The organism is Pseudomonas izuensis, from assembly GCF_002356535.2.
In the GTDB taxonomy this organism is placed as follows: domain Bacteria; phylum Pseudomonadota; class Gammaproteobacteria; order Pseudomonadales; family Pseudomonadaceae; genus Aquipseudomonas; species Aquipseudomonas izuensis.
Window position 1 is genome coordinate 5,006,348 of record NZ_AP017423.2, and the last position, 115,055, is coordinate 5,121,402.

General features: G+C 59.7%; 107 protein-coding genes, 4 tRNA genes and 1 riboswitch (2 of these 112 running past the window's edge). Of the genes, 44 read left to right on the top strand and 67 right to left on the bottom strand.

The window, feature by feature from the left end:
• Positions 1-794, bottom strand: partial view of a patatin-like phospholipase family protein gene (locus tag LAB08_RS22130; RefSeq protein WP_096509702.1) — the 5' portion only. It extends 370 nt beyond the left edge of the window; 794 of the gene's 1,164 nt are visible here — the first part of the coding sequence; its start codon is at positions 792-794; its stop codon lies beyond the left edge, outside the window.
• 150 nt (positions 795-944) lie between these two features.
• Positions 945-1,877 (bottom strand): lipid A biosynthesis lauroyl acyltransferase, encoded by a 933-nt coding sequence (locus LAB08_RS22135; protein WP_096509701.1) that lies wholly within the window; start codon positions 1,875-1,877, stop codon positions 945-947.
• Positions 1,878-1,995: 118 nt separating this feature from the next.
• Here LAB08_RS22135 and minC point away from each other — a divergent pair, with 118 nt between their 5' ends.
• The 7 genes from minC (at position 1,996) to LAB08_RS22170 (ending at position 8,866) form a co-directional block, all read left to right on the top strand.
• Positions 1,996-2,733: a septum site-determining protein MinC gene (gene minC / locus LAB08_RS22140; protein ID WP_096515242.1), complete on the top strand. Its 738-nt coding sequence runs from the start codon at positions 1,996-1,998 to the stop codon at positions 2,731-2,733.
• Between the two features lie 200 nt (positions 2,734-2,933).
• Positions 2,934-3,746, top strand: a complete 813-nt coding sequence (gene minD / locus LAB08_RS22145; protein WP_060541535.1) for a septum site-determining protein MinD — start codon at positions 2,934-2,936, stop codon at positions 3,744-3,746.
• Between the two features lie 3 nt (positions 3,747-3,749).
• Positions 3,750-4,004, top strand: a complete 255-nt coding sequence (minE, locus tag LAB08_RS22150; protein WP_007974947.1) for a cell division topological specificity factor MinE — start codon at positions 3,750-3,752, stop codon at positions 4,002-4,004.
• A gap of 116 nt (positions 4,005-4,120) precedes the next feature.
• The gene (locus tag LAB08_RS22155; protein ID WP_008017695.1) at positions 4,121-4,756 is read left to right on the top strand and encodes an RluA family pseudouridine synthase; all 636 of its coding nucleotides are present in this window, start codon (positions 4,121-4,123) and stop codon (positions 4,754-4,756) included.
• Between the two features lie 214 nt (positions 4,757-4,970).
• A complete protein-coding gene (locus tag LAB08_RS22160; RefSeq protein WP_096509700.1) occupies positions 4,971-6,260 on the top strand; it encodes a M18 family aminopeptidase in 1,290 nt (429 codons plus the stop codon).
• Positions 6,261-6,456: 196 nt separating this feature from the next.
• Positions 6,457-6,633 carry a hypothetical protein gene (locus LAB08_RS22165; RefSeq protein ID WP_172901572.1) on the top strand — a complete coding sequence of 59 codons (177 nt, stop codon included), beginning with the start codon at positions 6,457-6,459 and terminating at the stop codon, positions 6,631-6,633.
• Positions 6,634-6,709: 76 nt separating this feature from the next.
• A complete protein-coding gene (locus LAB08_RS22170) occupies positions 6,710-8,866 on the top strand; it encodes a mechanosensitive ion channel family protein (RefSeq protein ID WP_096509699.1) in 2,157 nt (718 codons plus the stop codon).
• A gap of 113 nt (positions 8,867-8,979) precedes the next feature.
• Here LAB08_RS22170 and LAB08_RS22175 read toward each other — a convergent pair whose 3' ends face one another.
• Positions 8,980-9,693, bottom strand: coding sequence for a UTRA domain-containing protein (locus tag LAB08_RS22175; protein WP_096509698.1), 714 nt, complete (start codon positions 9,691-9,693; stop codon positions 8,980-8,982).
• Between the two features lie 361 nt (positions 9,694-10,054).
• Here LAB08_RS22175 and LAB08_RS22180 point away from each other — a divergent pair, with 361 nt between their 5' ends.
• The 6 genes from LAB08_RS22180 (at position 10,055) to LAB08_RS22205 (ending at position 15,367) form a co-directional block, all read left to right on the top strand.
• Complete coding sequence (locus tag LAB08_RS22180) at positions 10,055-11,119, top strand: ABC transporter substrate-binding protein (RefSeq protein WP_096509697.1); 1,065 nt, start codon at positions 10,055-10,057, stop codon at positions 11,117-11,119.
• A 138-nt stretch (positions 11,120-11,257) separates the two neighbouring features.
• On the top strand, positions 11,258-12,064 hold the full coding sequence (locus LAB08_RS22185; protein ID WP_096509696.1) for an alkaline phosphatase family protein: 807 nt from the start codon (positions 11,258-11,260) through the stop codon (positions 12,062-12,064).
• Positions 12,065-12,069: 5 nt separating this feature from the next.
• A complete protein-coding gene (locus tag LAB08_RS22190) occupies positions 12,070-12,906 on the top strand; it encodes an ABC transporter permease (RefSeq protein ID WP_172901571.1) in 837 nt (278 codons plus the stop codon).
• A complete protein-coding gene (locus LAB08_RS22195; RefSeq protein ID WP_096509694.1) occupies positions 12,893-13,693 on the top strand; it encodes an ABC transporter permease in 801 nt (266 codons plus the stop codon). Before LAB08_RS22190 ends, LAB08_RS22195 begins: the two co-directional genes overlap by 14 nt.
• Positions 13,690-14,679: an ABC transporter ATP-binding protein gene (locus tag LAB08_RS22200; RefSeq protein ID WP_096509693.1), complete on the top strand. Its 990-nt coding sequence runs from the start codon at positions 13,690-13,692 to the stop codon at positions 14,677-14,679. Before LAB08_RS22195 ends, LAB08_RS22200 begins: the two co-directional genes overlap by 4 nt.
• 34 nt (positions 14,680-14,713) lie before the next feature.
• The gene (locus tag LAB08_RS22205) at positions 14,714-15,367 is read left to right on the top strand and encodes an HAD family hydrolase (protein WP_096509692.1); all 654 of its coding nucleotides are present in this window, start codon (positions 14,714-14,716) and stop codon (positions 15,365-15,367) included.
• A 112-nt stretch (positions 15,368-15,479) separates the two neighbouring features.
• Here the strand turns inward: LAB08_RS22205 and LAB08_RS22210 are convergent, their stop codons facing one another.
• Positions 15,480-16,442: an NAD(P)H-quinone oxidoreductase gene (locus LAB08_RS22210; protein WP_096509691.1), complete on the bottom strand. Its 963-nt coding sequence runs from the start codon at positions 16,440-16,442 to the stop codon at positions 15,480-15,482.
• Positions 16,443-16,580: 138 nt separating this feature from the next.
• Between LAB08_RS22210 and LAB08_RS22215 the strand changes: the two genes are divergently transcribed.
• Together LAB08_RS22215 and LAB08_RS22220 are read left to right on the top strand one after the other, a co-directional pair.
• A complete protein-coding gene (locus LAB08_RS22215) occupies positions 16,581-18,662 on the top strand; it encodes a carboxy terminal-processing peptidase (protein WP_172901570.1) in 2,082 nt (693 codons plus the stop codon).
• Positions 18,663-18,808: 146 nt separating this feature from the next.
• A complete protein-coding gene (locus LAB08_RS22220; protein WP_096509689.1) occupies positions 18,809-20,599 on the top strand; it encodes a bifunctional diguanylate cyclase/phosphodiesterase in 1,791 nt (596 codons plus the stop codon).
• A gap of 150 nt (positions 20,600-20,749) precedes the next feature.
• Here LAB08_RS22220 and LAB08_RS22225 read toward each other — a convergent pair whose 3' ends face one another.
• The 8 genes from LAB08_RS22225 to bamJ form a co-directional block, all read right to left on the bottom strand.
• Complete coding sequence (locus tag LAB08_RS22225) at positions 20,750-21,076, bottom strand: hypothetical protein (RefSeq protein WP_096509688.1); 327 nt, start codon at positions 21,074-21,076, stop codon at positions 20,750-20,752.
• A 344-nt stretch (positions 21,077-21,420) separates the two neighbouring features.
• Entirely contained in the window at positions 21,421-21,795 is a 375-nt protein-coding gene (locus LAB08_RS22230; RefSeq protein ID WP_096509687.1) for a UCP019853 family protein, read from the bottom strand.
• The gene (locus LAB08_RS22235) at positions 21,788-26,440 is read right to left on the bottom strand and encodes an RHS repeat-associated core domain-containing protein (protein ID WP_217910636.1); all 4,653 of its coding nucleotides are present in this window, start codon (positions 26,438-26,440) and stop codon (positions 21,788-21,790) included. The genes LAB08_RS22230 and LAB08_RS22235 overlap by 8 nt, the downstream gene beginning before the upstream one ends.
• Before the next feature lie 222 nt (positions 26,441-26,662).
• Positions 26,663-27,070 carry an SEL1-like repeat protein gene (locus LAB08_RS22240; protein ID WP_096509686.1) on the bottom strand — a complete coding sequence of 136 codons (408 nt, stop codon included), beginning with the start codon at positions 27,068-27,070 and terminating at the stop codon, positions 26,663-26,665.
• Positions 27,071-27,442, bottom strand: coding sequence for a hypothetical protein (locus LAB08_RS22245; RefSeq protein WP_003223109.1), 372 nt, complete (start codon positions 27,440-27,442; stop codon positions 27,071-27,073).
• Positions 27,439-27,780, bottom strand: coding sequence for a helix-turn-helix domain-containing protein (locus LAB08_RS22250; RefSeq protein WP_096509685.1), 342 nt, complete (start codon positions 27,778-27,780; stop codon positions 27,439-27,441). Before LAB08_RS22250 ends, LAB08_RS22245 begins: the two co-directional genes overlap by 4 nt.
• A 114-nt stretch (positions 27,781-27,894) precedes the next feature.
• On the bottom strand, positions 27,895-28,350 hold the full coding sequence (locus LAB08_RS22255; RefSeq protein ID WP_096509684.1) for a YkvA family protein: 456 nt from the start codon (positions 28,348-28,350) through the stop codon (positions 27,895-27,897).
• A gap of 292 nt (positions 28,351-28,642) precedes the next feature.
• Complete coding sequence (gene bamJ / locus LAB08_RS22260) at positions 28,643-29,356, bottom strand: BamJ family beta-barrel-assembly machinery protein (RefSeq protein ID WP_096509683.1); 714 nt, start codon at positions 29,354-29,356, stop codon at positions 28,643-28,645.
• A gap of 269 nt (positions 29,357-29,625) precedes the next feature.
• On the opposite strand from bamJ, the gene LAB08_RS22265 reads away from it, so the two are divergent.
• Both LAB08_RS22265 and LAB08_RS22270 read left to right on the top strand, forming a co-directional pair.
• Positions 29,626-31,428, top strand: a complete 1,803-nt coding sequence (locus tag LAB08_RS22265; protein WP_096509682.1) for a di-heme-cytochrome C peroxidase — start codon at positions 29,626-29,628, stop codon at positions 31,426-31,428.
• Positions 31,429-31,445: 17 nt separating this feature from the next.
• Complete coding sequence (locus LAB08_RS22270; RefSeq protein WP_096515240.1) at positions 31,446-32,582, top strand: catalase family protein; 1,137 nt, start codon at positions 31,446-31,448, stop codon at positions 32,580-32,582.
• A gap of 190 nt (positions 32,583-32,772) precedes the next feature.
• On the opposite strand, the gene LAB08_RS22275 is transcribed toward LAB08_RS22270, so the two are convergent.
• The 4 genes from LAB08_RS22275 to LAB08_RS22290 form a co-directional block, all read right to left on the bottom strand.
• Positions 32,773-32,849: transfer RNA gene (locus LAB08_RS22275), tRNA-Asp, on the bottom strand.
• A 15-nt stretch (positions 32,850-32,864) separates the two neighbouring features.
• A tRNA-Val gene (locus LAB08_RS22280) sits at positions 32,865-32,940 on the bottom strand.
• A 199-nt stretch (positions 32,941-33,139) separates the two neighbouring features.
• Positions 33,140-33,216, bottom strand: a tRNA-Asp gene (locus LAB08_RS22285).
• A gap of 19 nt (positions 33,217-33,235) precedes the next feature.
• Positions 33,236-33,311, bottom strand: a tRNA-Val gene (locus LAB08_RS22290).
• Between the two features lie 160 nt (positions 33,312-33,471).
• On the opposite strand from LAB08_RS22290, the gene rdgC reads away from it, so the two are divergent.
• From rdgC to sugE, 3 genes are all read left to right on the top strand, one after another.
• Positions 33,472-34,392 (top strand): recombination-associated protein RdgC, encoded by a 921-nt coding sequence (gene rdgC / locus LAB08_RS22295; protein ID WP_008060875.1) that lies wholly within the window; start codon positions 33,472-33,474, stop codon positions 34,390-34,392.
• 142 nt (positions 34,393-34,534) lie between these two features.
• Positions 34,535-35,500 carry a bile acid:sodium symporter family protein gene (locus tag LAB08_RS22300; protein ID WP_096509681.1) on the top strand — a complete coding sequence of 322 codons (966 nt, stop codon included), beginning with the start codon at positions 34,535-34,537 and terminating at the stop codon, positions 35,498-35,500.
• Between the two features lie 118 nt (positions 35,501-35,618).
• Positions 35,619-35,933 carry a quaternary ammonium compound efflux SMR transporter SugE gene (gene sugE, locus LAB08_RS22305; RefSeq protein ID WP_008060873.1) on the top strand — a complete coding sequence of 105 codons (315 nt, stop codon included), beginning with the start codon at positions 35,619-35,621 and terminating at the stop codon, positions 35,931-35,933.
• 139 nt (positions 35,934-36,072) lie between these two features.
• Here sugE and LAB08_RS22310 read toward each other — a convergent pair whose 3' ends face one another.
• The 3 genes from LAB08_RS22310 to LAB08_RS22320 form a co-directional block, all read right to left on the bottom strand.
• Positions 36,073-37,947 (bottom strand): MFS transporter, encoded by a 1,875-nt coding sequence (locus LAB08_RS22310; RefSeq protein WP_096509680.1) that lies wholly within the window; start codon positions 37,945-37,947, stop codon positions 36,073-36,075.
• Positions 37,948-38,040: 93 nt separating this feature from the next.
• Complete coding sequence (locus LAB08_RS22315) at positions 38,041-39,192, bottom strand: TDT family transporter (RefSeq protein ID WP_096509679.1); 1,152 nt, start codon at positions 39,190-39,192, stop codon at positions 38,041-38,043.
• Between the two features lie 105 nt (positions 39,193-39,297).
• Positions 39,298-40,197, bottom strand: coding sequence for a LysR family transcriptional regulator (locus LAB08_RS22320; protein WP_096509678.1), 900 nt, complete (start codon positions 40,195-40,197; stop codon positions 39,298-39,300).
• 158 nt (positions 40,198-40,355) lie between these two features.
• Between LAB08_RS22320 and LAB08_RS22325 the strand changes: the two genes are divergently transcribed.
• Positions 40,356-41,105, top strand: coding sequence for an SDR family NAD(P)-dependent oxidoreductase (locus tag LAB08_RS22325; protein ID WP_096509677.1), 750 nt, complete (start codon positions 40,356-40,358; stop codon positions 41,103-41,105).
• Between the two features lie 39 nt (positions 41,106-41,144).
• Here the strand turns inward: LAB08_RS22325 and LAB08_RS22330 are convergent, their stop codons facing one another.
• Positions 41,145-42,341: an MFS transporter gene (locus LAB08_RS22330; protein ID WP_096509676.1), complete on the bottom strand. Its 1,197-nt coding sequence runs from the start codon at positions 42,339-42,341 to the stop codon at positions 41,145-41,147.
• A 139-nt stretch (positions 42,342-42,480) separates the two neighbouring features.
• Here LAB08_RS22330 and LAB08_RS22335 point away from each other — a divergent pair, with 139 nt between their 5' ends.
• Both LAB08_RS22335 and LAB08_RS22340 read left to right on the top strand, forming a co-directional pair.
• Entirely contained in the window at positions 42,481-43,017 is a 537-nt protein-coding gene (locus LAB08_RS22335) for a TetR/AcrR family transcriptional regulator (RefSeq protein WP_096509675.1), read from the top strand.
• Positions 43,018-43,243: 226 nt separating this feature from the next.
• Complete coding sequence (locus LAB08_RS22340) at positions 43,244-46,714, top strand: hybrid sensor histidine kinase/response regulator (RefSeq protein WP_096509674.1); 3,471 nt, start codon at positions 43,244-43,246, stop codon at positions 46,712-46,714.
• Positions 46,715-46,841: 127 nt separating this feature from the next.
• Here the strand turns inward: LAB08_RS22340 and LAB08_RS22345 are convergent, their stop codons facing one another.
• Both LAB08_RS22345 and LAB08_RS22350 read right to left on the bottom strand, forming a co-directional pair.
• Positions 46,842-48,320 (bottom strand): DNA recombination protein RmuC, encoded by a 1,479-nt coding sequence (locus LAB08_RS22345; protein WP_096509673.1) that lies wholly within the window; start codon positions 48,318-48,320, stop codon positions 46,842-46,844.
• A gap of 61 nt (positions 48,321-48,381) precedes the next feature.
• Positions 48,382-48,705 carry an SEL1-like repeat protein gene (locus LAB08_RS22350; RefSeq protein ID WP_096509672.1) on the bottom strand — a complete coding sequence of 108 codons (324 nt, stop codon included), beginning with the start codon at positions 48,703-48,705 and terminating at the stop codon, positions 48,382-48,384.
• Positions 48,706-49,703: 998 nt separating this feature from the next.
• On the opposite strand from LAB08_RS22350, the gene LAB08_RS22355 reads away from it, so the two are divergent.
• The 3 genes from LAB08_RS22355 to LAB08_RS22365 all read left to right on the top strand — a co-directional run bounded on the left by LAB08_RS22355 (position 49,704) and on the right by LAB08_RS22365 (position 52,117).
• Complete coding sequence (locus LAB08_RS22355) at positions 49,704-49,928, top strand: hypothetical protein (protein ID WP_003204606.1); 225 nt, start codon at positions 49,704-49,706, stop codon at positions 49,926-49,928.
• A 275-nt stretch (positions 49,929-50,203) separates the two neighbouring features.
• Positions 50,204-50,686 carry a hypothetical protein gene (locus LAB08_RS22360; RefSeq protein WP_096509671.1) on the top strand — a complete coding sequence of 161 codons (483 nt, stop codon included), beginning with the start codon at positions 50,204-50,206 and terminating at the stop codon, positions 50,684-50,686.
• Positions 50,687-50,833: 147 nt separating this feature from the next.
• Entirely contained in the window at positions 50,834-52,117 is a 1,284-nt protein-coding gene (locus tag LAB08_RS22365; RefSeq protein ID WP_096509670.1) for an OmpP1/FadL family transporter, read from the top strand.
• A 221-nt stretch (positions 52,118-52,338) separates the two neighbouring features.
• On the opposite strand, the gene LAB08_RS22370 is transcribed toward LAB08_RS22365, so the two are convergent.
• From LAB08_RS22370 to cobO, 14 genes are all read right to left on the bottom strand, one after another.
• Positions 52,339-52,902, bottom strand: a complete 564-nt coding sequence (locus LAB08_RS22370) for a glutathione peroxidase (protein WP_096509669.1) — start codon at positions 52,900-52,902, stop codon at positions 52,339-52,341.
• Positions 52,903-52,968: 66 nt separating this feature from the next.
• Entirely contained in the window at positions 52,969-53,091 is a 123-nt protein-coding gene (locus tag LAB08_RS30555; RefSeq protein ID WP_256658581.1) for a hypothetical protein, read from the bottom strand.
• Positions 53,088-54,296: an MFS transporter gene (locus LAB08_RS22375; protein ID WP_096509668.1), complete on the bottom strand. Its 1,209-nt coding sequence runs from the start codon at positions 54,294-54,296 to the stop codon at positions 53,088-53,090. Before LAB08_RS22375 ends, LAB08_RS30555 begins: the two co-directional genes overlap by 4 nt.
• 52 nt (positions 54,297-54,348) lie before the next feature.
• Positions 54,349-54,753 carry a MarR family winged helix-turn-helix transcriptional regulator gene (locus LAB08_RS22380; protein ID WP_096509667.1) on the bottom strand — a complete coding sequence of 135 codons (405 nt, stop codon included), beginning with the start codon at positions 54,751-54,753 and terminating at the stop codon, positions 54,349-54,351.
• A gap of 140 nt (positions 54,754-54,893) precedes the next feature.
• Entirely contained in the window at positions 54,894-55,622 is a 729-nt protein-coding gene (locus tag LAB08_RS22385; protein WP_096509666.1) for an adenosylcobinamide-GDP ribazoletransferase, read from the bottom strand.
• Positions 55,623-55,624: 2 nt separating this feature from the next.
• Complete coding sequence (gene cobC, locus LAB08_RS22390) at positions 55,625-56,200, bottom strand: alpha-ribazole phosphatase family protein (RefSeq protein WP_096509665.1); 576 nt, start codon at positions 56,198-56,200, stop codon at positions 55,625-55,627.
• Positions 56,197-57,252 carry a nicotinate-nucleotide--dimethylbenzimidazole phosphoribosyltransferase gene (gene cobT, locus LAB08_RS22395; protein ID WP_096509664.1) on the bottom strand — a complete coding sequence of 352 codons (1,056 nt, stop codon included), beginning with the start codon at positions 57,250-57,252 and terminating at the stop codon, positions 56,197-56,199. Before cobT ends, cobC begins: the two co-directional genes overlap by 4 nt.
• Entirely contained in the window at positions 57,249-57,770 is a 522-nt protein-coding gene (cobU, locus tag LAB08_RS22400) for a bifunctional adenosylcobinamide kinase/adenosylcobinamide-phosphate guanylyltransferase (RefSeq protein WP_096509663.1), read from the bottom strand. Before cobU ends, cobT begins: the two co-directional genes overlap by 4 nt.
• Before the next feature lie 122 nt (positions 57,771-57,892).
• Positions 57,893-59,344: a cobyric acid synthase gene (locus tag LAB08_RS22405; protein WP_096509662.1), complete on the bottom strand. Its 1,452-nt coding sequence runs from the start codon at positions 59,342-59,344 to the stop codon at positions 57,893-57,895.
• Entirely contained in the window at positions 59,341-60,333 is a 993-nt protein-coding gene (cobD, locus tag LAB08_RS22410; protein ID WP_096509661.1) for a threonine-phosphate decarboxylase CobD, read from the bottom strand. The genes LAB08_RS22405 and cobD overlap by 4 nt, the downstream gene beginning before the upstream one ends.
• Positions 60,326-61,234, bottom strand: a complete 909-nt coding sequence (gene cbiB, locus LAB08_RS22415; RefSeq protein ID WP_096509660.1) for an adenosylcobinamide-phosphate synthase CbiB — start codon at positions 61,232-61,234, stop codon at positions 60,326-60,328. Before cbiB ends, cobD begins: the two co-directional genes overlap by 8 nt.
• Complete coding sequence (gene bluB / locus LAB08_RS22420) at positions 61,231-61,881, bottom strand: 5,6-dimethylbenzimidazole synthase (protein ID WP_096509659.1); 651 nt, start codon at positions 61,879-61,881, stop codon at positions 61,231-61,233. Before bluB ends, cbiB begins: the two co-directional genes overlap by 4 nt.
• Positions 61,878-63,260: a cobyrinic acid a,c-diamide synthase CobB gene (locus LAB08_RS22425; RefSeq protein WP_096509658.1), complete on the bottom strand. Its 1,383-nt coding sequence runs from the start codon at positions 63,258-63,260 to the stop codon at positions 61,878-61,880. Before LAB08_RS22425 ends, bluB begins: the two co-directional genes overlap by 4 nt.
• Positions 63,257-63,868, bottom strand: coding sequence for a cob(I)yrinic acid a,c-diamide adenosyltransferase (cobO, locus tag LAB08_RS22430; RefSeq protein ID WP_096509657.1), 612 nt, complete (start codon positions 63,866-63,868; stop codon positions 63,257-63,259). Before cobO ends, LAB08_RS22425 begins: the two co-directional genes overlap by 4 nt.
• 82 nt (positions 63,869-63,950) lie before the next feature.
• Positions 63,951-64,179: riboswitch (cobalamin riboswitch) on the bottom strand.
• A gap of 153 nt (positions 64,180-64,332) precedes the next feature.
• Here cobO and LAB08_RS22435 point away from each other — a divergent pair.
• Both LAB08_RS22435 and LAB08_RS22440 read left to right on the top strand, forming a co-directional pair.
• Positions 64,333-64,917 (top strand): hypothetical protein, encoded by a 585-nt coding sequence (locus LAB08_RS22435; protein WP_096509656.1) that lies wholly within the window; start codon positions 64,333-64,335, stop codon positions 64,915-64,917.
• Positions 64,918-64,985: 68 nt separating this feature from the next.
• A complete protein-coding gene (locus LAB08_RS22440; protein ID WP_096509655.1) occupies positions 64,986-66,299 on the top strand; it encodes a PQQ-dependent sugar dehydrogenase in 1,314 nt (437 codons plus the stop codon).
• 115 nt (positions 66,300-66,414) lie between these two features.
• Here LAB08_RS22440 and LAB08_RS22445 read toward each other — a convergent pair whose 3' ends face one another.
• The 6 genes from LAB08_RS22445 to LAB08_RS22470 form a co-directional block, all read right to left on the bottom strand.
• Positions 66,415-67,068, bottom strand: coding sequence for an O-methyltransferase (locus LAB08_RS22445; protein ID WP_096509654.1), 654 nt, complete (start codon positions 67,066-67,068; stop codon positions 66,415-66,417).
• An 18-nt stretch (positions 67,069-67,086) separates the two neighbouring features.
• Positions 67,087-67,623, bottom strand: coding sequence for a C40 family peptidase (locus tag LAB08_RS22450; protein ID WP_096509653.1), 537 nt, complete (start codon positions 67,621-67,623; stop codon positions 67,087-67,089).
• Positions 67,624-67,788: 165 nt separating this feature from the next.
• On the bottom strand, positions 67,789-68,436 hold the full coding sequence (locus LAB08_RS22455) for a C40 family peptidase (RefSeq protein ID WP_096509652.1): 648 nt from the start codon (positions 68,434-68,436) through the stop codon (positions 67,789-67,791).
• Positions 68,437-68,661: 225 nt separating this feature from the next.
• A complete protein-coding gene (gene hda, locus LAB08_RS22460; protein ID WP_007936072.1) occupies positions 68,662-69,366 on the bottom strand; it encodes a DnaA regulatory inactivator Hda in 705 nt (234 codons plus the stop codon).
• A 197-nt stretch (positions 69,367-69,563) separates the two neighbouring features.
• Positions 69,564-70,637, bottom strand: coding sequence for an AI-2E family transporter (locus LAB08_RS22465; protein WP_096509651.1), 1,074 nt, complete (start codon positions 70,635-70,637; stop codon positions 69,564-69,566).
• A gap of 36 nt (positions 70,638-70,673) precedes the next feature.
• The gene (locus LAB08_RS22470) at positions 70,674-71,732 is read right to left on the bottom strand and encodes a DUF2066 domain-containing protein (protein ID WP_096509650.1); all 1,059 of its coding nucleotides are present in this window, start codon (positions 71,730-71,732) and stop codon (positions 70,674-70,676) included.
• Between the two features lie 386 nt (positions 71,733-72,118).
• Between LAB08_RS22470 and purM the strand changes: the two genes are divergently transcribed.
• Genes purM through LAB08_RS22485 form a run of 3 tightly spaced genes read left to right on the top strand, consistent with a single transcriptional unit; the run spans position 72,119 to position 74,549 of the window.
• Positions 72,119-73,177, top strand: a complete 1,059-nt coding sequence (gene purM, locus LAB08_RS22475; protein WP_008049708.1) for a phosphoribosylformylglycinamidine cyclo-ligase — start codon at positions 72,119-72,121, stop codon at positions 73,175-73,177.
• A complete protein-coding gene (gene purN, locus LAB08_RS22480; protein WP_096509649.1) occupies positions 73,177-73,827 on the top strand; it encodes a phosphoribosylglycinamide formyltransferase in 651 nt (216 codons plus the stop codon). Before purM ends, purN begins: the two co-directional genes overlap by 1 nt.
• A gap of 8 nt (positions 73,828-73,835) precedes the next feature.
• Positions 73,836-74,549, top strand: coding sequence for a DUF3108 domain-containing protein (locus LAB08_RS22485; protein ID WP_096509648.1), 714 nt, complete (start codon positions 73,836-73,838; stop codon positions 74,547-74,549).
• 67 nt (positions 74,550-74,616) lie between these two features.
• On the opposite strand, the gene LAB08_RS22490 is transcribed toward LAB08_RS22485, so the two are convergent.
• Entirely contained in the window at positions 74,617-76,242 is a 1,626-nt protein-coding gene (locus tag LAB08_RS22490) for a methyl-accepting chemotaxis protein (protein ID WP_096509647.1), read from the bottom strand.
• A gap of 248 nt (positions 76,243-76,490) precedes the next feature.
• Between LAB08_RS22490 and LAB08_RS22495 the strand changes: the two genes are divergently transcribed.
• Positions 76,491-76,907, top strand: a complete 417-nt coding sequence (locus tag LAB08_RS22495) for an OsmC family protein (protein WP_096509646.1) — start codon at positions 76,491-76,493, stop codon at positions 76,905-76,907.
• Positions 76,908-76,968: 61 nt separating this feature from the next.
• Positions 76,969-77,856, top strand: a complete 888-nt coding sequence (locus LAB08_RS22500; RefSeq protein WP_096509645.1) for a pirin family protein — start codon at positions 76,969-76,971, stop codon at positions 77,854-77,856.
• Positions 77,857-77,988: 132 nt separating this feature from the next.
• Here LAB08_RS22500 and LAB08_RS22505 read toward each other — a convergent pair whose 3' ends face one another.
• From LAB08_RS22505 to LAB08_RS22520, 4 genes are all read right to left on the bottom strand, one after another.
• The gene (locus tag LAB08_RS22505; protein ID WP_096509644.1) at positions 77,989-78,717 is read right to left on the bottom strand and encodes a dienelactone hydrolase family protein; all 729 of its coding nucleotides are present in this window, start codon (positions 78,715-78,717) and stop codon (positions 77,989-77,991) included.
• A gap of 66 nt (positions 78,718-78,783) precedes the next feature.
• Positions 78,784-80,688 (bottom strand): molecular chaperone HtpG, encoded by a 1,905-nt coding sequence (gene htpG / locus LAB08_RS22510; protein WP_096515238.1) that lies wholly within the window; start codon positions 80,686-80,688, stop codon positions 78,784-78,786.
• An 81-nt stretch (positions 80,689-80,769) separates the two neighbouring features.
• The gene (locus LAB08_RS22515) at positions 80,770-81,222 is read right to left on the bottom strand and encodes a PaaI family thioesterase (protein ID WP_096509643.1); all 453 of its coding nucleotides are present in this window, start codon (positions 81,220-81,222) and stop codon (positions 80,770-80,772) included.
• Complete coding sequence (locus LAB08_RS22520; RefSeq protein WP_096509642.1) at positions 81,219-81,695, bottom strand: PaaI family thioesterase; 477 nt, start codon at positions 81,693-81,695, stop codon at positions 81,219-81,221. Before LAB08_RS22520 ends, LAB08_RS22515 begins: the two co-directional genes overlap by 4 nt.
• 161 nt (positions 81,696-81,856) lie before the next feature.
• Between LAB08_RS22520 and LAB08_RS22525 the strand changes: the two genes are divergently transcribed.
• Positions 81,857-82,093, top strand: a complete 237-nt coding sequence (locus LAB08_RS22525; protein ID WP_096509641.1) for a hypothetical protein — start codon at positions 81,857-81,859, stop codon at positions 82,091-82,093.
• 79 nt (positions 82,094-82,172) lie between these two features.
• Here LAB08_RS22525 and LAB08_RS22530 read toward each other — a convergent pair whose 3' ends face one another.
• The 12 genes from LAB08_RS22530 to sdhC all read right to left on the bottom strand — a co-directional run bounded on the left by LAB08_RS22530 (position 82,173) and on the right by sdhC (position 96,829).
• A complete protein-coding gene (locus LAB08_RS22530; protein WP_096509640.1) occupies positions 82,173-82,574 on the bottom strand; it encodes an MAPEG family protein in 402 nt (133 codons plus the stop codon).
• Positions 82,574-83,311, bottom strand: coding sequence for a DUF599 domain-containing protein (locus tag LAB08_RS22535; RefSeq protein WP_096509639.1), 738 nt, complete (start codon positions 83,309-83,311; stop codon positions 82,574-82,576). Before LAB08_RS22535 ends, LAB08_RS22530 begins: the two co-directional genes overlap by 1 nt.
• Before the next feature lie 270 nt (positions 83,312-83,581).
• A complete protein-coding gene (gene brnQ / locus LAB08_RS22540) occupies positions 83,582-84,895 on the bottom strand; it encodes a branched-chain amino acid transport system II carrier protein (RefSeq protein ID WP_096509638.1) in 1,314 nt (437 codons plus the stop codon).
• Positions 84,896-85,324: 429 nt separating this feature from the next.
• On the bottom strand, positions 85,325-86,206 hold the full coding sequence (sucD, locus tag LAB08_RS22545) for a succinate--CoA ligase subunit alpha (RefSeq protein ID WP_017127973.1): 882 nt from the start codon (positions 86,204-86,206) through the stop codon (positions 85,325-85,327).
• Complete coding sequence (gene sucC / locus LAB08_RS22550) at positions 86,206-87,372, bottom strand: ADP-forming succinate--CoA ligase subunit beta (RefSeq protein WP_007919879.1); 1,167 nt, start codon at positions 87,370-87,372, stop codon at positions 86,206-86,208. Before sucC ends, sucD begins: the two co-directional genes overlap by 1 nt.
• Before the next feature lie 337 nt (positions 87,373-87,709).
• Positions 87,710-89,146 carry a dihydrolipoyl dehydrogenase gene (gene lpdA / locus LAB08_RS22555; RefSeq protein WP_096509637.1) on the bottom strand — a complete coding sequence of 479 codons (1,437 nt, stop codon included), beginning with the start codon at positions 89,144-89,146 and terminating at the stop codon, positions 87,710-87,712.
• A 98-nt stretch (positions 89,147-89,244) separates the two neighbouring features.
• Entirely contained in the window at positions 89,245-90,465 is a 1,221-nt protein-coding gene (odhB, locus tag LAB08_RS22560) for a 2-oxoglutarate dehydrogenase complex dihydrolipoyllysine-residue succinyltransferase (RefSeq protein ID WP_096509636.1), read from the bottom strand.
• Between the two features lie 42 nt (positions 90,466-90,507).
• Positions 90,508-93,339, bottom strand: a complete 2,832-nt coding sequence (locus LAB08_RS22565; RefSeq protein ID WP_096509635.1) for a 2-oxoglutarate dehydrogenase E1 component — start codon at positions 93,337-93,339, stop codon at positions 90,508-90,510.
• A gap of 261 nt (positions 93,340-93,600) precedes the next feature.
• The gene (locus tag LAB08_RS22570; RefSeq protein ID WP_007959035.1) at positions 93,601-94,305 is read right to left on the bottom strand and encodes a succinate dehydrogenase iron-sulfur subunit; all 705 of its coding nucleotides are present in this window, start codon (positions 94,303-94,305) and stop codon (positions 93,601-93,603) included.
• A gap of 11 nt (positions 94,306-94,316) precedes the next feature.
• Positions 94,317-96,089 (bottom strand): succinate dehydrogenase flavoprotein subunit, encoded by a 1,773-nt coding sequence (gene sdhA / locus LAB08_RS22575; protein WP_096509634.1) that lies wholly within the window; start codon positions 96,087-96,089, stop codon positions 94,317-94,319.
• Between the two features lie 3 nt (positions 96,090-96,092).
• The gene (gene sdhD / locus LAB08_RS22580; protein WP_007977503.1) at positions 96,093-96,461 is read right to left on the bottom strand and encodes a succinate dehydrogenase, hydrophobic membrane anchor protein; all 369 of its coding nucleotides are present in this window, start codon (positions 96,459-96,461) and stop codon (positions 96,093-96,095) included.
• On the bottom strand, positions 96,455-96,829 hold the full coding sequence (sdhC, locus tag LAB08_RS22585) for a succinate dehydrogenase, cytochrome b556 subunit (RefSeq protein WP_033052382.1): 375 nt from the start codon (positions 96,827-96,829) through the stop codon (positions 96,455-96,457). The genes sdhD and sdhC overlap by 7 nt, the downstream gene beginning before the upstream one ends.
• A gap of 364 nt (positions 96,830-97,193) precedes the next feature.
• On the opposite strand from sdhC, the gene gltA reads away from it, so the two are divergent.
• Positions 97,194-98,483 (top strand): citrate synthase, encoded by a 1,290-nt coding sequence (gltA, locus tag LAB08_RS22590; protein ID WP_007977501.1) that lies wholly within the window; start codon positions 97,194-97,196, stop codon positions 98,481-98,483.
• A gap of 368 nt (positions 98,484-98,851) precedes the next feature.
• Here the strand turns inward: gltA and LAB08_RS22595 are convergent, their stop codons facing one another.
• From LAB08_RS22595 to LAB08_RS22610, 4 genes are all read right to left on the bottom strand, one after another.
• Positions 98,852-100,510, bottom strand: a complete 1,659-nt coding sequence (locus LAB08_RS22595; RefSeq protein ID WP_096509633.1) for a cation acetate symporter — start codon at positions 100,508-100,510, stop codon at positions 98,852-98,854.
• On the bottom strand, positions 100,507-100,818 hold the full coding sequence (locus LAB08_RS22600; RefSeq protein WP_096509632.1) for a DUF485 domain-containing protein: 312 nt from the start codon (positions 100,816-100,818) through the stop codon (positions 100,507-100,509). Before LAB08_RS22600 ends, LAB08_RS22595 begins: the two co-directional genes overlap by 4 nt.
• A gap of 240 nt (positions 100,819-101,058) precedes the next feature.
• Positions 101,059-101,910, bottom strand: coding sequence for a glycine betaine ABC transporter substrate-binding protein (locus tag LAB08_RS22605; RefSeq protein WP_096509631.1), 852 nt, complete (start codon positions 101,908-101,910; stop codon positions 101,059-101,061).
• 106 nt (positions 101,911-102,016) lie between these two features.
• The gene (locus LAB08_RS22610; RefSeq protein ID WP_254007487.1) at positions 102,017-102,178 is read right to left on the bottom strand and encodes a hypothetical protein; all 162 of its coding nucleotides are present in this window, start codon (positions 102,176-102,178) and stop codon (positions 102,017-102,019) included.
• Between the two features lie 34 nt (positions 102,179-102,212).
• Here LAB08_RS22610 and LAB08_RS22615 point away from each other — a divergent pair, with 34 nt between their 5' ends.
• On the top strand, positions 102,213-103,808 hold the full coding sequence (locus LAB08_RS22615) for a glycoside hydrolase family 17 protein (RefSeq protein WP_096509630.1): 1,596 nt from the start codon (positions 102,213-102,215) through the stop codon (positions 103,806-103,808).
• A 125-nt stretch (positions 103,809-103,933) separates the two neighbouring features.
• Here the strand turns inward: LAB08_RS22615 and LAB08_RS22620 are convergent, their stop codons facing one another.
• Positions 103,934-104,302, bottom strand: a complete 369-nt coding sequence (locus LAB08_RS22620; RefSeq protein WP_096509629.1) for a hypothetical protein — start codon at positions 104,300-104,302, stop codon at positions 103,934-103,936.
• A gap of 226 nt (positions 104,303-104,528) precedes the next feature.
• On the opposite strand from LAB08_RS22620, the gene LAB08_RS22625 reads away from it, so the two are divergent.
• Positions 104,529-105,827 carry a serine/threonine protein kinase gene (locus tag LAB08_RS22625; protein WP_096509628.1) on the top strand — a complete coding sequence of 433 codons (1,299 nt, stop codon included), beginning with the start codon at positions 104,529-104,531 and terminating at the stop codon, positions 105,825-105,827.
• A complete protein-coding gene (locus LAB08_RS22630) occupies positions 105,820-106,608 on the top strand; it encodes an MlaA family lipoprotein (RefSeq protein ID WP_096509627.1) in 789 nt (262 codons plus the stop codon). The genes LAB08_RS22625 and LAB08_RS22630 overlap by 8 nt, the downstream gene beginning before the upstream one ends.
• 128 nt (positions 106,609-106,736) lie before the next feature.
• Here LAB08_RS22630 and LAB08_RS22635 read toward each other — a convergent pair whose 3' ends face one another.
• The gene (locus LAB08_RS22635; RefSeq protein ID WP_096509626.1) at positions 106,737-107,651 is read right to left on the bottom strand and encodes a DUF808 domain-containing protein; all 915 of its coding nucleotides are present in this window, start codon (positions 107,649-107,651) and stop codon (positions 106,737-106,739) included.
• A gap of 134 nt (positions 107,652-107,785) precedes the next feature.
• Here LAB08_RS22635 and LAB08_RS22640 point away from each other — a divergent pair, with 134 nt between their 5' ends.
• Positions 107,786-108,391 carry a TetR/AcrR family transcriptional regulator gene (locus LAB08_RS22640; RefSeq protein WP_096509625.1) on the top strand — a complete coding sequence of 202 codons (606 nt, stop codon included), beginning with the start codon at positions 107,786-107,788 and terminating at the stop codon, positions 108,389-108,391.
• A 60-nt stretch (positions 108,392-108,451) separates the two neighbouring features.
• On the opposite strand, the gene LAB08_RS22645 is transcribed toward LAB08_RS22640, so the two are convergent.
• Together LAB08_RS22645 and LAB08_RS22650 are read right to left on the bottom strand one after the other, a co-directional pair.
• Positions 108,452-108,910: an REP-associated tyrosine transposase gene (locus LAB08_RS22645; protein ID WP_096509624.1), complete on the bottom strand. Its 459-nt coding sequence runs from the start codon at positions 108,908-108,910 to the stop codon at positions 108,452-108,454.
• Between the two features lie 210 nt (positions 108,911-109,120).
• Positions 109,121-109,561: a GlcG/HbpS family heme-binding protein gene (locus LAB08_RS22650; RefSeq protein ID WP_096509623.1), complete on the bottom strand. Its 441-nt coding sequence runs from the start codon at positions 109,559-109,561 to the stop codon at positions 109,121-109,123.
• Between the two features lie 267 nt (positions 109,562-109,828).
• On the opposite strand from LAB08_RS22650, the gene gcl reads away from it, so the two are divergent.
• From gcl to pyk, 5 genes are all read left to right on the top strand, one after another.
• The gene (gene gcl, locus LAB08_RS22655) at positions 109,829-111,604 is read left to right on the top strand and encodes a glyoxylate carboligase (RefSeq protein WP_096509622.1); all 1,776 of its coding nucleotides are present in this window, start codon (positions 109,829-109,831) and stop codon (positions 111,602-111,604) included.
• Positions 111,605-111,741: 137 nt separating this feature from the next.
• Positions 111,742-112,524 (top strand): hydroxypyruvate isomerase, encoded by a 783-nt coding sequence (gene hyi / locus LAB08_RS22660; protein WP_096509620.1) that lies wholly within the window; start codon positions 111,742-111,744, stop codon positions 112,522-112,524.
• Positions 112,525-112,692: 168 nt separating this feature from the next.
• A complete protein-coding gene (locus LAB08_RS22665; RefSeq protein ID WP_096509619.1) occupies positions 112,693-113,586 on the top strand; it encodes a 2-hydroxy-3-oxopropionate reductase in 894 nt (297 codons plus the stop codon).
• Positions 113,587-113,743: 157 nt separating this feature from the next.
• A complete protein-coding gene (locus LAB08_RS22670; protein WP_096509618.1) occupies positions 113,744-115,024 on the top strand; it encodes a glycerate kinase type-2 family protein in 1,281 nt (426 codons plus the stop codon).
• Positions 115,014-115,055, top strand: the 5' portion of a protein-coding gene (gene pyk, locus LAB08_RS22675; RefSeq protein WP_096509617.1) for a pyruvate kinase. The gene runs 1,374 nt beyond the window's last position; only the first 42 of its 1,416 coding nucleotides appear in the window; the start codon lies at positions 115,014-115,016; the stop codon falls past the right edge of the window. The genes LAB08_RS22670 and pyk overlap by 11 nt, the downstream gene beginning before the upstream one ends.

Consider the following 115,055-nt stretch of genomic DNA (forward strand, 5'->3'; position numbering starts at 1 on the left):
ATGTGCCCACCGATTTGCGCCAGGGTCGGTTGCTGACCGGTGTACGCGCGCTGCAACGGCTGCTCCGGATCGATGCCCCTCGGGTTGCCACTGACCCCCACCACCAACACACGACTCGCCCCCAGGTGCAGTGCCGGGCTGATCGGTGCCGATTGGCGCACCGCGCCATCACCGAAATACTCTTCGCCGATTTTCACCGGGGCAAACAACAGCGGAATGGCCGAACTGGCGAGCAGATGTTCAACGGACAACTGGGTAGGAACGCCAATTCGTCGATGGCGCAACCAGGCGTCAATGGTGCCTCCGCCCTGATAGAACGTCACCGCCTGACCGGATTCGTAACCAAACGCTGTGACGGCCACTGCGTGTAACTGCTTTCGAGCGATGGCCTCTGCAATACCGGTCATGTGCAACTTGTGGTTGAGCAAATGGCGCAGTGGCGTGCTATTGAGCAACGCCACCGGGACCTGAGCGCCAAGGCCCAGCAGGCTGTGACCGACAAATCGACTGGCCTGCTGGATCACTCCGGGCCAGTCACTGCGCAATACCAGATGACTGCGAAAGCCCTGCCAGAAGGCCGTGAGCCGTTCGATGGCCGCGCGAAAATCCATCGCCCCGCTGGCCAGGCTGACGGCATTGATCGCACCGGCCGAGGTGCCGACGATCACCGGAAACGGATTGTCCGCACCCAATGGCAAAAGCTCGGCAATCGCCGCCAGCACACCGACCTGATAGGCCGCCCGAGCCCCGCCGCCGGAAAGAATCAACCCTGTGACCGGTTCAGCGGGATTCATATACAACGCTCCATGCTCTTTGATGGGGACCTTCCCTTGTAGGAGCGAGCTCTGCTCGCGATGGTCGTCAATGATAACGCTAGCAGCCTGACACCCCGCGGCGTTCTCGAGTCCATCGCGAGCATGCTCGCTCCTACAGGGTTCGATTGATCAACCGCGCTTGGCGTACAACTTCGGCTCGCCGGGTGGGCGGCTCTTGAAGCGACGATGGGCCCAGAGGTATTGCTCCGGACACTCGCGCAACACGCCTTCGACCCACTGATTGATGCGCAGGCAGTCTTCTTCCTCGGTTTCCCCCGGGAAGCCTTCGAGCGGCGCATGGATCACCAGGCGATAACCGCTGCCATCCGCCAGGCGTTCCTGGGTGAATGGCACCACCAGCGCCTTGCCCAGCCGAGCAAACTTGCTGGTGGCGGTGACGGTCGCGGCCTGAATGCCGAACAGCGGCACGAAAATGCTTTGCTTGGCGCCGTAGTCCTGATCCGGTGCATACCAGATCGCCCGGCCCGAGCGCAGCAATTTGAGCATGCCACGCACGTCTTCTCGCTCCACCGCCAGTGAATCGGCATTGTGCCGCTCGCGACCACGACGCTGGACATAGTCGAACAACGGATTCTTGTGCTCGCGGTACATGCCGTCGATGGTGTGCTGCTGGCCAAGCAGTGCGGCGCCGATTTCCAGGGTGGTGAAATGCACCGCCATCAGAATCGCGCCCTTGCCTTCGCGCTGGGCCTGCTGCAAATGCTCCAGCCCTTCGACGTGGGCCAGCTTCGCCAGGCGCTCACGGGACCACCACCAGCTCATGGCCATTTCGAAAAAGGCAATGCCGGTGGAAGCGAAGTTTTCCTTGAGCAGACGCTTGCGCTCGGCAGCGGTCTTTTCAGGGAAGCACAGCTCCAGATTGCGCTTGGCGATGCGCCGTCGGTCGCCGGCCACCCGATACATCAAGGCACCCAGCGCACGGCCGATCCACAGCAATACCGGATACGGCAACTGGACAATCAGCCACAACAGCCCAAGGCCCAGCCACAGCGGCCAGAAACGTGGAGACAGAAAGGTTGTTCGAAAACGCGGGCGATCCATTAAAGCTTCCGAAAAGACAATGGCCGCGCATTCTACATCGTTCGACCCGGCTTGCGGCCCGCGGGCGTTCTCGTTATAAGTCTCGGCACTTTTAGTGACAAGTCGTTGTATGCCGACCATGAGCCAAACCGAACCGCTAGACCAAGATCCCGTGTTCCAGCTGAAGGGCAGCATGCTCGCCATTACGGTGCTGGAACTGGCCCGTAACGACCTCGAAAGCCTCGATCGGCAATTGGCCGCCAAGGTCGCCCAGGCACCCAACTTTTTCAGCAATGCACCGCTGGTACTGGCCCTGGACAAGCTGTCGCCCAACGAAGGCGTGGTCGATCTGCCGGGCCTGATGCGCGTCTGCCGCCAGCACGGCCTGCGCACCCTGGCGATCCGTGCCAGCCGTATCGAAGACATCGCGGCTGCCATCGCAGTCGACCTGCCGGTGCTGCCACCGTCCGGCGCCCGTGAGCGCCCGCTGGACCTGAATGAAGGCGTCGTTGCGAAAAAACCGGAAAAGCCGCCGGAACCGACGATCAAACCGACAAAAATTATCACTTCGCCAGTACGTGGCGGCCAGCAGATTTATGCCCAGGGCTGCGATCTGGTGGTGATTTCCTCGGTCAGCCCGGGGGCGGAACTTCTCGCCGATGGCAACATCCATGTATACGGCCCCATGCGTGGTCGTGTGCTGGCCGGGGTCAAAGGCGATACGAAAGCCAGGATTTTCTGTCAGCAAATGAGCGCTGAACTGGTCTCCATTGCCGGTCATTACAAGGTGTCCGAAGATCTGCGTCGCGACCCTTTATGGGGTTCAGGCGTTCAGGTCAGCCTGTCGGGCGATGTGTTGAACATCATTCGGCTTTAACGGATACTGCCGCATTTTCCAAACATCTCTAAAACGTAGCGAAAACGGCTCAAACGAAGTAGGAAACAGGCCAAAAGCAGTGTTTACCGGGGGTAAACGCCGCCAAGAACCGAATTCCAGCCAAGGCTGTCCGACTGCAGTAGTTTTCAAGAGATGTTTTTCAGGGGCTAAAAGTCCTTTTTCCTTAGGGGTGAAACACCTTGGCCAAGATTCTCGTGGTTACATCCGGCAAGGGTGGTGTGGGTAAGACCACCACCAGCGCCGCTATCGGTACCGGCCTCGCTCTGCGCGGTCACAAAACAGTTATCGTCGACTTCGACGTCGGTCTGCGTAACCTCGACCTGATCATGGGTTGCGAGCGCCGCGTGGTGTACGACTTCGTCAACGTCGTCAACGGCGAAGCCAACCTGCAACAGGCCCTGATCAAAGACAAGCGCCTGGAAAACCTCTATGTACTGGCCGCCAGCCAGACCCGCGACAAAGACGCACTGACCGTCGAGGGCGTGGAAAAAGTCCTGATGCAACTCAAGGAAGACTTCGAGTTCGTAGTCTGCGACTCCCCGGCGGGCATCGAGAAAGGCGCCCACCTGGCCATGTACTTCGCTGACGAAGCGATCGTGGTGACCAACCCTGAAGTGTCTTCGGTTCGTGACTCCGACCGCATGCTCGGCCTGCTGGCCAGCAAGTCCCGTCGCGCCGAGCGCGGCGAAGACCCGATCAAGGAACACCTGCTGATTACCCGTTATCACCCGGAACGTGTGAGCAAAGGCGAAATGCTCGGCGTAGAAGACGTCAAGGAAATCCTCTCGGTGGCGCTGCTCGGCGTGATCCCTGAATCCCAGGCGGTGCTCAAGGCATCCAACCAGGGCGTTCCGGTGATCCTCGACGACCAGAGCGATGCCGGCCAGGCCTACAGCGATACCGTTGATCGCCTGCTGGGCAAGACCGTGGACCATCGTTTCCTCGATGTACAGAAGAAGGGATTCTTCGAGCGCCTGTTTGGAGGCAACTAAGCAATGAACCTTTTTGACTTCTTTCGTGCCAACAAAAAGCAAAGCACCGCGTCGGTAGCGAAAGAGCGTCTACAGATCATCGTGGCGCACGAACGCGGCCAACGCAGCACCCCGGACTACCTGCCGGCCTTGCAGAAGGAGCTGGTCGAGGTGATCCGCAAGTACGTCAACATCGGGTCCGATGACGTGCACGTCGCACTGGAAAGCCAGGGCAGCTGCTCGATTCTGGAACTCAACATCACCCTGCCAGATCGCTGAGTCGATCCGGCGGGAGCCACGGCGGTTCAGGCTGTCTGCACTCTGTGGGAGCAATGCTTGCTCCCACAGAGCGGGGGGCCTGAACCGCCGTTGGCGTTTGTTACGAGGCTGTTTTAATGCCGTTGTCCAACGTCCACATCATCCATCAGGACGCCGCCGTGCTGGTGGTGAACAAACCGACCCTGTTGCTCTCCGTCCCTGGCCGGGCCGATGACAACAAGGACTGCCTGATCACCCGCCTGCAAGAAAACGGCTACCCGGAAGCAAGAATCGTCCATCGGCTGGATTGGGAAACCTCCGGCATCATCCTGCTGGCCCGTGATCCCGATACGCACCGCGAACTGTCCCGGCAGTTTCACGACCGCGAGACCGAAAAGGCCTACACCGCACTGTGCTGGGGTCAACCCGAGCTGGACAGTGGCAGCATCGACCTGCCTTTGCGCTACGATCCGCCGACCAAGCCGCGCCATGTGGTGGACCATGAATTCGGCAAACATGCCCTGACGTTCTGGCGCGTGCTGGAGCGTTGCGGCGACTGGTGCCGCGTGGAGCTCACGCCGATCACCGGCCGCTCGCACCAATTACGTGTACACATGCTGTCCATCGGCCACCCATTGCTGGGCGACGGGCTCTATGCCCACGAACAGGCCCTGGCGGCCTGGCCACGCCTGTGCCTGCACGCCAGCATGCTCACCTTCACTCATCCCCAGACCGGCGAACGCCTGCGTTTCGAGTGCCCTGCACCGTTTTAACGGTCAACACAATAAAAACTGTGGGAGCGAGCCTGCTCGCGAAGGCGGAGTGTCAGTCGACATCAATGGTGACTGACACTCCGCCTTCGCGAGCAGGCTCGCTCCCACAAGGGGTCTTCTCAAGATTTAATCTCGGCGGCATCCCCACCATCAGCCCACCGCCAATTCTCCAACCAATACGTTAAACTGGCGTCATTGCTGTCTGGAGCTACTTATGCGCGAAGAGTTGAACCAAGGCCTGATCGACTTCCTCAAGGCCTCCCCTACCCCGTTCCATGCCACCGCCAGCCTTGTTCAACGTCTGGAAGCGGCGGGCTATCAGCGTCTCGACGAGCGCGAGCCGTGGAATACCGAAGCCAATGGTCGCTACTACGTCACCCGTAACGACTCTTCGATCGTCGCGATCAAGATGGGCCGCCACTCGCCGCTGCATGGCGGGATCCGCCTGGTCGGCGCCCACACCGACAGCCCGTGCCTGCGGGTCAAGCCTCAGCCGGAACTGCAACGCCAGGGCTTCTGGCAACTGGGCGTGGAAGTCTATGGCGGCGCCCTGCTGGCACCGTGGTTCGACCGCGACCTGTCCCTGGCGGGGCGCGTGACCTTCCGCCGTGACGGCAAGGTCGAAAGCCAGTTGATCGACTTCAAGGCACCCATCGCGATCATCCCCAACCTGGCCATCCACCTCAATCGTGAAGCCAATATGGGCTGGGCGATCAATGCCCAAACCGAACTGCCACCGGTGCTCGCGCAATTTGCCGGCGACGAGCGCGTGGATTTCCGCGCGGTGATCACCGATCAACTGGCCCGTGAACATGGCCTGAATGCCGACGTGGTGCTGGATTACGAGCTGAGTTTCTACGATACGCAGAGCGCAGCGGTGATAGGCCTGCATGGTGACTTCATCGCCGGCGCACGCCTGGACAACCTGCTGTCGTGCTACGCCGGCCTGCAAGCGCTGCTGACTGCCGAGACCGACGAAACCTGCGTACTGGTCTGCAACGATCACGAGGAAGTCGGTTCGTGCTCGGCTTGCGGGGCCGATGGCCCGATGCTCGAGCAGACGCTGCGTCGCCTGTTGCCCGAAGGTGATGAGTTCGTGCGCACCATTCAGAAATCCCTGTTGGTCTCGGCCGACAATGCCCACGGCGTGCACCCCAACTACGCTGACAAGCACGACGCCAACCATGGCCCGAAACTCAACGCCGGCCCTGTCATCAAGGTCAACAGCAACCAACGCTACGCCACCAACAGCGAAACCGCCGGGTTCTTCCGTCACCTGTGCATGGCCGAAGAAGTGCCGGTGCAGAGTTTCGTGGTACGCAGCGACATGGGCTGCGGCTCGACGATCGGCCCGATCACCGCCAGCCACCTGGGTGTGCGCACCGTGGACATCGGCCTGCCGACCTTCGCCATGCACTCGATCCGCGAACTGTGCGGCAGCCATGACCTGGCACATCTGGTCAAAGTGCTGAGCGCCTTCTACGCCTGCCGTGAGTTGCCGTAAACCTTAAAAAAGCTTCGCGAGCAGGCTCGCTCCCACAGTTGAAATGCATTCCAATGTGGGAGCGAGCCTGCTCGCGAAGACGGCAGCACAGCCAATACCAACTCATGATGTTGGTAACTCATTTCTGATACACCTTTGCACCGCCCACCCAATTCCCACCTAGACTTCAACTACTCCCCCTGACAAGGCAGTCACCATGATTTCGATGTCCTCCTTCCACGGCATGCTGATCCCGATCCTCGCCGGGATGATCCTGCTGGCAATCGGCTTCAACTTTCGCGACAAGAACGCCGGCGTATTCGCCATGTGGATCGGCATGCTGTTGATCCTCGCCACCGTGGTGTTCAAGATCCTCGCCAAACTCAACGAATAAATCCTCCCCCGACTCGCATTGAATTTGACGGGCTCGTACACTCGGTCGACCCGCTCACCCCGAGGTTGACCGCCCAGTGTTCGCTCGTCTTTTTGCCTTGCCGTGTTTTTTCCTCATCTGTCTGATGACGCTGCTGCCGATAGTGCCAGCCCAGGCGGCCGGTTTGCCGAGCCTTCTCAACAGTTCGGCGAAAGCCCAGCCGGAGGCGCAGGAACCCCTCGGTCAATCCCTCGACGAAGTGATCAAGTCCCTGGAAAACGATCAACAGCGCACCAAGCTGCTGGCGGATTTGAAGAAACTGCGCGATGTCACGAAAAAGGCCCAGCCGACCACCGAAGAAGGCGTGCTGGGCCTGATCGGCGGCACCCTGGCCAGTTTCGAAAAACAGTTTTCCGGTGCCGACAGCCCGATCACGCGCTGGTCCGACGAATTCAACCTGGCCAGGGACGAACTGATCGAGCTGGTGCTGCCAGCCAACGAATGGCTGCCGATCATTTTCGCCTTCGCCATGATTTTGATGGTCTGGAGCCTGCTGGCGGCCGCGTTGATCTGGCTCAGCCATCGGGTACGCATGCGTTTCGGCCTGACCGAAGAGCTGCCGCAACATCCCAGGGCCCTGGACATGCTGCGCTTCGCCCTGCGCAAGCTCGGACCATGGCTGATCGCCCTGGTCATCACGGTGTACATGAGCTACGCCCTGCCATCGTCGCTGGGTAAAAGCCTGGCCATGGTGCTGGCGTATGCGCTGGTGGTGGGCACCTGTTTTTCCGCAGTCTGCGTCATCGCCTTTTCCCTGCTCGACGGTCCGCACCGTCACCGGGCCTTGTACATCCTGCGCCATCAGGCCTTTCGGCCGCTGTGGCTGATCGGCAGCTTTGCCGCGTTCGGTGAAGCCCTGAACGACCCACGCCTGATCGAAAGCCTGGGCGTGCATCTGGCGCACTCCGCCGCCACGGTGGCCAACGTCCTGGCGGCGCTGTCCACGGGGCTGTTCATCCTGCGCTTCCGGCGCCCGGTCGCGCATCTGATCCGCAACCAGCCACTGTCACGACGCCTGACCCGCCGCGCCCTCAGCGACACGATCGAAATTCTCGGCACCTTCTGGTTCGTGCCGGCGTTGGTGTTGGTGGGCATTTCGCTGTTCGCCACCTTCGTTTCGGCCGGCGATACCAGCACCGCCCTGCGTCAGTCTCTGATCTGCACCGTGCTGCTGGTGTTGTGCATGGTCATCAACGGCCTGGTGCGCCGCCATGCCCTCAAGCCACAACGCGGCGTGAAGCGCCACGCGCTGTACTCCGAACGCCTGAAAAGCTTCTTCTACACCCTCGCGCATCTGCTGGTCTGGCTGGCGTTCATCGAACTCGGCCTGCGGGTCTGGGGTATGTCGCTGATCAGCTTCACCGAAGGCGAAGGCCATGAAATCAGCGTCAAACTGTTCAGCCTCGGCGGCACGCTGATCTTCGCCTGGCTGATCTGGATCCTCAGCGACACTGCCGTGCACCACGCCCTCACCCGCTCGCGCAAAGGCCTGGCCAACGCCCGCGCACAGACGATGATGCCGCTGATCCGTAACGTACTGTTCGTGGCGATCTTCATCATTGCGCTGATCGTCGCCCTGGCGAACATGGGCATGAACGTCACGCCGCTGCTGGCCGGTGCCGGCGTGATCGGCCTGGCCATCGGTTTCGGCGCACAATCGCTGGTGGCCGACCTGATCACCGGCCTGTTCATCATCATCGAAGACTCCCTGGCCATCGACGACTACGTGGATGTCGGCGGGCACCTGGGCACCGTCGAAGGCCTGACCATTCGCACCGTACGCCTGCGGGACATCGACGGCATCGTCCACACCATTCCGTTCAGCGAAATCAAAAGCATCAAGAACTACTCCCGGGAATTCGGCTACGCGATCTTCCGGGTCGCCGTACCGGCCAGCATGGACATCGACAACGCGATCAAACTGATGCGCGAAGTCGGCCAGAAAATGCGCACCGACCCACTGCAACGGCGCAACATCTGGTCGCCGCTGGAGATTCAGGGTGTGGAAAGTTTCGAATCCGGCAACGCGATTCTGCGCGCCCGCTTCAAGACCGCGCCGATCAAGCAGTGGGAGGTTTCACGGGCGTTCAACCTGTCGCTGAAACGGCATATGGACGAAGCGGGGATGGACCTGGCGACGCCAAGGATGAGCGTGCAGGTCATCACCGCCGGTGGTGGCCCGCAGAAGGAATAGCACCACGGCCTTTGTGGGAGCAAAGCTTGCTCGCGATAGCATCGACGCAATCCTTCGATAGACCGCGGCACCTGCATCGCGAGCAAGCTTTGCTCCCACAGAAAGTCAAAAGCTCAGACCACATCCACCCCGACATGAATCGCATCATGCCGCCAAAACTCCAGGTCACAGTCGATCAAGCGCTCATGCTGATCATAATTGACCCGCGCAATGCGCAATCCCGGGCTCCCCACCGACACCCGTAACGCCGCCGCCGCATCGACCGATAACGCCGTCGGCACGATCTCGAAACGCACCCGCCCGTAGTGCAGATCGTAGTGCCGCGCATACAACTCGGTGATCGACTGATTCAAATCGAACTCCAAAATCCCCGGAAAATACTGCGGGTTCAGGTAGTGCTCCACGTACAACACCAGTCGCCCGTCGATGCGTCGTGAACGGCAGATCTGAATCACGCTCGACAGCGCCGGCAACTGCAACCAGGCACAGACCGCCGCCGACGCCGGTTGCAAACGCGCAGAAATCACCTCGGTGGAGGGCACTCGCCCCTGGGCGCTGACCATCGCGTGAAAGTGACTGCGCTGCATCAGGTTATAGGCCAGGCGCGGTGGCGAAACGAACCAGCCACGTCGCTCCTCGCGATAAATCTGCCCCTGAGCCTCCAGTTGCAACAACGCCTCGCGCACAGTGATCCGTGTGGTCCCGAATAACTCACTGAGCTTGCGCTCGGCGGGCAATTTGCTTCCGGGCGCGAGCAACCCGTGATCGAGCTGCTCCTGAAGCACCTGGCCAATGGCTGTCACCGCTTTTGTTGCCTCATCACGCATCAACGTTACCTATCTGGACTAGACCAGCACTGTTTCGGGGCAGAACCGCACGACTAATCGGCTCGATCAACATCCTGCAAGCGTAGGCAGTGCACATGACTGAGCGATGACAAGCGACCGAACGGTTACGCCAACAAATCAATAAAAATCGTGCAATACCTCGGCCAAGTCCTTGTACGGCGGGCCTTCGATGATGGTCTACGCTTATCAGGCACCCTCCAATACCGGGCAAATTAACGTTCAGCCGGTCGACGAACGACATCAAAGTGTCATCGAGCCCCCTTAGATTGGCTCAGGTATTGCTGACCTAGACCAACACAACCGCAATCGCAGCGTTGAAAACGCCCATAGGAGCTTCGGAATGAAAAAGCTTTTCCTGGCATCACTGTTAGGCTCGACCATTGCCATGTGCACCGCCGCCATGGCGGCTGATGATTTGAAAACCCTTGAAGCCGCTGCGAAAGCGGAAGGCGCGGTCAACAGTGTCGGCATGCCCGACAACTGGGCAAACTGGGCAGGCACCTGGGAAGACCTGGCCAAGACCTATGGTTTGAAACACATCGACACCGACATGAGCTCGGCTCAGGAAATCGCCAAGTTCGCTGCTGAAAAAGATAATGCCAGCGCCGACATCGGCGACGTCGGTGCAGCCTTCGGCCCGATCGCGGTGAAACAGAACGTTACGCAGCCCTACAAGCCATCCACCTGGGACCAGGTGCCTGCCTGGGCTAAAGACAAGGACGGTCACTGGGCCCTGGCCTACACCGGCACCATCGCTTTCATCGTCAACAATAAGTTGTTGCACGGTTCCGAAGCCCCCACCAAGTGGGCTGACCTCAAGGACGGCAAATACAAGGTGTCCATTGGCGACGTGAGCACCGCCGCCCAGGCCGCCAACGGCGTACTGGCCGCCGCACTGGCCAACGGTGGCGACGAGAAGAATCTGAAGCCTGCATTGGAACTGTTCGCCGACATCGCCAAGCAGGGCCGCCTGTCGATGGCCAACCCGACCATCGCCACCATGGAAAAAGGCGAGATCGAAGTCGGCGTGGTCTGGGACTTCAACGGCCTGAGCTACAAGGCCAAGATGGCCAATCCGGATGACTACACCGTACTGATTCCATCCGACGGCTCGGTGATTTCCGGCTACACCACCATCATCAACAAATACGCCAAGAACCCGAACGCCGCCAAGCTGACGCGTGAGTACATCTTCAGCGACGCCGGCCAGATCAACCTGGCCAAAGGCAACGCCCGTCCGATCCGCGCCGAGCACCTGACCCTGCCGGCCGATGTCCAGGCCAAGCTGCTGCCTAACGAGCAGTACAAAAAGGTCACGCCGATCAAGGACGCGGATGCCTGGGAAAAAACCTCCAAGGCACTGCCTCAGAAGTGGAACGAAGAAGTCATCGTAGAAATGAAGTAATGCTTCATCTGTAGGAGCAAAGCTTGCTCGCGATGCAGGCAACTCGGTCTATCCGATAGACCCGAGGTGATGCCATCGCGGGCAAGCCTTGCTCCCACAGGTTTCATCGATCCCTCTGTTTTTGGAGTCACCGCCCCTATGAAGCACAATGTCATCCTTGTCGTGCTCGACGGCCTCAATTACGAAGTCGCGCGCCACGCCATGGGGCACCTGCAGGCTTACGTCGGCGCAGGACGCGCAGCGCTCTACAAACTGGAGTGTGCATTGCCGGCCCTGTCCCGACCGCTTTACGAATGCATCCTGTCCGGCGTCACGCCGATCGACAGCGGCATCGTTCATAACAACGTCTCGCGCCTGTCCAACCAGCGCAGCATCTACCACTACGCCACCGACGCCGGCCTGAAGACCGCGGCAGCGGCGTATCACTGGGTCAGTGAGTTGTACAACCGCTCGCCATTCGTGGCGGCCCGGGATCGTCACACCGACGACCCTGCCCTGCCAATCCAGCACGGGCATTTCTACTGGAGCGATCACTACCCCGACTCGCACCTGTTCGCCGACGCCGAAAACCTGCGCCTGCGCCATGCACCGAATTTCCTGCTGGTGCACCCCATGAACATCGACGACGCCGGGCACAAGCACGGTCTCGACACCCCGCAATACCGCAACAGCGCCCGCTCGGCGGACATCATCCTCGCCGACTACCTGCAAGGCTGGCTCGACGCCGGTTATCAGGTGCTGGTGACCGCCGACCATGGCATGAACAACGACCGCTCCCATAACGGCCTGCTGCCTGAAGAACGCGAAGTGCCGCTGTTCGTGCTCGGCGATGCCTTCAGCTTCAATGCCGGCGCCGCACCGAAACAGATCGAAATCTGCGGCACCGTCTGCGAGTTATTGGGCGTACCCCACGACAAACCCGTATGCCGGGAGCTGCTCAAGTGACCTCCATGACGCGCGGCAGATGGCTGGCAGCCTTGTGCCTGGTACCCTTCGCCCTATTCTTTATCGTGTTCGAAATCGCCCCGCTGGTGTGGGTGATGATCAACAGCCTGGAATCGGAAGAGTTCGGCTGGGGCCTGGCGAACTTCACCAGGATCTTCAATTCGAAGTTCTATCTCCAGGCGATCCAGTACAGCCTCGAGATCAGTTTCTGGTCGAGCGTGTTCGGCATCATCATTGCCGTGCTCGGTGCCTACTCCCTGCGCCGGGTCGACTCGAAACTGCGCAACTTCGTCAACGCCTTCGCCAACATGACCAGCAACTTCGCCGGCGTGCCCCTGGCCTTTGCGTTCATCATTTTGCTGGGCTTCAACGGCACCTTCACCATCATGCTCAAGCAGGCCGGGATCATTCAGGACTTCAACCTGTATTCGAAAACCGGAGTGATCATTCTCTACACCTACTTCCAGATTCCCCTGGGCGTGTTGCTGCTTTACCCGGCCTTTGATGCCTTGCGCGAAGACTGGCGCGAGTCAGCCGCGCTGCTCGGCGCCAACGGCTGGCAGTTCTGGCGCCACATCGGTCTGCCGGTGCTGACCCCGGCCCTGCTTGGCACCTTCGTGATCCTGCTGGCCAACGCACTCGGCGCCTACGCCACGGTGTATGCCCTGACCACCGGCAACTTCAACGTGATGCCAATCCGCATCGCGGCGATGGTTTCGGGTGACATTTCCCTGGACCCGAACCTGGCCAGCGCCCTGGCTGTGGTGCTGGTGGCGTTGATGACCCTGGTGACCATCGTGCATCAACTGCTGTTGAAGAGGAGCTACCATGTCTCGCGCTGAATTGGGGCCCGCCGGTATCTACCATCGGGTAGTGGTCTATCTGCTGTTTGCCATCCTGTTATTGCCGTTGCTCGGCACCTTTATCTACTCGATTTCCAGCAGTTGGTCGGCCACCATCCTGCCCAGCGGTTTCAGCACCAAATGGTACTTGCAACTCTGGAGCGATCCGCGCTTCCTGAGTGCTTTCGGCCAATCTCTAGTGGTTTGCATCGGTGCGCTGATACTGTCGGTGGTGCTGATTCTGCCGTTGCTGTTCGTGGTGCATTACCACTTCCCGAAACTCGATGCGCTGATGAACATCCTGATCCTGCTGCCCTTCGCCGTACCGCCGGTGGTGTCGTCGGTGGGGCTGTTGCAACTCTACGGATCCGGGCCGTTCGCCATGGTCGGCACGCCGTGGATCCTGATCGGTTGCTACTTCACCGTGGCGCTGCCGTTCATGTACCGGGCGATCACCAACAACCTGCAAGCGATCAACCTGCGCGACCTGATGGACGCCGCCCAACTGCTCGGTGCCAGCACCTTCCAGGCAGCGCTCCTGGTGGTGCTGCCGAACCTGCGCAAGGGCTTGATGGTGGCCTTGCTGCTGTCGTTCTCGTTCCTGTTCGGCGAGTTCGTGTTCGCCAACATCCTCGTCGGCACCCGCTACGAAACCTTGCAGGTCTATCTCAACAACATGCGCAACAGCAGCGGCCACTTCACCAGTGCGCTGGTGATTTCCTACTTCTTTTTCGTGCTGGTTCTGACCTGGGCGGCCAATATCTTGAACAAGGACAAAAGCGAATGAGCTATGTCAGCGTCCAACATCTTAAAAAGGACTACGCGGGCACCACGGTGTTCAGCGACATCAATTGCGAAATTCAAAAGGGTGAGTTCGTCACCTTGCTCGGCCCGTCCGGTTGCGGCAAATCCACGCTGCTGCGTTGCATCGCCGGCCTGACCTCGGTGGATGGCGGCAAGATCCTGCTCGATGATGCCGATATCGTGCCGTTGAGCCCGCAGAAACGCGGGATCGGCATGGTGTTCCAGAGTTACGCGTTGTTCCCCAACATGACCGTCGAGCAGAACGTCGCTTTCGGCCTGCGCATGCAGAAGGTCAACGCCGACGATAGTCAGAAACGTGTCGCCGAAGTGCTGAAACTGGTGGAGCTGCATGATTTTGCCGCCCGCTATCCGCATCAACTGTCAGGCGGCCAATGCCAGCGCGTTGCCCTCGCCCGTTCGCTGGTGACCCGACCACGCCTGTTGTTGCTGGATGAACCGCTGTCGGCCCTCGATGCGCGAATCCGCAAGCACCTGCGTGAACAGATCCGTCAGATCCAGCGCGAACTGGGCCTGACCACCATTTTCGTCACACACGATCAGGAAGAAGCCCTGACCATGTCTGACCGGATTTTCCTGATGAATCAGGGAAAAATCGTACAGAGCGGCGACGCCGAAACCTTGTACACCGCCCCCGTGGATGTGTTCGCCGCCGGATTCATTGGTAATTATAACCTGCTGGATGCCGAGAGCGCGACGAAACTGCTGCAGCGGCCGGTCAATCATCGTATTGCGATTCGCCCGGAGGCCATCGAATTGAGCCTGAACGGCGAACTCGATGCACAAGTGCGCAGCCACAGCCTGCTGGGTAACGTGATTCGTTACCGGATCGAAGCCCGGGGCGTGGAATTGGTGGTGGACGTACTCAACCGCTCGGCCAGCGATCTGCACCCCGATGGTCAGCGCCTGGCACTTTCCATCGATCCGACTGCCCTGTGTGAGGTAGCCTGATGCCCTTGCTGATGTTGAAGAGAGAACTGCACTGATGGCCCTGGCAATTTTTGATCTGGACGAAACCCTGATCCACGGCGATTGCGCCTCGCTGTGGAGTGAGCAAATGGTCCGCCTCGGCTGGGTCGATGGCGAATCCTTCCTGCGACGCGACAAGGAATTGATGGACGCCTACGGCAGGGGCCATCTGGCCATGGAGGATTACATGGCATTCAGCCTCGAACCGTTGATCGGTCGTACGCCGGCCGAAGTCGATCACCTGGTCGGTCCGTGGGTAGAAGACTTCATCGAACCGATCATCTTCAGCGACGCCACCAAAGCCATCGCCGCCCACCGCAAGGCGGGCGACCGCATTCTGGTGATCTCCGCCTCGGGCACGCACCTGGTCGGACCGATTGCCGAGCGCCTGGGCATCGACGAGATTCTCGGGATCGAACTGGAAGTGGCGCACGGGGTTTATACCGGCAACACCGTCGGCACCCTGACCTACCGCGAAGGCAAGATCACCCGATTGCTGGAGTGGCTGGATGCCGAAGAGGAAAACCTGGAGGGCGCGAGTTTCTATTCAGACTCGCGCAATGATCTGCCGTTGTTGCTGAAGGTGGATTTCCCGCATGTGGTCAATCCGGATCCGGTGTTACGCGAGCAGGCGGAAAAAGCCGGCTGGCCGATCCATCTCTGGAAATAACCCGGATCCCCTGTGGGAGCGAGCCTGCTCGCGAAAGCGGTGTATCAGTCAACACATCTGTTGCTGAAAATCCGCCTTCGCGAGCAGACTCGCTCCCACAGGTTTTGCGTTGTCAGGTCAGGCTTTCGTCAATCAGGAGCACCAGTTTCCCTGCCACCGTATTGCTCGCCAACTCCGCAAACGCCGCCTCGGCATCCTTGATCGGAAAGGCCTTGGCCAGTTGCGGGCTCAGGCGTTTTTCGGCAAACAGCGGCCAGACATGCTGGCTCAGATCGCTGAACAGATCCGCCTTGAATTGATCGTCACGGCTACGCAAGGTCGAACCCAGCAATTGCACACGCTTGGCCAACACCTGTGCCAGGTCCAGCCTGGCCTCGCGGCCGCCCATCAGGCCGATCAACACCCAACGACCGTCACCGGCCAGCAGTTTCAGGTTCAGCGCCGCATAGCTGCCACCCACCGGATCGAGGATGACATCGAACGGCCCCAGATCGCTCAGGCTCTCCAGATCGTCGGTGCGCACCACCCCGCCCTGGGCTCCGAGCGCTTCGCAGTAGGCCAGGCGCTCGGCGGAGCCGACGCTGACCCAGCACGGGTTACCAAACGCCTTGCACAGCTGAATGGCCGCTGAACCGATTCCACTTGCGCCGGCGTGCAACAGAACTTTCTCACCCGGCTTGAGCGCAGCGAGTTGAAACAAATTCAACCAGACAGTGGCATACACTTCCGGCAGCGCGGCGGCTTCGGCCAACGACATTTCGTCGGGTACCGGCAACACATGCCGTCCGTCGATAACCACCTCTTGGGCCATCCCGCCCCCGGCCAGCAAGGCGCAAACCCGATCCCCTACCTTCCACGAAGCGCCCGGACCGACCTCGCTGATCACCCCGGAGCACTCTAGACCGAGCACTTGGCTGGCCCCCGGCGGCGGTGGATAAAGACCGGCTTTCTGCAACAAATCGGCACGATTGAGGCCCGCAGCCGCCACGCGAATGCGAACTTGTCCTACATCACAAGCAGGACTCGGCTCTTCAACCCACTCCACTTGACCGTCAACGCCTTGCAATGCTTTCACAGTGCCTCCATAGTGAGTCTGGACTGAGCCCGAAGCGGTAGCGCCGGGCTTTTTGCATTATGCGACCGGCCCTTGTGGAACCGGCGACTTCAAAGACGGCCTAATATGCGTTATCAATTGTCCCCGCGTCGAATCAACATGAAGCGTTTGTTCCCCAGCACCGCCCTCGCCCTTTTCATCGGTATCGGCCTTTTGCCGCTGTCCGGCAGTTCATTCGCAGCCAATAGCTGGGACAAGCTTCAACCCGATCGCGACGAAGTCATCGCCAGTCTGAATGTCGTGGAGTTGCTCAAGCGCCACCACTACAGCAAACCACCGCTCGATGACGCGCGCTCGGTGATCATCTACGACAGCTACCTCAAGCTGCTCGACCCGTCGCGCAGCTACTTCATGGCCAGCGACATTGCCGAATTCGACAAGTGGAAGACCCAGTTCGACGACTTCCTCAAAAGCGGCGACCTCAACGCCGGGTTCACCATCTACAAGCGCTACCTGGACCGCGTCAAGGCGCGTCTGGACTTCGCCCTTGCCGAGCTGAACAAGGGCGTCGACAAAATCGACTTCACCACCAAGGAAACCTTGCTGATCGATCGCAAGGACGCCCCTTGGCTCAAATCCACCGCGGAACTCGACGACCTGTGGCGCAAGCGCGTCAAGGATGAAGTCCTGCGGATGAAGATCGCTGGCAAGGATTCCAAGCAAATCCAGGAAACCCTGACCAAGCGTTACAAGAACCAGTTGGTGCGTCTGGACCAGACCCGCGCGGAAGACATCTTCCAGGCGTACATCAACACCTTCGCCATGTCCTACGACCCGCACACCAACTACCTGTCGCCGGATAACGCGGAAAACTTCGACATCAACATGAGCCTGTCCCTGGAGGGCATCGGCGCCGTGTTGCAGAGCGATAACGATCAGGTGAAAGTCGTGCGCCTGGTGCCGGCAGGCCCGGCGGACAAGACCAAGCAGGTCGCTCCGGCCGACAAGATCATCGGCGTTGCCCAGGGCAACAAAGAGATGGTCGACGTGGTGGGCTGGCGCCTGGACGAAGTGGTCAAGCTGATCCGCGGCCCGAAAGGCACCGTGGTGCGCCTGGAAGTGATCCCGGCCAGCAATGCGCCGAACGACCAGACCAGCAAGATCGTGCCGATCACCCGCGAAGCGGTGAAGCTTGAAGACCAGGCCGTGAAGAAGTCGGTACTCAACCTCAAGCAGGATGGCAAGGACTACAAGCTCGGCATCATCGAGATCCCGGCCTTCTATCTGGACTTCAAGGCGTTCCGAGCCGGCGACCCGGATTACAAGAGCACCACCCGTGACGTCAAGAAGTTGCTGACCGAGTTGCAGAAAGACAAGGTCGACGGCGTAGTCATCGACCTGCGCAACAATGGCGGCGGCTCCTTGCAGGAAGCCACCGAGCTGACCAGCCTGTTCATCGACAAAGGGCCGACCGTGCTCGTGCGTAACGCCGATGGCCGTGTCGATGTACTGGAAGATGAAAACCCGGGCGCGTTCTACAAAGGCCCGATGGCATTGCTGGTGAACCGCTTGTCCGCCTCGGCTTCGGAGATTTTTGCCGGCGCCATGCAGGACTACCACCGCGCACTGATCATCGGTGGCCAGACCTTCGGCAAAGGCACCGTGCAGACCATTCAGCCGCTGAACCATGGCGAACTGAAACTGACCCTGGCCAAGTTCTACCGGGTTTCCGGCCAGAGCACCCAGCACCAGGGCGTACTGCCGGACATCGATTACCCGTCGATCATCGACACCAAGGAAATCGGCGAAAGCGCCCTGCCGGAAGCCATGCCGTGGGACACCATCAAAGCGGCCATCAAGCCTGCGCTCGATCCGTTCAAGCCATACATCACCCAGCTCAAGTCCGAGCATGACGTGCGCACGGCCAAAGACGCGGAGTTCGTGTTCATCCGCGACAAACTGGCCCTGGCGCAGAAGCTGATGACGGAGAAAACCGTCAGCCTCAACGAGGCCGACCGTCGTGCCCAACACGCCGACATCGAAGCCAAGCAACTGGCCATGGAGAACATCCGTCGCAAGGCCAAGGGCGAAGAGCCACTCAAAGAGCTGAAGAAAGAAGACGAAGACACCCTGGCGGCCGAGCCGGACAAGACCAAGCCGGAAGACGATGCCTACCTGAGCGAGACCGGGCGCATTCTGCTGGACTACCTCAAGCTCAACACCGCGGTGGCCAAGCATTAAGAGGTTACAAGCCAGATGATGGCAATTTAATGCTGAAGCTCCCCGGAGCTTCATCAAACAGTCATCATTCTGTCGTGAAATAAAGGACTGGGCGTGCTCTTTTACCAAGAGCCCGCCCAGTCCTTTTTTTATCGCCAGAGATCGCCATGACCACAACCGAACAGCTGAGTGCGTTGAGTTCAATCCTGACTCAAGGCGGTTTGCACAGCTTGTTCCAGCCGATCATCAGCCTCTCCGAACGCCGTATTCTTGGCTACGAAGCCCTCAGCCGTGGCCCGTCCAATAGTCCACTGCACTCCCCCATCGCATTGTTCGCCGTGGCCCGCCAGGCCAGCCGCTTGAGCGAACTGGAAATCGCCTGCCGGCAGAGCGCATGCCGACGTTTCAACGAGCAGCAACTACCCGGCAAGCTGTTCCTCAACGTTTCCCCGGAATCCCTGCTCGAAGCTGCGCACCAGCCGGGCCGCACCCTGCAACTGTTGCAGGACTTCGGCATCCCGCCGAGCCAGGTGGTGATCGAACTCACCGAGCAAACGCCGATCGACGACTTTCAGTTGTTGCAAACCGCCCTGCATCACTATCGGGCGATGGGGTTTTCCATTGCGCTGGATGACTTGGGTGCGGGCTATTCGAGCCTGCGCCTGTGGTCCGAGTTGCGTCCGGACTACGTGAAGATCGACCGGCATTTCATCGATGGCATCCACCAGGATGCCCTCAAGCGCGAATTCGTCGGCTCGATCCTGCAGATCGCCAAGGCGTCTCGGGCGCAGGTGATCGCCGAAGGCATCGAGTTGCCGGAAGAGCTGGCGGTGTTGACGGAAATGGGCGTCGATCTGGTCCAGGGCTATCTGCTCTGCCGCCCTCAGGAACATCCACCCCGGGATGCCCGGACCCTGATGCCGAGACAGGACAGTACCGCCGTTGTACTGAACGATGAAGCCAGCGACCTCAGTGCCCTGCTCAACGACCAGCCCGCGATGGGCCGCGATACCCCGACCGCTAACGTCCTCGAGGCTTTCCGCCGTCAGGCCAACCTCAACTCACTGGCGGTGCTGGACGAGCAAGGCCAGCCGTGTGGCATCGTCCATCGGCATTCGCTTTCGGACGCCTTGCTCAAGCCGTTTGCCACCGACCTGTTTGCCCGCAAGCCCATCAGCCGCCTGATGAACGATGATTTCCTGGCCGTCGAGATGAGCCAATCGCTGCAACAGGTCAGCCGCCTGATCACCAGCCGCGCCCGGCAACGCATCGAAGAAGATTTCATCATCACCCTCAACGGCAGCTATCTGGGCCTGGGCCGGGTAATCGATGTGCTGAAACTGATTACCGAACTGAAAATCCAGCAAGCCCGCTACGCCAACCCGCTGACCCTGCTGCCCGGCAACGTGCCGATCCAGCAATGCCTCACGCGGCTACTGCAACAGAAGCGCGAATCGGTGATCTGCTACGTCGACATCGACAGCTTCAAACCCTTCAATGACATCTACGGCTACGGCCGTGGCGACGAAGTCCTTCTCTGCCTGGCGCAATGCCTGAACGACCGCGTCGACCCGTCCCGCGACTTCGTCGGCCATATCGGCGGCGACGATTTCCTGATGGTGCTCGGCCCGGAAGACTGGGGCAAACGTTTGAACCAGCTACTGGACGACTTCCAGAGCCAATGCCGACGCTTTTACCGCAGCGAACACCTGGAAGCCGGCTGTTTCATTGCCCCCAACCGCCAGGGCGTGCGCCAGGAATTCCCGTTGCTGTCCCTGTCCATCGGCGTGGTCCATTTGCATCCCGAGGCCTGTGGGGAAATCGATGCCAGCCAGTTGGCAGAAATGGCGTCACAAGCCAAGCACCACGCGAAAAATGTGCCGGGCTACAGCGTGCATGTGATTGATAGCCTGGCGGTGCCTGAGCCTGAAGGGGCCTGGCTGACGGGACAACGCTGACTGAGCTGACGCCATCGCGGGCAAGCCACGCTCCCACAGGTCCGTGTCGCACGTCATTTTTGTGAACGACATGTCCCCCTGTGGGAGCATGGCTTGCCCGCGATGACGCCCGCTCAGACAACTCAAATGTCCGACATCATTGATCCGTCACTAAACCCCTGAGGACAGCCCCCGCAACCGCCGCCCAACCACATCCAGCACATCGCACCCATCCCGCAACGGAATGGCGCACAGCAAGGCAAAATCGCTGAGAATGAAAGATTCACACTCGATCGAACCGCGCATGGATAGATTTTCCAGGACTTGGGTGACGGCACGGATTCGATAATTGGCAGCATCGGTCAGAACGTCGAGCGGTGCGTGGGTGTCGACGAACAGGGTGGGCATTTCGGAGCAGTTGCTGGTGAGGGCCATGAAGCGGTTATCGGGATGGGGGATTGGTTTTTCGTAGGGTGGATCGGGATGGATACTTTTCATCGTTTAAACCTCTGGTAGCGAAATGGAAGCCTCCACCGACCTTCCTACAGGTTTGGGTGGCAGCTATACGCGGGGTAGGAATACCGAGACCAGAGCACTCGGCCACACCGAAGCGTGCCCGCGCACAGCTGCCGCAAATGATCTTACGGATGCACATTGTCAGCCGCAATTCAGATACCGACGCCAAAGCGTTCTTCTAGTCCTCAAGGGTTCCTACGCCCTGCCACCGTTTTTGCGGGGGCAGCCAAAGACTATCCATGGAGTTCACATCGCACCAGTTCATGGAAACCGCTAGATCTTGAAGGAAATCTCCTAGGACGTTGCCTGGAAACTTCGCAACTCTGTCAGAAGGACACATCAAGCCTATCCACAGTAATTTTTACGTGTTTTTCATTGAACTGCGGATACTCGTAGTGAAGGCCTTGATCCGTAAAATCAACGAAGGATCGGAAAGTACCTCCGTCCAAATACCCAGAAATAATGCATGAGAAACCAAGACCAACCATCTCGACCCCTACACCTGCTTCTTGTGATGCCACAACACAATCGCCATCAGGCAAAACCATTTCGAATTCAACTTCATACCGTCCACCCACCCTGATATCCAACGGGCAGTAGCTCGCGAAGCATTTAACAGTCACACCATCGACAAGCAAAACGATAGCGTCTTCGACCACTTCGTCGATATCGATTACTAAAGCTTCATATTTACTAGTCATCAGCAGGCCTTATCACTTTATCTCGTCCATCACCGTTTATAGTTCTCCAAAACTCTTTCCCGCTTTTTGTATGCAACGTCGTAATATCTTGATTTTTATTGGTGCCCACGAATGCAAACTTGGCGTCACCCCTTCGATTATTGCCCATCAACTGTAGATACCCTCCTCGAATCTCACCCTTGTATTCATAATCGACTCGGGTGCCTTGATTCACGACTTGTCGAGCTATCAGTAAATACTCTTCTTTGCTCATAGCCCCAAACTCCGCACCATGTTTTTCATAATGCCCAGTGAGCTTCTCTTCATTTCCAAAATCTTGAGGCTTTGATCTTGGTTTTGGAACCTCCGGCTCACCTTCATCCACACTAGCGCCAGCACTGCTATCCGGCACCGAACAACCCGGCTTATTCCCCCCCGGACAATTCCCACTCAACCCCAACGGATCCACCCACCCCGTCGGGTTCGGCACATAGCGATAGGCATTCAAGCCACCCGCCAGCTTCACGGGATCCGGCGTCAGATAACGGCCACTGTCCGGCTGGTAATAGCGATGGCGGTTGTAGTGCAGCCCGCTCTCAGCATCGCAGTACTGGCCCTGGAAGCGCAGTGGTTGCTCCAGTTGTTCGCCGCCACCGTGGGTCAGTTGGCGCAGTTTGCCGTAGGCCGTGTAGCGGGCCGACCAGACGATTTCGCCGCCGTAGTCGGTGAGTTCCTGCGGGGTGCCGAGGTGGTCGAGTTGGTAGTAGAACGGGCAGGCTTTTGTCGGGCCTTTTCCGTCGAGCAGGGCCAGCGGGCGGAAGCTGCCGGGTTCGTAGAGGTAGCTGCGGTAGTGGCTCGGGCTGCTTTCGGCGACGAGCTGGTCGCCTTGCCAGAAGAAGCTGGTGGTGTGGCCGTCGACGGTCTTGCTGATGCGCCGGCCGAAGGCGTCGTAGCGGTAGGCCGCGTGGCGGCCGTCCGGCAGGGTGATGCCGATCAGGCGGTGCTGGCTGTCGTAGCGGTACTCGGTGATGCGGTCGCCACGGCGTTCGCGGCTCAGGTTGCCGAAGGCGTCGTAGGCGTAGTGGCGATCGGCGTGGCGTAGCAGGCGGTTGCCCTTGAGGTGCCAGGGGCCGGGGCGGTCGTGGATCAGCAGGTTGCCGGCCGGGTCGTGGCTGAAGTGTTCCGCCTCGTCGTGACGGGCATGACGCACGCCGGTCAGGCGGTCGCACGGGTCGTACTGGTAGTGGCGCGGGCCGTGACGGCTGTCGTCGATCTGCAGGAGCTGGCCGCTGGCGCTGTAGGCATAATCGCGACGGTACCGTGGGCGTTGCTGTTGGCTGACGGCGTGGGCCTGCAGGCGGCCCTGATCGTCGTAGGCGTAATCGCTCAACAAGGTCCCTTGCTGGCGCTGGCGTTCGCGGCCGCACGCGAACTGGTGGCCGGTCAGGCGCGTGCCGTTGAGGTCGATGGCGGTCAGCGCGCCGCCTTCGGCGCGGTGGTACTGCAAGCGGTTGTTGTCCGGCAGGCGCAGGTGCTGCAGCTGGCCGCAGGCGTCATAGCCGTAGCGCAGGGTGCCCCAGCCCTGGTGTTCAGTGATCAGCCGGTCATGGGCGTCGTACTCGAACGCCAGCGGATGCGCCTGGCCGTCGTCGACGCTGACCAGCCGCCCCAGCCGGTCATAGCGGTACTCGACCTTGCTCCCGTCGGGCAGGGTCTTGAGCAACAGGCGTCCGGCGCTGTCGCGTTGATAGGCGGTGACGAGCTGCGAGCCGTCATCGCCGAACTCGGTTTTCTCCAGCAATTGACCCTTAAGGTCGTAGGCATAGGCGGTGCGCCGACCGTCGAAGCCGGTTTCCTGGCGGATCAAGCCACCGGGCGTGTAGTCCAGCCGATAGCTGTCGCCGGACTCGTTCTCGATGGCGGTGAGCAACAGTTGCGCGTGGTCGTAGCGGTACTGCAGTGTGCTGCCATCGGGGTTGATCCGCCGGCTGACCAAATGCAAATCGTCGGCGTACTCGTAGCGGGTGACGCGCTCCAGTTCGTCGCGCTCGGCGGTAATCCGGCCGTAGGCGTTGTAGCTGAAGGTGCGGCGGGCGCCGCTCGGCAACGTCACCTGCAACAGGCGGCCGACGGCGTCCCACTGGTAGCGGGTGATGCCGCCGAATTCGTCCTCGACCGTGGTCCGTCGCCCCCGCGCGTCGTAGGCATATTGCCGGCGTCCGCCGTCGGGGCGGGTTTCTTCGAGCAGTTGGCCGAGGCGGTTCCAGGTGAACAGATGCTGACTGTGGTCCGGATAGCGGATCAGCACCATGCGCCCTTGCGCGTCGTATTCGTGGTAGGTGCTCTGGCCGTCGGGGTCGATCAGCCAGGTGAGATCGCCCTGGGCATTGCGCTGGTAGGTCCACTTGGCTTGACCGCGATAGCGCGCATGCAGGAAGCCGTTGCGGTACTCGTAGGACGTTGGCGCGTCTTCCGGCGGAATCAGCGCGACCAGCCGGCCGACTTCGTCGTAGCGGTAGTCGGTGACCGCGCCCAGCGCATCCTGTTCGGCGATCAGGCGGCCCTGGGCGTCATAAGCCTTAAGCAGCTCGCCGCCGTCGGCGGTGACCCGGCGCACCAGCCGCGCCTGGTCGTCGTGGACGTAACTTTCCTGGCTGCCATCGGCGTGGGTGAGCCGCACCCCGCCGGCGTCGTCCCAGGCATAACGGGTGTCCATCTGCGCAAAGGAGGCCCAGTGGCGGATGCAGCGGGCTGCCTTGCCGGCGCGCTCCCACTCCCAGTAGAAACTCGCGCCGCCGGCCAGCTGCCGCTGCAGGAGGACGTGCTGCTCGTCGTAGTCGTAGCGCTCGCTTTCACCGACGGCGTTGGTGGCCTCGATCAGCCGGCCGCGGCCGTCGTAGCGGTAGCTGACCAGGGTCTGCTCCGTGCGCCAGGCCGGCGGCTGCTCGTCGGCCAGGTCAAAGCACTGGTAGTCGACGGCGATCAGGTGCTGGCGGTCATAGCGCAGCCGCAAACAACGCCCGGCGCCGTTATCGAGGCGCTGGATGCGGCCAGACAAATCGCGCTGCACCGTCAGCCGGTTGCCGTAGGCGTCGCTGATCGCCGTCAGACGCCCGTCGATAAAGTGCTGGAAACGCGGCGCCTCGCCGGCCAGCGCCACGATCAGCTCATCCGCCTGCTCGCCGAGGTAGATTGCCGCCCGCGCCAGGCTGTTGTGGATCGCCGGGCGCGCCAGGCTGGGGCGGGGAAACGGCGTACGGCGGTTTTCCGGATCGATCCACAGCACCGTGTCGCCGTCGAGCTCCAGGCGCTGGCTCAGCGCATGGCTCCAGCCGAAGCCGAGGCCGCAGTCGAGGTCGACGGCGCTGGTGCGATACAGGCGGGTGAAGGCGAAGGGCAGCAGACCGTCGAGGGTGCCGTCGGTGAGGCTCAGCAGTTCTTCGCCGGTGACCAGCGACAGCGGACAGCCGTGGGTGGCGGTGTGGGCGGCGGGTTCGACGCTGTCGCCGTTGGGGTTCTTCGCCTGTTTCGGAACGTCGTCGTGGTGTTCGTCTTTCTTCAGCGTGGTATTGCTGCGAGCGTTCCAGCGCAGTTGCATCCGGCCTTTTTTCAGCCCGGCCGCCACACCCCGGGCAGCGACTTTTTTGTAGCGGTCAACGTAAACAACGAAGGTATTGAGGATCGTGAACATCGCCTCAACCAGTCGTGCTACCGCACTGATCAACTGCGCGCCGCGACTGGCCAAACGCATCTTCAAGTAGGCAATTCCACCCCCTGCCGTGGCGAAGGTCAGGACGACCGCGATCAGGATGTCGATCAGCAATTCCACCACCAGCATCGATACGGCTTTGGCAGTCTCACCGGCGATCACGCTGGGTGGCAGCATGTCCAACCAGAGGCTGGCTGTGCGCAACAGTAGAGAAAGCGCCGCCTCGTCACTGGCCAACAGCTGGATCTTTGCCATCTCCTGCGGCGCTTTTTCCGCCAGCGCCCTCAGCTGATCGACGCCGCTGCCGAGCCGCCCCGCAAACTCACCGGGATCCCGGAGAACGTCCGACAGCAAATGAATGCCGTCCCATACCCCCTCAATGGCCGCCCAACTGCCGGCCAGCATCCCGTTGCCCACGGCCCCTGAAGTCGATTGCGACCACTGTGACTTGAAGACTTCCCACTCACTGCGAAGCCAACTTTCCAGAGCCTGAGACAACTCGTTGTAGGCACTGAAAAGCTCATCCACCTGCTGCGGCGTAACCTCGCTCTGCACCCGCACGCGATAGAACTTTCCCGCCTCGCCCCTGAATTGCCCCTTGCCGTGTTCATCCAGCATGACGGGCGTCGATTCGCCGCCCTTCACCGCAATCACATCAACCTGAATGTTCCCCAGCGGTACGTCATACACCGACTCGAACTTGCTCTCGATCTGCAGTATTCCGCTTTTCGGGCACTGCGCGACCGTCGAAATAAAGTCGTCGTCACCGCTGCTGACAACCGTGCTGGCATTGCCCAGCTTGATCACCCGGTCCATGCCCATCAGCGAGGGCATGTCCATGGCGTGGCTGACCCGGTCGGCGGTCTTGTTGAACCAACGCGAGAGCTGTTGACGGTAGAGCGTCAGGGTATTCGGGAAATGCTCGAGTTCCTGCTCGAACCGGGCGATGTGATCCATCAGCCCACCGAAACGCAGGAAGCCGCGTGAAAAACCGGGTCGAACATGAGCAATCTCTCGCACAGGAAATAGGGCGCGAGGGACTTTGCGGGGGATCAGCGGGGAAAGAAGTCAGACGAAGAGGTGTTTCGTGTAGGGCGATTCGCTAAAACCGATTCACCCATAAAAAAGTGGCGCAGGAGTCTCCTCCTACGCCACTCGGATCTGTCAGATAAATCGGGGTTATTCCGTGGAATCGCGGGAGGCCAGCTCCTGAAGCTTGATCTGCGCCAGCGGATGCCCGGCCTTCGCGGCAATCCCCCAGAACCGCGCCGCTTCGGCGGGGTCCGGCGCCTTGCTCGGTGTTCCGGCGAGGCTGATCACCCCCACCTGATAGGCCGCCTTGCCATCACCGGCCAATGCCGCCAGGCGCAGCAGGCGCACTCCCTCTTCGCGCGCGCCGAGACCCACGCCGCGAAAGGTCAGGATATGGCCATAGAAGCTCTGGGCACCGACATCGCCCAGGTTCGCCATGCGGGCGAACTGACCCTCGAGCCAGCGCCAGCCACGGGGGTTACGCACAAACCATGACCAGCGAAACAACCTGCGCGCCAGCCAGTAATTGACCCGCGCCTTGAGTCGTAAAAACACTCAGGCCTCCGCCGACTCGGGGTACTCGTACTCGAACACCCGCACCACCTCCGAGGCATGCCAGGACGCGGCGGCAACACCATCGGACGGCCCGGAGAAGCGTCCGAGGCGTTCGACGCACTCAAAGAAACCGGTGCGTGGCAGGCGGCTGGCACCCTGGCTGATCACCAATGAACTGCGCAAGGGTTGCTCGGCCTTGGCGTCCAGCGCCGCCAGATGCTCAAGGGCGGCAGTCAGGGTTTGCATGGCGGGCGTGGGGAGCTGCAAACGCTCCAGCAACGCCCGATAGGTCAGGAGATGACGCTGACGGCGCGCCTGATCCAGCTCGCCCAGCAATCCGTCCCAATGTTGACGACTGATGCGTACGCTCACGATTCATCCCTCCACCCCGGCACCGTCAATTCCCAGGCCAGGCTGCGGCGAATCGCAGCGTCGGGCTGACGCTCGCCACTTTCGATCATGGCCAGATAAGACGGGCTGATACCTACCGTGCGGGCGAGCGCCTCAATGGCGATGCCCTTCCCTTCGCGCAAACTGCGTAGCTGATCAAGACCTGGAAGAATCGGGTCCTGGGTTGTCGCAAGCGGCGCTGGGGCCGGACGCGACGGTGCTTCATTGATGCCTGCTGCTTTAAGTAGAGCCTGATACTGAGCCCACGGCAGAACCGCGTATTCGGGTTCGCCTTCGCGTGTAATTATCTGAATATCCATGACTACCCCGTAGGACAACAACACTTAGCGAGTCGGCACTTTTCCCTAGAAGTGTAATCCTAACAGCGGCTAAGGTCGCGGGGGCTATCTATCTGCGGAGGAGACTTGATCGACTCAGTGTTTTTTCGGTCCCTGAAGCTGAAGTTGTTCAGGCGTATTGGGCAGGCGCTCGACGACCGCGAGTCTCTCCGGCCCCTGTCGCTTGCGCCAGGCGCGGAAGGCGTTGAGTTCATCGTCGAGCACTTTCATCAGCCAACCCAGCACGGCGATGTCATCGAGCATGCCGAACACAGGCAGGAAATCCGGAATCGCATCCACGGGACTGAGGAAGTACATCAGTCCGGCCACGACCGATACCACCGCCTTGGGACTGATTGCGCGATACTCACCGCGCCAGTACGCCAGGCAAAGTGCCTGCAGCAGGCGCAGATCGTCTTTGAGCTTGCCCAGCCGATGGCCCTGGCTGGCACCTTTACTGGCCACTGCGAACAGCAAGGTCGGCAAACGTCCACGTGCGAGCAGGCGTCCGGCCAGCGGCAGGAAACGAGCGAAGTTCCAGGGTGTTTTCATGATGACTCCCACGGAAATGTTATCCACACAAATTGTGGATAACCTTGTGAACAGAGCTACTTTTCAAGGCTGAAAGCCCCATTGCACAAGGGCTGAGCTTAGATCGGGCATTTTTTACCCATCAAAAAAAACCCATAATTTCATTGACTTGGCGGTCTGACGCGGTTAACGCCGCTCCTACACTGGCTATGACTGCAGCCTACATCATCGGTTCGCTTTGTTTACCCGTGCCGGACTCCAGATGCAACAACGCCCCGCATGAACGGGGCGTTGTTTTCAAGTCAGGCGCTGATTACTTGGCAGCGTCTTCTTTGGTTGGATCCTTGATTGCCAGCAGTTCCAGGTCGAACACCAGTACCGAGTTGGCCGGGATCGCCGGGCTTGGGCTTTGCGCGCCGTAAGCCAGGTCGCTAGGAATGTACAGCTTGTACTTCTCGCCGACGTGCATCAGTTGCAAGCCTTCGACCCAGCCCGGAATCACGCCGCTGACCGGCAGATCGATCGGGCTGCCGCGCTCGACGGAACTGTCGAACACGGTGCCATTGGTCAGCTTGCCGGTGTAGTGAACAGTCACTACGTCAGTCGGCTTTGGCTGAGGCCCATCGGCTTTCTTTTCCACTTCGTACTGCAGACCCGAAGCGGTCGTCACGACGCCAGCTTTCTTGGCGTTTTCTTCGAGGAATTTCTTGCCGGCGGCCGCCGACTCTTCACTCATCTTGGCCATGCGCTCTTCGGCACGCTTTTGCAGTGCGGCGAAGGCTTCAACCAGTTCTTCGTCCTTGAGTTTCTGTTCTTTCTTGCCAACGGCATCTTCGATGCCCTGGGCTACGGCTTTGGAGTCCAGGTCATCCATGCCTTCCTGAGCCAGGCTCTTGCCCATGTTCAGGCCAATCCCGTAGGAAGCTTTTTGCGCCGGGGTTTTCAGCTCTACGCTGGTCTGCGAGTCACAACCCGCGAGTACCAGGCTAACCAGGGCCACCGCCGCCGCCAACCGATGCTGTTTCATGCTATTTCCTTGTTCATGCGCCTAAAGGGCAATCGAGTAAAGCCGCGAGCTTATCAGGCGGCCACGACCAATGGCTACCGGCATGAGAGCCAGAGATTTCCGATAAGTTCAGGTGTTTAAACGCTTTTCGGAGTGTAGATGATGAAACTTCTGTCATCTCGTTCCCACAGAAACTATTTCTGCATCCCGCAACACCTGGCGTAATGGCCACTTGCCGCCTACCTGGCACTCAGGCATAACGGAAGCATAAATCGACAAGGACGTTCATCTTGCGCCTCTTATTCCGATTGCTGTGTGTGATGGGTGTCCTGCTGTGTGCAGGCCTGGCCGTGGTGTTGTACTACGTCGCCAATCCGAAACTGCCGCTGTGGTCCCCGGCGCAGCAGGTGCATTACCTGGAGCAATGGAGCGTTGCCGACCGCGATACCTATTACTTCACGCCCCAGGGCACTCAGGTCAAAGGCTTGCGCTACGACTGGTTCACTGCGCTCGAACTGCCTTTCTCGCAACAACGCTTCGCCGCTCCTGAATACCTTGCGCGCTTCGGTTTCTTGATCGACCCCGGGCAGAAACCCACACCGAACAACCCCGGCAACCTGCCGGTGGGCTTTGCCCGGCACCAGAATTCCGCTGGCACAGAAACATTTCTGGATATTACCTGCGCCGCCTGCCACACCGGAGAACTGCGCTTCAAGGGACAGGCCGTGCGCATCGACGGCGGTTCGGCGCAGCATGTTTTGCCTTCCAGTGTTCCTACACTGCGAGGCGGGAGTTTCGGACAAGCACTGGTGGCGAGCCTGGCCTCGACTTACTACAACCCGTGGAAATTCGAACGTTTCGCCCGCGAGGTGCTGGGCCCGGACTACGAGGCCCGACACCAGCAACTGCGCAAGGAATTCAAAGGCTCCCTGGATACCTTCCTGAAAGTGGCCTGGAATGACACCCATCGCGGGCTCTACCCGACTGAAGAAGGCCCGGGGCGTACTGATGCGTTCGGGCGCATTGCCAACGCCAGCTTCGGCGATGCGATTTCCCCCGCCAACTACCGCGTGGCCAACGCCCCTGTCGACTATCCGCCGTTATGGGACATGTGGACCTTCGATTGGGTGCAATGGAATGGCTCGGCGAAGCAACCCATGGCGCGCAATATCGGCGAAGCCCTGGGTGTAGGCGCCACGCTGAATTTTTTTGACCCTAACAGGCAGCCGCTGATGGGCGCTGACCGTTACCCCTCCAGTGTTCGAGTGCACGATTTGCACCTGATCGAGGAAACCCTGCAACGGCTGGAACCACCCGCCTGGCCGGAAGCCCTGCTAGGAACAATCGACAAGCCACTGGCTGCCAAAGGTCGTGCCCTGTTCAGCGAGAACTGCGCCGGCTGCCACGTACCAAGGGTGACTCAAGGCGAAGGGCGATACGTACAACACCTGAAGATGCTGCCGGTGGCGTTCATCGGTACCGACCCAGGCGCCGCCAACAACATTGCCGACCACCGTTTCGACCTGACGGCGCTGCAATGGAATCAGCAGGAACTGGAACAACTCGACGTCGAGCCCAAGCCCACCGAGCCGCTCGATCTTAGCCAGATGTCAGTGGCCAGGGGCCTGGCCTATGTCACGGCATTTGTCGGGAACCGGGCTTATCGCGACGCCGGTATAACCCCGGCCGAACGACCGCAGCTGGACGGTTTCGGCCTGCCTATCGGAGTACGTGAATTACGCGCCTACAAGGCTCGACCATTGGCAGGCGTGTGGGCGACGGCGCCGTTTCTGCATAACGGTTCGGTGCCAAGCATCTACCAGTTGCTCTCACCACAGGATGAACGCGCAACCACGTTTTACAAAGGCACCTTCGAGTACGACCCAAAGCACCTGGGCTATCGCACCGAAGCCTTTACCAACGGCTTTCAGTTCGACACGCGCATCACCGGCAACCACAACAGCGGGCACGAATTCCGCTCCGGCAAGCTCGGCAACGGCGTGATTGGCCGCCTGCTGCAGCCGCCGGAGCGCTGGGCACTGCTGGAGTATCTGAAAGTGCTGGGCGGCCCGCTGGAGTCGCAGCTGCCATGATCAAAAGGATTTGCTGCCTGTTGAAGACCCTCTGGTTGCGCCTGGGCACCTTTCTTGGCAAGGCGTTGCTCTGGCTGTCGGGACTTGGACTGCTCGGCTGGGCGCTGGCCACCGCGTGGTTTGCCTGGCAACACCGCGGGCCGGTATCAGCGCAGGAACTGATCCCGAATGGTGAAGCGGCAATGACTCAGGAGATCATTCAGACCGCTGTGCGCATCGTCGACCAGCACCGCGAAAGCACACGCTATCTGCGTGATGCCCATGCCAAGGCCCACGGCTGCGTGCAGGCGGAAGTCCAGGTACTGCCGGAATTGGAAAGCGACTTGCGCCAAGGCGTGTTCAGCGAACCCGGAAAAACCTGGCAAGCGACCATGCGCCTGTCCAACGGCAACGCCTACCCACAATTCGACAGCATCCATGATGCCCGGGGCATGGCCATCAAGCTGCTCGAAGTGCCGGGCAAACAACTGCTGAGCGATCAGCCGCAACGAGGCGAACAGGACTTCGTGATGTTCAGCCATCCGAATTTCTTCGTCAGCGATGTCGCTGAGTATCGTCAGAATGTCGCTGCTCAGGCGGATGGCAAAACAATGATGGCGTTCTTTCCGGGCTGGGACCCGCGCGCCTGGCAGGTGCGTCATCTGTTCATTGCCCTGGCGACGCTCTCACCTGCACCGCCGAGCCCGACCCGGACGACCTATTTTTCGGTTTCGCCCTATAAATTCGGTGAGGCCAATGCCAAGTTTCGCGTGATGCCCGACCCAGGAAGCTGCCCGGACTACACCTTGCCGGCACAAAATCAGAAGCTGCCGAACTTCCTGCGCAGCGCGCTGAACCAGCAGTTATCCACAGATCGAGTGCCGGCGTGCTTCGTCTTGCAGATCCAGCGCCAGGACGCAAACAAATACATGCCGATCGAAGACACCAGCATTGAGTGGCGTGAGAGCGATGCGCCGTTCCAAACCGTCGCGAGGATCACAGTGCCGGCACAGGATTTCGACACGCCGGCGCTGAACCTGCAATGCGACAATCTTTCGTTCAACCCATGGTTTGGACTTGAGGCGCATCGTCCGATTGGCGGCATCAACCGACTGCGCAAAGCCGTCTACGAGGCCGTCAGCGACTACCGACACGCCCGCAATGCCGGGCTGTAGGAGCGAGCCTGCTCGCGATGGTCGTCAACGATAACGCGGGAAGTCTGACACCCCGTGGTGTTCTCGGGTTTTTCGCGAGCAAGCTCGCTCCTACAAAGGCAGAAAACCCAAACGCCAGACGACAAAAAGCCCGCATTAAGCGGGCTTTCTGTGTGGTGACCTGGCGTTCAGTGTTCCAGGTTACCGAATATGGCGCAGCGGACGGGACTCGAACCCGCGACCCCCGGCGTGACAGGCCGGTATTCTAACCGACTGAACTACCGCTGCGCGTAGCGTTGAAAGTGGTGGGTGATGACGGGATCGAACCGCCGACATTCTGCTTGTAAGGCAGACGCTCTCCCAGCTGAGCTAATCACCCTTTACCTTCGTTGCGGGGCGCATTATGCCACAGGTTTTTATAAAGTGTTGATTTAATTGATAAATTTTTCAAAAAAATCTAAAAACCAGTGAAACGACGCGCCCAGCAGATACAACCGACAAACTTCAGGCAGAAAAAAGCCCGCATCAGCGGGCTTTTCCGTGGTGACCTGGCGTTCAGTGTTCCAGGTTACCGAATATGGCGCAGCGGACGGGACTCGAACCCGCGACCCCCGGCGTGACAGGCCGGTATTCTAACCGACTGAACTACCGCTGCGCGTAACACTTGAAACGAATGGTGGGTGATGACGGGATCGAACCGCCGACATTCTGCTTGTAAGGCAGACGCTCTCCCAGCTGAGCTAATCACCCTTCGCTTCGGTGTGGCGCGCATTCTACGGAGCGACCCCACCTCTGGCAAGCACTTTTTTAATTAATTTTTTCATGCCTTCCAAAGGCTTAGAGAAGGGTTGGCCTATGGCACACGGAGGACAATAATGCCCGCCTTTGTATATAAGGAGAGACTCACCCCATGTGGTTCAAAAACCTGCTTATCTATCGCCTGACCCAAGATCTGCCTGTTGATGCCGAGGCGTTGGAAACTGCACTGGCCACCAAACTGGCGCGCCCATGTGCAAGCCAGGAGTTGACCACCTACGGTTTCGTCGCACCGTTCGGCAAGGGCGAAGATGCGCCGCTGGTGCATGTCAGCGGTGACTTCCTGCTGATCAGCGCACGCAAGGAAGAACGCATCCTGCCGGGCAGCGTCGTGCGTGACGCGGTGAAGGAAAAGGTCGAAGAGATTGAAGCCGAGCAGATGCGCAAGGTCTATAAGAAGGAACGCGACCAGATCAAGGATGAAATCATCCAGGCTTTCCTGCCGCGCGCCTTTATCCGTCGCTCATCGACCTTCGCCGCCATCGCGCCGAAACAGGGCCTGATCCTGGTCAACTCGGCCAGCCCGAAACGCGCCGAAGACCTGTTGTCCACTTTGCGTGAAGTGATCGGTACGCTGCCGGTGCGTCCACTGACCGTGAAGATGTCCCCGACCGCGACCATGACCGAGTGGGTCACCACCCAGAAAGCCGCGGACGATTTCTTCGTGCTGGACGAGTGCGAACTGCGCGACACCCACGAAGACGGCGGCATCGTGCGTTGCAAGCGCCAGGACCTGACCAGCGAAGAAATCCAGTTGCACCTGAGCACCGGCAAAGTGGTCACCCAGCTGTCACTGGCCTGGCAGGACAAGCTGTCCTTCGTCCTCGACGACAAAATGGTGGTCAAGCGCCTGAAGTTCGAAGACCTGCTGCAAGACCAGGCGGAACAGGACGGCGGTGACGAAGCCCTGGGCCAACTGGATGCCAGCTTCACCCTGATGATGCTGACGTTCGGCGACTTCCTGCCGGCATTGGTTGAAGCCTTGGGTGGGGAAGAGACTCCCCAAGGGATCTAAAGCCTGCCGGTTCCCCTGTGGGAGCGAGCCTGCTCGCGAAAGCGGAGTATCAGTCGACATATATATTGACTAACCCACCGCCTTCGCGAGCAGGCTCGCTCCCACATTGGTTTGTGGTGTTATTTAAAATAAGGATCAGGCCATGCGCGCATTGGCTGCATTGAGTCGTTTTGTCGGCAACACCTTCGCCTACTGGGTACTGATATTCGCTGTCGTGGCGTTCCTGCAACCGGCATGGTTCATCGGCCTCAAGGGCGCCATCGTCCCGCTGCTCGGGGTGGTGATGTTTGGCATGGGCCTGACCCTCAAGCTCGAAGACTTCGCCGAAGTCGCCCGCCATCCATGGCGCGTGGCACTAGGAGTCGTTGCACATTTCGTGATCATGCCCGGTGTGGCGTGGTTGCTCTGCCAGGCCTTCCATTTGCCACCGGAGATCGCCGTCGGGGTGATTCTGGTCGGTTGCTGCCCAAGCGGCACCTCATCGAACGTGATGACCTGGCTGGCACGCGGGGATCTGGCATTGTCGGTGGCCATCGCCGCCGTCACCACCCTCCTCGCTCCACTGCTGACGCCGGCGCTGATCTGGCTCCTGGCTTCCGCCTGGCTGCCGGTTTCGTTCATGGAATTGTTCTGGTCGATTCTGCAAGTAGTGCTGCTGCCGATCGTGCTGGGTGTCGTCGCCCAACGCCTGCTCGGTGATCGGGTTCGCCACGCCGTCGATGTATTGCCGTTGGTGTCTGTGGTGAGCATCGTGATCATCGTCACCGCCGTGGTTGCCGCCAGCCAGGCGAAAATTGCCGAGTCCGGCCTGCTGATCATGGCCGTGGTCATGTTGCACAACAGCTTCGGCTACCTGCTGGGTTACTTCACCGGGCGCTTGTTCAAGCTGCCACTGGCCCAACGAAAATCCCTGGCCCTGGAAGTCGGCATGCAAAACTCCGGGTTGGGTGCCGCGTTGGCCAGCGCGCACTTTTCGCCACTGGCGGCGGTGCCCAGTGCGTTGTTCAGCGTCTGGCACAATATTTCCGGCGCCCTGCTCTCGACCTGGTTCCGACGCATGAGCGAGAAACAGGACCGCGAAATCGCCGCTCAGCAAGCCATCGACTGATCCGAAACTTGATCCCCGGATTAATGCTGGGCACTATATTGCGCAACGCGGGGACGACCCCGCGGCTCGATCGAGTCATTAATCTGGGGACGACCCCGTCAATCGATGGAGGTCTCTGATGTCCTGGATCATTCTGTTTTTCGCCGGCCTGTTCGAAGTCGGCTGGGCCGTCGGCCTGAAGTACACCGATGGCTTCAGCCGTCCGCTCCCCACCGCCCTCACCGTTGCGGCCATGGCTGTCAGCCTTGGCTTGCTGGGCCTTGCCATGAAGGAATTGCCGCTGGGCACGGCCTATGCCATCTGGACCGGTGTGGGTGCGGTCGGCACGGTGATCGCCGGGATCATTCTGTTTGGTGAATCCATGGCGCTGGTGCGGTTGGCCAGTGTGGCGTTGATCATTACCGGGTTGGTTGGGCTCAAGGTTAGCGCATAAGCCACTGACGCCATCGCGGCGGTGCGGCGATCCGACAAGCCTTGCTCCCACAGGTTATGTGGTGTGACCGATATTGTGAACACAACAGAAAACCTGTGGGAACAAGGCTTGCCCGCGATGAGTCCTGCACAATCACCGATTACCTGACTGTCCCACGCAAATCCCCCACCAACGCTTGCAACCTGGCAGGCTCCGCCGCTTCAACCGCCACCGCCGGTCCCGCCACCAAGGTCACCCGCGACCACAACCGGCGAAACAGTCCCTTGCCCGGATCGCGACTGAAGAAACTTCCCCACAACCCCTGCAAGGCCAGGGGAATCACCGGCACCGGTGTTTCTTCGAGAATCCGCGTCAGCCCGCCCTTGAACTCATTGATTTCGCCATCGGCGGTCAATTTGCCCTCGGGAAAAATGCACACCAACTCGCCATCCTTCAGATACCGGGCAATGCGCGTGAAGGCTTTTTCGTAGATCTGGATATCTTCCTGACGTCCCGCAATCGGAATCGTCCCGGCCGTGCGAAAGATGAAGTTCAACACCGGCAGGTTGTAGATTTTGTAGTACATCACAAAGCGAATCGGCCGACGGACCGCACCGCCAATCAGCAAGGCATCGACGAACGACACGTGGTTGCACACCAGCAGCGCCGCGCCTTCATCGGGGATCAGGTCGAGATTGCGATGCTCCACGCGGTACATGGAATGGCTGAGCAGCCAGATCATGAAACGCATGGTGAACTCGGGGACGATCTTGAAGATGTAGGCGTTGACGCCGATGTTCAGCAACGACACCACCAGGAACAACTGCGGGATCGACAGCTTGACCATGCTCAGCAGGATGATCGAGACAATCGCCGACACCACCATGAACAACGCATTGAGAATATTGTTGGCGGCAATGACCCGCGCCCGCTCGTTCTCGGCGGTGCGAGACTGGATCAGCGCGTACAGCGGCACGATGTAGAAACCACCGAACACCCCCAGGCCGAGGATGTCGAGCAACACCAGCCAGGTGTGGCCGAATCCGAGAATCTCGATCCAGCCATGCCCTGCAACACTGTCCGGAATCCCTCCGGAATGCCACCACAGCAGCAATCCGAACACGGTCAGGCCGAACGAACCGAACGGCACCAGGCCGATCTCGACTTTGCGCCCGGAGAGCTTCTCGCAAAGCATCGAACCCACGGCGATACCGACCGAGAACACCGTCAGAATCAGCGTCACCACGGTTTCATCACCGTGCATCCACTCCTTGGCATACGCCGGGATCTGTGTCAGATAAATCGCCCCGACGAACCAGAACCATGAGTTGCCGACAATCGAGCGCGACACCGCAGGAGTTTGTCCCAGGCCGAGTTTCAACGTGGCCCAGGACTGGCTGAAAATGTTCCAGTTCAGGCGCATTTGCGGCGAAGCCGCCGCCGCCCGCGGAATACCGCGGCTGGCCAGGTAGCCGAGCACGGCGATGCCGATGATTGCGGTGGAAACCACCGGCGCGTAATGACTGGACGACATCATGATCCCGGCACCGATGGTCCCGGCCAGGATCGCCAGGAAGGTGCCCATTTCCACCAGACCGTTGCCACCAACCAACTCATCTTCACGCAGGGCCTGGGGCAGGATCGAGTATTTCACCGGCCCGAACAGCGCCGAGTGGGTGCCCATGGCAAACAGTGCCACCAGCATCAGCGACAAGTGATCGAACATGAAACCGATCGCGCCGACCGCCATGATGGCAATTTCCCCAAGCTTGATCAGACGGATCAACGCGTCCTTGGCGAATTTTTCCCCGAACTGCCCGGCCAATGCCGAGAACAGAAAGAACGGCAGGATGAACAGCAGCGCACACAGGTTGACCCAGATCGAACGGTCACCTTCGAGGGTGAGCTTGTACAAGATGGCGAGGATCAACGACTGCTTGAAGATGTTGTCGTTGAACGCCCCGAGGGATTGGGTCACGAAGAACGGCAGGAAGCGCCGGGTGCGCAGCAAGGTGAACTGTGAGGGGTGACTCATCTTCCATGTGTCCCTGATTTAGAGAGAGGCCTGAATACAATGCTTGGAATATCGCACGTCGATCCAGGCCACACATTACCGAAAATTTGCCGGTTATTTCGTTAATCCTGCAATGCACGGCGAGACAAACAACTCGCCCCGCCACGCGCCTTGCACGGTGCGTTTCCCGACAATCAGCCACATCACCGCCAGCAAGGTCACCAGTACACAACCAAAGACACTGAAAAACGTCAGGTGCAGCGTGCTGGCCAGTTTCAACGTCGCCAGAGAATAGACGCCCAACGGGAAGGTGAAACCCCACCAGCCGAGATTGAAAGGAATACCGGCACGCAGATAACGCAGGGTGATCAATACCGCCATCAGCATCCACCACAAACCAAAGCCCCACAGCGTGATGCCGGCGACCAGACCCAGGCCGGCCGCGATTTCACCCATACCTGGCAGACCGTTGGCGGCGAAAATCGCCGGAGCGTCGGCCCCCAGCAGCAACATGCCCAGCGCGCCCGTGCCAATAGGTCCAAGCGCCAGCCAGCTGGAGGCGGCCATATTTTCGTGAGGCAGTTTATGCAGCGCCATGCGCAGCAACAGAATGGTCAGAATGCTGAACGCCACAGGCAGGGAAAATGCCCAAAGCACGTAACTGGTCACCAGTACCACCAATTGCGAATGGGCATCGGCCAGATGCGGCGCCAGCAGGCCACCGCTGGCAGCCGCCACTTCCGCCGCCACTACCGGCAGCAGCCAGACGGCGGTCATCTGATCGATGCTGTGTTCCTGGCGGGTGAACATCATGTAGGGAATCAGCACCCCGCACGCCAGTGACATCGCCACATCCAGCCACCACAAGGCTTCCGCCAGCTGAATCACGCCATCACCCCAGCGCGGCAGGCCGAACACCAGCAAGCCATTGATGATGGTCGCCAGGCCCATGGGAATGGTGCCGAAAAACATCGAAACCGTGGAATGGCCGAAAATCCGCCGCGCCTCATCGAAAAACAGCACCCAACGCGCCGCGTACAACGCCGTGAATAACAGGAACAGCAGGATGTTGAACTGCCAAAGGGCTTCGGCAATGGCGTGCAGAACGGGATTGGCGACGGGCAATTGCGCCAGCGCCAAAGCCAGCACTCCGGTGCCCATGGTGGCGGCGAACCAGTTCGGGGTGAACTGGCGAATGACCTCGCGCGGGTGCTGCAAATGGCGAAAAGGCTTGATTCCGGGTTTGGCAGTGTGGGTGCATGTCATAACGAACTCCTGTCCTCTGGTGAGGTAGAGCCCATCATAGATCCGAATAGAATATCGATATAACGGGTAATATCTCTAAGTGTTATCTATTTTACAAATAAGAGACTAAGCCATCCCGGCGAACAACTCAGCCAACCAATCGATAAACACACGCACTCTATTGCTCAAGTGGCGGTTCGGCGGGTACAGCACGTGAAACGGATAACGCGCTGGCCGCCAATGCTGAAGAATCGGCACCAGCTCACCGCGCTCGATGTGCGTTTGTACGGTGTACGTGAAGGTATGAATCACTCCGAGACCTGCCAGCCCCGCCGCCAAATGTGCGTTGCTTTCATTGACACTGATGAGGCCACGCGCCTGAATTTCGATTTTCTCGCCGTTGCGCTCGAAACGCGCCGGCATCACCCGCCCCGTGCGGGCCGAGTGATAGCTGATGATTCGGTGATGTTTTTCCAGGTCCCGGGGATCAGTCGGTGTACCGAAACGCGCCAGATAAGCCGGCGTCGCGCAGGTGGTCCAGCTCGACAGACCCAACGGACGCGCCACCAGAGACAACTCGGTCAACGGGCCGCCGCGAATCACGCAATCGACATTTTCGCTGATCAAATCCACTGACCGGTCGCTGACACCCAGATCAATCTGGATGTCCGGGAAACGCTCATGGAAATCCGGAAGGGCCGGAATAATCAGGATGCTGGCTACCGAGCCTCCGACATCGACCCGGATCCGCCCTCGCGGACGCCCTTGAGCACTGGCGAAACTGTTGTCCAGGTCATCCAGCTCAACCATCAATTGCAAGGCGCGCTCGTAGTAGGCCATGCCGTCCGCCGTCACCGTCAAGCGGCGGGTGGTGCGTTGCAGCAAGCGCACACCGAGGTGCTCCTCCAGTTCGGCCACCAGTTTGCTGACTGAGGTCTTGGGCAGGTTCAGGGAATCGGCGGCCCGGGTAAAGGATCCAGCCTGTACGACACGGGCGAAGACGCGCATGGCCAGCAATTGATTCATGGTCAACCCTCAGTCGAAGAGCCCTGAGTATTGTCCACAACCATGTACAAACAAACCCGATTCAGGTGATTTTTCTGCCGAATCGTCAGGCATAGAGTGGCTTCAACGGCACACATCAGCGCCGAACTCCTCCCACACGACTCTCGGAGATTCACCGCATGAGCAGCACTCTCAAAGGCAAAATCGCACTGATCACCGGCGGCACTACCGGCATTGGCCTGGCCTCGGCTCAAGCCTTCGTTGATCAGGGCGCCACAGTATTCATCACCGGTCGCCGTCAAGCGGAACTGGATGCGGCCGTTCGCAGCATCGGCCAGAACGTCACCGGCATTCAGGGTGACGTGTCGAACCTTGATGACCTGGACCGGATTTTCGAAGTGATCCAAGCCAGGGCTGGTCATCTGGACATCGTTTTTGCCAACGCCGGTGGTGGAGACATGCTGGCGCTGGGGGCGATCACCGAAGAACATTTCGACCGGATTTTCGGCGTCAACGTCAAAGGCCTGCTGTTCACCGTGCAGAAGTCCCTGCCCCTGCTCAAGGACGGTGGCTCGGTGATCCTCACCGCATCGACCACTGCGACCAAAGGCACGGAAAACTTCAGCGTGTACAGCGCCAGCAAAGCCGCAGTACGCAACTTTGCCCGGTCATGGTTGCTGGATCTGAAGGCGCGCAGGATTCGGGTCAACGTGATCAGTCCGGGTCCGATTCACACCCCCGGCCTGACCGAGCTCGCGCCGGAGGATCAACAACAAGGCCTGCTCGATTATCTGAGCAGCCAAGTGCCAATGGGCCGCCTCGGGTCGCCATCGGAAGTGGGTAAAGCCGCGGTATTCCTGGCCTCGGACGACAGCAGTTTCATCAACGGTATTGAATTGTTTGTAGACGGAGGGTTTGCGCAGATCTAACTGCGGACAACAAAACGGCGCCTCTCGAGGCGCCGTTATTTATGACCGACCGGCAGCGCTACAAACACTGACGGTGCGCTGGCGCAGCAGTGAAAACAGCGCACTCAGCGACAGGATGATCAAAACCCCGCAATACCCATCTGTGGTCGCCACCAGCCCGAAAGTGCGCGCAAGATTGCCGGCCAGCAACGACGGCAGGCAGAACGCCAGATAACTGAGTGTGTAATACGCTGACATCAGACCCGCCCGCTCATGGGGCAAGGCCAGCGGCACCAGACTGCGCACGGCACCCAGAAAACCACTGCCAAAGCCACAACCGGCAACGAGCGTACCGAGGAAAAACAGCGGCAGGTTGGCGCTGTGTACGCCCAGCAGAATCAGGATCACACCTGTCGCAAGCAAACTGGCACCCAGCCGCAACGCCAGGGAGGCCGGTCGATTGCGCAAGGTGAAGATCATCAGGGCGCCCGTCAGCGTCAATGCCGCCACGGTTGATCCACCGACCAGGTTGGATGTTGAACCGGTGGCTGCACGCACCAATGATGGAGCCAGAGACGCGAAGAATCCGCCGAGCGCCCAAGTTGCAGTGTTGAGCGGCAATACCCTCCACAACGTCGAACGCGCTTGCACCGGCACATGCAGGGTCGGCCGCAATGACACCCATGCACCTGGCTGGCGCGAGACACTTTCCGGCAAACGCCATACGTACACGGCCTGCATCGCAAACAGAGCCAAGAGTAACCAATAGGTCAGGTGTAATGGCGCTGGCGCAAATTCGGCCAACAATCCGCAGCCCATCCCGCCCAGGGCCATGCCGAGCAACGGTGCCACGCTGTTGATCAGCGGTCCCTGTTGACGATCGGTATCGAGCAGCGTGGCGCTCAATACGGCGGTGGCCATGCCGGTGGCGAAGCCTTGCAGCACCCGAGCACTGATCAGCCAGGCGACACTGTCGGCGGAGATAAACAGCAGCATCGCCAGAATGTTGAGCAACACAGCGGTGAATATCACCGGTTTGCGCCCCAGGTAATCCGATAGCGAACCGACGGTCAGCAGCGCCACCAACAAACTGAGGGCATACACGCCGAAAATCAGGGTCAGCACCGCAGGCGAGAATTGCAGTTGCTCCTGGTACAAGTGATACAGGGGCGTCGGCGCCGTGGAGGCCGCCAGGAAGCTGAGTAAAGTGACTGCCAGAAACCACAGGCTGGCACGATGGGGATGAGTAGAGGACATGGGAACGCTCCGCAAAAGCTAATTTTTTGCTTTTGCGGAGTGTGCTACCGGATCGCGCTTAAAGCAAACTCTTTGTGTTAAGGTCCGGTGCATGACTTTCAAGACCGGGGCCAGCCCCGGCACGAGACAGGAAACACAGATGACCGCTCCCGTTTTACGTCCCGGTGGCCGCAGCGCCCGGGTGCAAGAATCGATTCATACCGCCGTACGCGAACTCCTCGAAGAGCAGGACCGCTCCACCGTGACGGTGCCGCAGATCGCCGCGCGCGCGGGAGTGACACCCTCGACCATTTATCGGCGCTGGGGTGACTTGTCGGCACTGCTGGCGGACGTTGCGCTCGCCCGCCTGCAACCGGAAACCGAGTCGGCCAGGACCGGCAGCCTGCAAGGCGATGTGCGGGCCTGGGCCGAACAGTATCTGGATGAAATGAGCTCTGCCCCCGGCCGCAACATGCTGCGCGACGTGCAGTCGTGCCTCAAGCCGAGCTATTGCGCGACGATCATTGGCGGGCAATTGCAGGTCATTCTCGACCGCTACCCGGATGAGCCCACGCCCAGCGTCGATCGGCTGATCAATCTGGTGGCGGCGCCTATCGTGTTTCGCATTCTGTTTTCCGAGGCGCCGCTGAAAGTCGAGGAATTGCATCGGTTGATCGCGATTGCATTGAGTCAGTGACACCGCCATTCGCGAGCAGGCTCGCTCCCACGATGGAATGCATTTCAACTGGGGGAGCGAGCCTGCTCGCGAAGAGGTCCGCACCGGCACCGCAAATCCGGCTGAACGCAACACTGCGACACCCCGCCACGCCACGACCTTGGTCGACACTGACTAACCCCTGCCATCGTGCGAGACTGTCTGTCCGGGCGGGAGGTCCGGGTGTCTTTGGTTGTGTGGAGTTCCCATGTCGCTGTCCAGCGGGCTGATTGCCGCCGTCGCCCTGGCCTATATGGCCATCATGTTCGCCATCGCCTTTTACGGCGACCGTCGCAGCACGCCGTTGCCGCCACGGATGCGTGCGTGGGTGTACAGCCTGTCGCTGGCCGTCTATTGCACCAGCTGGACATTCTTTGGCGCCGTGGGTCAGGCGGCGGAGCAGCTTTGGTCATTCCTGCCGATCTACCTCGGGCCGATCCTGCTGCTGATCGGAGCCCCGTGGGTCCTGCAAAAGATGGTGATGATCAGCAAGCAGGAAAACATCACCTCCATTGCCGACTTCATCGCCGCTCGCTACGGCAAATCCCAATCGCTGGCGGTGGTGGTGGCGCTGATTTGCCTGGTCGGCGTTCTGCCCTACATCGCCTTGCAACTCAAAGGCATCGTCCTCGGGGTGAACCTGCTGATTGGTGCCGGCGCCGACGCCATGGGGGTTCGCGCGCAGGACACCGCGCTCGTGGTGTCACTGGTGCTGGCGTTGTTCACCATCGTCTTCGGTACCCGCAACCTCGACGCCACGGAACACCACCGCGGCATGGTACTGGCGATTGCCTTCGAATCGCTGGTCAAGCTGTTCGCGTTTCTGGCGGTCGGCGCGTATGTGACGTTCGGGCTGTATGACGGCTTTGATGACCTGTTCAATCAGGCCATGCTCGCCCCGCGTCTCGAGGATTACTGGAAAGAAACCGTTAACTGGCCTTCGATGGTGGTACAGACCGGGGTGGCGATGATGGCGATCATCTGCCTGCCGCGACAGTTCCAGATGACGGTGGTGGAAAACATCGACCCTCAGGATTTGCGCCTGGCCAAATGGGTGTTCCCGACGTACCTCGCCCTCGCGGCATTGTTCGTCGTACCGATCGCCCTGGCCGGCCAGATGCTGCTGCCGAGTTCGGTGCTGCCGGACTCCTTTGTCATCAGCCTGCCGTTGGCTCAGGCACACCCGGCCCTGGCCTTGCTGGCCTTCATCGGCGGCGCTTCGGCGGCCACCGGCATGGTGATCGTGGAGTGTGTTGCGCTGTCGACCATGGTTTCCAACGACATGCTGTTGCCATGGCTGTTACGCCGCAACAACGCCGAACGGCCGTTCGAAGTGTTCCGCCAGTGGATGCTGTCGGTGCGCCGCGTGAGTATCGTGGTGATTTTGCTGCTGGCTTATGTCAGCTACCGATTGCTGGGCTCGACCGCGAGCCTGGCGACCATCGGCCAGATCGCCTTCGCCGCCGTGACGCAATTGGCACCAGCCATGCTCGGTGCGCTGTACTGGAAGCAGGCCAACCGACGCGGCGTATTCGCCGGCCTCGCCACCGGCACCTTCCTCTGGTTCTACACCCTGATACTGCCCATCGCCGCCCACAGCCTCGGCTTGCCCTTGAGCAATTTCCCGGGCCTGGCCTGGCTGCACAGCAACCCGCTGAACCTGCCGATCACACCACTGACCCAAGGGGTGGTGCTGTCCCTTGCCGGCAACTTCACACTGTTCGCCTGGGTTTCGGTGCTGTCACGTACGCGAGTATCGGAACACTGGCAGGCCGGTCGATTCATTGGCCAGGAAATCAGTGCCCGCCCCAGCGCGCGCTCGATGCTGGCGGTGCAGATCGACGATCTGCTGCAACTGGCGGCCCGCTTCGTCGGTGAAGAGCGCGCCCGCCAGAGCTTTATCCGTTTTGCCTACCGCCAGGGCAAAGGCTTTAATCCGAGCCAGAACGCCGACGGTGAATGGATCGCCCATACCGAGCGATTGCTGGCCGGTGTCCTGGGGGCTTCGTCGACGCGCGCGGTGGTAAAAGCCGCCATCGAAGGTCGGGAAATGCAACTGGAGGACGTCGTACGCATCGCCGATGAAGCCTCGGAAGTCCTGCAATTCAACCGCGCGCTGCTGCAAGGGGCCATCGAGAACATCACCCAAGGCATCAGCGTGGTCGACCAGTCGCTGAAGCTGGTGGCCTGGAACCGTCGCTACCTGGAACTGTTCAATTACCCGGATGGCTTGATCAGCGTCGGCCGGCCGATTGCCGACATCATTCGCCACAACGCCGAGCGCGGCCTGTGCGGCCCGGGCGAAGCCGAAGTGCACGTCGCCCGCCGCCTGCACTGGATGCGCCAGGGGCGTGCACATACTTCCGAGCGGTTGTTCCCCAACGGCCGGGTGATCGAACTGATCGGCAACCCGATGCCGGGCGGCGGTTTCGTCATGAGCTTCACCGACATCACCCCGTTCCGCGAAGCCGAACAGGCGCTGACCGAAGCCAACGAAAGCCTCGAACAACGAGTGGCCGAACGCACCCACGAACTGTCGCAGCTCAACGTGGCCCTGACCGAGGCCAAGGGCACCGCAGAAGCGGCCAACCAGTCGAAAACCCGCTTTCTGGCGGCGGTCAGCCATGACTTGATGCAACCTTTGAATGCGGCGCGACTGTTCTCCGCCGCGCTCAATCATCAGGACGATGGCTTGTCCGGTGAGGCGCAAAAACTGGTGCAGCACCTGGACAGCTCACTGCGTTCAGCCGAAGACCTGATCAGCGATCTGCTGGATATTTCCCGCCTCGAAAACGGCAAGATCAATCCCGACGCCAGGCCATTCGCACTCAATGAGCTGTTCGATGCCCTGGGCGCCGAATTCAAGGCACTGGCACGGGATCAAGGACTGGAGTTCCGCGTGCGGGGCAGCACGCTGCGCATCGAAAGCGACATCAAACTGCTGCGCCGGATCCTGCAGAACTTCCTGACCAATGCCTTCCGCTATGCCAAAGGCCCGGTGCTGCTGGGGGTTCGCCGTCGCCAGGGCGAGCTGTGCCTGGAGGTCTGGGACCGTGGGCCGGGCATTCCGGAAGATAAACAGCAGGTGATTTTCGAAGAATTCAAACGCCTCGACAGCCATCAGACACGCGCCGAGAAAGGCCTGGGCCTGGGGCTGGCGATTGCCGACGGACTGTGCCGCGTGCTGGGGCATACCTTGCGCGTACGTTCATGGCCCGGGCGCGGCAGCGTGTTCAGCGTCAGCGTACCCCTGGCCCGGACGCAAGCCACGTTGCCGGCCAAGGCAGCCGAGCTCAATGGCAAATTGCTCAGTGGTGCGCAGGTGCTGTGCATCGACAACGAAGACAGCATCCTGATCGGTATGAACAGTTTGCTGACTCGCTGGGGTTGCCAGGTCTGGACCGCGCGCAATCGCGACGAGTGTGCGGCGCTGCTCGGTGACGGGGTGCGGCCGCAACTGGCCCTGGTGGATTACCACCTGGACAATGGCGAAACGGGCACTGAATTGATGGCCTGGTTGCGCACTCGCTTGGGCGAACCGGTGCCCGGCGTGGTGATCAGCGCCGATGGCCGTCCGGAGACCATGGCCCAGGTGCATGCAGCCGGACTGGATTACCTGGCAAAACCGGTGAAACCGGCGGCGTTGCGGGCGTTGTTGAGCCGGCATTTGCCGTTGTAATGGTTTGAGTTTTGCGCCGGCAGGAATGACGCCATCGCGAGCAAGCTTTGCTCCCACAGGATTGATGCTTGCCGCGAGCTCGGGGCACACCCTGTGGGAGCAAAGCTTGCTCGCGATGCTTTTCTGGTTATTCCGGTAATTCGACCAGTCCGTCGACATCCGTCATCGCCCGCTCCAGCAAGTCCGCTGGCAAGCTTTTGCTCGCTCTCGCCCCGAGCAATTTCAGCTGCTCACTGCGGCTGACCAGGTTGCCGCGGCCTTCTGTCAGCTTGTTGCGCGCTGCGCTGTAGGCTTTGTCCAGTTGCTGCAAGCGATTGCCGACTTCATCCAGATCCTGAATGAACAACACGAATTTATCGTACAGCCACCCCGCCCGCTCGGCGATTTCCCGGGCGTTCTGGCTTTGCCGCTCCTGCTTCCACAGGCTGTCGATAACGCGCAGGGTCGCCAACAAGGTGGTCGGACTGACGATCACGATATTGCGGTCGAACGCTTCCTGGAACAGTGTCGGTTCGGCCTGCAACGCGGCGGAAAACGCCGCTTCGATCGGTACGAACAGCAGCACGAAATCCAGACTGTGCAAGCCATCGAGCCGCTTGTAGTCCTTGCCGGCCAAACCTTTGACGTGATTGCGCAGGGACAATACGTGCTGCTTGATGGCGATCTGGCTGATGCCCTCGTCTTCGGCCGCCACGTATTGCTGATACGCCGTGAGGCTGACTTTGGAGTCGACCACCACCTGCTTGTCGCCTGGCAGATAGATGATCACGTCCGGCTGGAAACGCTCGCCATCCGGCCCCTTGAGATTGACCTGGGTCTGATACTCGCGCCCCTTCTCCAGGCCGGCATGTTCAAGCACCCGCTCCAGAATCAGTTCACCCCAGTTACCCTGGGTCTTCTGCCCCTTCAAGGCACGGGTCAGGTTGGTGGCTTCGTCGCTCAGGCGCAAATTGAGTTGCTGCAAACGCTCCAGTTCCTTCGCCAGCGAAAAGCGCTCCCGGGCTTCAGCCTGATAACTTTCCTCGACGCGCTTTTCAAACGACTGGATGCGCTCCTTCAATGGATCGAGCAACTGCCCCAGTCGCTGCTGACTGGTTTCGGCGAAACGCTGCTCTCGCTCATCGAAAATTTTCCCCGCCAGTTCGGCGAACTGCGCACGCAGCTCATCTCTTGATCCTTGCAGGTCATTGAGGCGCTGCTGATGGCTTTCCTGCTGCTCGCGCAGCTCGGCATTGAGCGACGCGGCATGGGCATCCAGGCGGCGCAATTCGGCATCTTTGCCAGCACGCTCGATATTCCAGGCATGGGCGGCGTCGCGAGCATCGTCGCGTTCAATTTGCAGCAGCTCGACTTCGCGACGTACCGCCGCCAGGTCAGCTTGCCGGGCGGCATTGGCCTGGCCGAGATCGGCTACTTCATCGCGACAGGCTTCGAGTTGCGCGTTCAGGCCATCCTGCGCCAGTTGCGCCGTGGCCAGGCGCTCTTGCAGAAGCGCGGTCTCTGCCTGTGCCGTGCTTACCCTGCTTTGAAGTTGCCAGGCCACCACCAGTAACGGCAGAGCAGCGCCCCCCAGACCGAGCAATGCGCTGGTCAAGTCCATAGCCATAGCCATTCCTGCCATTGAAGTATTGCTTGAAGGTTAACCAAGGCGTCAGGTCTTGGACAGCTCAGTCTTCGATCCGGCCCAGTTCCTGTTGTGCGCGCAGATCCCCTGCCCGCGCGGCTTGGCGCAAGAGGTCCTGGCCGATGCGACGGTCCCTGGCATTGCCGCACTCACGGCACATCAACTGGCCGAGACGGCTTTGCGCAGCCACGACACCCTCACGGGCCGGTTGCTTGAGCAAACGCCCGGCGATGTGTTTGACGTTGGTGTTTTCACCCAGGTGCGGACTGTCCAGCAGCCATTCGGCCACCCGCATCGAAAAGCGCTTGGGCGGGGCAACAGGGGATGTTTTGGACGTGGAGGACACGGACGGTGTACGAAACTTCATAAAGCACTGTGGGCAGATCGGAAGGCGCGCCACTCTACTCTTTTTTTCTTACAGGTAAAGGTGAAAAAATCGCGGCACGCCCGTCCTAGAGCAAGCGCTCGGGACAATCCACAGAAGCTGTGGATAACTCAGTGGACAACCGCCCCCGAACTGGCGCAAAGCCCTATGGAATGGGGCCTGCAGTCAAACTGACGATTTTTTCACCAGTAAAAAAAAGCGATGTTTTTCATTGACTTAAATTTTGGTTACAGGCACCCACTGTACTTGAAGGCTAGATGACAGCGGGGTGACAGGCTGCGCTACTAATGTGCACAAGTACCTTCGTGGTGGTTATATCGCTGACCTTTTTCGGCGCACTTTTTCTCTTTTTCTGGGGATAACCCCCGCAAAACCCGTGATCCAGACTGTTCGCCACTGGTCGGATCAACCGGACCACCCGTCGGATTCCGGGCGTTTACAGGGCACCTTTCTGGTTCATGACCTGGGGCAAATCACTTCACGCCGCCGCAAATGGCATGGATGGCGAATCTTTTTTGGCTAACACACTTCCCTTCGACAGTTCAATCCGTTAGTATCCGCGGCGTTAGTACCAAGCTGAAAGTCAATTCTGGTCGAACAAATCCCCCCGGTCAGCCTTCCCACAGGAAGCCCTTCACCGAACAAGCGGGATCGACCACCTCGATGGTTTCCAGGTAAATCCTGCATCAACACAGCCTTTGAATCGAAAGCAAAGGGTGTTGTCAGGCTCACTTACTCTGACCGAACCAACCTGCAAATTGATCAGGATCTTCACCCCGGGCCCAGAACCTTTGCCCTCGATGTGTTGCCTGCCCTCCTAAGTACCTACCTGCCAGCCCAAGCGCGCCAATTATCAGCGCTTCAAACTGGCTGCTTTGTTCCAGTCGGGTTCTTCGTTCGACCAACGGTGGTCGTCGTTACTGGAACGTTTTAATTTTGCACGGCTCTTATCCGTGTCGCTTGTAGGAACACCCATGACTATGTCTACTCAAATCCATGCACAGGATGCCATCCGCACCCTAACCAATGCTTTTGCACCAATGAACTGCCTGATCATGGCCGCTCGCAAAGGCTGTTTCAGCTTTACCCTGGTCAACGAACACGGCATCGCCCGTCACAGCGAACGCCTGTACCCCGATCAATACTCCAGCGCAGAACCGCTGCAGGCCGTGATCGAACGTACCCGTCAGGCACTGGTTGCCTGAGACGCCAGCAAGGCTGAAACATCAAAGGCCCCGCTCAAAAAGCGGGGCTTTTTATTGCCCGCCATTTCACGTCAGCCCACCCCCGCCTAAGCACCAACCGATATAACGGTTATAACTCGAAGCCGGAAATATTTTAAAAACAGGCCTTTACGTTACCAATATGACACTACACTTCAACTCAAGCGGTCTCATCCGCTTCCGGCGAGCCTGAGTCGATTCACCGCTGCCAACGCTCCTTTCAGGTATCGCCGCCCATTTCATGTTTCGAGGGTTTTATGGGTATCGCTGCCAGCGAACTGTGCCGCTATGTGATCCGCCCGACATTGATTTACCTTGGACGCCATAGCGCCACCGCCGAATCCCTGCTGCTGGGCATCGCCGCCAGCCAGTCAGCCCTTGGTACCGCCCTGCACGACCGCCGTGGACACGGCCTCTATCGAATCGCCGAACCCCGCCATCAGGCACTCTGGGACCACTATCTGGCACTGGACCCCGAGCGCGCCAGCCTTGTCCGTGGCCTGGCCAGCCAGCATGCCTTTCTCAGTGGCCCGCACCTGGAGTTGACCGTCAACCTGCGTTACGCCACCGCCATCGCCTGGCTGCTGGTCGAAGAACAGAACACCCCGCTCCCCGAAGCAGACGACCTGTTGGGAATGGCCCGAATCTGGCGCCAGACCTTCCAACCCCAAGGGCGCCTGAGAGACTTCACCTACGCCTGGCAAACCTGTGTTTCACCGCTGAATCAGGTTGCCTGCTGATCTCACCTGGATCCAAAGATCGCACAACAGGTCGCGAATCTGGTCGGATTGTCCTACAAAACCGCTCTAAATCAAGCGATACAGCCTATGGCGCTGGGACGAAAATGTTGGTAATTTTCGCCCCGGTGATCATCAGGAGTTCTAATAATGAAAAAAGTAATGCTCAAAACCACCATTAGCCTCGCCGTTGCCTTGGCATCCACCCAGATCTTCGCAAGTGGCTTTGCCCTCAACGAACAAAGCATCAGCGGGATGGGGACTGGTTACGCCGGGCGTTCTTCTTCTGCCGATGATGCAAGTACAGTTTTTGGCAACCCTGCCGGTATGTCTCGCCTCAAGGGCCAGCAAATCACTGGCGGTATCGCAGCGATCGACGCCTCGACCGATATCAAAGATGCCAGCGGCAGTTCAATCGGAACCAACAAAGGCGACATGGTTCCGTTCACTACCGTACCGATGGGTTTCTATACCAATAAACTCAACGATGAATGGTCGGTCGGTGTTGGTGTCTACGCTCCGTTCGGGCTGATCACCAACTACGAAACCGGCTTTCAGGGCCGCGCTTTCGGCAGCAAGAGCGAAGTCAAGGTCGTCACTCTGCAGCCAACCGTCAGCTACGCGTTCAACGATAAAGTATCGATCGGTTTTGGCCCTACCATCAACCGGATTTCCGGCGAGCTGCAATCGGACATTTCTCTCAACCCAAGGACTGGCGACAACAATATCCAGATCAAGGGTGACGATACGGCCTTGGGCTGGAACGCCGGCGTCCTGGTGCAAGCCACCGACACCACTCGCGTGGGCCTGACCTATCACTCGAAAGTGAACTACAAGCTCGACGGCCACACCGAAGTGACTGCCGGCGGTGGCGTGCCACCTCAGCTACTCAAATCCAACCGTTACGATGCCTCGCTGAAGATCGAAACACCTGAGTCCTATGACCTTTCCGTGACTCAGGATATGAACGAGGCCTGGAAACTCTATGCCGGTGCTACCTGGACCCGCTGGAGCCGCCTGAAAGACATCACCGTCAACAACGAAGGCGTAACCGCAGCCAGCGGTGGTGCCCTCGCCCCACAAATTGTTGGCACCATCACGGAAGAGCAGAACTGGCATGACACCTGGGCCTACGCCGTGGGTACTTCCTACCAGTTGAACAAGCAGTGGGTACTGCGTACCGGTCTCACCTTTGACCAGTCGCCGACCAACAACACTGATCGTTCGCCACGCATTCCTACCGGCGACCGGACGATTTTCAGTATCGGTGCGGGCTTCAACCCAACCGACGACTGGACCATTGACGTGGCTTACTCCTACCTTCAGGAAGAAGATGTCACTGTCCAACGCACTAACCGCTTGGGTCAGTCCTACAACGCCAAGTACGAAAACAGTGCGAACGGTTTCGGTGTTGGTGCTACCTATCGCTTCTGATGATGCACGGCGAGCTTGAACCGCTCGCCACCGGAATCAAAAAAGCCCCGCGCTCTGTACAGAGGCGGGGCTTTTTTGTGGGCAATAGCCCAATGCCCTGTAGGAGCCGGCTTGCTGCGGGCGGCGATCCGACGAAGACGGTATTCCAGTCAATCATGCCGCGCCTGATACACCGCCATCGCCAGCAAGCCCGCTCCTACAGGGGGTTATCCAGTTTCAGATCATGGGGTGGACGCTAACGGTGGCGAAGCCAGGGCTTTCTCCACCGCCGCGATGAAGTCGGGATCATCAGGCTTGGTCAGGCTGGAGAAACTGGCGATCACCTTGCCCTGGCGATCGACTACGTACTTGTAGAAATTCCATTTCGGCGTACTGCTCTGTTTGGCAAGCACCTTGAACAGATGGGTGGCATCGTCGCCGCGGACTTTCTGCGGCTCGGTCATGGTGAAGGTCACGCCGTAATTCACATAGCAGACCTTGGCGGTCTCAGCACCGTCCTTGGACTCCTGCTTGAAGTCATTGGACGGCACGCCGATTACCTCCAGCCCCTGCCCCTTGAAACGTTGATTCAACGCCTCAAGGCTTTTGAATTGCGGGGCGAAACCACAGAAACTCGCGGTATTGACCACCACCAACGGCTTGCCGGCGAAGCGCTGGCATAAATCGATGGATTCATTGGCGCGCAACTTGGGTAATGAACCTTGCAGCAACTCCGGGCACTCTGCCGCTTGAGCCAATCCGGTAAACGCTACCAACGCGGGAACTGCAAACCAGCGCATCAGCATATCGGTGCTTCCTTGTGAGGAATCGTCAGGAATGGAAGTTACTCGTCCTCACATCCTGCTAGCAAGCTAACAAACCGCCATACCCAACTGCATCAACGCCAGCCCACCCTGATGCCAGCCCCACCAGGCCAGGGCCAGCAGCAAGGCACAGACAGCAATCAGGGTGATTCGCGGAAAGAGACGGTTCATATCGCACTCATTTGGGATTGCAGCCGCGCCACCGGCTGCTCACGCACCGGCCAGTTAAGGGCGGCGGCCATCAGGCTCAGGAGAATCGCTACCTGCCAGATCAAGTCATAGCTCCCGGTTCGATCGTACACCACCCCGCCCAACCATCCACCGAGGAACGAACCGAGCTGGTGAAACAGGAACACAATCCCGCCGAGCATGGACAGATTCCGTACGCCGAACAAGGTCGCGACCGTGCCGTTGGTCAAGGGCACCGTCGACAGCCAGAGGAAACCCATGGCCATGCCGAACAGATAGGCGGTTGTCGTGGTCACCGGTGCCCACAGGAACAGCGCAATCACTACCGCCCGCAGCACATACAGCCCCGTGAGCAACCGCGGCTTGGACATGCGCCCGCCCAGCCAGCCTGCGGTGTAGGTGCCGAAGATATTGAACAGGCCGATCAGCGCCAACACCGTAGTACCGACCGTCGCCGGCAGATGCTGATCCACCAGGTACGCCGGCAAGTGCACGCCGATGAATACCACCTGAAAACCGCAGACAAAAAAACCGAATGCCAGCAGCCAGAATCCTGAATGCGAGCAGGCCTCGTGCAGGGCCTCGGACAAGGTTTGCTCATGGCCGAGTACCGGCAAGGGTTTGTCCTTGAGCATGCTTACCAGCGGCACGATCAGTGCCACCAGCAGTCCCAGCGCCAGCAGGGCCGTGGACCAGCCGAGCCAGCCGATCAACCCCAGCGTGCCGGGCAGCATGGCGAACTGGCCGAACGAACCGGCGGCGCTGGCAATGCCCATGCCCATGCTGCGCTTCTCCGGCGGAACCGCCCGCCCGACCACGCCGAGGATTACCGAAAACGAAGTACCGGACAGGCCGATACCGATCAACAGACCGGCACTCAACGACAAGGTCATTGCCGAGTCGGACATGCCCATGAACACCAGGCCCAAGGCGTAAAATATGCCACCGATGAGCACCACTTTCGCCGCACCGAAGCGGTCGGCCAGCGCGCCGGTGAAGGGCTGCGCCAGGCCCCAGATCAGGTTTTGCAGGGCGATGGCGAAGGCAAAGACCTCACGCCCCCAGCCGAACTCGGCACTCATCGGCGCCAGGAACAGGCCGAAGCCATGTCGCACTCCCAGAGACAACGCAAGAATCAGCGCACTCCCCAACAGAACCCAACCGCACGTACGCCACATCGATGTCATTCTTGTTCTCCGGGCGCGGGTATATACCCGCTTAAGATCGAACAAACCGGCATTACGCCAGTTCGTCCAGCAACTTCAACAACATTTCACGCTTTTCGGCCCCCAGCCGATCAACCAACCGCTGTTGCGCCGCCTCCCAGGCCGGCAAGGCTGCCTGCAACCGCTCGGCCCCGGCTTCGGTGAGCAGGACGATACGATTACGCATGTCCTCGCCTTCCACCAGCGTCACCAGGCCCTCACCTTCCAGCACACGCAAATTGCGCCCCAGGGTGCTGCGATCCAGCCCCATGGCTTCCGCCAGGATGGAAATGCTGGGTTGATCCAGGCGCTGCAGATTGCACAGCAAAGAATACTGCGCGACGTTGATCCCGAAGCCGTCGAGAGCGCCGTCGTAATGCCTGCTGACGCCACGGGCGGCGCGACGCAGGTTGATGCATAAACATTGGGAGTCGAGCATGGTGCGTGTATATACCCGTGGTGAGAAGACTGCAAATTTATGTTACACCGATCCTGTAGGAGCAAAGCTTGCTCGCGATGGCCGTTACGCGGATTCAGACAGAAAACCGCGTCATCGTTCATCGCGAGCAAGCATTGCTCCTACAAAGCGAGACCCACCAGCAGCACCATCTCCAGCAACTCCAGCAACGCCCCCGCCGTATCGCCCGTCGTGCCACCCAACCGTCGCAGCATCACTTGTCTCAACCAGACAAACAACAGGACCGCCAGCCCCACTGCAAAGATGCCGCTGACACCCGCGATCAACACACAGGCCAGCGCACTGACCAGCAACACCTGCTTGCCCGTCGATCGCGGAAGATGATCGGCCAGCGCCTGCCCCAATCCACCGGGACGCACATAGGGCGTCGTCAGGAATAATCCGAGCAATGCGCTACGCCCCAACAACGGAACGATGATCAGTGCCACGGCGTTCTGTTGTTCGATCAGCGCCAGCAACGCGGAAAATTTCAGCAGCAACACCAACACCAGCGTGACCACCGAGATCGGTCCGCTGCGCGGGTCTTTCATGATAGTCAGCGTGCGCTCGCGATCACCGAATCCGCCGAGCCAGGCATCGGCGCTGTCGGCCAGGCCGTCCAGGTGCAACGCGCCGCTGAGCAGCACCCACACCGTGAGCAACAGGGCCGCGTGCAGCAACAGCGGTGTCCCCAGCAACAGCCAGTTCATCCCCCACAAAATACCGCCGAACAATAAACCCACCAGCGGATAAAACAGCAGTGACCGCCCCAATTCCTGCGGTGCCGGCATGCCCGGCAAACGAATCGGCAGGCTGCTGAGGAATTGCAGGGCGATCCAGAACGGCAACATGGTCAGCGCACTTCCTTTAACAAGCCATCGGACTGGACCGATAGCGAGAACAACGCACCGTGACCCACTTCGACATTCAGCAACTGCTCACGGGGCAAGCCTCGCGCCTGGGCCAGCAACAAACGCATGACCCCGCCATGGCTGATCAGCAGCACCCGCTGGCCGGCGTAGGCCGCCTGCAAACGCGCGACCGCCGCCAGCACGCGCGCTGAAAACTCGGCCACTGGCTCACCCTGTGGCGGAGTGAATGAATAAGGGTCAGCCCAAAACAATCCCAGGCCTTCGGCATCGGTTTCCATCAGCGCCGCGGCGCTCTGCCCCTCCCACGCGCCGAAGTGCAGCTCTTGCAGGTCTGGATCGAACGCCACCGGCAAGCCCGAGCGCGCGGCGAGTTCTTCAGCGAAGCGCGCACAACGCTGCAATGGTGAGCTGACCAGACGATCCCAAGGCCCCTGCTCCATCACCGCTGAGCGCATCTGCTGCCACCCCTTTTCGGTCAGCGCGTCATCGAGGCTGCCGCGCAAGCCGCCGCCAAGTTCGGTTTCGCCATGGCGCAGCAGATCCAGACGCAAGATCATGCCGGGCGATCCGCAACTGCGGCTTCAGCGAACGTCGCCATCTGCCCATGCAGATCACACGCCAGCCGCAACAATGGCACCGCCAGCGCAGCCCCGCTGCCTTCTCCCAGTCGCAAGCCGAGATCGAGCAGCGGTTCGGCATTCAAGGATTCCAACACATGTCGATGCCCCGGCTCGGCGCCACGATGACCGAACAACAACCACGGGCGGCATTGTGGATTCAAACGCACCGCGACCAACGCCGCGACGCTGCAAATGAAGCCGTCCACCAGCACCGCAACGCCTTCCTGGGCACAGGCCAGATAGGTCCCGACCAATGCCGCGATTTCGAAACCACCCAGGTTCAGCAGGGTTTGCAACGCATCGCCACGCCGGGCACCGTGCAAGGCCAATGCTCGCTCGATCACCTCAGCCTTGTGGCTGACGCCCGCCGCGTTCAATCCGGTGCCAGGCCCGGTCAGATGCACCACCGGGCAATCCAGCAAGGCACAGGCCAGTGCACTGGCGGCGGTGGTATTGCCGATGCCCATCTCGCCACCGATGAACAATTGCGCATTGGCTTCTTTGGCCCGCCGCACGCTGTCACGACCCGCCTGCAATGCCAGTTCGCCTTGAGCCACGGTCATCGCCGGGCCCTGCACAAAATTCGCCGTGCCCGGGCCGATGTTCAGGTGACGCACCCCCGGCAGGCTCAGCGATGGCGTAATCGTCCCGAGATCCACCACCTCAAGGGCAGCCCCCAACTGCCGCGCCAGCACACTGATTGCCGCGCCGCCGCTGACGAAGTTGTGCAGCATTTGCCCGGTGACTTCCTGAGGAAACGCGGACACCCCTTCGGCCACCACGCCGTGGTCGCCGGCAAAAATCGTGATCGAAACCTGCTCCAGACTCGGTTTGACCCGCCCCTGCAATCCCGCCAGTTGTACCGCTACCGACTCCAGCTGACCGAGGGAACCCGCCGGCTTGGTCAATTGTTGTTGACGGGCCTGGGCCTGCTCGACCGCCTGGGCGTCGATCGGTTTGCACGGGTTCAGCCACCAGGATTGGGTCATAACGCAGTTCCTTTCAGAGTGAGGGGCAGGCCGGCGACGGTCAGGACGACTCGCTGACAACGCTCGGCCAGAGCTTGATGCAGCCAACCGGCTTCATCGACATAGCGGCGAGTCAATTCGCCCAGCGGCACGACACCCATTCCGGTCTCGTTGCTGACAAAAATGATTTCACCCGGCAACGACGCCAGGCACTCCAGCAGCGCATCGCGTTCAACGTTCAAGCGTTCGGCATCGCCCTGCATCAGCAGGTTGGTCAGCCACAACGTCAGGCAATCCACCAACAGGCAATGATCGGCGCGAGCGTTTTCACGCAGGACGCGGGCCAGTTCCAAAGGCTCTTCGATCAAGGCCCATTCGGCAGGGCGACGGGCGCGGTGATGGGCGACCCGGTCGCTCATTTCGCCGTCCAGGGGTTGGCTGGTGGCGATGTAGGTCACCTGGAGTTGACTGTCTGTTGCCAGTTTTTCAGCCAGGCGACTCTTGCCGGAGCGGGCGCCGCCGAGGATCAGTTGGAGCATGGTTATCAACCTTCTATTTGGCGGTGTAGCGGCAGGCGCTATCGCGAGCAGGCTCGCTCCCACATTGGAACGCGGTCAACTGTGGGAGCGAGCCTGCTCGCGATGGCAATCTCAAAACCACCTCAAATCCCACAGAGTTCGCGCAACAACCCGGTATCCAGATGCTTCTCCACCAGATCCGCCAACCGCTCGATATCCCGCTCGCGCAACCCGTGGTAATCCACATCCTGCACGGCCTGCAATCCTGCCCATCGCAGCAACGCACTGCACGCCGCCGGCGATTCGAACAGACCATGCAGGTAGGTGCCGAAAATCTGCCCATCGACACTTTGCGCGCCATCGCAACGCCCGTCATCGAGCTGCACCGCGGCGTTTTCCAGTGCCGGGCCAGTGGTCACGCCGGCGTGGATTTCATAACCGCTGACCTCAGCGTTTTCCAGCACCAAATGCCCGCGCACATTGCGCAGTTGCTTCTCTTCTTCGAGGCGGGTTTCAAACGCCAGCAAACCCAAACCGGCGCTGGAACCCGGTGCGCCTTCCAGGCCCAGCGGGTCATGCACTTGCCCGCCGAGCATCTGCAGGCCACCACAGATGCCCAGCAATTTCCCGCCATACCGCAGATGACGGGAGATGGCGGTTTCCCAACCGTTGGCCCGCAGATACGCGAGGTCGCTGCGCACGCTTTTCGAGCCCGGAAGAATGATCAGATCGGCCGGCGGGATCGCCTGGCCGGGGCCGATGAATTGCAGATCCACTTGCGGATGCAGGCGAAGCGGATCGAAATCGGTGTGGTTGCTGATGCGCGGCAACACCGGCACCAGCACTTTCAGCACCTGCTCGGCCTTGTCGGTCTGGCGCTGATCGATACCGTCCTCGGCTTCCAGGTGCAGGTCCATCACATACGGCAATACGCCAATCACCGGTTTGCCGGTGCGCTGTTCCAGCCAGTCCAGGCCCGGTTGCAACAGGGCGATGTCACCGCGAAAACGGTTGATGATGAAGCCCTTGACCCGCGCCTGCTCGCTGGGCGAAAGCAACTCCAGCGTACCCACCAGATGGGCGAATACCCCGCCCCGGTTGATGTCGGCAATCAACACCACCGGGCAATCCACCGCTTCGGCAAAGCCCATGTTGGCAATGTCGCCGGCACGCAGATTGATCTCGGCCGGTGAACCGGCGCCCTCGACCATCACCAGCGGATAGGCCGCGCTCAACCGTGCATGGGAAGCCAGCACCGCTTGCATGGCGATGGCCTTGTAGTCGTGATAAGCCACCGCGTTCATGGTCGTGACGGCGCGACCGTGGATGATCACTTGGGCGCCAGTATCGCTGTTGGGTTTGAGCAGCACCGGGTTCATGTCGGTGTGCGGTTCGAGATAAGCGGCCTGGGCCTGTACCGCTTGCGCACGGCCGATCTCGCCACCGTCAGCCGTCACCGCGCTGTTGAGCGCCATGTTTTGCGGCTTGAATGGCACCACGCCTGCGCCCTGACGCGTGACCCAGCGGCATAGTGCCGTCACCAGCGTGCTTTTGCCGGCGTCGGAGGTGGTGCCTTGCACCATCAACGTGGTCATTGGCGTTCCCTGGCGAAGTCTTCGAATGCGGCGGCCAGGCGTGCCCAATCGGCGTCACCGTCGGGCAGGCCGAAGCGCAGGCTGCTGGTTTGCGTGAACAATCGCAGCAGAATGCCGCGCCGGGCCATGAACTCGTGCAGCTCTTCGGCGCGCTCGGTGATCAGCCATTGGAACAAGGCGCAACCGCCCTGGGGCTTGAACCCGTACTGCTCCAGCAACGACGCCAGCCGTTCGCTGGCTTCCTCGGCCCGCACGCGTTGCTGCCTGTGTCCTTCGGTATCGCGCAGACAAGCCTGACCGAGCACTCGGGTCGGCCCGCTCACCGCCCACGGCCCGACCTGTTCGGCGAGCAACTTGAGCAACTTGCGCTCGGCGAGGACAAAACCCAGCCGCACCCCGGCCAGGCCGAAAAACTTGCCGAACGAACGCAAGACGATCAATCCGACCTGATGGGCAAACGGCGCCACACTCAGGTGCGGCGTGTTGTCCATGAACGCTTCGTCCACCACCAGCCAGCCACCGCGCTGGGCCAGGCGTCCATGCCAATCGAGCAATCGGGCGGGCGTCAGGCTCAAGCCGGTGGGATTGTTCGGGTTGACCACCACCAGCACATCGAGACTGTCGACGAAAAAATCGACTTCCTGCTCCAGCACTTCGCGAACGATGTAGCCATTGCGACGCCAGGCTTCGGCATGTTCGGCGTAACAAGGCGACAGCACGCCGACCTTGCCGGCCCGCCGCAATCGCGGCAACAACTGAATGGCCATTTGTGAACCGGCCACCGGCAGCGCCTGCAGTGTGCCGTAGTAATCGCAGGCGGCCTGCTCCAGGCCGTCATCGGTTTCCGGCAAGCGCGCCCAGGCCCGCAGCGGAATATCCGGAACCGGAAACGGCCAGGGTGCCAGGCCGCTGGACAGGTCTAGCCAATCGGCTTCCTCGATGCCGTATTCGAGCGCCGCCTTGCGCAACCGCCCACCGTGCTCAAGCATAAAATTCAGCCCCCACGCAGAGAATCAGCAGCCATAACCATACCCCGCGCTGGACCAGTTGCCAGCCGCGGTCGATGGAGTCCGCATCCGCCGGCACGCCTTCGCCCAGTTGCGGACGCTCGTGCAGTTCGCCGTGATAAATCGCCGGCCCACCCAACTCAACGCCCAACGCACCGGCACCCGCCGCCATCACCGGACCGGCATTCGGACTGTCCCAGGTCGGGCCCTGGGTGCGCCAGCATTTCAAGGCCAGCCGGGTCTTGCCCAACAGCGCGTAGGTCAATGCCACCAACCGCGCCGGAATGTAATTGAGCACATCGTCGATCTTCGCCGCAGCCCAGCCGAAACGTTCGAAGCGTTCGTTGCGATAACCCCACATCGCATCCAGGGTGTTGCTCAAACGGTAGAGCACCACGCCCGGCGCACCGGCCACGGCAAACCAGAACAAGGCGGCGAACACCGCGTCACTGCCGTTTTCCAGCACCGACTCGGTGGCGGCGCGGGCGACTTCGGTTTTATCCAATTCGCTGGTCTTGCGGCTGACCAGGTAACTCACACGCTGGCGCGCTTCTTCGAGATTATCGCTGCGCAAGGCCTTGGCCACAGGCTCGACGTGCTCGCCCAGACTGCGCATGCCGAGGGCGCAGTACAGCGCGAGAATCTCGACGATCCAGCCGACGTAGGGCGCCCAGGAAATGGCCGTGGCCAGCAAGGTCAAGGGTAAAACCGCGATCACCCATGCGGTGACGCCATGGCTGCGCCAGCCGCGACCACCACCGTTGAATCGCTGCTCGATGCGCTCGGCAAAACGGCCGAACGCCACCAGCGGATGCCAGCGCTTGGGTTCGCCCAGCAGCGCATCCAGCGCCACGGCGGCGACACTCAACAACGCCACACTCATTGACTCACTCCCCAATAATTCTCGTACAACAATTCACTCAACGGACGCACCTGCGCCCAGCCTTCAAGCACCAGCATGGGTGCCGGGTAGAATTCCTTGACCGGCCCCAGGCACAAAATGGCCAACGGCTTGGCACCGGACGGCAACCCCAACAAGTCCGCCAGGGCTTGCGGCTCGAACAGGGATACCCAGCCCATGCCCAGCCCTTCGGCGCGGGATGCCAGCCACAGGTTCTGAATTGCGCAGGACAACGACGCCATGTCCATTTCCGGCAGGGTGCGCCGGCCGAAGATATGCCGCTCGCGATCATCCATCAGCGCGGCCACCAGCACTTCGGCGCAATCGTTGATGCCTTCGACCTTGAGTTGCATGAATTCGTCGGTTCGCTCGCCCAGGGCCTCGGCAGTGCGGATGCGTTCTTCTTCCACCAGCGCCTGGATCTTGCCGCGCAAGGCCCGGTCGCTGATGCGAATGAAACGCCAGGGCTGCATCAGGCCGACACTCGGTGCCTGGTGCGCGGCTTCGAGCAGACGGCGCAATAGTTCGGGCTCGACAGTTCCGCCGCTGAAATGGCGCATGTCGCGGCGTTCGGCTATTGCGCGATAAACCGCTTCGCGTTCGGCCTGACTGAATGTGTTGTCGGTCATGGCCTTTTCGCGAGCAGGCTCGCTCCCACAGGGTCTAGGTTATCCATTGTGGGAGCGAGCCTGCTCGCGAAGGCGTCCTCACGGTCTGGCGCAAACAGCGCGGCAATCGCCGTCGGATTCGACGGAAAATAAAAGTGCACATAAGAAGCGGTCATTCGCCCCTCGCGATAAACCGCTTCCGCCCCGCGCCCACCATTGGGACTCAAGCCCCGGGCAATCGGCGTCAGTTCGGTGGTGGTCAGCGAGTGGTGATAGGTGTGGCCGCGAAGCGAACCTTCCGGCAGTTCGACCGCTTGCAGGGCCAGCGCGGCTAGACGCTTTTGCATCACCGCATCACCGCTCAGCAAGCCGACCAGTTCTGCGCGAGCACCTTCGACATCCGTGAGCGAATCGAGCAAATACAGCATGCCGCCACATTCGGCCAGCAACGGCTTGCCGGCGGCGTGGTGCGCGCGGATTGCATCGAGCATCGACGTGTTCTGTGACAGTGCCACATGATGCAATTCCGGATAACCACCCGGCAGATACAGACTGTCCGCCTCTGGCAACACACGGTCGCGGATCGGCGAGAAGAACGACAACTCGGCGCCCATCGCCCGCAACAAATCGAGGCTGGCACCGTAGGTGAAGGCAAACGCTTCGTCCCGGGCCACGGCGATGCGCACGCCGGACAGCAACGGTTCGGCTGCGATCACATCCGGCGCGGCGAACTCCACCGTCGGTGGCAGCGCGACTTCGCAACTGCTGGCCAGGGCATCGGCCGCCGCATCGAGGCGCATATCCAGGTCGTTCAACTCGCTGGCCTGCACCAGGCCGAGGTGCCGGCTTGGCAATTCGATCCCGGTTTCCCGGGACAAGGCGCCGTACCAGCGCAAGCCTTCAGTCAGGCTGCCTTCGAGCAATTGTGCGTGACGCAAGGTGCCAACGCGGTTGGCCAGGACCCCGGCAAACGGCAAATCCGGTTGATAGCGCGCCAGCCCCAGCGCCAGTGCGCCAAAGGTCTGGGCCATGGCGGTGCCGTCGATCACGCCCAGCACCGGCACACCGAAGTGCCGCGCCAGGTCGGCGCTGGACGGTGTGCCGTCGAACAGCCCCATCACCCCTTCAATCAGGATCAGGTCGGCATCGCCTGCGGCTTCCCACAACAAGCGGCGACTTTCCTGCTCGCCGACCATCCACATGTCCAGTTGATACACCGGCGCACCGCTGGCGCGCTCGAGGATCATCGGGTCGAGAAAGTCGGGGCCACATTTGAACACGCGAACCTTGCGCCCCTGATTGCGATGCAAACGGGCCAGTGCGGCAGTGACGGTGGTCTTGCCCTGACCGGAGGCCGGCGCGGCAATCAGTACCGCCGGGCAATGACGAGGTTGATTCACAGCTCGACGCCTTTTTGCGCTTTGATCCCGGCCTGGAAGGCGTGCTTGACCATGCCCATCTCGGTGACGGTGTCGGCCAGTTCGATCATCTCCGGCTTCGCGCCGCGACCGGTGACCACCACATGCTGCATCGGCGGACGCGCCTGCAAATCGCTGAGCACCTGATCGAGATCGAGATACCCGTGCTTGAGCGCAATGTTCAATTCATCCAGCACCACCAGGCCGATGGCTGGATCACGCAGCAGTTCCTGCGACACCGCCCAGGCCGCTTCCGCGGCGGCGATATCACGCTGACGGTCCTGGGTTTCCCAGGTAAAGCCTTCGCCCATCACGTGAAAACGCACCTGCTCGGGGAAGCGTCGGAAGAACAATTCCTCGCCGGTGCTGTTGCGGCCCTTGATGAACTGCACGACGCCGCACTGCATGCCATGGCCCAGCGACCGGGCGAGCATGCCGAACGCCGAGCTGCTCTTGCCCTTGCCGTTGCCGGACAACACGAGCAGCAAGCCGCATTCGTTCGGGGAATTGGCGATGCGTTCGTCGATCACGGCTTTCTTGCGCAACATGCGCGCCAGATGACGTTCGTCACGATCAGGGGTATCAGTCATGGGGGAGCTCTCCGTTGAGGCTGGATAACGGCGGGCAGGCACAAGAATAGATGGCAAGAAGCCTGGCATCGCCCACCGTGATGCCGCTTGGATGGATCAGGCCGGTCTCCGGGCTCATGAGCGGCGTTTGCCGACTGTGCGCCTTCCCATGTCAATTGACACAGTGGCTCAAGGCACAGTGTTCACTCATTTACCGTTGCGGGGGCAGCGCCGGAATTGCAGGCCATCATGCTTTGAATCGGCCACTCACCGGCTTCCCTGTTTCACTCTGTCGGCGCAAGCCACAGAGCACCTGAAACAAGCCGCGAAGGTTAGAGGGTTGGGGGTGGAGCGTCAATTGAAGACAGGCCGCGCAAGTGATTATCTACCGTCAATCAATTTACTGACGTCAATCTTGTGCCGCACGCCCAGCAATGATATCAAAGCGCCACAAACCTCATAACACAATAACAAGGGTGAGCCACATGCAAGGCATGATCATCAGCAATCCGAAGCTGGAATTCCTGCGCCCGGTGCTGGAGCGCTGGTTCGAGTGTATCGACCGCTACAACGCCGTGCGCGGCGATAACGAAACGCCGTACTGGCTCGACGAAAAAGCCAACCTCGGTCTGCTCTCCTCGTCGGCGTGGATGGCGGAAATGGTCACCTTGCAACAATCGCCCACCCGCAAACAGATCGAAGAAGGCGAACGCAATGGTCGCGCCGACCTGTTTATCGCCACGCCCGAAACACGCGCCTGGCTGCAGGCCACACAACGCTGGCCACGGGTCAACAGCCTGAACCTGACCCAGGCCCTGCAAGACATCACCAGCAACGCCAGACAAATCAGCTACGCCAGCGACCTCAAACTCGGCTGCCTGTTCGTCGCACCGCAAAAAGCCCAGCATGGCGCCACCCCGGAAGAACTGCAGGACATGGTCGACGACTTGCAAAAGGAGCACACCTGCGCCGTGGCCTGGTATTTCCCTTATGCCTATCGCAAGTTGCGCAACGAAGCGGGCCATTACCACCCGGGCATCGCCGTGCTGCTCAAGGAGGCCCGCGGCTGACCGGTTGAACCATCACGCGCTTGCGCTTCTCTACTGATCAGGTCAATGGATTCATAGGGAAGATCAGCATGCGCAAGCTTCAGCTCGCTCTCATCATCGCCCTCGCCGGAGGGCTCGCCGGTTGCGGTGAGACCTCCACGATGCAAGTCTCCGACGGCACCGGCCCGTCGCCCAAACTCCCGGAACCCAACAAGACGCTGATGCCGACGGTGAACATCGCCCCGGCAATCGGCTGGCCGGACGGCGCCAGACCCGTCGCCGCCGCCGGCACGCAAGTGGCCCCTTTTGCCGAGGGACTCGATCATCCGCGCTGGTTGTATGTACTGCCCAATGGCGACGTGCTGGTCGCCGAAACCAACGCCCCGCCCAAACCGGATGACGGCAAAGGCATTCGTGGCTGGGTCATGAAAAAAGTCATGGCCCGCGCCGGTGCAACCGTACCCAGCCCGAACCGCATCACCCTGCTGCGGGACAGCGACCACGACGGTGTCGCCGAAACTCGCACGGTATTCCTGGAAAACCTCAACTCCCCCTTCGGCATGACCCTGGTCGGCAATGATCTGTACGTCGCCGACACCGACCGCCTGCTGCGCTTCCACTATGAAAACGGCGACACGTCGATCAAGTCGCAGCCGGTCAAAGTCGTGGATCTGCCGGGGGGCACCCTGAATCACCATTGGACCAAAAACGTCATTGCCAGCAAGGACGGCAGCAAGCTGTACGTCACCGTCGGCTCGAACAGCAACGTCGGTGAGAACGGCATGGATCAGGAGGAAGGACGCGCGGCGATCTGGGAAGTGGATCGCGCCACCGGCAACCACCGGATCTTTGCTTCGGGAATCCGCAATCCGAACGGACTGGCCTGGGAGCCTGCGAGCGGCGCATTGTGGACGGCTGTTAATGAGCGGGATGAAATCGGTAGCGACCTGGTGCCGGACTACATCACCTCCGTGAAGGACGGCGGGTTCTATGGCTGGCCTTACAGCTATTACGGCCAACACGTCGACATCCGCGTCGAACCGCAAAACCCCGGACTGGTGGCCAAGGCGATTGCGCCGGACTATGCGGTCGGCCCGCATACCGCGTCGCTGGGGCTGACGTTTGCCCAAGGCAACACGCTGCCGGCGCAATTCAAGGAAGGTGCCTTTGTCGGCCAGCATGGTTCATGGAACCGCAAGCCACACAGCGGTTATAAAGTGATTTTCGTCCCCTTCCGCGCCGGCAAACCGAGCGGACAGCCGGTGGATGTACTCACCGGGTTCCTCAATGACGAAGAAAACGCCATGGGCCGGCCGGTGGGTGTGGTGATAGACCAGCAGGGAGATTTGCTGGTGGCCGATGACGTGGGGAACAAGGTGTGGCGGGTGTCGGCAACTAAATAGCACCACATACCACTGTAGGAGCGAGCCTGCTCGCGAATGCGTCAGTACAGGCAACTTTGATGCTGAATGTGCTGACCTCTTCGCGAGGAGGCTCGCTCCCACAGGGACTCTGTGTTTAGCGTTTGCGGCAAAGGGTGAGCCCATCCCCCAGCGGCAACAGCGACAGATCGACCCGCGAGTCATCCTTCAAGGCACGATTGAGCGCTTGAATGGCTCGGGTATCTGCACTTTCTGGATTGTCCTCCAGCACCCGACCGCTCCACAGCGTGTTATCGAACACCGCCAGACCGCCGGTGCGCAACAGGCGCAGCGCATGCTCCAGGTAGGCTGGATAGTTGGCCTTGTCGGCATCAATGAAAATCAGATCGAACTGGCCTGGCTGATCCAGTTTGCTCAGGGTCTCCAGCGCCGGCGCCAGACGCAGCTCAATTCGCCCCGCCAGCCCGGCTTCCTGCCAGTAACGGCGCGCCGTTGCGTTGTAATCGCCCGGAATATCACAGCAGATCAACGAACCGCCCTCCGGCAATGCCGAAGCCATGCACAGGGCGCTGTAACCGGTGAAGGTGCCGACTTCCAGCAAACGCCTGGCGCCGGTTAGTTTCACCAGCAATGCAAGAAACTGCCCCTGCTCTGGCGCCACTTGCCAGCGCGCCATGGGCAGCGCCTGGGTTTCGTCGCGCAAACGCTTGAGCAGCGGCGTTTCGCGCAGGGACACGTCAAGCAGGTAGTGATAGAGCGAATCGTCGAGATTGAGCGTGCGAGCGGTCATGACCACAACCTCTGGCTGTTACGGATTGCGCGCCAGGTGCTCCGGTTGCAGGACGCGCTTGGCACTCAGGTAGGCTTTCTGCCAATAAGCCTTGGACAAGCTGTCGAGCTTGACCGTGCCCCCCGTGGCAGGTGCATGGACAAAACGACCTTCGCCAACATAGATGCCGGCATGGCTGACCTGCGAGCCGCCGTTGGTGGCGAAGAACACCAGGTCACCTGTTTGCAGGCCTTCCTTGCCGACATCGGCCGCTTGCATGGAGATCATTTCGCGGGTGGTGCGCGGCAAGGAAATGCCGGTGACATCACGGTACACATAACCGATCAGCCCGCTGCAATCGAAACCGGAGTCCGGTGTATTGCCACCCCAGCGATAAGGCGTGCCCACCAGGCCCAATGCACGAAACAGCACATCTTCCGCTTCAGGCGAAAAGGCTTGGGAAGGACCGAAAACGATGGGAGCGCGAACCACCGGCGCTGGCGGTGGTGTGCGGCTGGCGCAGGCACTGAGCAGCGCTGCGAAAAGCATGATTGCGAGGCGGGCCGACGTCGACATAAGCAGAGCATCCTGATCTGGCTGCGGCTTTTTTCTGCAGAGGACGCAGAAAAGAAAACCGCCTGCGCAGTACGCAGGCGGTTTGCCATCATTCATGGATCAGATTCTAGCGCTTATGCGGCAAACTTCAAGTAAGACTTTAAGTTCGCCTTACGAACTGTCCGCTTACTTGCGCGCCGTGACAATCGGACTGGCATTCGGAGCCATCGCGAGTGCGCGCTTGGCTTCGATGAAGGTCTTGCTCCAGTAGCTGTCGCCCAGGCTATCGATCCGCACGCCACCGCTTTTGCGGCTGCTGGAATGGATGAACTGGTTATCACCCAGGTAGATCCCGGCGTGACTGACACGACCGCGACGGCCGTTGGTGGCGAAGAACAGCAAATCACCCGGCTCAAGCTTGTTGCGCGAGACCAACGGTGCATCGATGTTGATCATTTCACGGCTGGACCGTGGCAGGTTCATGCCCGCCTCTTCGCGGAACAGATAGCCGATGAAACCGCTGCAATCGAAACCGGCTTCGGAGGTACCGCCGAAACGGTAACGGGTACCGATCAGGGACATGCCGCGTTCGAGGATGCTGTCGGCCAGAACCGGAAGCTGATAGGACTTGCCGTCGGCGAAGGCGGCCAGTTCTTTTTCGGTGGCCACTTCTTCCTGGAAAAGAGAGTCTTGATAACGAATGGAAGACTGGGCAGTAACAGAGTTTTTAACCTGCTGTTGTTGCTCTTGCTGGGCCACTGGGGTGTGGGCAGCGCAACCGAACAACAGGGTAACGAGTGCGAGGGGCACGAGGGGTGCAAAGCGCTTTAGCATGGGCACGACCGTGGCTGTTAGTTGTAAAGAAGCCGAGACTATGCCCGCTATCAACCTCATTTGCAAATTCAATCGAACTTTTTGTGACTTCCCGGTTTCTCGTTTACATCTAAGCGCTTAAGCCCATTTTGATCCTTTACGCAGCCTGCAATTGCCAGGAAAGCGCATTTTCTGGCGCCTGAAATATGCCAAAAATCGCTGGAGGCCGCAGATTTACCGGGCTAGCTACCAGCCCAGCGTTTCTTTGAGGAAGGGAATGGTCAGCTTGCGCTGAGCTTGAAGGGAGGCCTGGTCGAGACGCTCAAGCAGCTCGAACAGCGCGCTCATGCTGCGGGTCCCACGGGTCAGGATAAAATGCCCGACCTCATCGGTCAGGTGCAGGCCTCGACGGGACGCGCGCAGCTGAAGGGCGCGCAGTTTGTCTTCGTCGGAAAGCGGGCGCATCTGGAAGATCAACGCCAGGGTCAGGCGGGACTTGAGGTCCGCCAGCTTCACCGGCAGTTCCCGCGGAGACGTCGACGCGGCAATCAGCAGGCGCCGACCGCTGTCGCGCAGACGATTGAACAGATGGAACAGCGCCTCTTCCCAATCCGCCTTGCCGGCAACCGCTTGCAGATCATCCAGGCAGACCAGTTCGTACTGCTCGAGGTTGTCGAGGATTTCGATGCCGCGATCCATCAACTCGGCCAGCGGCAGATACACCGCCGGTTCACCCATCTGTTCGAAACGCAGGCAAGCCGCCTGTAACAGATGCGTGCGACCTACCCCGTGCTTGCCCCAGAGATAAATCAGGCTTTCGGTCCAGCCGGCGTCGGCTTCGCACAGCCGCTCGACATAGCCGAGTGCAGCGGCATTGGCGCCTGGGTAGTAGTTGATAAAGGTGGCGTCGTCACGCAGACGCACACCTAGGGGCAGCTGAATCGGTTTCATGCTGACTGAACAGTTCCAAAGGAACCGTTAGTGGCCTCTGTGTAAAGTTTGCGAAGTTTATACCCGTGAAGCCGACCGCACAATGCGACAGACCACAAGCAAAATCAAAGGTTTGCGTTGGCGCCCCGGTTTGATGACAGTTTCTTTGGCGGTGCAGGTATCAACCCGGCGTCAATCCGGGTTGTTCGCAAAGCCGCTCAAAGCTCTGGCTCGTCCACACCACTATAGATTTCTGAATCCTTATACAAATCATGCACATGACGCACCAGCACCATGATGACCGCCGCCACCGGCAGCGCCAGCAGAACGCCGGTAAAACCGAACAGTTCTCCACCGGCCAGGATCGCAAAGATCACCGCCACCGGGTGCAGACCTATTCGATCCCCCACCAGCAACGGCGTCAGCACCATGCCCTCCAGCGCCTGCCCCACCATGAACACCGCGACGATACCAATCATCGGATACAGATCACCGCCGAACTGAAACAGACCGGCAATCAATGCCGCGCCTATACCGATCACAAACCCCATGTACGGCACAATCGCCGCCAGACCGGCAATCAGACCGATCAACAGCCCCAACTCCAGCCCTACCAGCATCAGGCCCGCGGCGTAGATCACGCCCAACGCCACCATCACCAGCAACTGTCCGCGAACGAAGGCCCCGAGCACTTCATGGCACTCACCGGCCAGGGACACTGCGCGCTCCTCCCGATCCCGCGGCAGCAAGCTACGGATCTTGGCCATCATCAGATCCCAATCCCGCAGCAAGTAGAACGTCACCACCGGTATCAGCACCAGATTCGCCAGCCAGCCAATCAGCGCCAGACCGGAAGCCGTCGCCTGGCTCAATACCACCCCGACAACGTCGCTGGTCTGCCCCATGTGCTCACTGATGGCGGCCTTGAGCTTGTCGAACTTCCAGAAACCCTCCGACAAACCGAACTTGGATTGCGCCCACGGCAGCGCGGTGTGCTGCAACCAGTCGAGCATCTGCGGTGCCAGCTCATACAAACGAAACAGCTGCTTGGCGAGCATCGGTACCAGCACCAGCAGCAGCGTGGTGAAGATCAATATGAACAGTGCGAACACGGCAACCACGCCCAGGGTTCGCGACAGCCCGGCCTTCTCCAGTCGATCCACCAGCGGATCAAACAGATAGGCCAGCAACAACGCCACCAGGAACGGCGTCAGGATCGGGTGCAGCAGCCAGATAAACGCGCAGAGCAGAACCACTCCACCCAACCAGAACCAACGCCGCGTATCGGCCATGAACCACTCCATTGCTTCTATATAAAGAAAGAATAATTACCAGCGGAAATGCAATTGCGGTGTCGGTGCAGCGACGGGCGCTGCGGCGGGGGCCGAACCGCCGGTCGCCGGCGCAGCAGGTGCCGCGGCGACAGGGGCCGGTGCCGCCGCAACTTCCTGCAACTTCGCCAGCGACAACTGCGCCCGCAACTGCTCGGTGCTGCCATTGACCCGATACAGAATCCGGTCGCCATCGACACTTTGCGGGCGCCCGCCAAAAGGCTCCAGCAAACGTCCAAGGGTCGCATAGCGCTCAAGATTCATGCCCTGCACTTCCAGCAACTGCTGAGTCGACGCACCTGCCTTGGCAACAAATCGTGGCGCCAGCCGCTCGTTGACCGCCAGCATCACCGCGTCTGCCAGAGCCGCTTGATCGGCACCCTGGACACTACCCGCCTCTTTCTGGTCGCCCAGCCACAAGCGCCACTTGGCTTGCCACTGCCCACCCTCTTCACGGGCATGCACCGCCAGCAAGGCGTCGGCATTGTAGCGTTCCGATGCGTTGTGCAGCGGCGCGGGATCAGCACTTTCCAGATTGGGTGCAGTGGCGACAATCTGTTCATTCAGATCCGCCAGGGGCAGCCGCAAAGGCAAGCCGCGGTGTTGTGCCGCGCGACGCAGCGGCGCCGCACTGGCCTGACCGTCGCCCACCAGGCTCGAACCCTCGGTGGAATCGTTCAACCACCATCCCAGAATCGAAGGCCGACTGGCGCCCCACATGGCCAGCCCGGCACGGCGCAACGCCTGTTCGGTGGAGGCCGGATCGAAATCGACTTTCAATACCTCCGGCGGCCCGGCGTCAAAGCCGTACTGACTGATGATTTGCTGCGGGTCCTTGCGGATCGCCGCCAGTCCAGGGTTTTGCACCGCCTTGGGGTCGCCGGTCAGACGCAAGACGAGTGTATCGAGGGCGCGCTGTGTCGCCTGCTCACGCTCTTCCGGCGACTGGCCACTGACCGGTTCGCGCACTTGATAAAGGCCTTTGACGGTTTCGGCATGGCTGACCAGACTGACCAGAGACAAACAGCCCACAAACAAGAATTTACAAAAACGCATGGAAGATTCCTGACGACAAGAGCGGCTGGAACAGGCCGCATGAACACGATCGAGCAAGGCTGTGACCATCGCCCGGCGCAAAACATTCACACGGCCCGGGTAAGTTTTCGCACTGTCATAACGATAGACGGTTAATGACGATACCCTGCTCAAGCGTGAAGGATGCAACCAACACACAACAATGAAGGTTTTTTTAAGCCGATATGCCCCTGCCGTCGGCGTGAGGATGGCCGCTGCCCTTCAAGCCTGATAAAATCGCGCGCCTTCGCAGACCGGCAACAGCCGGGCACTTTCGAAATTCGCGTGAGGCAATCGCCCTCGTCGATTTCGGCGCGCCCCCGCTGAACTCGGTCGTTACCCAGAAATCCCCCCTAAAGGCCTGGATCATGAGCAAGCAACCCTCCCTGAGCTACAAGGACGCCGGTGTAGACATCGACGCCGGTGAAGCATTGGTCGAACGCATCAAGAGCGTCGCCAAGCGCACTGCGCGCCCGGAAGTCATGGGCGGCCTGGGCGGTTTCGGCGCCCTCTGCGAAATCCCGGCCGGCTACAAGCAGCCTGTGCTGGTTTCCGGTACTGACGGCGTCGGCACCAAGCTGCGCCTGGCACTGAACCTGAACAAGCACGACAGCATCGGCATCGACCTGGTTGCCATGTGCGTCAACGACCTGGTGGTGTGTGGCGCCGAGCCACTGTTCTTCCTCGACTACTACGCCACCGGCAAACTGAACGTCGACACCGCCGCCCAGGTGGTAACCGGTATCGGTGCTGGCTGCGAGTTGTCCGGCTGCTCCCTGGTCGGCGGCGAAACCGCTGAAATGCCTGGCATGTACGAAGGCGAAGACTACGACCTGGCCGGCTTCTGTGTCGGCGTCGTGGAAAAATCCGAAATCATCGACGGTTCCAAAGTCGCTGCCGGTGACGCCCTGCTCGCCCTGCCGTCTTCCGGCCCGCACTCCAACGGTTACTCGCTGATCCGCAAGATCATCGAAGTGTCCGGCGCCGACATCGAAAACACCCAGCTCGACGGCAAACCGCTGACCGACCTGCTGATGGCCCCGACCCGTATCTATGTGAAGCCGCTGCTCAAGCTGATCAAGGAAACCGGCGCCGTCAAAGCCATGGCCCACATCACCGGTGGCGGCCTGCTGGACAACATCCCGCGCGTCCTGCCAAAAGGCGCACAAGCCGTGGTTGACGTAGCCAGCTGGAACCGCCCGGCCGTGTTCGACTGGCTGCAAGAGAAAGGCAACGTTGACGAGAACGAAATGCACCGCGTGCTGAACTGCGGCGTGGGCATGGTCATCTGCGTGGCTCAAGAGCACGTTGAAGCGGCCCTGAACGTTCTGCGCGAAGCGGGCGAGCAGCCTTGGGTCATCGGTCAGATCTCCACCGCTGCCGAAGGCGCGGCCCAGGTTGAACTGAAGAACCTCAAGGCTCATTGATGTCCCAGACCTGTGATGTGGTGGTGCTGTTGTCCGGCACCGGCAGTAACTTGCAGGCCCTGATCGACAGCACGCGGACCGGCGACAGCCCGGTCCGCATCGCTGCGGTGATTTCCAACCGCGCCGACGCCTACGGCCTGCAACGCGCCAGGGACGCGGGGATCGACACCCGCACCCTGGATCACAAGGCTTTCGACGGCCGCGAAGCCTTCGATGCCGCGCTGATCGAACTGATCGACGCCTTCAACCCCAAACTCGTGGTCCTGGCCGGCTTCATGCGCATACTCAGCGCGGGCTTCGTGCGCCACTACCAGGGTCGCCTGCTCAATATCCATCCGTCTTTGTTACCCAAATACAAAGGGTTACACACTCATCAGCGCGCTCTGGAAGCCGGCGACGCTGAACACGGCTGCTCCGTGCACTTTGTCACCGAGGAACTCGATGGCGGACCACTGGTCGTACAGGCAGTAATACCGGTAGAGTTGCACGACTCGCCGCAGAGTCTGGCGCAGCGGGTCCATGTTCAGGAACACCTGATCTACCCGATGGCCGTCCGCTGGTTTGCCGAAGGCCGTTTATCACTCGACGATCAAGGTGCTTTACTGGATGGGCAGTTACTCGCGGCCAGCGGCCATTTGATTCGAATCTAGGAGATTTTATGCGTCGTGCCCTGCTCTTCGCTTGCGCTCTGCTCGCCCTGCCCTTCGCACAGGCGGCAGACCTTCATCCTTTCTCCGCCAGCTACACTGCCGACTGGAAGCAGCTGCCCATGAGTGGCACTGCCGAGCGCAGCCTGACCCAGGAAGCCAACGGCGTCTGGAAGCTCAGCTTCAAGGCTTCGATGATGATCGCCAGCCTGTCCGAAGAAAGCACCCTGACCGTCGACAAGGACACCCTGCTGCCACAGTCCTACCACTTCGAACGGGGTGGCCTGGGCAAAGCCAAGAAGGCTGACCTGGACTTCGACTGGACCGCCAAGAAAATCACCGGCACTGACCGTGGCGACGCGGTCAATATTCCGCTGAACCGTGGCATGGTCGACAAGTCCACCTATCAGCTGGCACTGCAGCATGACGTGGCCGCCGGCAAGAAAAGCATGAGCTATCAAGTCGTGGATGCTGGTGAAGTCGATACCTATGATTTCCGTGTGCTGGGTTCGGAAAAGGTCGACACCAAGGCTGGCCAGATCGATGCGATCAAGGTCGAGCGCGTGCGTGACCCGACACAAAGCAAGCGCATCACCGTGCTCTGGTTCGCCAAGGACTGGGACTACCTGCTGGTCCGCCTGCAACAGGTCGAAACCGACGGCAAGGAGTACAACATCATGCTCCTGGACGGCAAGGTCAACGGCAAGACCGTCAAAGGCAGCTGATCCACACCGACATGAAGAAGCCCCGCCAATGCGGGGCTTTTTTTGTCCGGGATTCGGCTATCGATCCCTAGACCGAAAACCGCGCCACCAGGGTGTTCAGATCCACCGCCAACCGTGACAGCTCCTGGCTCGCTGCACTGGTCTGATTCGCCCCGGCCGAGCTTTGCAACGCCAGGTCGCGGATATTCGCCAGGTTGCGGTCCACTTCCCGCGCCACCGCCGCCTGTTCCTCCGAGGCACTGGCGATCACGGTGTTGCGCTCATTGATCAGGGTGAATGCCGACGCGATGTCTTCCAGTGCAATGCCCGCGGCCTTTGCCACTTCAAGGGTCGAGCGCGCCCTGGCATTGCTGTGCTGCATCGAGCTGACCGCCGAATCGGTGCCTTGCTGGATTCCAGTGATCATCTGCTCGATTTCCCGGGTTGATTGCTGAGTACGGTGCGCCAAGGCCCGCACCTCGTCGGCCACCACCGCGAACCCGCGCCCGGCATCCCCGGCCCGGGCCGCTTCAATGGCCGCGTTCAGGGCCAGCAAGTTGGTTTGCTCGGCAATCGAGCGAATCACGTCCAGGACTTTGCCGATGCTGTACACCTTCTGCGCCAGGTCTTCGACCTGCGAAGCGTTGGCGGTGACATCATCGGCCAGCATCTCGATAGACAACACGGTCTGGTGCACCTGCTCACGGCCATGCTGAGCAATGCGATCGGACTCGCGGGACGCTTCGGAGGTGGCCACGGCATTGCTTGCCACTTCCTCCACCGCCGCCGTCATCTGATTGACTGCCGTGGCGGCCTGATCGATTTCCAGGCTCTGCTGATGCAGGCCACGGGTGGCATCCTCGGTGACGCAGCTGAGTTCCTCCGAAGCAGAGGCCAATTGGCTGGATGACTCGGAAATACGCTGGATCGTTTCGCGCAGGTTCAGTTGCATACTCTTGAGCGAGTGCAACAGCCGCGCCGGCTCGTCGTCGCCGGTGACGCTGATGTCACCGGTCAGATCGCCACCAGCGACCACTTCGGCGACCTTCACTGATTGCGAAAGCGGCACCACGATACTGCGGGTCAACAATAAGGCCAGGCCAACGGTGGCAATCGCCGCCAGGCCGATCATTACCCCGACCCAGATCCGCGACTGGTTGAATACCTGGCGCCCCGCTTCGCTCGCCAGATTGGCGTTGTGCTTGTTCAAGCCGACCAGTTCCTTGAGCGTGAGGGTGATTTCATCGGCCAGCGGATTCATTTCACCGTTGAGAATGGCCGCTGCGTCCTCCACCCGTCCCTGGGCAGACCCCGCCATTACCTGACTCTGGAACTGCAGATACTTCTGCTCGGCGGTCTTGAAGCGATCGAACAAAATCCGCTCTTCAGGCAACACGATCAGCTTGTCATAGCGTTGCTGAGCATCGCTGAGAACGGCCTTCAAATCGTTGAGTTTACTGACGTTCTGAGCCAACGCCTGTGGATCGCGATTGATCAGCAAGCGCATGGTCAAGGCCCGCAGCCGCAACATGTCCTGACTCATATCACCGACCGCCATGACGCTGGGCAGCCAGTTGTCATCGACCTCATCGGCCTGTGCCCGCATATTCGACATCTGCAGTAGAGCGAACACCCCCAGCCCAAAAACCATCAATGCCAACAGGCCAAAACCCAGACTCGCACGCGGCGCAATATTGAGACTTCTTATACTCATTACTCTGGTTCCTTCCAAATGCGCTGCCTCAGGCAGCTGGTCTTTTAGACGATATCGGACTGTTGAAAATTTGCGTAAGACGAAAAGATGATATCAAAACGCCTCTACTGTATCGGTCAAAAGCGGTAACGATTCAGCGAAAAACCGGTACCACCCCGGATATCCGGAACATGTTTGCGCAGGAATGCTCTATACCTTCACGTTCCTTTTTGATCGAATGACCATTCCTGTCGCCCGCGAGGTTTCCCATGACTGTTACCGTCAACACCGTGTCCGCCGAAGGTTTTCGTCACACCGTGCAAATCGATGACCACGAACTCTTTGCCGACGTGCCCACCACTGCTGGCGGTGAAGGCTCGGCGCCGGAACCCCACGATTACTTCGATGCGGCGCTGGGTGCCTGCAAAGCCCTGACCCTGAAGCTGTATGCCAGGAAGAAGGACATCCCGCTGACCGGTGTCGGCGTCGAGGTCAAACGCGATAACAGCGAAGAGCAAAAAGGCAAATACGCGCTGCACGTCAAATTGACCCTCAAAGGTGTACTCACCGACGCTCAGCGTGAAGAACTGCACCGCGTGGCCGATCGCTGCCCGATTCACAAACTGATGACCACCAGCGAAGTCAGCATCGAAACCCATCTATCCGAAGGCGCGTTCAGCCAATAGCGGCAAGGGCTGTACAAGCGGGTTATGCTCGAATCATCACCCGCTCAGCCTGGAACGCACCATGAACACTCCGCTCGTGATCCGCCCCCGTGCCGAAGATGTCGAAGGCCAGCCCATCCTGCGTCCGTTGCCATCCGCCAAATGCCGCAATGTCGGGCCCTTCGTGTTTTTCGACCACATGCTGGAGACCCGCTACAGCGCGGGAGATGGCATGAACATTCGCCAACATCCGCACATTGGCCTGTCCACGCTCACCTACCTCTTTGAAGGCCAGCTCCAGCACAAGGACAGCCTCGGTTCGGATCAGGTGGTCAATGCCGGGGATGTCAGCTGGATGACCGCCGGCAGCGCCATCGCCCACGTCGAACGCACGCCCGAAGCGCTGAAAGAACGCGGTTTCACGATGCACGGCCTGCAGATCTGGCTGGCCTCGCCCAAGGACCGCGAACACGGCCCTGGCCATTACAGCCACCATCCCGCATCTACGCTCCCGACCAGTGAAAACCTTGGCGTGAAAATCCGCATGATTGCCGGTTCAGGCTTTTGCCTGGAATCGCCGGTGCCCGTGCTTTCTCCCACGCTGTATGCCGAATTGCACCTGCAAACGGCGGCGACACTGCTGATTCCCACCGAGCATGAAGAACGTGCGCTGTACGTGTTAAGCGGTGAAGTGCAACTGGAGGGCGAACCGATAGAACCACACGCATTGGTGGTGCTGCCGGCCGGGGAAGAAATAACGTTGTTCGCCGAGAGCGATTGTCATGCCGTGTTGTTCGGCGGAGCACCGCTGGACGGTCCGCGGCGGATCAACTGGAACTTCGTGGCGAGCGACCCGGCGTTGATCGACGAAGCACGGCGACGCTGGGCGGCCGGGGACTGGCCAACGGTGCCGGGGGAAGTCGATCGGATTGAATTGCCAAAACACCGAAGCGAGCCCACTCCGTTGTAATGATCCTCGGTGTGAGTCACACCGCCATCGCGAGCAGGCCCGCTCCCACAGGGAAATGCATTCCATTGTGGGAGCGAGCCTGCTCGCGAAGAGGCCGGCACTCACACCGACCATGCCGGGGCAAAAAAGCAATCAGCCCTTGAACACTTCATCCAGCAGGTTATGCATCGAAGTGAACGCCCGCGCAGCGACCTTCGCGTCGTACATCATCATCCCCGGCACCTTGGCATGCGGGTCGGTGAACGAGTGGAAAGCCCCGCCGTAGCTGAGCAACTGCCAATCCACACCCGCGGCATTCATTTCATCTTCAAAAGCCGGCAATTGCTCTTTCGGCACCAATGGATCGGATGCTCCGTGCAATACCAGCACCTTGCCCTTGATGTTCTTCGCATCGGCCGGATTCGGGGTATCGAGGGTGCCATGGAACGAGACGGCGGCTTTCACCGGAGCACCGGTACGGGCGAGTTCCAGCGCGCAGCAACCACCAAAGCAGAAACCGAAGGTCGCCAGTTTCGACGTATCGACCGGCGCCTCACCTTGCTTCTGCAATTGCTCGAACGCCACCTGCATGCGCTTGCGCAGCAATGCACGGTCGTTCTTCAGCGGCATCATCGCCGCGCCCGCCTCATCGTTGTTCGTTGGACGAACCGATTGGCCGTAGAGGTCCGCGATCAGCACCACATAGCCCTTGGCCGCTACTGATTTGGCGATGTCCTCGGCACCGGCGCCGACGCCCATCCAGTTGGGTGCCATCAACAGTCCCGGGCGCGCACCTTTTTGGTCGGCATCGAAAGCCAAGCGGCTTTCGTAAGCCTGACCGTCAATCTGGTAGGCCACGGAACGTACAGTGATTTGGCTCATTTCTGACTCCTGATTTTCAACACCAGAATGAAAAAACCCGCCGAAGCGGGTTTTTCTACAACGCAGTTAAACCGACAGTTCAACCAACAGCTTGTTCAGACGACGCACATACGCCGCCGGGTCCTTCAAGCTGTCGCCGGCCGCCAGGGCCGCCTGATCGAAGAGGATGTGCGACAGGTCGCCAAAGCGCTCGTCGCTCTGCTCGTTGTCGAGCTTCTCGATCAGCGGGTGAGCCGGGTTGAATTCGAAAATCGGCTTCGAATCCGGCACCTTCTGGCCGCTGGCTTCCAGGATCTGACGCATTTGCAGGCCCAGGTCCTGCTCGCCGATGGCCAGGATCGCCGGAGAATCGGTCAGGCGATGGGAAACCCGTACTTCAGCAACGGATTCGCCCAGCGCTGTCTTGAGGCGCTCGACTAGACCTTCCTTGGACTTGGCGACTTCTTCCGCGGCTTTCTTGTCCTCTTCCGAGTCCAGGTTGCCCAGGTCCAGGTCACCGCGCGCCACATCGACAAAGCTCTTGCCGTCGAATTCGCTGAGGTAGCTCATCAGCCACTCGTCGATACGATCGGTCAGCAGCAGCACTTCGATGCCTTTCTTGCGGAAGACTTCCAGGTGCGGGCTGTTTTTGACCTGAGCGTAGGTTTCGCCGGTCAGGTAGTAAATCTTGTCCTGACCTTCCTTGGCGCGAGCCAGGTAGTCGGCCAGACCAACAACCTGCTCACCCTCGTCACCGTTGGTGGAGGCGAAACGCAGCAGGCCGGCAATTTTTTCCTTGTTGGCGAAGTCTTCTGCCGGGCCTTCTTTCATGACCTGACCGAAGTTCTTCCAGAAGCCCTTGTATTGCTCAGGCTCGTTCTTCGCCAGTTTTTCCAACATGTCCAGTACGCGCTTGGTCAGCGCCGACTTCATGGAATCGATGATCGGGTCTTTCTGCAGGATTTCCCGCGACACGTTCAGCGACAGATCGTTGGAGTCGACCACACCCTTGATGAAGCGCAGGTACAGCGGCAGGAACGATTCGGCCTGGTCCATGACGAACACACGCTGCACGTACAGCTTCAGACCTTTCGGCGCTTCACGCTGATACAGGTCGAAAGGTGCGCGGGCCGGCACATACAACAGCGAACTGTATTCCAGCTTGCCTTCAACCTTGTTGTGGCTCCAGCTCAGCGGGTTTTCGAAGTCGTGGGCGATGTGCTTGTAGAACTCCTGGTATTCCTCGTCCTTCACTTCAGTGCGAGGGCGAGTCCACAGGGCGCTGGCACGGTTGACGGTTTCCCATTCAACGGCCGGTTGCTCTTCGCCTTCGGCAGCGGCCACTTCTTTCGGCAACTCGATCGGCAAGGCGATGTGGTCGGAGTACTTCTTGATGATGTTGCGCAGGCGCCAGCCATCGGCGAACTCGTCTTCACCGGACTTCAGGTGCAGGACGATACGGGTGCCGCGCTCGACCTTGTCGATGGTGGCGACTTCGAACTCGCCCTCACCCTTGGAAGACCAATGCACGCCTTCGCTGGCCGGGCTACCGGCACGACGGCTGAACACGTCGACTTTGTCAGCGACGATGAACGCGGAGTAGAAGCCCACACCGAACTGACCGATCAGGTGCGAGTCTTTCTTCTGGTCGCCCGACAGGTTTTTCATGAAGTCGGCAGTGCCGGACTTGGCGATGGTCCCCAGGTGGGTGATCACATCTTCGCGGCTCATGCCGATGCCGTTGTCTTCGAGCGTGACGGTCTTGGCGTCCTTGTCGAAGCTCACACGGATCTTCAGTTCGGCGCCACCTTCCAGCAATTCAGGCTTGGCCAGCGCTTCGAAACGTAATTTGTCTACAGCGTCAGAGGCGTTCGAGATCAGTTCGCGAAGGAAGATTTCCTTGTTGGAATACAGCGAATGGATCATGAGGTGCAGCAGCTGCTTTACCTCGGTCTGGAAGCCCAGGGTTTCCTTTTGAGTTTCCACACTCATGGTCATCAAACTCCAATCAGATGGCATAAGCCGCGACCAAGAGGGTCGGCGGCGGGTTGTCATCAGAGTTGGGGGCTGCGTTCAGGATTTCAAGGGCTCCTCGAGTTTGAAATGCGCCCGGGCCGTGGCAATCGGCTCACCTTCGGTGGTTTGCCATGCGGTAATTGCGACGTTAGCCACCCGGCGTCCCTGGCGGCACACCTGGCATCGGGCCCAGGTATCGCGGAATTGACCCGCCCGCAGATAGTCGAGGGAAAAATCGATAATCTTCGGCACGCTCGGCGAGCCGGTCGCAATCAGCAGGTGCATGGCGGCTGCCAGCTCCATGAAACCGGCAATCACGCCGCCATGGATGGCGGGCAATAGAGGGTTGCCAATGTTGTCCTTGTTGGCCGGCAGACGAAACAGCAACTCATCCCCCACCCGCGAGCATTCGACACCGATCAGTGTCGCGTAGGGAATCATCTGCAGCAGTGAAGCGTAGTCACCCAGTTCGTGGGCCTGTCGCAATTGTTCCTGAAACGTGTCAGTCATTTCGCCTCTCCGGCAATAGCGCCGCCAAAGCCCTTGGTGCCCTTGATGCCCTTGCCCATGCGCATGAAAGTACCCACCACATGGGCAATCGGTTGTTCGGGATCGTCCTGATAAGCAAAGCCCCGGGCGAAAATCACGTCGGTGGTCACGCGGTAGCACTGGGCGAAACCATAGACATCTTTATGGGGTTCGGCGGCGTGCATGTAGTCGATACGCAGGTCGAGGGTCGGGCAGACTTCGAATTCCGGTAGCACGCAGAGGGTGGACATGCCGCAGGCGGTGTCCATCAGCGTGGTCAGCGCGCCACCATGAATGACACCGGTTTGCGGGTTACCAACGATCTGCGGGCTGTAAGGCAAAACCACGGTGAGCCCTTCACTGCTGGCACTGTGAACACGCAGGCCGAGGACCTGACAATGTCGCAGCGCGGAAAGAAATCGCGTTGCACGCTCGAAAACGAGACTTTCAGCCATTTGATAAAAACTCTTGTTTAGTATTCCGACAGTGCAGTGAACAGCACTGAAAAAAGTTCCGCATTAGAACAAACTTATATATCTGAACGACTTATGGAACTTAACCCTGAGGGCTGTGCTCGAAAGGCCAGTAAGATATTTTCCATCAGGAGAAACACCCCATGCGTAAGACTTTAGCTATTGCCTTGATGTTGACCGCTTCCCTCGGTCTCGCTGCCTGCGATAAAAAATCCGAGGACAAAGCTCAAGAAGCCAACAAACATGCTGAGCAAGCTCAGCAAGACATGAGCAAAGCTCAGGATAAAGTGAACGACGCAGCGAAAGAAAACGCCGAAGCTGCCAAAGCTCAGGCTGAATCGAACGAAGCAGCGGCAAAAGAAGCCGCTCCTAAAAACTAAATCGGTTTTTAGTCAGATAAAGGAAAACCCGCCAAGTGCGGGTTTTCTTTTGCCTTCACGTTTGTTGGCCATGTAGGCGTCACAACAAAATCGTTCGAAAAGTCGGACTGATCATCAGCAACAGCGAACAGATTAAACCCACTAGCCAAACCAGGCTGCGCTGCCAGGCCAGATCTTTCCAGTAACACACCAAGTAGATAACTCGCGTGATCACGAAGATGATCGCCAGCAAATCAATAAGCCATCCTGCCGTCTGCGTGGTATGCGCCATCAACACGCCCACCGCGAACAATATGAAGGCTTCGAAACAATTCTGATGTGCCGCCACTGCACGGGCACCCAACCCCGTAAGTTGCGCCTGCTGTTGGCGCGGCAGGTGATTGTCGTAACCGCCCTGCTCTTTCATGGCCGTGGTCACGGGCATGCGCGCCACGTAGATCAGCACGGCACTGATAAACACACACCAGAACGGAATACTCATCAAGCAGCCTCTTTGATCACCTCGGGCAATGGCGCCTCTGTAGGGGTATAGACCATCACGTCCAGAACGTCGGAATGAAACTCGCGGCGATACAGCACGAACACAACGCCGGCACTCATCAACATGAACAACCAGGGGCTGACGAACCAGGCCAGCATGGTCATGCCGAAGTAATAGGATCGCAGGCCGAAGTTGAACTGGTTGGCCGCCATGGAGATGACACGGGCAGCACGGGCAGCGAAGGCTTTGCGCTCCTGCTCGGACACATGGCGCTCGCCGATCATCGGCGCCGAGCCAACCAGAATGGCCGCGAAGTTGTATTGGCGCATGCACCAACTGAAGGTAAAGAACGCATAGACGAACACTAGCGCCAAACACAGCAATTTGATCTCCGACATCCCTTGGGACGCCTGCTGCACCATCGGAATATCCGCCAGCAACGACACCGCCCGCTCGGAGGCCCCGAGCACCGTGAGAATGCCGGCCAGAATAATCAGGGTACTGGAGGCAAAGAACGACGCATTGCGCTCCAGGTTGCCAATCACGCTGGCGTCGGCGATGCGGTTGTCGCGCAGCAGCATGCGGCGCATCCAGTCTTCGCGGTAAAGATGCAGAACGCTGGCCAGGCACGCAGTGTCACGGCCCTTCCACGTTGCATAGCGGGTATAACCGCCCCAGCAGATGACGAACCAGAGCGCGGCGAGGATGTGGATCAGATTGGCTTGGATGAACGACATGCAGGTCCTTTTGATGACTAGGAAAGGCAAAACTGTGGGAGCGAGCCTGCTCGCGATAGCACTGGATCAGACAACATGTATGTTGAATTTAAAGCCGCCTTCGCGAGCAGGTTCGCTCCCACATTGGATTTTCGCAATGCTTCGACGTTAGCTTAAGGAAAAAGACACTGCCTCACGCCCATAAAAAATGCCCCGTATCTATTGATACGGGGCATTTCCATTTTTTGTAGAGAGCAGCTCAAAAGCCCGCTTGTGGCAGGCCCGTGAAGCTTAAGCCAAAGCTTCGACGCGTTTGCCCAGCAAGCGATCGCAGACCACGGCGACCACCAGGGTCATGACCGATGGTACCAGCCACGCCAACCCCTGCTCGCTCAGCGGCAAGTGGGCCAGCTGCGCCGGCATCCAGTCCGCCAGGCCGGCCCCCTTGAGGGCATCGATCAGACCGAAGATGAACGACACCAGCATCACCGGACCGACGATACGGCCTTGCTCATGCCAGAAGTCCTTGCAGAAGCTCAGGGCTACCAAGGCGATGCATGGCGGGTAGATCGCGGTCAGTACCGGAATCGAGAACGCGATCAGCTTGGTGAGGCCCAGGTTGGAGACCAACAGGGAAAACGCCGCCAGGATGATCACCAAGGTCTTGTAGGACAGTGGCAGTACACGGCTGAAGTATTCGGCGCACGCGCAGGTCAGGCCAACAGCCGTCACCAGACACGCCAGAGAGATCAGTACCGCAAGGAATCCGCTGCCCAGGGAGCCGAACGTGTGCTGCACGTAGGCGTGCAACACCGCCGCGCCGTTGGTCGCACCGACGGCCACTTCATGGCTGCCGGAACCGAGACGGAACAGGCTGATATACACCAGCGCCAGGCCCACGCCGGCAATCAGGCCGGCAATGATCGCGTAACGGGTAATCAATGCTGGCGACTCGACGCCGCGGGAGCGGATCGCGTTGACGATGACAATGCCGAACACCAGCGCGCCGAGGGTATCCATGGTCAGGTAACCATTGATGAAGCCCTGGGAGAACGGTGCCGCCACGTATTCAGGCGTTGCCTGACCAATGTCGCCCGCCGGCAAGGCGAATGCCGCGATGCCAAGAACGGCCAGGGCGATAATCTTCAACGGGGCGAGGAAACGTCCTACGGTATCCAGCAGACGGCCCGGATAGAGCGAGATGAAGAACACCAGCAGGAAATACACCGAGCTGTAGAGAAACAGCGCCAACGGGCTTTCGCCGGTCAGCGGCGCCAGGCCCACTTCGAACGACACGGTAGCGGTACGCGGCGTGGCAAACAGCGGCCCCACGGCGAGGTAGCACGCGGCGGCCAGCAGGCCACCGGCCAGTTTACCGATCGGGCTGCTCAACGCATCCATGGCACCACCGACCTTGGCCAGCGCGACAACGGTGATCACCGGTAATCCTACCGCCGTGACCAGAAAGCCCAGCGCCGCCATCCAGACGTTAGGCCCGGACTGCAAACCGACGATAGGCGGGAAGATGATATTGCCGGCCCCGACGAACAGGGCAAACGTCATAAAACCAAGTGCCAGGATGTCCTGACCTTTCAACACTTTCATTAAGGAAATACCACACTACTGAATCGGAATTTAGAGAGGGGTTTCCCTTATGGGTGAGGGAAATGCAGTCGGTCCGTATGAGACCAACCCTTTTAGCGCGTTGCCGCCTTGTGGGCTGCGGACGCAAAAATGGCTGCTAGCCTAACGAATTTGTCTGACAAACGCACTGTTTGAGGGCGAACTATCCGATACGCGACATCTTTGTGTCGCGTTTTCGCATGTTCATGGTTGTCGCCTGTAAGTCCGCCATCGCGGGCAAGCCCGCTCCCACAGGTTTTGCGGGGTAGACAAAATTGTATGAACGCAACAAATCCTTGTGGGAGCGGGCTTGCCCGCGAAGAGGCCAGCACAGCGAACGCAAATCGCAGAAACGACAAAGGCCACCCGAAGGTGGCCTTTGTTTGGTAAAGCGTCAGCTAAGCGCGAGGCTTACTTGACAGCCCAACCCGTCAGCTCGGCCAGGGCCTTGCCGATGTCTGCCAGCGAACGCACGGTTTTAACGCCTGCGTCTTGCAGCGCAGCGAATTTCTCGTCTGCAGTGCCTTTGCCGCCAGAGATGATTGCGCCAGCATGGCCCATGCGCTTGCCCGGAGGAGCAGTCACACCAGCGATGTAGGAAACAACCGGCTTGGTCACGTGTGCCTTGATGTAGGCAGCCGCTTCTTCTTCAGCCGAACCGCCGATCTCACCGATCATCACGATCGCTTCGGTCTTCGGGTCTTCCTGGAACAGCTTCAGGATGTCGATGAAGTTCGAACCCGGGATCGGGTCACCACCGATGCCGACGCAAGTCGACTGACCGAAACCGGCGTCAGTAGTCTGCTTCACAGCTTCGTAGGTCAGGGTGCCGGAACGGGAAACGATACCGACCTTGCCTGGCAAGTGAATGTGACCTGGCATGATGCCGATCTTGCATTCGCCTGGAGTGATCACGCCTGGGCAGTTAGGGCCGATCAGGATAACACCCAGCTCGTCGCACTTAACTTTAGCGTCCAGCATGTCCAGGGTAGGAATGCCTTCGGTGATGCACACGATCAGCTTGATGCCGCCGAAAGCAGCTTCCAGGATCGAGTCCTTGCAGAAAGGAGCCGGAACGTAGATCACGCTGGCGGTGGCGCCAGTGGCAGCTACGGCGTCTTTCACGGTGTTGAACACTGGCAGACCCAGGTGCTCGGTGCCGCCTTTACCAGGAGTTACACCACCAACCATCTTGGTGCCGTACTCGATGGCTTGCTGGGTGTGGAAACTACCTTGCGAACCGGTAATACCCTGGCAGATAACTTTGGTGTCTTTATTGATCAGGACGCTCATTATTTGCCCTCCGCAGCTTTGACAACTTGTTGAGCAGCGTCGGTCAGGCTGGTAGCAGCGATGATGTTCAAACCGCTTTCTGCCAGTACTTTAGCGCCCAGCTCAGCGTTGTTGCCTTCAAGGCGAACAACAACCGGGATTTTCACGCCGACTTCTTTCACTGCACCGATGATGCCTTCGGCAATCATGTCGCAACGAACGATGCCGCCGAAGATGTTAACCAGTACTGCAGCGACGTTGGTGTCGGACAGAATGATTTTGAAAGCTTCGGTAACGCGTTCTTTGGTAGCACCGCCGCCCACGTCGAGGAAGTTGGCTGGTTTGCCGCCATGCAGGTTGACGATGTCCATGGTACCCATGGCCAGGCCAGCACCGTTGACCATGCAACCGATGTTGCCTTCCAGCGCTACGTAGTTCAGTTCGAACTTGGCAGCGTGCGCTTCGCGCGGATCGTCTTGCGACGGATCGTGGAAAGTCTTCAGCTTAGGCTGACGGTACATGGCGTTGGCGTCGATGTTGATCTTGGCGTCCAGGCAGTGCAGATCGCCGTCAGCCTTGATCACCAGCGGGTTCACTTCCAGCAGGGCCAGGTCGTGATCCTTGAACAGCTTGGCCAGACCTACGAAGATCTTGGCGAACTGGGCAACTTGCTTGCCTTCCAGACCCAGCTGGAATGCCAGCTCGCGACCCTGGAATGGCTGAGCGCCAACCAGTGGATCGATAGTGGCCTTCAGAATTTTTTCTGGAGTGTCGTGAGCGATTTTCTCGATGTCCACGCCACCTTCGGTGGAAGCCATGAACACGATGCGACGGCTCGAACGGTCAACGACAGCGCCCAGGTACAGCTCTTTAGCGATATCAGTGCACGATTCAACCAGGATCTTGGTGACTGGCTGACCATTGGCGTCAGTCTGGTAAGTCACCAGACGCTTGCCCAGCCACTGCTGTGCGAAGGCTTTGGCGTCTTCTTTGCTGCGAACCAGCTTTACGCCGCCCGCTTTACCGCGACCACCGGCGTGGACCTGGGCTTTGACAACCCACTCGCTGCCGCCGATTTTGTCGCAAGCTTCTGCTGCTGCTTCCGGGGTGTCTACCGCGTAACCGGTGGATACTGGCAGGCCGTACTCAGCGAACAGCTGCTTACCCTGATACTCGTGAAGATTCATGCTTATTACCGTCTTCGTTAGGTACTGCGCATTCGGTGCTGCACTCATTCAAGTGCCGCACCACCTGTGACTGCTGCTTGCATAGCCTTTCCGGATACCCGGTGCAGCTATGCAAGGCTGCGTCCAGCGGATATTCCGCGGTGAGTCTTGCATGCAAGGCTCACGACGGGCCACTCCGCCGTGGTTTCTTATTGTCTCTTCAGACATGTGAAAACTGCTGCGCTCGGAAATACTGCGTTAAAAACAGGTTCAAAATGCTCATTGACTGACGTCAACTCCGCTTTCTCACCTGTTTTTGCCTTGTCTTTCCGTCGCTCGCGACGTTTTCACATAGTCTTCAACGCTTCTTGCGGTTGGCGATGTGGATGGCGCCGCCATTCACTGCCAAAGCAGCTTCGTGCAAGGCTTCAGACAGGGTCGGATGGGAGAAAACCATCATGCCCAGGTCTTCAGCGCTGGTGCCGAATTCCATACCGATTGCGCCCTGCTGAACCAGTTCGGCAGCGCTTGGGCCAATCACGTGGACGCCCAATACGCGGTCTGTCTTGGCATCTGCGATGACCTTGACGAAACCGCCGGTATCGTTGGCAGCCATGGCACGGCCAGAGGCTGCGAACGGGAAGGTGCCGACGTTAACTTCTACGCCTTCAGCTTTCAAGGCCTGCTCGGTTTTACCGACCCACGCGATTTCCGGGTGAGTATAAATAACCGAAGGGATCAGGTCATAGTTCATCTGGGCCTTGTGGCCCTTGATGCGCTCGACAACCATGATGCCTTCTTCCGACGCCTTGTGCGCCAGCATCATGCCGCGAACCACGTCACCGATGGCGAAAACGCCCGGTACGGTGGTGGCGCAGTGATCGTCAACGTGCACGAAACCGCGCTCGTCCAGGGTCACGCCGCTGTCGGCAGCCAGCAGATCAGTGGTCACCGGACGGCGACCAACGGCTACGATCAGCTTGTCGAAAGTAATGGTCTGTTCGCCGTTGGCGTCGGTGTAGTTCACAACGACTTCGTCGCCGTTCACTTTGGAACCGGTCACGCGAGCGCCCAGCTTGATGTCCAGACCCTGTTTGGTCAGGGTTTTCAGCGCTTCCTTGGAAACAGCGGTGTCCGCTGCCATCAGGAAAGTGTCCAGGGCTTCCAGGACAACCACTTCAGAGCCCAGACGCGACCATACCGAACCCAGTTCCAGACCGATCACGCCAGCACCGATTACGCCCAGACGTTTAGGTACGGTTTGGAATTCCAGTGCGCCAGTCGAATCAACGATGACTTTCTGATCAACCGGAGCCGGTGGAATGTCGATCGGACGCGAACCTGGAGCCAGGATGACGTTTTCAGCTTCGATGACTTCAACCGAACCGTCTGGCTTGGTGACTTCGACTTTCTTGCCGGCCAGCAGTTTGCCGTGGCCCTGGATCGAAGTGACGCCGTTGGCCTTGAACAGGGTGGCAACACCGCCGGTCAGGTTCTTGACGATGCCAGCCTTGCGGCCAACCATCGCAGCGACGTCCATTTTGACTTCGCCAGTCGAAATGCCGTGGACGTTGAAGCTCTCTTTCGCTTCCTTGTATTTCCAGGAGCTGTCCAGCAGCGCCTTGGATGGAATGCAGCCTACGTTCAGGCAGGTGCCGCCCAGGGCTTGCTTGCCTTCAGCATCGGTGTACTTCTCGATGCAGGCAGTGCTCAGACCGAGTTGCGCGGCCTTGATGGCAGCCACGTAGCCGCCAGGGCCCGCACCGATCACTACTACGTCAAATTTCTGCGACATTCAAAAAATCCTCTTTAGCGAAAAGCTTCAAGCCGCGAGCTGCAAGCCAGGCTGCGGGTTTTCCGACAGCCTGGGCTTGCAGCTCATGGCTGCTTCTATCAGATATCCAGCAACAGACGAGCCGGGTCTTCCAGCAGGTTCTTGATGGTCACCAGGAAGGTCACAGCTTCTTTGCCATCGATCAGGCGGTGATCGTAGGACAGTGCCAGGTACATCATCGGACGGATAACGACCTGGCCGTTGATTGCCATAGGACGCTGGATGATGTTGTGCATGCCCAGAATCGCAGCCTGCGGCGGGTTGACGATCGGGGTCGACATCATCGAACCGAAGGTGCCGCCGTTGGTGATGGTGAACGTACCGCCAGTCATCTCTTCCATCGACAGTTTGCCGTCACGGGCTTTCTTGCCGAACGTAGCGATGCCGCCTTCGATTTCAGCCAGGCTCATCAGCTCGGCGTTACGCAGAACCGGTACAACCAGGCCGCGGTCGCTGGAAACAGCAACACCGACGTCAGCGTAGCCGTGGTAAACGATGTCCGCACCGTCGATCGACGCGTTGACAGCCGGGAAGCGTTTCAGCGCTTCGGTGGCAGCCTTCACGAAGAACGACATGAAGCCCAGGCGCACGCCGTTGTGGGACTTCTCGAACAGGTCCTTGTACTTCGAACGAAGGGCCATGACTTCGGTCATGTCGACTTCGTTGAAAGTGGTCAGCATCGCCATGTTCGATTGAGCTTCAACCAGACGCTCGGCAACCTTGGCACGCAGACGGGTCATCGGAACGCGTTTTTCAACGCGGTCGCCGGCAGCGAATACCGGAGCAGCAGCGGCAGGAGCAGCAGCCTTGGCAGGCGCGGCAGCTGGAGCGGCTTTCTTGGCGGCAACAGCTGCAACCACGTCTTCCTTGGTCACACGACCACCTTTGCCGGTGCCGGCAACGGAAGCGATGTTGATGCCGTTTTCTTCAGCCAGCTTGCGAGCAGCCGGTGCAGCAACAGGATCGTCTTCGCCTTCGCCAGCAGGGGCAGCGGCTTGGGCAGCTGCGGCCGGAGCGGCAGCAGGAGCAGCGGCAGCGGCGCCGCCTTCAACGATCGAGCCCAGCACTTCGTCGGACAGAACGGTGTCGCCTTCGTTCTTGACGATAGCGCCCAGCACGCCGTCAGCAGTGGCCAGAACTTCCAGTACGACTTTGTCGGTTTCGATGTCGACGATCAGTTCGTCACGCTTGACGGCGTCGCCCGGTTTTTTGTGCCAGGTGGCAACGGTGCCATCGGCAACCGATTCCGGGAAAGTGGGGGCTTTGATCTCGATAGCCATTATCTGTGGTTCCTTAAATTCGGTTTCAGGTGCGCGAAGGCGTTAAACAGTAAAGGCGTCTTGCAGCAGTTTTTCCTGCTGCTCGGCGTGCATCGATGCGTAACCGCATGCAGGTGCAGCAGAAGCCTCACGGCCCGCGTACTCGAGTACGAGAGACTTGTTGAGGTTGCTGATGCTGCGACGCATGTGGTGTTGGCTGCTGTACCAGGCACCCTGGTTCATTGGCTCTTCCTGGCACCAGACGGCATGCTTGGCGTTGGTGTAAGGAGCCAGGACTTCGTTCAAGTCGTCCTCAGGGAATGGGTACAACTGCTCGAGACGCACGATGGCGATATCGTCACGGCCTTCGGCACGGCGTTTTTCCAGCAGGTCGTAGTAGACCTTGCCGCTACACAGAACAATGCGCTCGACCTTTTTCGGGTCCAGTGCATCGATTTCCGGGATAACGGTCTGGAACGAACCTTCTGCCAGATCTTCCAGAGTCGAGATAGCCAGCTTGTGACGCAGCAGCGACTTCGGAGTCAGGACTACCAGTGGCTTGCGCAGCGGGCGGATCACCTGACGGCGCAGCAAGTGGTAGATCTGAGCCGGCGTTGTCGGCATGCACACCTGAATGTTGTGCTCGGCGCACAGCTGCAGGTAACGCTCCAGACGAGCCGAGGAGTGCTCAGGACCCTGACCTTCATAACCGTGCGGCAGCAGCATGGTCAGACCGCACAGACGGCCCCACTTGTGCTCGCCACTGGTGATGAACTGGTCAATCACCACCTGGGCACCGTTGGCGAAGTCGCCGAACTGGGCTTCCCAGATAACCAGGGCATTCGGCGTGGTGGTCGAGTAACCGTACTCGAACGCCAGCACCGCTTCTTCGGACAGGAACGAGTCGTACAGGTCGAACCGTGGCTGACCGTCGTACAGGTTCTGCAGCGGGATGTAGGTGCCCGCGTCCTTTTGGTTGTGCAATACGGCATGACGGTGCGAGAACGTACCGCGGCCGATGTCCTGGCCGGTCATGCGGATCGGGTGACCTTCGAATGCCAGGGTCGCGTACGCCATGGTTTCGGCGTAACCCCAGTTGATCGGCAGGCCGCCGGCTTGCATCTTCTGACGGTCTTCGTAGATCTTGGCAACCTGGCGCTGAACCACGAAGCCTTCCGGAATTTCCAGCAGCTTGGCGGACAGTTCCTGCAAGGTTTTCAGGTCGAAGCGAGTGTCGTGACGCGCTGTCCAGGCGTGACCCAGGTACGGACGCCAGTCCACGAACAACTCTTTGTTCGGCTCTTTGACCAGGCTTTTCACTACGTGCAGACCGTTGTCCAGCGCGTTGCGGTATTCGTCGACTTTCGCCTGAACACGCTCTGCGTCCAGTACACCGCTCTGGGTCAGACGATCGGCATACAGCTCACGGGTGGTGCGCTGCTTGGTGATCTGCTGATACATCAGCGGCTGGGTGCCGCTCGGTTCGTCAGCCTCGTTGTGGCCGCGACGACGGTAGCAGACCAGATCGATCACCACGTCACGCTTGAACTGCATGCGGTAGTCGATGGCCAGTTGGGTCACGAACAATACGGCTTCCGGATCATCACCATTCACATGGAGGATCGGCGCCTGGATCATTTTCGCGACGTCGGTGGCGTACTCGGTGGAACGCGAGTCCAGCGGGTTGCTGATGGTGAAACCGACCTGGTTGTTGATCACGATGTGCACGGTACCGCCGGTCTTGAAACCGCGGGTCTGCGACATCTGGAAGGTTTCCATCACCACGCCTTGACCGGCGAATGCCGCGTCACCGTGGATGGAGATCGGCAGAACCTTCTCACCGGTAGGGTCGTTGCGACGATCCTGACGGGCGCGAACCGAACCTTCGACCACCGGGGAAACGATTTCCAGGTGGGACGGGTTGAACGCCATGGCCAGGTGAACTTCACCGCCGGCGGTCATCACGTTGGACGAGAAACCCTGGTGGTACTTAACGTCACCGGAACCCAGCTCGACCTTCTTCTTGCCTTCGAACTCGTCGAACAGCTCGCGCGGGTTCTTGCCGAAGGTATTGACCAGCACGTTCAGACGGCCACGGTGGGCCATGCCGATAACGATTTCCTTGGTGCCGTAGGAACCGGAACGCTGGATCAGTTCGTCCAGCATCGGAATCAGGCTCTCGCCGCCTTCCAGGCCGAAACGCTTGGTGCCCGGGTATTTGGTCCCCAGGTATTTTTCCAGGCCTTCACCGGCAGTGACGCGCTCGAGCAGGTGGCTCTTGATGTCAGCGGAGTACGTCGGACGGCCACGCACGCTTTCCAGACGCTGCTGGAACCACTGGCGCTGCTGGGAATCGGTGATGTGCGTGAATTCAGCGCCGATGGTGCGGCAATATGTCTGCTGCAACGCTTCGTGAATTTCGCGTAGGCTCGCTTCCTCTTTGCCGATGAACAGGTCGCCGGCACGGAAGGTCGTATCAAGATCGGCATTGGTCAAGCCGTAATGATTGATCGACAGGTCTGCAGGTGCAGTACGCTGCCACAGTCCCAGCGGGTCAAGCTGGGCTGCCTGGTGGCCACGCATACGGTAGGCCTGGATCAATCGCAGCACTTCAACTTGCTTCTTCTCGTGCTCACTGCTCACGCTGCCGGCGGAAACCGGTTGGGCGCGGCGCTGGTTCTTTGCCAGCAAGACGAAATGATCGCGAATCGTGGAGTGCGAAACATCGGTGGCAGAGTTGCCGTCGGCAGGCAACTTCTGAAAGTAGGTGCGCCACTCTTCTGGCACAGCGTTAGGGTCGTGCAGGTAGAGCTCGTAGAGCTCTTCCACATAGGCAGCGTTACTACCGGATAGGTAGGCGCTGTTCCACATGCGCTGCATCACGCTTTCTTGCATGCTTGGTCACCCTCGGTTAGGGGAACACCATCGGTGTCGACACCGAGCAAACTTGCAGAAGTCCGAATGCAGCGACCAAAACAAGCCACTAGGATCACACTGATAGTCCGGGTACCAGCCCGGATGCCCCTGCTTGTCTCATTTCTTCAAAATAAGAGCCGCAGCCTTTTAAGCTGCTGCTCTGGTTATAGCTACGACGCGGGTTGAAGCCCGCGCCTTAGCCTCTACGTTTACAGCGGTACTGCATTTACAACAGCTGAATCACACGCCGCTCGAGAGCAACATGTTACGGATGTGACCGATGGCCTTAGTCGGGTTCAGGCCTTTCGGACATACGTTGACGCAGTTCATGATCCCGCGGCAGCGGAATACGCTGAACGGGTCATCCAGCGAAGCCAGACGCTCGGACGTCTTGGTGTCACGGCTGTCTGCCAGGAAGCGGTACGCTTGCAGCAGGGCAGCTGGACCCAGGAACTTGTCCGGGTTCCACCAGAAGGACGGGCAAGAGGTCGAGCAGCAAGCGCACAGGATGCACTCGTACAGACCGTCGAGCTTTTCACGCTCTTCTGGGGACTGCAGACGCTCGATGGCCGGAGCCGGCGTATCGTTCTGCAGGAATGGCTTAACCTTCTCGTATTGCTTGTAGAAGATGCTCATATCGACGACCAGGTCACGGATAACCGGCAAACCTGGCAGAGGGCGAACGATCAACTTGTTACCTTTTACAACAGCGGACAGCGGCGTGATGCACGCCAGGCCGTTCTTGCCGTTGATGTTCATGCCGTCGGAGCCACAAACGCCTTCACGGCAGGAGCGACGATAGGAGAAACCTTCGTCCTGCTCTTTGATCAGCGCGAGCACGTCCAGCACCATCAGGTCTTTACCACCGGTATCGACCTGGAATTCCTGCATGAACGGCGCGGCGTCCTGATCAGGGTTGTAGCGATAAACACTGACTTGCAACATGGCGGCCACCCTTAGTAAGTCCGAATCTTGGGTTCAAACGTCGGAACTGTCTTCGGCGAGAAGTTCACGGCACGCTTGGCAACGCGCTTCTCACCCGGGAAGAACAGGGTGTGGCACAGCCAGTTTTCGTCGTCACGGTCTTCGAAGTCTTCACGGGCGTGAGCACCGCGGGACTCTTTACGTACTTCGGCAGCGATGGCGGTAGCTTCAGCCACTTCCAGCAGGTTTTGCAGCTCAAGAGCCTCGATACGCGCAGTGTTGAACGCCTGCGACTTGTCGTTGATCTTGACGTTGGCGATGCGCTTGCGCAGATCGGCCAACTGGGCAATACCCTTCTGCATGTATTCGCCGGTACGGAATACACCGAAGTAGTTCTGCATGCAGTTTTGCAGCTCGCGACGCAGGGAAGCGACGTCTTCGCCATCGGTACGGCTGTTCAGTGCGTTGAGGCGCGCCAGAGCAGCTTCGATATCAGCTTCGGTGGCGTCGTCGTAGTCGATACCGTCGGTCAGCGCTTTTTCCAGGTGCAGACCGGCCGCACGACCGAAGACCACCAGGTCGAGCAACGAGTTGCCGCCCAGACGGTTGGCACCGTGAACCGATACGCACGCCACTTCACCCACTGCGAACAGGCCAGGGATGATGGTGTCGACGCCGTCGGCGTCCTGAGTGATCGCCTGGCCATGGATGTTGGTGGCAACGCCGCCCATCATATAGTGGCAGGTCGGAACAACCGGAACCGGAGCAACAACCGGGTCAACGTGAGCAAACGTTTTCGACAGTTCGCAGATACCTGGCAGACGGCTGTGCAGCACTTCCTCGCCCAGGTGGTCGAGCTTGAGCATTACGTGGTCGCCGTTCGGACCGCAACCGTTGCCGGCGATGATCTCTTTAACCATCGAACGGGCAACAACGTCACGACCGGCCAGGTCTTTCGCGTTCGGAGCATAACGCTCCATGAAACGCTCGCCGTGCTTGTTGATCAGGTATCCACCTTCACCACGGCAACCTTCAGTTACCAGTACACCGGCACCGGCGATCCCGGTCGGGTGGAACTGCCACATTTCGATGTCTTGTACCGGTACGCCTGCACGCAGAGCCATGCCGACGCCGTCACCGGTGTTGATCAGGGCGTTGGTGGTCGAAGCGTAGATACGACCTGCACCGCCGGTTGCCAGAACGGTTGCCTTGGCGCGGATGTAGGTGGTTTCGCCGGTTTCGATGCAGATCGCGATCACACCGACGAACTCGCCTTGCCCGTTTTTCACCAGGTCGACAGCGTAGTACTCGTTCAGGAACGTGGTGCCGGCTTTCAGGTTGCCCTGATAAAGCGTGTGCAGCAGCGCGTGACCGGTACGGTCGGAAGCGGCGCAAGTACGGGCAGCCTGCCCGCCTTTACCGTAGTCCTTCGACTGACCGCCGAACGGACGCTGGTAGATACGGCCGGTTTCGGTACGCGAGAACGGCAGACCCATGTGGTCGAGCTCGAAAACAGCGGCCGGGCCTTCCTGACACATGTATTCGATAGCGTCCTGGTCACCGATATAGTCGGAACCCTTGACGGTATCGTACATGTGCCAGCGCCAGTCATCGTTCGGGTCGGCCGACGCGATGGCGCAGGTGATGCCGCCCTGTGCCGACACAGTGTGCGAACGGGTCGGGAACACCTTGGTGATCACGGCAGTCTTGTGGCCGCCTTGCGCCAGTTGCAGCGCAGCGCGCATGCCGGCGCCGCCGCCACCAATAATGATGGCGTCGAAAGAAATCGTTGGAATGTTAGCCATGAATCAGATACCCCAGAGAATCTGCACACCCCAGACGAAGTAAGCGAACATCGCGACGCCGCATACTGCCTGGAAAAGGAAACGTACTGCAGTCGCGGACTTGCCCAGCGCCATTGGCGTCAGGTAGTCGGTCGCGATGGTCCACATACCGACCCAGGCGTGAGCGCCGAGGGCAACAAGGGCCAGCAGACTGAAGATACGCATCCCGTTGTGGGCGAACAGGCCATGCCACTGGTCGTAGCCAATGCCCGGGTTCGCTGCGAGGTATCCGATCAGGAAGATGAAATAAGCCGCGAGGACAACCGCAGACACACGCTGTGCCATCCAGTCATAGAGGCCCGAACGCGAAAGGTTCGTAACGCTGGTTACCATATCCAAACTCCTGCCAGAACGATCAACACCACGGAAACGGCGATGATAATTTTCGAGCCCAGGCGGCCGCCTTCCAGCGTCTCACCGATGCCCATGTCCATAATCAAGTGGCGCACACCGGCTACCAGGTGATACAGAAGAGCGGACAGGAGGCCCCATGCTACGAACTTGGCCAGAGGACTGGTCAAGGTTGCCTTCACGTCGGCAAAACCTTCCTCGGAACCCAGGGATTTGCCCAATGCATAAAGCATGAAGCCGAGGCCCAGGAAGAGGATGATGCCGGAAACACGGTGAAGAAACGACGTAACGCCGGTGATGGGGAGTTTGATGGTCCTTAGGTCTAGGTTTACAGGTCGTTGGCTTTTCACGGCTTTTTTTTCACACTGAAGAGCCCCTAACAATCAGGGCAAAGTTGTTGGGGAGTGCACTGGTCAGGTAACCACCACCCAGGGATGCGACCCCCAATGAAAGCAAGCCCAAAAGCCCTTGGCGGTCGGTCGCCGAGTATAGACAGTTAGGCTACTAATGACAACGCAAACACCTAGCCCTAATAGCTGATTGCACAACGCGTATAAAAGGCGTAAATGGCAGGCAATTTCGAGAAAAAAGTCGGGTTAAAGCCTTCTGGAGCAAGACTTTAGGCAAATTGACATTCGAATTTATCTCACTATAGTGGTGCGGGCCCTGCGTGGGGGGTCTGTCTGATGATTTCAAGCATAAATAGGAGGCCACATGGCTGACAAAAAAGCGCAGTTGATCATCGAGGGCGCAGCCCCCGTCGAGCTGCCCATTTTAACCGGCACCGTTGGTCCCGATGTTATCGATGTTCGGGGCTTGACGGCCACGGGCCGTTTCACCTTTGACCCTGGTTTCATGTCGACCGCCTCCTGCGAGTCGAAGATCACCTATATCGACGGCGACAACGGCATTCTGTTGCACCGCGGCTACCCGATCGAACAGCTGGCTGAAAAGTCGGACTACCTGGAAACCTGCTATCTGCTGCTCAACGGCGAATTGCCGACCGCAGAACAGAAGGCCCAGTTCGTCAGCACCGTCAAGAACCACACCATGGTTCACGAGCAGCTCAAGACCTTCTTCAACGGCTTCCGTCGCGATGCCCACCCGATGGCCGTCATGTGCGGCGTAGTCGGCGCCCTCTCGGCCTTCTACCACGACTCCCTGGACATCAATAACCCGCAGCATCGCGAAATCTCCGCGATCCGCCTGGTTGCCAAGATGCCGACCCTGGCAGCGATGGTTTACAAGTACTCCATGGGTCAACCCATGATGTACCCGCGCAACGACCTGTCGTACGCGGAAAACTTCCTGCACATGATGTTCAACACCCCGTGCGAGATCAAACCGATCAGCCCGGTGCTCGCCAAGGCCATGGACCGGATCTTCATCCTCCACGCCGACCACGAGCAGAACGCGTCGACTTCCACCGTGCGCCTGGCGGGCTCTTCGGGTGCCAACCCGTTCGCCTGTATCGCCGCGGGTATCGCTGCACTGTGGGGCCCTGCCCACGGCGGCGCCAACGAAGCCGTTCTGACCATGCTGGATGAAATCGGCGATGTCTCGAACATCGACAAGTTCATCGCCAAGGCCAAGGACAAGAACGATCCGTTCAAGCTGATGGGCTTCGGTCACCGCGTTTACAAAAACCGCGACCCACGCGCCACCGTCATGAAGCAGACCTGCGACGAAGTGTTGAAGGAACTGGGCATCCAGAACGATCCGCAACTCGAACTGGCCATGCGCCTGGAAGAGATCGCCCTGACCGACCCGTACTTCATCGAACGCTCCCTGTACCCGAACGTCGACTTCTACTCGGGGATCATCCTCAAGGCGATCGGCATTCCAACCAGCATGTTCACCGTGATCTTCGCCCTGGCGCGGACCGTCGGCTGGATCTCCCACTGGAAAGAAATGCTCTCCAGCCCGTACAAGATCGGCCGCCCGCGCCAGTTGTACACCGGCTACGAGTCGCGTGACATCACCAAGCTGGAAGACCGCAAGTAATACCTGCCTTGCGATAACGTCCTGGTTGTACCGAGAACGGCCTCTATATAGATAGAGGCCGTTTTTGTTTGTGCATTATTTGGTTGATGGATCTCCCCTGGCGTTCGGACCCTCTGTGGGAGCGAGCCCGCTCGCGAAGGCGCCAGATCAATCAACATTTATGCCGCATGACCCACCGCCTTCGCGAGCAGGCTCGCTCCCACAATGGGACCGGATCTATCCGTTAAGTACCGCCCAACCGTAACGCAACCATCGCGGCCAAGCCTTGCTCCGACAACAAATGCGCGATAACCGCCCACAAAAAATGCCCCGATCTCTCGACCGGGGCATTCTTTTTTAACGCAGCTTATATATAGATCGCTGAAGCCTTAGTGCGAAACCGCCCCACTCGCCCCCAGACCGGTCTGCGAGCGAACGAATTGCGGGAAGAACAGCGCCCGCTCATTGTCAGCCGCCGTCGACTTGTCGGTGATCGAGAAGAACCAGATCCCGATAAAGGCAATGATCATCGAGAACAGCGCCGGGTACTCATACGGGAAGATTGCCTTCTCGTGATGCAGGATCTGCACCCAGATGGTCGGGCCGAGCACCATCAGGCCCACAGCACTCACCAGGCCCATCCAGCCGCCAATCATCGCGCCGCGGGTGGTCAGCTTCTTCCAGTACATGGAAAGCAGCAGGACCGGGAAGTTGCAGCTCGCTGCGATGGAGAACGCCAAGCCCACCATGAACGCAATGTTCTGGCTTTCGAACAGGATGCCCAGCCCGATCGCCAGCACCGCCAGCGCGATCGTGGTGATTTTCGAAACGCGGATTTCATCCTTCTCGTTGGCCTTGCCCTTCTTGATCACGCTGGCATACAGGTCGTGAGACACCGCCGACGCACCGGCCAGGGTCAAACCGGCAACCACTGCCAGAATCGTCGCGAACGCCACTGCCGAAATGAAGCCCAGGAAAATACTGCCACCGACCGCATTGGCCAGGTGCACCGCCGCCATGTTGTTACCGCCCAGCAACGCGCCAGCAGCATCTTTAAAGGCCGGGTTGGTGCTGACCAGCAGGATTGCGCCGAAGCCGATGATGAAGGTCAGGATGTAGAAGTAGCCAATGAAGCCGGTCGCGTACAGCACGCTTTTACGAGCTTCTTTCGCGTCACTCACGGTGAAGAAGCGCATCAGGATATGTGGCAGGCCAGCGGTACCGAACATCAGTGCCAGACCGAGGGAGAACGCCGAGATCGGATCTTTCACCAGGCCGCCCGGGCTCATGATCGCTTCAGCCTTCGGGTGAACCTTGATGGCTTCGGAGAACAGTGTGTTGAAGTCGAAGTTGACGTGCTTCATCACCATCAGCGCCATGAAAGAAGCGCCGGACAGCAGCAGGACCGCCTTGATGATCTGCACCCAAGTGGTCGCCAGCATGCCGCCGAACAGCACGTAGAGGCACATCAGAATACCGACCAGGATCACCGCAACGTGGTAGTCGAGACCGAACAGCAGCTGGATCAGCTTACCGGCGCCCACCATTTGCGCGATCAGGTAGAACGCCACCACCACCAGCGAACCGCAAGCGGACAGCGAACGGATCTGGGTTTGCCCCAGGCGGTATGACGCCACGTCGGCAAAGGTGTATTTACCCAGGTTACGCAGGCGCTCGGCGATCAGGAACAGAATGATCGGCCAGCCCACCAGGAAGCCGATCGAATAGATCAGGCCATCGTAGCCGGAGGTGAACACCAGCGCGGAAATACCCAGGAAGGACGCCGCGGACATGTAGTCACCGGCAATCGCGAGACCGTTCTGGAAACCGGTGATCTTGCCGCCCGCCGCATAGTAGTCGGCTGCCGACTTGTTGCGCTTGGAGGCCCAGTAGGTAATGCAAAGGGTTGCACCGACGAACACCACGAACATCAGGATCGCGGCGACGTTGAGCGGTTGTTTGTGTACTTCGCCGGTCAGGGCATCAGCGGCCCAGGCGCCAGGTGCAAAGGCTGCGATGCTCAAAAGAGCCATTAGACGCCGGATCATTGCTGAGCCTCCTTGAGAATCGCATTGTTCAGGTCGTCGAATTCGCCGTTGGCACGTCGTACGTAAATACCGGTCAGGACGAAGGCCGAAACAATCAGCCCGACACCGATCGGTATGCCCCAGGTAATCGAAGACCCGGGGCTGATTTTCGCCCCCAGCACTTGCGGCCCGTAAGCAATAAGAAGGATGAATCCGGAGTAAAGCCCTAGCATGATCGCGGAAAGAATCCAGGCGAATCGTTCCCTCTTGCTAACCAGCTCCTTGAAGCGCGGGCTGTTTTGAATCGAGAGGTAAATGCTGTCGTTCATTGTTTTTATCCTCGCAGCACAGATTGAGTTGGAACGGTATCCACTCTATGCGGCTACGGGGTAGGTTCCAGACGACCTTAGTCTTAGAACCACATGGCGTTTTCGCCAATTTCAAGCATGTACAAAATAAATGTGGGAGCGAGCCTGCTCGCGATGGCTTTGTGTCAGCCGACATCTCTGTCAACTGGCAGGCCGCTTTCGCGAGCAGGCTCGCTCCCACAGGGAAAAGCGAGGTGACTGTTATTTAGTCCAGGCGGCTACACGCTCAGGGTGTTTGGCAACCCAATCCTTCGCCGCGGCGTCAGGCTTGGCACCGTCCTGAATGGCCAGCATGACCTGACCGATTTCGTCCTTGGATTCCCACTGGAAGTTTTTCAGGAACTTGGCCACTTCCGGTGCTTTGGCCTCCAGGCCTTTGCTGCCGATGCTGTTCACGGTTTCAGCCGCGCCGTACACGCCTTTCGGGTCTTCGAGGAAGCGCAGTTTCCACTTGGCGAACATCCAGTGCGGCACCCAACCGGTCACTGCGATGGATTCGTTTTTCTTCTCGGCACGGGTCAGCTCGGCGATCATGCCGGCACCGGAACTGGCCTTGAGTTGATAACCGGTCAGGTCGTAATCCTTGATGGCTTGATCGGTCTTGAGCATCACGCCTGAACCGGCGTCGATGCCAACGATGCGATCCTTGAAGCTGTCGTCGGTTTTCAGGTCCTCGATGGTCTTGGCTTTAACGTACTCCGGCACGATCAGGCCGATTTTCGCGTCCTTGAAGTTCGGCCCGTAATCGACGACCTGATCCTTGTTCTTCGTCCAGTATTCGCCGTGGGTCACTGGCAGCCAGGCCGACAGCATGGCGTCGAGTTTGCCGGTGGCCACGCCTTGCCACATGATCCCGGTAGCGACTGCTTGCAGCTTCACGTCGTAACCGAGTTTCTGTCTGATCACTTCTGCGGCCACGTTGGTCGTGGCGACGCTGTCCGACCAGCCGTCGACATAACCGATGGTCACTTCCTTGCCGGCGGCACTGGCCACGGTAGAACTGATCGCCAGCACCAAAGCGGCACCTGCGCCCAAGAGTCGTCGCATCTTCATCGTTACTTCCCCGAAAGTGCTGCGCTCGACGGATGCCGAGTCGCTTAAACGTATTGTTATGGTGCACAGCGCCCCCATCACGCCTCACCGCAAACTCTTTCGATCATCAGTGCGATTTATCAACGAGGGTACTGACGCCTTCGATAATCAACCTGACGCACATCGCGACCTGCTCTGCCAGCGACCTCAAGGCATCGAGAAACGACATCAGAACGCCATTAAACTGTTGTTCAACAACGGCACTGGCCGATCCGCCCGAACTTTGCATGTCAAAATCATGCGGGCCCCCAAGCACGGTGCAAATGCAGGTAACATGCGCCGCTTTGCTCCCAGACGGCCTGACCATGCCCGCGACATCCCGCTTTCCTTTTTTGGCTTATCTATTTTCCTGTCTGCTGGGGCTTTTTGCCCTTGGCGGCTTTTGGTATGGCATTGGCAAACCGGTGATCCTGCCGGACGCGGCCAGCGCGACGCACAAGCTGCAATGCGCCTCCTACACCCCGTTCGACAAGGACCAGTCTCCCTTCGATGTGCCGTTCAATTTGCGCCCCGAGCGCATGGACGCCGACCTCGCGCTGCTGGCCAAAAGCTTCGAATGCATCCGCACCTACTCCATGACCGGCCTCGGAGCCCTGCCCGATCTGGCACGCAAGCACGGGTTGAAGCTGATGATCGGCGCCTGGGTCAACAGCAATCCGGTAGACACCGAGAAAGAAGTCGACCTGCTGATCGCCTCGGCCAATGCCAACGCGGACGTGGTGAGCGCGGTGATCGTCGGCAACGAAACCCTGCTGCGCAAGGAAGTCACCGGCGCCCAGTTGGCCAGGCTGATCAACAAGGTCAAAAGCCAGGTCAAACAGCCCGTCACTTATGCCGACGTCTGGGAGTTCTGGCTCAAGCACCCGGAAATCGCGCCGGCTGTGGATTTCCTGACCATCCACTTGCTGCCGTACTGGGAGGATGATCCTTCGAACATCGACGCGGCCCTGCAACATGTGGCCGAAGTACGCCAGGTGTTCGGCAACAAGTTCGCGCCCAAGGACGTGATGATTGGCGAAACCGGCTGGCCGAGTGAAGGCCGCCAGCGCGAAACCGCCCTGCCTAGCCGGGTCAACGAAGCCAAATTCATTCGTGGTTTTGTCACCATGGCCGAGCAGCACGGCTGGCACTACAACCTGATCGAAGCTTTCGACCAACCGTGGAAACGCGCCAATGAAGGTGCTGTCGGGGGTTACTGGGGATTGTTCGATGCAGATCGCCAGGACAAGGGCGTGCTGGCCGGCCCCGTGTCCAACGTACCTTATTGGTCGCAGTGGCTGATGGTGGGCGCTTTGATCTTCCTCGGCACGCTGATCCTCGGCGGTCGTGTGCGCAGCACCCGAGCAGCGCTGGTTCTGCCGTTGCTGGGAGCACTGGCGGCTTGCTCGATTGGCGCCTGGGGCGATCTGGCACGGGTTACAACCCGCTTTACCAGCGAATGGTTGTGGGTCGCGTTGTTGACGGCGCTGAACCTGTTGGTACTGGCTCATGCCGCACTGACATTGAGCCCTCGCAACGGATGGCGTGGACGAGCCTTCAATGCCCTCGAACGTCGATCAGGCTGGTTGTTGGCGGTGGCAGGGTTTGCCGCGGCGGTGACGATGCTGGAGCTGGTGTTCGACCCGCGCTATCGCAGCTTCCCGAGTGTGGCGTTCATCGTGCCGGCGCTGGTCTACCTGTGCCGCCCGGTGAGCGTGCCACGCCGGGAAATCGCCCTGCTGACCTTCATCATCGGCGCGGGCATTGCGCCGCAGTTGTTTCGTGAAGGTTTGGAGAACCAGCAGGCCTGGGGCTGGGCGCTGGTGAGTGTGTTGATGGCGGCGGCGTTGTGGCGTTGCTTGCGGGTTCGCAAAACCTGATTTTCAGTGCGCCCGCCGGCCCCTTCGCGAGCAGGCCCGCTCCCACAATAGATCTGCAGTGAGCACAGAAACTGTGCAGGACGCAGATCAAATGTGAGAGCGAGCCTGCTCGCGAAGACGGGCGATCAGGCGCTACGGGTAGCCCTGACCAACCGCAACCCCGCAATCACCACCGCAAACACCGCCAACGTCGTGTTGTACAACGCCAGCGCCGGGAACCCGAGCACCAACGCCAGCACCGCCAGCCACCACCCTGCCCGCCCTGGCAGCACAAAGCCGATCACCGCCGTTGCCAACGCAGCCCAGCCCAAAACCGCAAAGTGAATCAACAGACCCAGGTTCGAACGGACCTGACATTCCCAGCGGTTCGCCTCATCCACGCAGATGCCCACCCACTGCGCATCTTCCATGAAGCCATAACGCGCGCCATAACTGGCGGCCAGCCATAACGGCAGCAAAACAAGCAGCAGAATCACCGGCAGACGACGGGACATGAAGCACTCCAATTAAGCGAAAACGGCGGCCAGCTTAATCGCCCGGCCACCTTAAGCAAGCGCTAACAACAGTTAACTGGCCATCCAAACGCTGCAAAGTGTATCGTCCAGCTACTATTACTTTCGAGTTCAGGCCAGTTTGGTGCCGATGCGTGGCACTTTGGCGCAAATCCAGTGGTCATAGCCTGCGAACTTCATTCGGCACCATCCTCTAAGGGATCCAGTCATGCTCCGTTCCTTGCGCTTCGCCGCCCTGTTTGGCGGCCTTATCTTGAGTGCGTCCGCGCTGGCGCGGGATATCGACGCCGCCAGTTATGGCTATCCGCTGACCAACCCGTTCGAGGCAACCATCGCCACGACGCCGCCGGATTTGCGCCCGGAATTGCCGCTGGACGATGACATCAATCAATCGGATCGCAGCGTCACGTTGCGGCCTGAGCGTCAATTCGACTTGCCCGACAACTTCTGGCCGGTGAAAAAACTCACCTATCGCATCGCCACCCAGGATAAAGCCGCACCGCTGATTTTCCTGATCGCCGGCACCGGTGCGCGCTATGACAGTAACTTGAACGAATACCTGAAAAAGCTTTACTACAAGGCCGGCTATCACGTGGTGCAGTTGTCATCGCCCACCAGCTTTGACTTCATGAGCGCCGCTTCGCGCTTTGCCACCCCCGGCATCACCAAGGACGACGCCGAAGACATGTACCGTGTGATGCAGGCGGTGCGGGCGCAAAATCCGAAACTGCCGGTCACCGACTACTACCTGACGGGCTACAGCCTCGGCGCACTGGATGCGGCATTCGTGGCGCACCTGGACGAAACCCGCCGCAGCTTCAATTTCAAGAAAGTGCTGCTGCTCAATCCTCCGGTCAATCTCTACACCTCGATCACCAACCTGGACAAGCTTGTACAAACGGAAGTCAAGGGCATCACCAATACGACCACCTTCTATGAGCTGGTGCTGAACAAACTGACCCGTTACTTCCAGCAGAAAGGCTACATCGACCTCAACGATGCGCTGCTCTACGACTTCCAGCAGTCCAAGCAGCACCTGAGCAACGAACAGATGGCCATGCTCATCGGCACCTCGTTCCGTTTCTCCGCCGCCGACATCGCCTTCACTTCGGACCTGATCAACCGCCGCGGCCTCATCACTCCACCGAAAACGCCTATCACCGAAGGCACCAGCCTCACGCCCTACCTCAAGCGTGCGTTGCAGTGCGACTTCGACTGCTACATCACCGAACAGGTGATCCCGATGTGGCGCGCCCGCACCGACGGCGGCAGCCTGCTGCAACTGATCGACCAGGTGAGTTTGTATGCGCTGAAGGACTACCTGCACGACAGCCCGAAAATCGCCGTCATGCACAACGCCGACGATGTGATCCTCGGCCCCGGGGACCTCGGTTTCCTGCGCAGGACGTTTGGCGATCGCCTGACCGTTTACCCGCTGGGCGGCCACTGCGGCAACCTTAACTACCGCGTCAACAGCGACGCCATGCTGGAGTTCTTCCGTGGCTAAATACCTCCTGCTTATCGCCGCGCTACTCTGTGCAACCGCCGCCAATGCCGACAACAGCAAAGCCAACGCCCCCGTGGTCGTCGACAGCGACGGCTTCAAGGAGCCACTGAGCAAACTCAAGTTCAACCCGGGGCTGGATCAGCGCGAGTTCGAACGCTCGACCCTCAGCGCACTGAACGTCTACGACCCGCTGGAACAGTGGAACCGCCGCGTTTACCACTTCAATTACCGCTTCGACCAATGGGTGTTCCTGCCAGTGGTCAATGGCTACCGTTACGTCACCCCGAGCTTCTTGCGCACGGGTGTCAGCAACTTCTTCAACAACCTGGGCGACGTGCCGAACCTGTTGAACAGCCTGCTGCAATTCAAGGGCCAGCGCTCGATGGAAATTACCGGGCGCCTGTTGCTCAACACCACCATCGGCATCGCCGGCCTGTGGGACCCGGCCACCGCCATGGGCCTGCCGCGCCAGAAGGAAGACTTCGGACAGACCCTGGGTTTCTATGGTGTTCCAGGGGGCGCCTACTTCGTATTGCCGATCCTCGGCCCGTCGAACCTGCGTGACACGGGCGGTCTGATCGTCGATTTCAGCGCCGAGTCGGCCATCAACTTCCTCAACGTTGCCAATGTCAGCGAAAACCATCCGGAAATCTGGATCCTGCGCGGCGTCGACAAGCGCTACCAAACCAGCTTCCGCTATGGCCAACTGAACTCGCCGTTCGAGTACGAGAAGGTGCGCTACGTCTACACCGAGTCGCGCAAGTTGCAGATTGCCGAGTAATTCCGGCGACCACAAACCACTGTGGGAGTGAGCCTGCTCGCGATGAGGTCATGTCAGTCACCATCAAGGTTGTCTGACACACCGCCATCGCGAGCAGGCTCGCTCCCACATTTGGACAGAGCCAGGTTTTAGCCCTTGAGCGCTTTCCAGATTTTGCTGACAGCCATCACCCCGACCAGCACCACCGCACCCGCCACAATCCCCGCCACCCCGTTAAGCAACGTCGGCACGATAAACCCGGCACCGCCCGCCCCTGCGCTGACACTTTCGATCCAGTGATGCACCACCGGCACACCGTGGGTCAGGATCCCGCCACCCACCAGGAACATCGCCGCCGTGCCGATCACTGACAAGCTTTTCATCAGATACGGTGCCGCACGCAAAATCCCGCCACCGATGCTCTTGGCCATCTGCCCGGGCTTCTGAGTCAGCCATAGCCCCAGATCATCGAGCTTGACGATGCCTGCCACCAACCCGTAAACGCCGACGGTCATGACGATGGCGATGCCCGACAGCACGACGACTTGCTGGGTCAGCGCAGCATCGGCCACGACGCCGAGAGTGATGGCGATGATTTCCGCCGAGAGAATGAAGTCAGTGCGGATCGCGCCCTTGATCTTGTCCTTTTCAAAAGCCACCAGATCCACCGCCGGGTCCGCCACCGCCTCGACGAGTTCGGCATGCTCAGCCTGATCCTCGGCCTTGCTGTGCAGAAACTTGTGGGCGAGCTTCTCGAACCCTTCGAAGCACAAATAAGCGCCTCCGACCATCAACAATGGCGTGACCAACCACGGAATGAATGCGCTGATGGCCAACGCCGACGGCACCAGGATCAGCTTGTTGATGAACGAACCCTTGGCAACCGCCCAGACCACCGGAATTTCCCGCTCGGCACGCACGCCGCTGACCTGCTGGGCATTGAGCGCCAGATCGTCGCCCAGCACTCCGGCGGTCTTCTTGGCGGCCATTTTGGTCATCAACGCCACATCGTCCAGCACAGCGGCAATGTCGTCGATCAGCACCAGCAAACTGCTTCCTGCCATGAATCGGGTTTCCTTCTTGAATGAATGGCGTGCAGCATAGCGCGGCCGGGCGCGGCACGGAGCATTCTTGAGCGCCGCCGGAGGCCGGTGCTACCATGCGCAACCGCCAGTACAGGCAAGGAACCACCTGGTTTATGAGCACAATCCGCGAGCGCAACAAACAACTGATCCTGCGTGCCGCCAGTGAAGAATTTGCCGACAAGGGCTTCGCTGCAACCAAAACCAGCGACATCGCCGCCAAGGCGGGATTGCCCAAGCCCAACGTCTACTACTACTTCAAATCCAAGGAAAACCTCTACCGCGAGGTCCTGGAAAGCATCATCGAGCCAATCCTGCAGGCCTCGACACCGTTCAACCCCGACGGCGTACCCAGCGAAGTTCTGAGTGGCTACATCCGCTCGAAAATCCGTATTTCCCGTGACCTGCCGTTTGCCTCCAAGGTGTTTGCCAGCGAAATCATGCATGGCGCCCCTCACCTGAGCGCCGATCTGGTCGAACAGCTGAATGGCCAGGCCAGGCACAACATCGATTGCATCCAGACCTGGATCGACCGCGGCCAGATCGCCCCCATCGACCCCAACCACCTGATGTTCAGCATCTGGGCCGCCACCCAGACCTACGCCGACTTCGACTGGCAAATCACCGCCATCACCGGCAAGGCCAGACTGGATGAAGTGGACTATGAAGCGGCGGCGCAGACGATCATCCGGCTGGTGCTCAAGGGGTGTGAGCCGGATTGATAGACCGAGTTGCCCCCATCGCTGGCTTGCCAGCGATGGGGGCAATTCGGTCCAAAGTTGTTAAAGCCAAACCGCATCCCACAATGGATAATCGCCAAGCTTCTCCACCAAACCCGCCCGCAATGGATTGGCCACCACATACCGAGCCAATTTCACCAGATCTTCCTCTCGTCGCAGCGCCCGGTCGTGATAGCCCTGCTGCCATAGAGGCCCGCTCCTGCCCCTGCAATGGTTCACTTCTCGAGTAATCAGGGACTTGGTCTCGCGCATCAGTCTGCGCAAGGAACAGTTTTCCAGCTCGACGAGCCAGTGAAAATGATCAGGCATGACTACCCAGGCCAAAGAGTTCGCCAGCCCAAGATTTTGCGCCCGGCGAAATTGACCAACAACCAATCTGCCCAAAGCGAAATCCGCAAAGATCGGCTCGCGATGAAGAGTGTTGGTGGTCAGTAGATAGATTCGGTTGGGTTCGGCATAGCGGCCGGTTCGCAGACGATGTGATGCGGGTAAATTGGGCATTCCTTTGCCTCTCTCATGATGAATTCATGAAAAGGCTAGCCCCGGAAATTCTGAGCAGTGATACACACTTATAGCTGGATGTGTCTGGCAGATAGCAATCGCTGGCAAGCCAGCTCCCACAGGGTCTGTTGGTGTCCGCCGAATATGTGAACACCCCAGTCCTTGTGGGAGCTGGTTTACCAGCGATGACATTAGTTCAGGCGATTGAGATCAAGCCACAACCCCCGCATCCGCCCTCAACCCCAACGCCTCGATCGCATTGATCGCGCACTGCTCATCAACATCCGACAGATCCCCGCTGATCCCCACCGCCCCCAGCACGTTCCCACCCTGATCGCGAATGAGCACACCACCCGGTGCTGGCACGACGCTGCCCTGCCCCAGGCTGTTTAACGCGGCGATGAAGGCCGGGCGTTGTTGTGCGTCCAGGGCCAACAGGCGCGAGCCTTTGCCCAGCGCGATGGCGCCCCAGGCCTTGCCGATGGCGACCTGCGGGCGCAGCAGGCTGGCGCCGTCTTCACGTTGCAGGGTGATCAGATGCCCACCGGCATCCAGCACTGCGATGGTCAAGGGCGCCGCGGAAATCGCGCGCCCTGCGGTGATGGCCTCGTTGACCAGGTTGACTGCGACTTTCAAGGTTAAAGCGCTCATGGTGCCGTCCTCATTTTGTTTTTCGGAAAGCCGGTGGACTGCTCTTTGTGCCGCAGTCCGATGCAACAAATAGAACACAATGAATTATTTTTTTGTATACAATAATTATCGAAAAGCGCCACATGCGACGAAAAGCCACAGTAGATCGGGCTTCCGACGAATGAAACAACCGCTTGAGAAAATGGATTGACCTGCGCCGTCCGCCGTGAATACACTCTGCGCAAAGCCACTTGTATACAATTACAAAACGTAAAGAGGCACAAAACCATGAGCAAAATGAGAGCAATCGAAGCCGCCGTTCTGGTGATGCGCCGTGAAGGGGTTGATACCGCTTTTGGCATCCCGGGTGCTGCCATCAACCCGCTGTACTCCGCCCTGCAAAAGGTCGGCGGCATCGATCACGTCCTCGCTCGCCATGTTGAAGGCGCGTCGCACATGGCCGAGGGCTACACCCGCACCAAGGCCGGTAATATCGGCGTGTGCATCGGCACCTCCGGTCCTGCCGGTACCGACATGGTCACCGGCCTGTACAGCGCCTCGGCCGACTCGATCCCGATCCTTTGCATCACGGGGCAAGCACCCCGCGCTCGCATGCACAAGGAAGACTTCCAGGCCGTCGACATCACCAGCATCGTCAAGCCGGTGACCAAATGGGCGACCACTGTTCTGGAACCGGGCCAAGTGCCTTACGCGTTCCAGAAAGCGTTCTATGAAATGCGCTCCGGCCGTCCAGGCCCGGTGCTGATCGACCTGCCGTTCGACGTGCAGATGGCCGAAATCGAGTTCGACATCGACGCTTATCAGCCACTGCCACTGGCCAAGCCGAGCGCGACCCGCGTTCAGGTGGAAAAAGCCCTGGCCATGCTGGATGAGGCCGAGCGTCCGTTGCTGGTAGCCGGTGGTGGCATCATCAATGCCGACGCCAGTGACCTGCTGGTGGAATTCGCCGAGCTGACCGGCATCCCGGTCATTCCGACCCTGATGGGCTGGGGCACCATTCCTGACGATCACCCGCTGATGGTGGGCATGGTCGGCTTGCAGACTTCGCACCGCTACGGCAACGCGACCTTGCTCAAATCCGACGTGGTACTGGGTGTCGGTAACCGTTGGGCCAACCGCCACACCGGTTCGGTCGACGTCTACACCGAAGGCCGCAAGTTCATTCACGTTGATATCGAACCGACCCAGATCGGCCGCGTGTTCACCCCGGACCTGGGCATCGTTTCCGACGCCGCTGCCGCGCTGACCGTGTTCATCGAAGTCGCTCGTGAATGGCAAGCCGCCGGCAAACTGAAAAACCGTAGCGCCTGGCTGCAAGACTGCCAGCAGCGCAAGGCCAGCCTGCAGCGCAAGACCCACTTCGACAACGTGCCGGTCAAGCCGCAGCGGGTTTACGAAGAGATGAACCAGGTGTTCGGCAAGGACACTTGCTACGTCAGTACCATCGGTCTGTCGCAGATTGCCGGCGCGCAGTTCCTGCACGTCTACAAGCCGCGTCACTGGATCAACTGCGGCCAGGCCGGTCCGTTGGGCTGGACCATTCCGGCGGCGCTGGGTGTGGTCAAGGCCGACCCGACCCGCAAGGTTGTCGCACTGTCGGGCGACTATGACTTCCAGTTCATGATCGAAGAGTTGGCGGTGGGCGCGCAGTTCAAGCTGCCGTACATTCATGTGGTGGTGAACAACTCGTACCTGGGTCTGATCCGTCAGGCACAGCGCGGTTTCGAGATGGATTACTGCGTGCAGCTGTCCTTCGATAACCTGAACGCGCCGGAACTCAACGGTTATGGCGTCGATCACGTCGCGGTTGCCGAAGGCCTGGGCTGCAAGGCACTGCGTGTGTTCGAACCGTCTGAAATCGCCCCTGCCCTGCGCAAGGCCGAACAGATGATCGAGGAGTTCAAGGTTCCGGTGATCGTCGAAATTATCCTGGAGCGCGTGACCAACATTTCCATGGGCACCGAGATCAACGCCGTCAACGAATTCGAAGACCTGGCGCTGGTCGGCAACGACGCACCGACTGCGATTTCCTTGCTCGACTAACTGCACATTGCCCCCATTGTGGGAGCGAGCCTGCTCGCGAAAAGGCCGGCACATTCAGCATTGATGTTGCCTGGCACACCGCTTTCGCGAGCAGGCTCGCTCCCACAGAGGGCTTCACCGATTTACAGGAGACCACCATGCCGCGTTTCGCAGCCAACCTGTCCATGCTGTTCACCGAACAGGACTTTCTTGCCCGTTTCGAAGCGGCCGCCAAGGCCGGCTTCAGTGGTGTCGAATACCTGTTCCCCTACGATTTCAGCTCCGCCGAAATCAAAGCCAAGCTCGACGCCAACGGCCTGACCCAAGTGCTGTTCAACCTGCCGGCCGGTGACTGGGGCAAGGGTGAGCGCGGTATCGCCTGCCTGCCGGACCGGGTCGAAGAATTTCGTGCCGGTGTCGATCTGGCGATCGCTTACGCGCAAGTGCTGGGCAACACCCAGGTCAACTGCCTGGCCGGCATCCGCCCGCAAGGCGTCGACGATGCCATCGTGGAAAAAACCTTCATTGCCAACCTCAAGTACGCGGCCGACAAGCTGCAAGCGGCGGGTATCAAACTGGTGATGGAAGCGATCAACACCCGCGACATCCCGGGCTTCTACCTGAACAACACCGCGCAAGCCCTGTCGATTCGCGAACAGGTCGGCAGCGCCAACCTGTTCCTGCAATACGACATCTATCACATGCAAATCATGGAAGGCGACCTGGCCCGCACCATGGCCGCGCACCTGGGCGAGATCAACCACATCCAGTTGGCCGACAACCCTGGGCGCAACGAACCGGGCACCGGTGAAATCAACTACCGCTTCCTGTTCGAACACCTGGACCGTATCGGTTATCAGGGCTGGGTCGGTTGCGAATACAAGCCGCTGACCACCACCGAAGCAGGCCTGGGCTGGCTCAAAACCCATAACGCGATCTGAACGAACAATACAAAACCCTGTGGGAGCGGGCTTGCCCGCGATGGCGGCAGCACACAAAACAAATATGTTGCCTGACCCACCGCCATCGCTGGCAAGCCAGCTCCCACAATGAATCTGCTGAGTCTCTAAGACTGCATTGCAGCATCAGAATAAAAAGAGGATTTTCTCATGGCTAAAATCGGATTTATCGGCACCGGCATCATGGGCCACCCAATGGCGGCGAACCTGCAGAAAGCCGGTCACAGCCTGTTCCTGTCCGCGCACCACGACGCTGCGCCTGCCGACCTGATCGCCGCTGGCGCCGTCGCCCTGGCGAACCCGAAAGAAGTCGCGCAAGAAGCCGAATTCATCATCGTCATGGTCCCGGATACCCCGCAGGTCGATGACGTGCTGTTCCGCGCCGATGGCGTTGCCGCCGGCGTCAGTAAAGGCAAGGTCGTGATTGACATGAGCTCGATCTCGCCCACCGCCACCAAGGCCTTCGCCGCAAAAATCAACGAAAAAGGTGCGCAGTACCTTGACGCGCCGGTGTCCGGCGGTGAAGTCGGTGCCAAGGCCGCAACCCTGAGCATCATGGTCGGTGGCGATGCCGATGCCTTCGAACGCGCCCTGCCGCTGTTCCAGGCCATGGGCAAGAACATCACCCTGGTCGGTGGCAATGGCGACGGTCAGACCGCGAAAGTGGCGAACCAGATCATCGTTGCGCTGAACATCCAGGCCGTGGCCGAAGCCCTGCTGTTCGCTTCGAAGAACGGTGCCGATCCCGCCAAGGTGCGTGAAGCGCTGATGGGCGGTTTCGCTTCCTCGAAGATCCTCGAAGTACACGGCGAGCGCATGATCAAGGGCACCTTCGATCCGGGCTTCCGCATCAGCCTGCACCAGAAGGACCTGAACCTGGCCCTGCAAGGCGCCAAGGAGTTGAACATCAACCTGCCGAACACCGCCAACACCCAGCAAGTGTTCAGCACCTGTGCGGCCATCGGCGGCAGCAACTGGGACCATTCGGCGCTGATCAAGGGCCTGGAGCACATGGCGAACTTCTCGATTCGCGATAAGAAGTAAGTCCCTGCCCTCGCCCCTGTGGGAGCAAGGCTTGCCCGCGATTGCATCGCCTCGGTGCAGCAGAAACACCGCAGCGTCTGCATCGCGGGCAAGCCTTGCTCCCACAGGGGCTATGCAAGCCTCGACATCCCAATAACAAGAATTCCGGGAGCCCGCCATGTCGGTCGATCCGCAACAATTCCTGCGCGAGCTGTTCGCCACAGCCATCGACGCGGCCCATCCGCAGCAAGTCCTCGAAGCCCATCTGCCTACCGATCGCAGCGGTCGGGTGATCGTCATCGGCGCCGGCAAGGCCGCGGCCGCCATGGCCCAGGTGGTCGAGCGTTGCTGGCAGGGTGAAGTGTCCGGTCTGGTGGTCACGCGCTACGGTCACGGCGCCCCCTGCGAAAAAATCGAAGTGGTCGAAGCCGCGCACCCAGTCCCCGATGCAGCCGGTCAAGCCGTCGCCAAACGGGTGTTCGAACTGGTCAGCAACTTGAGCGAAACCGACCGCGTGATCTTTCTGCTGTCCGGTGGCGGCTCGGCATTGCTGGCGTTGCCCGCAGTCGGCATCACCCTGGCCGACAAGCAGTCGATCAACAAAGCCCTGCTCAAATCCGGCGCCACCATCGGTGAGATGAACTGCGTGCGCAAGCACCTCTCGGCGATCAAGGGTGGGCGCCTGGGCAAGGCCTGCTGGCCTGCCACCGTGTACACCTACGCGATTTCCGATGTACCGGGCGACCTCGCCACGGTCATCGCCTCCGGCCCCACCGTGGCCGACCCGAGCACTTCGGCCGAAGCGCTGGCGATTCTCAAGCGCTACCACATCGACGTACCCGCCTCCGTGCGCACCTGGTTGCAAAACCCGGAATCGGAAACCGTCAAACCCGGTGACCCGAGCCTGGCTCGCAGTCACTTCCAGTTGATCGCACGTCCGCAGCAATCCCTTGAAGCAGCGGCCGTGAAATGCCGTCAGGCCGGATTCAGCCCGCTGATTCTCGGCGACCTGGAAGGCGAATCCCGCGAAGTGGCGAAAGTCCACGCCGGCATCGCCCGTCAGGTGGTGCAGCACGGTCAGCCGTTGGCGGCGCCTTGCGTGATTCTCTCCGGCGGTGAAACCACGGTCACCGTGCGCGGCAATGGCCGGGGCGGACGCAATGCCGAGTTCCTGCTGAGCCTGACCGACAGCCTCAAGGGCCTGCCCGGCGTCTATGCGCTGGCCGGCGACACCGATGGCATCGACGGCTCCGAAGACAACGCCGGCGCCATCATGACCCCGGACAGCTACGCCCGTGCCGCCGCCCTCGGCTTGAGCGCCAGCGACGAGTTGGACAATAACAATGGCTACGGCTATTTCGAGGCGCTGGATGCACTGATCGTCACCGAGCCGACCCGCACCAACGTCAACGACTTCCGCGCCATCCTGATTCTCGAGAGCCCTAAATATGACGCCTGACAAAAAGGTCAAAATCCTCGCCACCCTGGGT

Bases quoted from the DNA above. Each gene is read 5' to 3' on its own strand.
- LAB08_RS22135 (WP_096509701.1), bottom strand. From the start codon at position 1,877: ATGGATCGCCCGCGTTTTCGAACAACCTTTCTGTCTCCACGTTTCTGG.
- minC (WP_096515242.1), top strand. From the start codon at position 1,996: ATGAGCCAAACCGAACCGCTAGACCAAGATCCCGTGTTCCAGCTGAAG.
- minE (WP_007974947.1), top strand. From the start codon at position 3,750: ATGAACCTTTTTGACTTCTTTCGTGCCAACAAAAAGCAAAGCACCGCG.
- LAB08_RS22155 (WP_008017695.1), top strand. From the start codon at position 4,121: ATGCCGTTGTCCAACGTCCACATCATCCATCAGGACGCCGCCGTGCTG.
- LAB08_RS22160 (WP_096509700.1), top strand. From the start codon at position 4,971: ATGCGCGAAGAGTTGAACCAAGGCCTGATCGACTTCCTCAAGGCCTCC.
- LAB08_RS22165 (WP_172901572.1), top strand. From the start codon at position 6,457: ATGATTTCGATGTCCTCCTTCCACGGCATGCTGATCCCGATCCTCGCC.
- LAB08_RS22175 (WP_096509698.1), bottom strand. From the start codon at position 9,693: ATGCGTGATGAGGCAACAAAAGCGGTGACAGCCATTGGCCAGGTGCTT.
- LAB08_RS22180 (WP_096509697.1), top strand. From the start codon at position 10,055: ATGAAAAAGCTTTTCCTGGCATCACTGTTAGGCTCGACCATTGCCATG.
- LAB08_RS22185 (WP_096509696.1), top strand. From the start codon at position 11,258: ATGAAGCACAATGTCATCCTTGTCGTGCTCGACGGCCTCAATTACGAA.
- LAB08_RS22190 (WP_172901571.1), top strand. From the start codon at position 12,070: ATGACGCGCGGCAGATGGCTGGCAGCCTTGTGCCTGGTACCCTTCGCC.
- LAB08_RS22195 (WP_096509694.1), top strand. From the start codon at position 12,893: ATGTCTCGCGCTGAATTGGGGCCCGCCGGTATCTACCATCGGGTAGTG.
- LAB08_RS22200 (WP_096509693.1), top strand. From the start codon at position 13,690: ATGAGCTATGTCAGCGTCCAACATCTTAAAAAGGACTACGCGGGCACC.
- LAB08_RS22205 (WP_096509692.1), top strand. From the start codon at position 14,714: ATGGCCCTGGCAATTTTTGATCTGGACGAAACCCTGATCCACGGCGAT.
- LAB08_RS22215 (WP_172901570.1), top strand. From the start codon at position 16,581: ATGAAGCGTTTGTTCCCCAGCACCGCCCTCGCCCTTTTCATCGGTATC.
- LAB08_RS22220 (WP_096509689.1), top strand. From the start codon at position 18,809: ATGACCACAACCGAACAGCTGAGTGCGTTGAGTTCAATCCTGACTCAA.
- LAB08_RS22225 (WP_096509688.1), bottom strand. From the start codon at position 21,076: ATGAAAAGTATCCATCCCGATCCACCCTACGAAAAACCAATCCCCCAT.
- LAB08_RS22230 (WP_096509687.1), bottom strand. From the start codon at position 21,795: ATGACTAGTAAATATGAAGCTTTAGTAATCGATATCGACGAAGTGGTC.
- LAB08_RS22235 (WP_217910636.1), bottom strand. From the start codon at position 26,440: ATGGATCACATCGCCCGGTTCGAGCAGGAACTCGAGCATTTCCCGAAT.
- LAB08_RS22250 (WP_096509685.1), bottom strand. From the start codon at position 27,780: ATGGATATTCAGATAATTACACGCGAAGGCGAACCCGAATACGCGGTT.
- LAB08_RS22255 (WP_096509684.1), bottom strand. From the start codon at position 28,350: ATGAAAACACCCTGGAACTTCGCTCGTTTCCTGCCGCTGGCCGGACGC.
- bamJ (WP_096509683.1), bottom strand. From the start codon at position 29,356: ATGAAACAGCATCGGTTGGCGGCGGCGGTGGCCCTGGTTAGCCTGGTA.
- rdgC (WP_008060875.1), top strand. From the start codon at position 33,472: ATGTGGTTCAAAAACCTGCTTATCTATCGCCTGACCCAAGATCTGCCT.
- LAB08_RS22300 (WP_096509681.1), top strand. From the start codon at position 34,535: ATGCGCGCATTGGCTGCATTGAGTCGTTTTGTCGGCAACACCTTCGCC.
- sugE (WP_008060873.1), top strand. From the start codon at position 35,619: ATGTCCTGGATCATTCTGTTTTTCGCCGGCCTGTTCGAAGTCGGCTGG.
- LAB08_RS22310 (WP_096509680.1), bottom strand. From the start codon at position 37,947: ATGAGTCACCCCTCACAGTTCACCTTGCTGCGCACCCGGCGCTTCCTG.
- LAB08_RS22315 (WP_096509679.1), bottom strand. From the start codon at position 39,192: ATGACATGCACCCACACTGCCAAACCCGGAATCAAGCCTTTTCGCCAT.
- LAB08_RS22320 (WP_096509678.1), bottom strand. From the start codon at position 40,197: ATGAATCAATTGCTGGCCATGCGCGTCTTCGCCCGTGTCGTACAGGCT.
- LAB08_RS22325 (WP_096509677.1), top strand. From the start codon at position 40,356: ATGAGCAGCACTCTCAAAGGCAAAATCGCACTGATCACCGGCGGCACT.
- LAB08_RS22330 (WP_096509676.1), bottom strand. From the start codon at position 42,341: ATGTCCTCTACTCATCCCCATCGTGCCAGCCTGTGGTTTCTGGCAGTC.
- LAB08_RS22335 (WP_096509675.1), top strand. From the start codon at position 42,481: ATGACCGCTCCCGTTTTACGTCCCGGTGGCCGCAGCGCCCGGGTGCAA.
- LAB08_RS22340 (WP_096509674.1), top strand. From the start codon at position 43,244: ATGTCGCTGTCCAGCGGGCTGATTGCCGCCGTCGCCCTGGCCTATATG.
- LAB08_RS22345 (WP_096509673.1), bottom strand. From the start codon at position 48,320: ATGGCTATGGACTTGACCAGCGCATTGCTCGGTCTGGGGGGCGCTGCT.
- LAB08_RS22350 (WP_096509672.1), bottom strand. From the start codon at position 48,705: ATGAAGTTTCGTACACCGTCCGTGTCCTCCACGTCCAAAACATCCCCT.
- LAB08_RS22355 (WP_003204606.1), top strand. From the start codon at position 49,704: ATGTCTACTCAAATCCATGCACAGGATGCCATCCGCACCCTAACCAAT.
- LAB08_RS22360 (WP_096509671.1), top strand. From the start codon at position 50,204: ATGGGTATCGCTGCCAGCGAACTGTGCCGCTATGTGATCCGCCCGACA.
- LAB08_RS22365 (WP_096509670.1), top strand. From the start codon at position 50,834: ATGAAAAAAGTAATGCTCAAAACCACCATTAGCCTCGCCGTTGCCTTG.
- LAB08_RS22370 (WP_096509669.1), bottom strand. From the start codon at position 52,902: ATGCTGATGCGCTGGTTTGCAGTTCCCGCGTTGGTAGCGTTTACCGGA.
- LAB08_RS30555 (WP_256658581.1), bottom strand. From the start codon at position 53,091: ATGAACCGTCTCTTTCCGCGAATCACCCTGATTGCTGTCTGTGCCTTG.
- LAB08_RS22375 (WP_096509668.1), bottom strand. From the start codon at position 54,296: ATGACATCGATGTGGCGTACGTGCGGTTGGGTTCTGTTGGGGAGTGCG.
- LAB08_RS22380 (WP_096509667.1), bottom strand. From the start codon at position 54,753: ATGCTCGACTCCCAATGTTTATGCATCAACCTGCGTCGCGCCGCCCGT.
- LAB08_RS22385 (WP_096509666.1), bottom strand. From the start codon at position 55,622: ATGTTGCCGTTCTGGATCGCCCTGCAATTCCTCAGCAGCCTGCCGATT.
- cobC (WP_096509665.1), bottom strand. From the start codon at position 56,200: ATGATCTTGCGTCTGGATCTGCTGCGCCATGGCGAAACCGAACTTGGC.
- cobT (WP_096509664.1), bottom strand. From the start codon at position 57,252: ATGACCCAATCCTGGTGGCTGAACCCGTGCAAACCGATCGACGCCCAG.
- cobU (WP_096509663.1), bottom strand. From the start codon at position 57,770: ATGCTCCAACTGATCCTCGGCGGCGCCCGCTCCGGCAAGAGTCGCCTG.
- LAB08_RS22405 (WP_096509662.1), bottom strand. From the start codon at position 59,344: ATGACCACGTTGATGGTGCAAGGCACCACCTCCGACGCCGGCAAAAGC.
- cobD (WP_096509661.1), bottom strand. From the start codon at position 60,333: ATGCTTGAGCACGGTGGGCGGTTGCGCAAGGCGGCGCTCGAATACGGC.
- cbiB (WP_096509660.1), bottom strand. From the start codon at position 61,234: ATGAGTGTGGCGTTGTTGAGTGTCGCCGCCGTGGCGCTGGATGCGCTG.
- bluB (WP_096509659.1), bottom strand. From the start codon at position 61,881: ATGACCGACAACACATTCAGTCAGGCCGAACGCGAAGCGGTTTATCGC.
- cobO (WP_096509657.1), bottom strand. From the start codon at position 63,868: ATGACTGATACCCCTGATCGTGACGAACGTCATCTGGCGCGCATGTTG.
- LAB08_RS22435 (WP_096509656.1), top strand. From the start codon at position 64,333: ATGCAAGGCATGATCATCAGCAATCCGAAGCTGGAATTCCTGCGCCCG.
- LAB08_RS22440 (WP_096509655.1), top strand. From the start codon at position 64,986: ATGCGCAAGCTTCAGCTCGCTCTCATCATCGCCCTCGCCGGAGGGCTC.
- LAB08_RS22445 (WP_096509654.1), bottom strand. From the start codon at position 67,068: ATGACCGCTCGCACGCTCAATCTCGACGATTCGCTCTATCACTACCTG.
- LAB08_RS22450 (WP_096509653.1), bottom strand. From the start codon at position 67,623: ATGTCGACGTCGGCCCGCCTCGCAATCATGCTTTTCGCAGCGCTGCTC.
- LAB08_RS22455 (WP_096509652.1), bottom strand. From the start codon at position 68,436: ATGCTAAAGCGCTTTGCACCCCTCGTGCCCCTCGCACTCGTTACCCTG.
- hda (WP_007936072.1), bottom strand. From the start codon at position 69,366: ATGAAACCGATTCAGCTGCCCCTAGGTGTGCGTCTGCGTGACGACGCC.
- LAB08_RS22465 (WP_096509651.1), bottom strand. From the start codon at position 70,637: ATGGCCGATACGCGGCGTTGGTTCTGGTTGGGTGGAGTGGTTCTGCTC.
- LAB08_RS22470 (WP_096509650.1), bottom strand. From the start codon at position 71,732: ATGCGTTTTTGTAAATTCTTGTTTGTGGGCTGTTTGTCTCTGGTCAGT.
- purM (WP_008049708.1), top strand. From the start codon at position 72,119: ATGAGCAAGCAACCCTCCCTGAGCTACAAGGACGCCGGTGTAGACATC.
- purN (WP_096509649.1), top strand. From the start codon at position 73,177: ATGTCCCAGACCTGTGATGTGGTGGTGCTGTTGTCCGGCACCGGCAGT.
- LAB08_RS22485 (WP_096509648.1), top strand. From the start codon at position 73,836: ATGCGTCGTGCCCTGCTCTTCGCTTGCGCTCTGCTCGCCCTGCCCTTC.
- LAB08_RS22490 (WP_096509647.1), bottom strand. From the start codon at position 76,242: ATGAGTATAAGAAGTCTCAATATTGCGCCGCGTGCGAGTCTGGGTTTT.
- LAB08_RS22495 (WP_096509646.1), top strand. From the start codon at position 76,491: ATGACTGTTACCGTCAACACCGTGTCCGCCGAAGGTTTTCGTCACACC.
- LAB08_RS22500 (WP_096509645.1), top strand. From the start codon at position 76,969: ATGAACACTCCGCTCGTGATCCGCCCCCGTGCCGAAGATGTCGAAGGC.
- LAB08_RS22505 (WP_096509644.1), bottom strand. From the start codon at position 78,717: ATGAGCCAAATCACTGTACGTTCCGTGGCCTACCAGATTGACGGTCAG.
- htpG (WP_096515238.1), bottom strand. From the start codon at position 80,688: ATGAGTGTGGAAACTCAAAAGGAAACCCTGGGCTTCCAGACCGAGGTA.
- LAB08_RS22515 (WP_096509643.1), bottom strand. From the start codon at position 81,222: ATGACTGACACGTTTCAGGAACAATTGCGACAGGCCCACGAACTGGGT.
- LAB08_RS22520 (WP_096509642.1), bottom strand. From the start codon at position 81,695: ATGGCTGAAAGTCTCGTTTTCGAGCGTGCAACGCGATTTCTTTCCGCG.
- LAB08_RS22525 (WP_096509641.1), top strand. From the start codon at position 81,857: ATGCGTAAGACTTTAGCTATTGCCTTGATGTTGACCGCTTCCCTCGGT.
- LAB08_RS22530 (WP_096509640.1), bottom strand. From the start codon at position 82,574: ATGAGTATTCCGTTCTGGTGTGTGTTTATCAGTGCCGTGCTGATCTAC.
- LAB08_RS22535 (WP_096509639.1), bottom strand. From the start codon at position 83,311: ATGTCGTTCATCCAAGCCAATCTGATCCACATCCTCGCCGCGCTCTGG.
- brnQ (WP_096509638.1), bottom strand. From the start codon at position 84,895: ATGAAAGTGTTGAAAGGTCAGGACATCCTGGCACTTGGTTTTATGACG.
- sucD (WP_017127973.1), bottom strand. From the start codon at position 86,206: ATGAGCGTCCTGATCAATAAAGACACCAAAGTTATCTGCCAGGGTATT.
- sucC (WP_007919879.1), bottom strand. From the start codon at position 87,372: ATGAATCTTCACGAGTATCAGGGTAAGCAGCTGTTCGCTGAGTACGGC.
- lpdA (WP_096509637.1), bottom strand. From the start codon at position 89,146: ATGTCGCAGAAATTTGACGTAGTAGTGATCGGTGCGGGCCCTGGCGGC.
- odhB (WP_096509636.1), bottom strand. From the start codon at position 90,465: ATGGCTATCGAGATCAAAGCCCCCACTTTCCCGGAATCGGTTGCCGAT.
- LAB08_RS22565 (WP_096509635.1), bottom strand. From the start codon at position 93,339: ATGCAAGAAAGCGTGATGCAGCGCATGTGGAACAGCGCCTACCTATCC.
- LAB08_RS22570 (WP_007959035.1), bottom strand. From the start codon at position 94,305: ATGTTGCAAGTCAGTGTTTATCGCTACAACCCTGATCAGGACGCCGCG.
- sdhA (WP_096509634.1), bottom strand. From the start codon at position 96,089: ATGGCTAACATTCCAACGATTTCTTTCGACGCCATCATTATTGGTGGC.
- sdhD (WP_007977503.1), bottom strand. From the start codon at position 96,461: ATGGTAACCAGCGTTACGAACCTTTCGCGTTCGGGCCTCTATGACTGG.
- gltA (WP_007977501.1), top strand. From the start codon at position 97,194: ATGGCTGACAAAAAAGCGCAGTTGATCATCGAGGGCGCAGCCCCCGTC.
- LAB08_RS22595 (WP_096509633.1), bottom strand. From the start codon at position 100,510: ATGATCCGGCGTCTAATGGCTCTTTTGAGCATCGCAGCCTTTGCACCT.
- LAB08_RS22600 (WP_096509632.1), bottom strand. From the start codon at position 100,818: ATGAACGACAGCATTTACCTCTCGATTCAAAACAGCCCGCGCTTCAAG.
- LAB08_RS22605 (WP_096509631.1), bottom strand. From the start codon at position 101,910: ATGAAGATGCGACGACTCTTGGGCGCAGGTGCCGCTTTGGTGCTGGCG.
- LAB08_RS22610 (WP_254007487.1), bottom strand. From the start codon at position 102,178: ATGCAAAGTTCGGGCGGATCGGCCAGTGCCGTTGTTGAACAACAGTTT.
- LAB08_RS22615 (WP_096509630.1), top strand. From the start codon at position 102,213: ATGCAGGTAACATGCGCCGCTTTGCTCCCAGACGGCCTGACCATGCCC.
- LAB08_RS22620 (WP_096509629.1), bottom strand. From the start codon at position 104,302: ATGTCCCGTCGTCTGCCGGTGATTCTGCTGCTTGTTTTGCTGCCGTTA.
- LAB08_RS22625 (WP_096509628.1), top strand. From the start codon at position 104,529: ATGCTCCGTTCCTTGCGCTTCGCCGCCCTGTTTGGCGGCCTTATCTTG.
- LAB08_RS22635 (WP_096509626.1), bottom strand. From the start codon at position 107,651: ATGGCAGGAAGCAGTTTGCTGGTGCTGATCGACGACATTGCCGCTGTG.
- LAB08_RS22640 (WP_096509625.1), top strand. From the start codon at position 107,786: ATGAGCACAATCCGCGAGCGCAACAAACAACTGATCCTGCGTGCCGCC.
- LAB08_RS22645 (WP_096509624.1), bottom strand. From the start codon at position 108,910: ATGCCCAATTTACCCGCATCACATCGTCTGCGAACCGGCCGCTATGCC.
- LAB08_RS22650 (WP_096509623.1), bottom strand. From the start codon at position 109,561: ATGAGCGCTTTAACCTTGAAAGTCGCAGTCAACCTGGTCAACGAGGCC.
- gcl (WP_096509622.1), top strand. From the start codon at position 109,829: ATGAGCAAAATGAGAGCAATCGAAGCCGCCGTTCTGGTGATGCGCCGT.
- hyi (WP_096509620.1), top strand. From the start codon at position 111,742: ATGCCGCGTTTCGCAGCCAACCTGTCCATGCTGTTCACCGAACAGGAC.
- LAB08_RS22665 (WP_096509619.1), top strand. From the start codon at position 112,693: ATGGCTAAAATCGGATTTATCGGCACCGGCATCATGGGCCACCCAATG.
- LAB08_RS22670 (WP_096509618.1), top strand. From the start codon at position 113,744: ATGTCGGTCGATCCGCAACAATTCCTGCGCGAGCTGTTCGCCACAGCC.